This is a genomic window from Pseudomonas sp. SG20052, from assembly GCF_031766055.1.
In the GTDB taxonomy this organism is placed as follows: Bacteria; Pseudomonadota; Gammaproteobacteria; order Pseudomonadales; family Pseudomonadaceae; genus Aquipseudomonas; species Aquipseudomonas mandelii.
In genome coordinates, this window is the sequence record NZ_CP134498.1 from 741412 (window position 1) to 856302 (window position 114891).

The following is a 114891-nucleotide window of genomic DNA, read 5'->3' on the forward strand; positions in this document are numbered from 1 at the left end:
TTGCCCGCGCCGTTGGGGCCGATGATGCAGCGCAATTCGCCGACGCCGATGTACAGGTTCAGAGCGTTGAGCGCCTTGAAACCATCGAAGCTGACGCTGATGTCTTCCAGGGTCAGGATCGTGCCGTGGCGTGTGTCCAGGCCAGGGCCGACACGTTGCCCGAGGCCGATGGCATCGCGGCTGCTGCCGGCGTCCTTGTTGGGCTCCACAGGAAAAAATGCCGGTTCGAGCATGAATTCAGCCGTCGCAGTGACTCTCATTGCTCACCTCTCTTTTTCAGCAGACCGATCACGCCTTTGGGCAGGTACAAGGTCACGACGATGAACAGCGCGCCGAGGAAGAACAGCCAGTATTCGGGGAATGCCACGGTGAACCAGCTCTTCATGCCGTTGACCACGCCAGCGCCGAGCAGCGGACCGATCAGCGTGCCGCGACCACCGAGGGCCACCCATACGGCTGCTTCAATGGAGTTGGTCGGCGACATTTCACTCGGGTTGATGATTCCGACTTGCGGCACGTACAGTGCGCCAGCCAGACCACACAGCACCGCACTCAAGACCCAGACAAACAGCTTGAAACCCCGCGGGTCGTAGCCGCAGAACATCAGGCGGTTTTCCGCATCGCGCAACGCGGTCAGCACCCGGCCGAACTTGCTCTGCGCCAGGCGCCAGCCGATAAACAGACTCGCCACCAGCAACACCACCGTGGCGAAAAACAGCACCGCGCGCGTGCCCGGCTCGGTAATGCCAAAGCCGAGAATGGTGCGGAAGTTGGTGAAGCCGTTGTTGCCACCAAACCCGGTTTCGTTGCGGAAAAACAGCAGCATCCCGGCGAAGGTCAGGGCCTGGGTCATGATCGAGAAATACACGCCCTTGATCCGCGAACGGAAGGCGAAAAACCCGAACACCAACGCCAGCAACCCCGGCGCCAACACCACCAGGCACATCGACCAGAGAAAGCTGCTGGTGCCGGTCCAGTACCACGGCAGTTCGGTCCACGACAGGAAGGTCATGAACGCCGGCAAGCCATCGCCTGAGGCCTGGCGCATCAAGTACATGCCCATCGCATAACCGCCGAGGGCGAAGAACAGGCCGTGGCCGAGGGACAACAGCCCCGCGTAACCCCAGACCAGATCGAGGGCGAGGGCGACGATGGCGTAGCAAAGGATTTTTCCCACCAGCGTCAGGGTGTAGGCCGAGACGTGGAACACACTGTCCGGCGACAACAGTGAGAGCAGCGGCAACGCCAGCAGCAGAACCAGAATCACCGCGCCAACAGCGATGGTGACTTTGGGACCGGCCTTTTGGCTGGCCGTGAGCATCAGGGGCTGGTTCATCAGTCGATCACCCGTCCTTTCAGTGCGAAGAGGCCTTGCGGACGCTTCTGGATGAACAGAATGATCAGCGCGAGGATCAGGATCTTGCCGAGCACGGCGCCGATCTGCGGTTCGAGAATCTTGTTGGCGATGCCCAGGCCGAAGGCGGCCAGGACACTACCGGCCAACTGACCGACACCGCCGAGCACCACCACCAGGAACGAGTCGATGATGTAGCTCTGGCCAAGGTCCGGGCCGACGTTGCCGATCTGGCTGAGCGCGACGCCGCCGAGCCCGGCAATGCCGGAGCCGAGGCCGAACGCGAGCATGTCCACGCGCCCGGTCGGCACGCCGCAGCACGCGGCCATGTTGCGGTTCTGGGTGACGGCGCGCACGTTCAAACCCAGGCGCGTCTTGTTCAGGAGCAGCCAGGTCAGCACGACCACGAACAAGGCGAAGGCGATGATCACGATGCGGTTGTACGGCAGCACGAGGTTGGGCAGCACTTGAATCCCGCCCGAGAGCCAGGCCGGGTTGGCCACTTCGACGTTCTGCGCGCCGAACACCAAACGCACCAGCTGAATCAGCATGAGGCTGATGCCCCAGGTCGCGAGCAGGGTTTCCAGCGGGCGGCCGTAGAGGTGACGAATCACCGTGCGTTCCAGCGCCATGCCGATTGCGGCAGTGACGAAGAACGCCACCGGCAACGCGATCAGCGGGTAGAACTCGATGGCTTGCGGGGCAAAGCGCTGGAACATCAGCTGCACCACGTAGGTCGAGTACGCGCCGAGCATCAGCATTTCGCCGTGGGCCATGTTGATCACGCCGAGCAGACCGAAGGTGATCGCCAGTCCCAGGGCGGCGAGCAGCAGGATCGAGCCCAGGGACATGCCGCTGAACGCTTGCCCGAGGATTTCGCCGATCAGCAGTTTACGTTTGACCTGGGCCAGGCTGGTTTCGGCAGCGGTGCGCACGTTGGCGTCTGTTTCAATGCCCGGCTCCAGCAGGCTTTCGAGGCGGGTGCGGGCCAGCGGATCGCCGGTTTCGCCGAGCAGGCGCACCGCCGCGAGGCGCACGGCCGGGTCGGTGTCGACCAGTTGCAGGTTGGCCAGCGCCAGGCTCAGGGCTGCGTGGACGGTTTCATCTTTTTCGCCGGCCAGTTGTTGGTCGAGGAATTTCAGCTGGGCCGGTTTGGCACTTTTCTGCAATTGCTGCGCGGCGGCCAGACGGATTTTGGCGTCGGCGGCGAGCAATTGGTGGCTGGCCAGCGCGGTGTCGATCAGCCCCCGCAGACGATTGTTCAGGCGCAGGGTTTTGGCTTGGCCGTCGACGGTCAACTCGCCTTGTTGCAGGGCGTTGATCAGTTCGATGCGGGCAGGATCGGGCTGCGCAGCCCAGGACTCCAGAAGCTTGGCTTGCTGCACGGGATTGGCGGCGACGAAGTCTTCGGCGTCGCCGGAATGCGCGGCCATCGGCAGTAAGAGCGCGAGTGCAAAGATCAAGCGGTAAAGGGCGGTGGGCATATGTAAGGCCTTGCGCGGGCTAAATGTAGGAGTGAGCCTGCTCGCGATAGCGGTCTATCAATCAACAGGTCTGTTGTCTGTCCCACCGCTATCGCGAGCAGGCTCACTCCTACAGGGATTTGTGTCGGTCCTGAATGAAGTGCTCAGGCCGACATCCAGTGATTTAGTTGCTCTTCACCGCATAATCCGGCTTCTTGTCGTTACCCGAAATGAACGGGCTCCAAGGCTGGGCACGGATCGGCCCTTCGGTCTGCCACACGACGTTGAACTGACCGTCGGCCTGTATTTCGCCGATCATCACGGGCTTGTGCAGGTGGTGGTTGGTCTTGTCCATGGTCAGCGTGTAACCCGACGGCGCGGCAAAGGTCTGGCCGGCGAGCGCTTCGCGGACTTTGTCGACGTCGGTGGATTTGGCTTTCTCAGCCGCTTGCGCCCACATGTGGATGCCCACGTAAGTGGCTTCCATCGGGTCGTTGGTCACCGCTTTGTCGGCGCCCGGCAGGTTGTGTTTCTTCGCGTAGGCTTTCCAGTCGGCCACGAATTTTTTGTTCGCCGGGTTCTCGACCGACTCGAAGTAGTTCCAGGCCGCGAGGTTGCCCACCAGCGGTTTGGTGTCGATGCCGCGCAGTTCTTCTTCGCCGACCGAGAACGCTACAACCGGAACGTCAGTCGCTTTCAGGCCCTGGTTGGCCAGTTCTTTATAGAACGGCACGTTGGAGTCGCCGTTGACGGTGGAAATGACCGCTGTCTTGCCTCCGGCCGAGAATTTCTTGATGTTGGCCACGATGGTCTGGTAATCGCTGTGGCCGAACGGGGTGTAGACCTCTTCGATGTCCTTGTCCGCTACGCCTTTGGAGTGCAGGAACGAGCGCAGAATCTTGTTGGTGGTGCGCGGGTAAACGTAGTCGGTGCCCAGCAGGAAGTAACGCTTGGCGCTGCCGCCTTCTTCGCTCATCAGGTACTCCACCGCCGGGATCGCCTGTTGGTTCGGCGCGGCACCGGTGTAGAACACGTTAGGCGACATCTCTTCGCCTTCGTATTGCACCGGGTAGAACAGCAAGCCGTTGAGTTCTTCAAACACCGGCAATACCGATTTACGCGACACCGACGTCCAGCAACCGAACACCACGGCGACCTTGTCCTGGGTCAGCAACTGACGACCCTTTTCCGCGAACAGCGGCCAGTTCGACGCGGGGTCCACGACCACCGGTTCCAGCATCTTGCCGTTCACGCCGCCCTTGGCGTTGATCTCGTCGATGGTCATCAACGCCATGTCTTTGAGCGAGGTTTCGGAGATCGCCATGGTCCCGGACAACGAGTGCAGAATACCGACCTTGATGGTCTCGGCGGCCTGGACGGTCCAGGTCATGCCCATCGCGGCAATGCTTGCCGTGAGTGTGAAAGCCTTGATCAAGCTACGACGCTTCATTGTGCGATCTCCATGAACATTAGAATTTTTTCTGGGTTGGCAGATGCGGACTACTGAAGGGTCTTTAGCAAGGGCTGTGCCTGTTCGGAAAAGGCAGGGAAATATTGAAATAGAGCCCTCGGTGAACGTGATGACGCACCAGACTGGGGCTTGATGAAGGCGCGGGTGCACCGCCGTGCGCAGCATTGGTGCCGGGTGCGGCAAAGCAAAAAAAACGGTAGCGATATATATGTACCACCTGCCGCGCTCCGGGATCTTGATCATCGTGGCTTCTCAGTTGAGTGAGCAGCGCATGAACGGCATCTCTATCAGTACACCTTCAGCACCCCGACGCGCAGCAACCTTTCCTGCCCTGGGGCCGACCTTCATCAGCGCGGATGACGCGGCCTACTGGGCTCACCGGCAGATCGGCGCGCGCCATGACAAGACTTACGGCGGTGTGATCTTGCAGCGTGGCGACGGAAAATTTCAGCCCACATTGCCGGTGGCGGGAAGGATGAGGCATTTCGATTTCGACTTTCTGTCATCTTCTGAAAACCCCCAAGAGCTGTTTGCCCCACCCGGCTACAGGGGCGCGGCGTATTACTTGTCCCACGCGGCCAGTCACGCTGACGTCCAGCGTATTCATCCGCGCTGGACGACTGAGCAGATCACGTTGAGCCTCGGATTTTTTTCCAGAGCACATCTCCTGAGTCACATGCAGGACCCGGGCGCCTATGGCCAGCGTCATTATTTGTCGGGGCCGGATGGCTCGTTGATCAAGTACGAGTCCACTCAGCCGGCAGAAGAGGAAGAACTCATTGAGCTGGGCGTCAAGGCTTTCGGGCCGTTCTCCGACGTTGAGCAACTGATTCAGAAAGTCGCCCAGACCGGCACCCTGAGCGTACTGGTAGCCAATGCACCGTGGGGAGGCGTGCGAGGAAACGTGCCGACGAACTGGACGCTCGGTACGGCTGCGGTGAGAAGTTCGACGTCGGTACAGCCGTTTTTTTGTGCGGTGTTCGACCAGGTGGACAAGGCCATCGAAGCGGCCGCCGCCACAGTAACCGCATCCACCGGCAGCGTTTATCTGGGGTTTGTCGTGACCTCTGCCGGCAGCGCGCAGTGCATGGCGACCTATCCGGTGCTTTCCAGCGAGCCGGCAGCCGAACTGTTCAAGTCCTTCCCGATGAATGCCGATCGCACGCTGGAGCGCCTGCTCGATTTCGACCTGAACGGCGTCTACTTCATGCCGCAGGGTGATGCGTCTCAGAGCGCCGGCGAGCCCTGGCTTTATGAGCGCTTTTTTTCACCGCAGGAGTTGGCTACGGGCATCAGGTTTTCGCTGGAAGATGTCCACCGGCAGGAGTACCCGGACTACCTCAAGGTGTACGCCCGGACCCGGGACGGCGCCGTGTTGCAATACCGACCTTCGGCGCACCTGCGTGAAGTACCGCTGGAGGACAGCGCGGATCTCAACGTGCGACTGAAGACCGGTACGCTCAAGCCTGCGGATTACATCGGACAGGTGGCAGCGGCTGGCGAGCTGACGGTGCTGAAGGACAGCGCGCTTTGGGATGTTGTCGGGATCGTGGGGCCTGACTGGCAACCCTATGCCCGGTCGAGGCGCTTGAGTCCCGCTTTCCTCATGGCGGACGATGCCGCCCGTTTTGCTCATGAATATATTGGCAGCCGGCGTGAACAGGGCTTCGTCGGGATGGTTTTGCAGGATCGAAACCAACGTTTCGTCGCCACCGAGCCGGTGTTTGCCGCAAAACGGTTTGCACTGGACAGGCTCTGCCCCCTCGACGCTACCGGGGCACCGATCGTGTTGGTCGAGGGTCACTCTTTTCATGGGCTGTTCGCCTCGCGTTGGCAAGCGGATGCCGGAGCCATTGTGCGTACTGACTTGCAAGAGCAACTGATCCACGCACAAATGTTCACCACCGAAGACATTCGCTCGGTGCTCGACAAGCGTGCGCATGTTGTTGATTTCTACCTGTCCGGTTCAGCCGACGCCCTGTTGGTTTACAGCCCCGATGTATCGAAAGTGGCGGCTCGCAACCGCCTGCAACAGCGGGCGGCCGTACTCGCCGATGGCAAAACGCTGATAGACCAGGAGCTGGCAGCCGGCACACTTGAGCCCAGTGCAGTGGTCGACGAACTGGCCGGCACCGGCAGATTACGCGTGGTGGTCGGCAGCGACGTGTGGGGGCCGCGGGGAACGGTGCTGGGTGATCAGTCAAATAACGAGGCCGCCCGCACAGACATTGCCGCTCCCGTGCTGGGGGCGATTTTTACCAGCGCCGAAGACGCCGTGTTGAACGCCCGCCATCGTGCCCGGCATGACTACCGCGCAGCCGCGGCGGGTTGGGGATTCATCCTCAAGCACAAGGCGCGCGAGGAGTACGTGGCGACCGAAACGGTTACGCCCAGGGGCCTGGGGGCGCTGAACCAGGCAAGCGACTTTGGCGCTCCCGTATTGATCGACGAGTTCAGGACCCTCGGGCTTTATTACGCGGCAAGCTGGATGCCTAAAGGGTTATCGACCACGGAGGCCTGGTTTGCCCGGCATTTTGCGTCCATCAGCGATTTGGCTGCAGCGATCTACGACGACAAGGGCACGCAACGTCTGACGCATTTTCAGGACCTGAACATTTTTATCGCAACACTGGATGGGGCATTGTTGCGTTACCAGTACTCGGCCTCCTCAACACAACTCGACAATCAGGGTGTGCAGCAACTGACGTCAGCATTGGGCAAGGACACACGACCCTATGCCAACGTCATTCAAATGCTCGCCAAGGCCGGAGAACTGAAGGTGCTGCGCACCAGTGAGCTGTGGGACGAGCCGGGGAGTGTCGGACCTGACTGGACACCTTTCGTGCAGATCCAGCGGCGAGCCCTCAGTCCGGTCTTTGTGTCGCAGGACGATGCCGCGGGCTATGCGCTGGCGCAGTTGGGCTCACGGCGTGAGTGGGTCTACGGCGGCCTGGTGCTGCGTCGCGCCGATGGCTTGTTTGTCGCAACGTTGCCCGTGGCCGTGGAGGTCGAGAACTTCCCTGCCAACTGGATTCGTCTGGATGAATTGATTGAACAGGGTTTGTTTCTGACCGGGAGTACGGTCGTCGCCCGGTACCATTCCCGAATCCCGGTCGAACCGATTTTCGCGCTGTCGGACCGCGAGCGGGACGTGTACCAGGCGATGTTTTCCACGGATTTTCTGGCGGACATTCTGACCGGCTCCGGGGATTCTCCGTCTCTGTCGCCCGGCAAGGAATACCTGCTGGGGCTCGACGGCAGCCTGATCAGCTACACCCTCAGTGCAAGCGCCGGCGAAAAGCAACTCGCCCGGGCATTGGCGCCACCCAGCCAATTGCAGCGCCAACATACCCCGATAGAACTGCAGATGCGCAACGGCACGCTAACACCGAGCGAGTATGTCAATCAGGTTGCAAGGGCCGGCCGGTTGCAAGTGATTCGGGGGAGCCGACTGTGGGGCGAGGCCAGGCAACTGTCGCACTGGAGTGCTTATCCGGGGATTATCTCGTCGGACGTGCATCGATTTGCCATTACCGAGCCGGCGCTCAGCCCGGTCTTCACGCAGGTAGACGATGCCATGCGCCATGTCCATCGCACGGTAGGCGCCCGTGCCAGCCTGATGTTCGGCTTTGTGCTCAAGGGACTGAACGGTGAACGGTACGTGACGACGCTGCCGATCGACGGGCGGCAAGGGCATCTCACGGTCGAGCGGGTATTTCCCCAAGGGTTGCTACCGTTGGGGTATCGAGTCGAGGGCATTTATTTGTGTCCGTCGACAAGCCCGGGACGATTGCCCCATGACGTGACGCAGAGCTTCATCTCGCCTCGGGACCTGTCCTACGGGCTGGGCGCTGTCGGTGTGCGCACGGCTGAAGGATCCACGTACCTCAACGTCTACATCTCCTGCGCCGACGGCGCCTTGTTGCGCTATGCCCCCAGGGCCAAGGCACCTGAGTGGACCCTGTTTCATGCCACGGTGGCCTACGAGAAAATCCTGCAATCAGGCCGGGAATCGCTGATTGACTACCTGCGCAAAGTCATCGCCAACGGTGAGTTGCAGGTCGTGGTGCGCAGCGCTTTCTGGTCGCCGCTCAGGGTTGATGCCCGGGGTGTCAAAACCGGCATCGAGCTGATCAAGTGGGAGCAGGACAACCGGTTTGCGCTCGGCCCCGTCTTCGCCCATGCCGATGATGCGGCTCGCTTGGCGCAGCGATTGATTGGCGAGTACGTCGGCCAACCGTATCTGGGTGGCGTGCTGATCCATCAGGCGTCTTCTTCGTTCGTGGCCGTCGAGCCGCATGAGGACGGCGTCAACAGTGGGGCTGCCAGTACGCTGTTTTACTCAGGGCCGGGTGGGCCCATTGCACCGGTCACGGTGCCGGGTGCGCAGCCTTTGCCGTTGCCGGTTTTTCCGCAGGACTACAAATGGGCGGCTGTTCATCAGTTCTACAAACGCTTCAACCTGTTCGTGAAGGACCCCACTGCGTCTGATCGATTACTGATGGATAACCTGGCCTTGGCCGACCTGTGGTTCTGCAGAGATGTTGTGAAAAAGAGCGGTGTCTCCGGGGGCTGTTGCTATTTCACCGGTCGTGGCGGGGCCCTGTTCAAATTCACCCCCAGCTTCTCGCCACAGGAAACGGCCTTGTTCAACGAGGAGGCGAAGGACGGGGTCGCTGCGTACCTCGCCGCGCTCGCCAGTGTCGGATTGCTTGAGGTACTGGACACCGATGGTTACTGGCAACGTCGCGGGCGATTGAATGCGACCTGGCAGCCCCCTGTGCAACCGGCGACGAAGCCAGATCGTGACGAACTGTGAAGTGCAGCGTTCATTGATCTGAGCGCCGGATGAGCCGTGCCCCCCTCCGGTTGGCATGGCTCAGCGACGCTGCATGAGGCCGATGAAAAACAACCCGCCAATCGCCGCCGTGGCCACGCCAATCGGCAAGTCCTCGGGGGCGATCAGGGTGCGCGCGGCGACGTCGACCCACACCAGAAACACGCTGCCCAGCAATACACACGCCGGTAACAATCGCCGGTGCTCGGCCCCGACCAGTCGACGGGCAATGTGCGGCACCATCAGCCCGACAAACCCGATCGACCCGCTGATCGACACCAATACGCCGGTCATCAGCGATGCAATCAGAAACACCCGCAAGCGCACGGTACGCGCGTTCAAACCGAGGGTGACGGCGGTCTGTTCGCCGGCCATCAGCGCATTCAACGGTCGGGCCATGCCTAGCAGCAAGACCAACCCCAGCAACACGCTGGCGGCCGGCACCGCAAGCAACTCCCAGCGCGCCAACCCGAGCCCGCCGAGCATCCAGAACATCACCGCCGAACTCGCCCGGTGGTCGCCGAGGAACAGCAGCAAATTGGCAATCGCCATCATCACGAACGACACCGCCACGCCGCACAGCAGTAGCCGGTCACTGTCCAGACGACCGTTGCGATTGGCGATCATCAGCACGGTCAACATGCTCAGCAGCGCGCCGATAAACGCCGCGATCGGCAAGGTCAGCAGGCCGACGATTTCACCGACGTGCAGCACCACAATCACCGCGCCAAGGGTCGCACCGGAAGTGACCCCGAGCAGGTGCGGGTCGGCCAATGGATTGCGCGTCACCGCTTGCAGCACCGCGCCGATCAGCGCCAGGCCAGCACCGACCAGCGCACCGAGCAGCATGCGCGGCACGCGGATCAGCCAGACAATGTGCTCCTGCCCTGCAGTCCAGCTCACTTCACCCACACCGAACACCTTGTGCAGCAAGATCCGCCCCACCACGTCCACCGGAACCCGCGCCGGACCGAAGCCCAGCGACACCACGCACGAGACCAGCAACAGCGCGCCGAGCATCACCAGCAGCAAGACATAGCGACGATCCATCATTCGCCGTGGAAACCTTTGGCCAGGGTTTCAACCGCCAGCACGTTGTCGATGCCCGGCGTGGCCTGCACATACGGAATCACGATGAAACGCTGGTTTTTGATCGCGTCCACCGATTGCAGCGCCTTGTTGCTGAGCAGGAAGTGTTCTTTCTGTTCGGCGGTGACTTCGCCGTAGTCGACGATCACGATAACCTGAGGGTTGCGCTCGACCACGTCTTCCCAGTTGACGCGGGTCCAGCTCGCCTCGACGTCGTCCAGAATGTTGCGCCCGCCCGCGGCGTCGATCAGTGCCTGCGGCATGCCGAGGCGGCCGGACGTCATGGCGCGGTCTTCGCCACTGTCGTAAAGGAACACCCGCGGTTTATCGGCGGGCAGACCCTTGCGCACCTCGGCGACTTGCGCCTGCATTTGGGCGATCAGGGCATTGGCGCGGTCCTGCACGTCGAAGATCTTGCCGAGGTTGCGCAGGTCGTTGTAGGTGTCTTCCAGGCTGGCCGGTGGACGCTTCATGACAAAGGCGCAGGACTCGGTCAGCTCGTAGACATTGATGCCCAGCGGTTGCAACGTTTGAGGCGTGAGGTCGCCAACCACGCGCATGCCGTAATCCCAGCCGGCGAAGAAGAAGTCGACGTTGGCATTGAGCAGGGTTTCCACCGACGGGTATTTGGCTGCCAGCTCGGGCAAGCCGTCGAGGATGGTCTGCATTTCGGGCGTGACTGACTTCCAGCCGGACACGCCGCTGTAGCCGGCCATGCGCGGTTTGAGGCCAAGGGCGAGCATCATCTGGGTCATGTTGATGTCGTGGCTGACCGCGTGTTTCGGCGCCTGCGTGAAGGTCACTTCGCGGTTGCAGCTCTGGATCGTCAACGGGTAGTTCGTGGCCTCGGCCAGCGCGTGGGCACTGCCCAGCAACAGCGTGAAGCAAAGCAGGGAACGCAAAGTCATGGTTGGGTTATCCAGGTAATTCGTGGGTAGCCGTGCAAGGGGTGTTCATCGATCAGCGCTTCGACGCCGAACACGTCGCGCAGCAGCGGGGCGCTCAGGACTTCTTTCGGCGTGCCGCTGGCGACGATGCGACCGTGATGGATCACGTACAAACGATCGCAGAAAGCGGCCGCCAGATTGAGGTCGTGGATGCTGGCCAGGGTGCCGATTTTCAGGCGTTTGACCAGCTGCAACAGTTCCAGTTGATAGCGTGGGTCGAGGTGGTTGGTCGGCTCGTCGAGGATCAGCAATTGCGGTTGCTGAGCCAGGGCGCGGGCGAGGATCACACGTTGTTTTTCACCGCCGGAGAGGGTGGCGAAGGCGTGGTCTTCGAAGCCTCTGAGGCCGACGGACGCCAAGGCTTGAGTTGCCAGATTCCGGTCTTCAATCGTGTCGCCACCGAACAGGCCTTTGTGCGGCGTGCGGCCCATGGCGACCACCTCGTCGACGGTCAGGCCGAAGGCATCGGGGAACTCCTGCAACACCACGGCGATGCGTTGGGCGCACCAGCGCGAGGATTGCTTCCAGACGTTATGGTGGTCGAGCCGGACCTCGCCGCTCTCGGGCTTGCTGAAGCGATAAGCGCAGCGCAGCAGGCTGGTCTTGCCGCTGCCGTTGGGGCCGATCAACCCGACGAACTCACCGGCGGCCACCTGCAGGGACGCCTCACGCAGCTGGAACTGGTGATGGCAGTGGCCGTGGCCCAGGGGTGTCCAAGCGAGGTTTGAGAGGTTCAGCGAGGTCATTCAGTTGCTCTGAGAGAGTGGGTGATGCTGATGACGCCATTACGGGCAAGCGCGCTCCCAAAGGGATCGCGCAAATCCTGGGGAGCGAGCCTGCTGATCAAAACACTGTATTTGAGTTATACAGTAACACTAAAGATGATGCCGAGCTAAGCGCGGCAAGTCTACAGATTCGTCTAAATCGCGCATCTCGCCTGCTTCATGAAGAAGGTGAGGCCGATTCAGTTTGCCGGGTGAATCGCGAAAACAGCACGCGATCCAGTACCCACACCACCACCAGCGAAGCCCCCACCAACGGAAACGCCACGGCCAGAGCGAACATGATGACCATCGCGGTTTTCCATCTCGGCAGGTCGTGGCGCAGCGGTGGAACACCGAACTTGCCTTGTGGACGACGTTTCCACCAGATCACCACGCCGCTGACCGCGCTGAGCAAAATCATCAGGCAGATCAGCAGAACGACGATCTGGTTGAACACGCCAAACATCTTGCCTTCGTGCAACATCACGCCGATCTCTGTGGCGCGGGCGACGGTCCCGTATTGCTCGTAGCGCACGTCGGCGAGGACATCGCCGGTGTACTGGTCGACATGCAAAGTGGCGTCATTGCGCGGGTCGTCCGCGAACACGGCGATGGTGAACACGCCGGTGTCGGTGGTCGGGAAGGTGATGCTGTAACCCGGCTCGACCTTGCGTTGCACGGCGATGTTCTGCACGTCTTGCAGGCTGATGGTCGGTGCGGCGGGGCCGGCTTTGGCGCCATCGTGGGTCATGTGTTCGGCGTGGTCGCCGGACATCGGCATCGGCGTGTTTTCCATCGCCCATGGCACGGTCTGGCGAGTGGCAGTGTTGAGGCTGCGGGCCTCGACATCCGATTTGGGCACGTTGTCCCACATTGCCGCCGGAAACACGTTCCACACCTGCGCATATTTCTGGCCCCAGAACCCGGTCCAGGTCATGCCGCTGAGCAGCATCACCAGCAGCAACGATGCGCCCCAGAACCCGGTCACAGCATGCAAATCACGCCACAGCACCCGACCGCGACTGGTCAGGCGCGGCCACAAAATACCGGCCGCCTGGCCACGCGGCCACCACAGAAACACGCCGGAAACCACCAGCACGACGCCCCAGCCGGCCGCCAGTTCGACCAATCGATCACCGACGGTGCCGATCATCAATTCACCATGAATCGCTCGCGCCACCGCTTGCAGATTCTTCTTGGCGTCTTGCTCGCCAAGGATGTCGCCCTGATAGGGATCGACGAATACGTTGAGTTCGCTACCGCCATTGATCACGACAAACTGAGCGCTGCGCTCGGCGTTGACCGGCGGCAGGTACTGTTTGATCGTGGCGTGTGGGTACGCTTGTTTCACCCGTTTGAGCAGGTCATCGGCCGGGACGCTGTGATGCCCGGCCGGTACGTTCATCAGGCTGCCGTACATCATCGGATCGAGTTGCGGCTTGAACAGGTAGATGACGCCGGTCAAGGCCAGCATCACCATGAATGGCGCGACGAACAGACCGGCATAGAAATGCCAGCGCCAGGCCAGGTTGTAGAAATTTACTTTGGGCTGTTTCATCACGTGTGCTCCGCTTTGGCATGGTTCTTTTAGTTGTTTGTTTTGCGGTTGCTGCGCAACCGATCGCGAGCAGGCTCGCTCCCACAGGTTCTCCACTGTCCATGTGGGAGCGGGCTTGCCCGCGATACTCTTAGAAGCTCATGTCCACCTTGGTCCAGAGCGTTCGCCCCGGTTCTTTGATGGCCTGCGGGTCATTGGCCGGGTAGCCAAAACCGGCGTTGCCGGCCAGGTTCAAATGCTCGGCGTAAGCCTTGCCGAACAGGTTGTCGACGCCGCTGCTGACCTTCCAGTTTTTGTTGATACGGTAGGCGCCATTGAGCGAGAACACGCCAAAACCGGAGGTCTTGTCGAAGTCCTTGCCGACCACGTTGCCCTTGTTCTGGTCGATGCGGTTTTGCGCCGCGACCACTCGCCACAGGGCACCGGCACTCCAGTTGTCTTCGCTGTAGGTCAGGCCGAAACGCGCGTCCAGCGGCGGCATTTGCGGCAATGCGTTGCCATCGCTGCTGTTCTTGCCCCAGGCGTAGGCCAGTGTCGCGTCGGCCTTCCAGTTGCTGGTCAGCTGGTAGGCCGCGCCGAGTTCGCCGCCCATGATTCGCGCGTCGATGTTCTGCGCCTGGGAGGTGGTGCCCATCATGGTCGGGGTGTAGTTGAACAAGATGTAATCGCGCACCTGGCCGACATAACCCGAGGCCCAGGCTTCGAGGTCTTCGGTCTTGTATTGCAGGCCGAAATCGAGCTGGGTGGTTTTTTCAGGCTTGATCGAATCGAAGGCATTCACCGATCCGGCGGGGCCGGACTTGGGCGAAAACAGTTCCCAGTAATCGGGGAAACGCTGGGCGTGACCGAGGCCGGCGTAGAGGGTGGTCGGGCTGTCGGCGAGGTCATGTTCGTAGCGCAGGAAGCCGCTTGGCAATGTGTCGGCGCGGGTTTCGTCGGCGGTCGGGTTGGGGCGAGTCATCATCCCGGAACCGGTGGTCTGCCGGTAATCCTTGGCCGATGCACGGTCCAGGCGTGCACCAGTAATCAACCGGTCACGGTCAGCGGCGTACCAGGTCAGTTCGCTGAACACTCCGTAGTTATGGAAGTCGGCGTCCTTGGTATACGGCAAGTCCTTGTAGGTATCGACGCCCATGCTGCCGCGTTGGCGATGCTCGTTGGTCTGCGCATCGATGCCGCTGATCAACTGCACATCGGCCCAGCGCCAAGTCGCCTTGATCCGCGCGCCGAGGGTGCGGCGGTCGACGTTGGAAGCCATTGGGCCGGCCATCATCCCGGTGCCCGATGGCGTGCGCAGCGTGTAGTTGTCCATCACGTGGTCGGCGTAGTTGTAGTAGATCTGCGCTTCGACCTTGTCCAGCACCTCGCCGATGTTCGATTTTTCGAACCGCAGGCCCAGGCTTTCACGCTTGAACTGCGAGCCGTCCATGCCGCGCCCGGCGTAACGCGCCTCGCCATCGCCCTTGCCGGCGGTCAGCTCCAGCAGGGTGTCGGCGTCCGGCGTCCAGCCGAGCGCCACGTCACCGTTCCATTTGTCGTAGCGCGACGGCACGGTGTCGTTGTTGCCGTCCTTGTAGTCGTCGGCGTGCGCGGTGTTGCCGATCACGCGCACGTAACCCAGCGGCCCGCCGGCAGCGGCGTCCACCACTTTGTCAAAACGGCCGTTGGAGCCGGCCAATACGCTGGCGTTCACGCGGGTACCGAGTTCGCCGAAGCTTTCCGGTTCACGCTCGAACAAGATCGTGCCCGCCGATGCGCCCGGTCCCCACAGTACGGTTTGCGGACCTTTGATGACGGTGAGTTTGTCGTAGGTTTCCGGCGAGATGTAGGAGGTGGGCGCGTCCATCCGGCCGGGGCAGGCGCCGAGCAATTGGCCGCCGTTGGTGAGGATGTTCAGTCGCGAACCGAACATGCCGCGCAGCACTGGATCACCGTTGGTGCCGCCGTTGCGTACCAGGGCGAAGCCGGGGATGGTTTTCAGGTAGTCGCCACCGTCGCTGGCCGGAACGGGTTGGCGCGGGTCCTTGGGGTTGGTGACGATGGTCAGCGGCGAACTCGGGGCAATGGCGGTGATCACCGTCGGGCTCAGTTCTTCACCGTGGCCCGCGTGTTCGTTGGCCAGCACCGTGGATGTCAGCAATGCGCTGCAAAGGACGGCGGTGGCGTGCCTGAAACGAATACTCGATTCGTTCGGGGCAAAAGAAGCTTGGGCAGGGCTCAAGCGTGTGTCAGCAGCAAACCTGGACATGACAATTTCCATCGAGCAGTCGTAAACGACACGGCGGACAGCCTGTGGCTGTCTGCAAAACCGTGTGAAATCAGAGGTGCGTGTTTACGCGACGATGGGTGGGGCGCGGGTTCGGGCGCCGGGGAAGACGGTGTGCCGGGCATGGCCCAGGCGAGGGGAGGGAGTGGTGAAGGTGGTGGCTGTTGGTGTGTCGAACGCGACGAAGGTCTGGCCGCCGGTCAGCGCCGGGCAATTGAACAGCAGGCTGCAATAGCCGCATTTTTCCCAGAGCGCGTGGTGCGAGGCTTTGGGCGGGCAGTGCTCGGCGGCGGGTTGCGCGCCGTGGTTGGCGTGCTCCATGGCCGACATGTCCATGCTCATGTCCATCGACATGCTCATCGACATCGACGAGGCGCGTTGATCCATCGGCATCGACTGAGAAATCAGCGGGCCGATAAAGATCATCAGCATGGCGAACAGGCTGATCCAGCTGCCGTGCGTCAGGCTTGACGACTGACGACGGTGTGCGGATGACCTGGCGCTAAGCGGGCGCATGGGTGTGTTCAGCTCAGTGATTTACTGGGCGTGGGTGTGCATCTGCATGACTTCTGGTGGCTTCTTCTGCACCGCGACTTCGACCGTCACGTCACCGGATTTTTCGAAGTGCAGAGTCAGCGGGAAACGCTTGCCGTCGCTCAGCAGGCTGCGGTCTTTCAGATTCACCAGCATCACGTGATAGGCCATTGGCGCAAACGTGACGTTGCCACCGGCAGGAATCTCGACGCTCGGCACTTGCTGCATTTTCATCAGGTCGTTTTGCATGATGTGCTCATGCAACTGCGCTTCACCGGCAATCGGCGAGTCGACGCTGAGCAGGCGGTCGGCTGCTTTTCCGGTGTTCTGAATAACAAAATAGGCCGCTACGGTTGGCGCGTTGGGCGGCAACTCCTGGGACCACGGGTGAGCGATCTGCAGTTCGCCGACCTTGTATTCGTGGGCATTGGCAAAGCAGGCAGGCAGCAGCAACGCAGCCAGAACGATGAGTTTGTTCAACATGGCAGTTCTCCAGAGCGATTCAAGACGCAGTTCAATTGCGAGAAGGAATCACCCCAGAGGGGACGCGCGGGGGTTGAGGCTCGGCCATTGCTGGCGCGGGGTGGGGGTGTCGAGAGCGGTGGCAGGCACGCTTCGATTGGCTTCGAAACGAGCGAAATACAGTTGTGGCGCATGCCCCGGCAACGCCACCAACGGCGCGGAACCTGAACAGCACCAGCAATGTTGCATGTTGGAATGGTCGTCGTTCTGCGGGGCTTTCTGCTCAAGGTCGCCCAGGGAAATCGCCACCATCTTCGTGCCGCTGGACGTACAGAAACTGCCCCACAACAATTGCTCGGCGGGTGATTTCGCCGACTGCGCCATGGCGCCGGTCATCGGCATGGCGAGCATGTTGAACAGCACTGCGAAGCAGGCGATCCAGGCAATTGCTAGCCGTTGTCGGGACATGGGACAAAATCCGTTGGGTGGGCGATCAGTCGCGGCTATTTAGCCTGATCAGGGCCGATAAGTAAAAAAGCGGCGTGCGGTGTGGTGTCGCAGTGCACTTTAAAAAGAGTGTAGTGGCTCTGATTCGAAATGCCGGATGAATTGCGGTCGGCATACAACCCTGTGGCGAGGGAGCTTGCTCCCGTTGGACTGCGCAGCTGTCCCCTTTTTTTTGGGGGGGATTAAGGCCGCTTCGCCCGAACGCGGACCGGGCCAACGGGAGCAAGCTCCCTCGCCACAATTACTTAGGCGTCCGGCAGATTGCATTCCGCCAGTGCAGCAAACAACTCACTCACCGATCCAAACTCCCGATCCACCCCCGGCAACACCGGCCGCTGCAACACAATCACCGGCACCCCACGCTCCCGCGCCACTTCCAGTTTCGGTTCGGTCGCGGTGCTGCCGCTGTTCTTGCTGATCAGCACATCAATCTGCCGACGTTCAAACAGCTCCCGTTCATCCTCGATCAGAAACGGCCCGCGCGCGCCGATGACTTCGCAGCGTTCGTTGCCCGGGTAAGCGTCCAGGGCGCGCAAGGTCCAGAATTGCTCCGGCGGAATTTCGTGCAGGTGCTGCAACGGTTCGCGGCCGAGGGTGAACAGCGGTCGGCGGAAGGGTTTCAGGGCTTCGATCAGTTCGACCCAATCTTTGACGTCGCGCCAGTCGTCCCCGGCCTGTGGCTGCCAGGCAGGACGGCGTAACGCCCAGCATGCAATGCCGCTCAGCTGCGCGGCGGTCGTGGCGTTGTGGCTGATTTGTGCAGCGTAGGGGTGGGTCGCGTCCAGCAGCAGATCGATCCCTTCATCGCGAATGAACTGCGCCAGGCCTTCGGCACCGCCGTAGCCGCCAACGCGCACCTGGCAGGTCAGGTCCGTCGGCACGCGACCGACACCGGCCAGGCTATAGATGTGTTCCGGCCCCAGCGTGCGGGCGATGGCCAAGGCTTCGGTCACGCCGCCCAGCAGCAAAATACGCTTCATTGAAAAGCACCTGCATGGCCGACAATTCCGCCCTGGCGATCGATGGCAAAGACTTCAACCTGAACCTGCGCCGGCACCACGCTGCGGGCGAAGTCCAACGCGTGCTGACACACCGCATCTCCAAGGGCGATGCCCGCCGCGCTGGCCATCGCCAAGGCTTGCTGGCTGGTATTGGCGTCGCGAATGCCTTGCTGCAGCGCCTTGTCGGCGCCCATCGTGGCGGCCCATTCGGCCAGTTGCGGCAGGTCGATGCTGGAATGCCGGCTGTGCAAATCCATGTGCCCGGCCGCCAGTTTGCTGATCTTGCCGAAGCCGCCGCACAGGCTGAGTTTATCCACCGGCACTTTGCGCAAGTGTTTGAGCACGGCGCCGACGAAGTCGCCCATTTCGATCAGGGCGATTTCCGGCAGGTCGTAGACGCGGCGCATGGTGTCCTCGCTGGCGTTGCCGGTACAGGCGGCGATGTGCAGGTAACCGTTGGTTTTGGCCACATCGATACCTTGGTGGATCGAGGCGATGTAAGCCGCACAGGAAAATGGCCGGACGATGCCGCTGGTGCCGAGGATCGACAACCCACCCAGAATGCCCAGTCGTGGGTTCATGGTTTTCAAGGCCAGCGCCTCGCCGTCCTCGACGCTGACCGTGACCTCGAAACCGCCGCCATAGCCGAGTTCTTCGGCCAACAGCGTCAGGTGCTCGGTGATCATTTTGCGCGGCACCGGGTTGATCGCCGGCTCGCCGACGCCCAGCACCAGCCCCGGCCGGGTGACTGTGCCGACGCCACGCCCGGCGCTGAAACGGATACCCGGCTCGCCGCGCAGTCGCACCTGGGAATACAGCAACGCGCCATGGGTCACGTCGGGGTCATCCCCGGCATCCTTGATCGTCCCGGCTTCGGCGCCGTCGTCGATCAGGCGGCAGAATTCCAGGCGCATCCGCACCTGCTTGCCCTTGGGCAGCACGATCTCCACGGCGTCAGCGCTCATCCCGCCCAATAACAAACGGGCCGCTGCCAGACTGGTCGCGGTGGCGCAACTGCCCGTGGTCAGGCCGCTGCGCAGCGGGGCGGGTTGTTCGGCGGTTTCGTCACGCATCGAGGGGCTTCGTCACGTCCAGCAAGGTAATCGGCAGCGCCTGACGCCAAGTGTCGAACTCCCCCAGCGGCTGGGCCTGGGCAACGTGAATGCGGGTCAGCTCACCGCCGTGGCGTTCGCGCCAGGTCATCAGGGTGACTTCGCTTTGCAACGTGACGGCGTTGGCGATCAATCGGCCGCCGGGTTTGAGTTGCGCCCAGCAGGTGTCGAGCACACCTTCACGGGTGACCCCGCCACCGATAAAAATCGCATCCGGGAGTTCGAGCCCGGCCAGGGCCTGCGGCGCACTGCCGCGAATCAATTGCAGACCGGGCACGCCAAGGGCATCTCGATTGTGTTCGATCAACAGCTGCCGACCTTCATCGGCTTCGATGGCCAGCGTGCGGCAACTGGGGTGGGCGCGCATCCATTCGATGCCGATCGAGCCGCTGCCGGCGCCGACATCCCACAGCAGTTCGCCGGGTACCGGGGCCAGGCGCGCAAGGGTGATCGCGCGGACGTCGCGTTTGGTCAGTTGACCGTCGTGCTGGAAGGCCGAGTCTGGCAGGCCGGCCAGTCGTGAGAGCCGCGGGGTGTCCGGCGCGGCGATGCATTCGATGGCGATCAGGTTCAGATCGGCGACCGCTGGATCGTTCCAGTCATTGGCCACCCCATCGATGCGCCGTTCGTTTGCGCCGCCCAAATGTTCCAGCACGCTGAGACGGCTCGGACCGAAACCGCGATCACGCAACAATGCCGCAACGGCGGCCGGGCTTTGGCCATCGTTGCTCAGCACCAGCAATCGCACGCCGCTGAACAACTGCGCGCTCAGTGCGGCGAGGGGCCGGGCTACCACCGAAAGCGTCACCACCTCCTGCAAGGGCCAGCCCATTCGCGCCGCCGCGAGTGAGCAGGAGGAGGGCGCGGGCAGGATCAGCATTTCAGCGTCAGGCACTTGCCGGGCCAGGCTGGCGCCGACGCCGAAGAACATCGGATCACCGCTGGCCAGCACGCAGACCGGTTCGCCACGCAGCGCCAGAACGGGGTCAAGGGAAAACGGACTGGGCCACAACTGCCGCTCGCCACGAATGCACGCTGGCAACAAATTCAGTTGCCGCTGGCCGCCGAAGATTCGCGAGGCGCCCAACAGGGCGCGACGGGCATTCTTGCCCAGGCCCTTGAAGCCGTCTTCACCGATTCCCACAACCGTTAGCCAGGGTGCCATGCCGTTCCTTAATCCAGGGTTCATGTTCAAGGGCGGCATGATAACGCGGCTTCTGTTATCTGGCGCTGCTCCATTGCCGGAGCAGGCGGCGTTTTTTTGAAAACTTATGTGGTTGAAAACTTATTTGGTGTTGGGTTGGTTTTGTTATTTTTGTTTTTGGGTCAAGTTTAAAATTTGCTGTAAGGCATGCTTGATTTGTTTTCGAATAACTACTTTTCAAGTTGGATAGATAGTCGCCTTTATGGCGTTAATGGATATGGATATGACTGTGATAACGGATGATATGAAACATAATGCAGCCCTGGTGGGAGATATCTTGCTGACCGGTGTTCAAGGACAGTCGCGCGAGGATTATCGTTTCGCATTGAATTGTACTTATCTGGCACAGCGGCAAGCGGACAATACTTACAACAGCGCAATCCGGCCCGGACGCTGGATCGATTATTACGCCGATGTACTGTGGTCGCATGGCTGGAATCGTGATCATCCGCCGATTGAGCATGTTCAAACGCAGTTTTATGGAAGTGTGCGGCAGGTCTGGTCGAAGCTGGCTTCTCCTATTCTCAGCCGTGACCAGGTGGAAGGGGTGAATCTGGGACTTGCTGCACTGGAAAAAGACGTTGAACTGTTAAAGAAGGTCAAGGGGGTAAGTGGAAAGGCCTTCGACTTTAAGATAATGCCGATTAGCTACAACGCAAATGGGGATATGGAGTTAGTGGTCAGTAATATCAGGTTCATCAAGTCAAGCATGAATACCGAATACCTTTTTTGGGATATATCGCAAGTCATGAATCAGCTGGATGTCCTGGCTCGAAAGGTAGTGATCTCACGGCGGGTAATGGACGCTCGTCGATCCAGCGTGGAAGAGGCGCTGGCAGGCATTAAATTCAACTTCGAGGACTATGAGCTGTAAACCGCCCAAGGGACGGGGGAGTCGTTACGCTTTCGGATGACCTGAAACACGAATTCCGACCGGCAGGCATTTTCATGCGCTCGGGCAAAGCAGGCATAATGGCGACCTTTCGCCCACCACGGCGCTGCCAGCCAGCCGGTCCATCCCTTGAACGAACGCCCGATGTCCACCGCTTTACGCCCCTCGGCCTGTCCGGGGTTGTTGCGTATCGTCCAGGCACTGGACGGCGGCATCTGCCGGATCAAGTTGAATGGCGGTTCGATCAGCGCGGCTCAGGCCGAAGCGGTGGCGGATGCGGCCGAGCATTTCGCCGGCGGGGTGATCGAGGCAACCAACCGCGCCAACCTGCAGATTCGCGGGATCGGCAGTGAGCACGCTGCCTTGATCGACAGCCTGATGGCGGCCGGACTCGGCCCGACCAGCGCGGCGGGCGATGACGTGCGCAATCTGATGCTCAGCCCCGGCGCAGGCATTGATCGGCAGATGCTGATCGATACGCGCCCGCTGGCTGAACAGATCCTCGCCACGCTGCAAAGCGATGAACGCTTTCACGACCTCAGCGCCAAGTTTGCGGTGCAACTGGATGGCGGCGAAGGGCTGGCAATGCTCGAACACTCGCATGATCTTTGGTTGTCCGCTGCTGAGCGCGACGGTGAGCGAGTGTTTGTGTTCGGCCTGGCGGGTTGCCTTGTCGACCTGCCCGCAGGCGCGGTGTCGCTGGAGCAGGGGCATGCGCTGGTAGTTGCGGTGCTGGAGCTGTTTCTGGAGCTGGCGCGCCCCGAGCAGACCCGCATGCGACACCTGCTCGCCGAATGTTCGCTCGACGTGTTTCTCGCGCGTCTCGCCGAGCGAGTGCCGTTGATGCCCATCGAGGGGTGGCGGCGCGAGGCAAAGCCAGATGCGCTGCACATCGGCGCTCATCCACAGCGTGATGCCGGTCGTGTCTACATCGGCGCAGTGCCGCCGCTGGGCCGCCTCAACCCGGCGATGCTCCGAGGCGCTGCACAACTGGCCCGCGAACAGGGCGACGGCACGCTGCGTTTCACGCCCTGGCAAAGCCTCTTGGTGCCCGGCGTCCATGGCAGCAAGGCGCCTCACGTTATCCACAATCTTGAACACCTCGGCCTGCGCTGCTCGGCCGACGATGCCCTGGCGCATCTCATCGCCTGCACCGGCTCGACCGGCTGCGGCAAAGGCCTGGCTGACACCAAGGGCGATGCCCGACAACTGGCGGCGCTGTTGCAACGTCACGGCCAGACGCTGAACGTGCACCTGTCCGGCTGCCCGCGTTCCTGCGCGGCGGCGCACATCGCGCCGGTCACGTTGCTGGCGGTTTCTTCCGGTCATTACGACCTCTATTTTCGCGATGCAGCGCAGCCGGGTTTCGGCGCGCTGCACGCACGCAATCTTACTATTGAAGCGGTCGCGGCCTTGCTCGACGCCCGCTCACGGAGCCCCTTAGATGCTTGATTACATCCGCGACGGTCAGGAGATCTATCGCAACTCCTTCGCGATCATTCGTGCCGAGGCCAACCTCGAGCGAATCCCGGCCGATCTGGAAAAACTCGCGGTGCGGGTGATCCACGCCTGCGGCATGGTCGACGCCATCGACGGCCTGCAATTTTCGCAAGGCGCGGGCAAGGCCGGGCGTGAGGCGCTCGCCGCCGGTGCGCCGATCCTGTGCGATGCACGGATGGTCAGCGAAGGCGTGACCCGCACGCGGTTGCCTGCCAACAACGAAGTGATTTGCACCCTGCGCGATGAAAGCGTTCCGGAACTGGCCCGTGAGTTGGGCAACACCCGTTCCGCCGCCGCCCTGGAGCTGTGGCGTCCGCATCTGGAAGGCAGCGTGGTGGTGATCGGCAACGCCCCGACCGCGCTGTTCTATCTGTTGGAAATGCTCGATGCCGGCGCCCCCAAGCCGGCGCTGATCCTCGGCTTTCCGGTCGGCTTCGTCGGCGCTGCCGAATCCAAGGCAGCGCTGGCGGCCGACAGTCGCGGCGTGCCGTTTGTCATCATGCAAGGCCGGCTGGGCGGCAGCGCCATGGCCGCCGCCGCCGTCAATGCCCTCGCCACGGAGATCGAATGATGCAGCAGCCTGGACGCTTGATCGGCCTGGGCGTCGGCCCCGGTGACCCGGAGCTGATTACCGTCAAAGCCCTGCGCTTGCTGCGCGAGTCACCCGTGGTGGCGTACTTCGTCGCCAAGGGTAAAAAGGGCAACGCCTTCGGCATCATCGAAGCGCATTTGCAGGACGCACAAACGCTGCTGCCGCTGGTGTATCCGGTGACCACTGAAGCGTTGCCGGCGCCGCTGTCTTATGAGCAAGTGATCAGCGATTTCTACGATGCGGCGGGCGAAGAACTCGCCGCGCATCTGGATGCCGGTCGCGACGTGGCGGTGATCTGCGAAGGCGATCCGTTCTTCTACGGCTCCTACATGTACTTGCACGATCGTCTGGCCGAACGGTACGAAGCCGAAGTGGTGCCGGGTGTGTGCTCCATGCTCGGCGGCGCTTCGGTGCTGGGCGCGCCGTTGGTGTATCGCAATCAGAGCCTGTCTGTGCTCTCGGGCGTATTGCCGCACGAGGACCTCAAGCGTCGCCTGGCCGATGCCGATGCGGCGGTGATCATGAAGCTGGGACGCAACTTTCCCAAGGTCCGTCAGGTGCTCGAAGAGCTGGGGCTGGCGGAGCGGGCGCTGTACGTCGAGCGCGCGACCATGGCCAATCAGAAGATCGTGCCGCTGGATCAGGTCGAGCCGATGTCCTCGCCGTACTTCTCGTTGATCATCGTTCCCGGCGAACGGTGGCAAGGTTGATGGCCCGTCCAGTTCCGGCGATTGTCATTCTTGGCAATGGCAGCCTCGCGACCGCACGCAAGCTCCAGCAGGTCTACCCCGCGCCTTGATTCATGGCCTGGCCGGACGGGTTGAAGGCGCGGACCGTGTCTATCACGAGTTTGGCGCGACCGTGCGCGAGTTCTATCAGCAGGACACGCCGATCATTGCCTTGTGCGCGGCCGGGATTGTGATCCGCACCCTGGCGCCGTTACTGCTGGAGAAGGGCGCCGAGCCACCCGTGCTGGCCGTGGCCGAAGACGGCAGTGCCGTGGTGCCGCTGCTGGGCGGCCTCGGTGGCGTGAACGTCATGGCGCGGGAGATTGCTGCCGGTCTTGAGGTGGCGGCGGCGATCACCACCAGCGGTGAACTGCGCTTCGGCACCTGCCTGCTCAATCCACCCAGCGGCTACGCCCTCGGCGATCTGGAACTGGGCAAACGTTTTGTCTCGGATCTGCTCGCCGGCCAAAGTGTGCGCATCGAAGGCACCGCGCCGTGGCTGGCGCAAGCGCAGCTGCCGGAAGATCCGCAGGCGCCGTTGTCGATTCATGTCGGCAGTGCCGAGCGCACGCCGGCGGCCAATGAATTGCTGATCTACCCGCGCAGTGTGCTGGTGGCGGTGAACGCCGAGGTGGCGGATCTGCCGAACGCGATTCGCGGGGCGCTGCATCAGGCAAACATCGCCGTGCAATCGCTGGCGTGCCTGCTGGCCAGCGATCTGTACATGGCCAACCCTGCGTTGCGCGACGCGGCGCTTGAGCTGGGTGTGCCGCTGCGGTTTGCCTCGGTCAGCGGTGGCGTCAGCGAGCTGGCCCGCGACACCGCGCCGAACGCTACCGTCGTGGCGGCGGATACGGGCATCGCGATCGCTGTGGCCAGTCAGCCACTGGAGGTTGCACAGATCGGGCGTGCGCGCGGTCGTCTGGCCGTGATCGGCCTGGGCCCTGGCGCCGCCGAACTGATGGTGCCGGCGGTGAAGGATGAACTGGCGCGCGCCAATGACGTGCTGGGTTATGAAACCTACGTGCGCATGGCCGGGCCATTTCGCGAGGATCAAGTGCTGCATTGCACCGACAACCGCGAAGAAATGCAGCGCGCTCGCCACGCCTTTGAACTGGCGGCCCAAGGGCGGTCGGTGGTGGTGGTTTCGTCGGGAGATCCGGGCGTATTCGCCATGGCGGCCGCCGTGCTCGAAGCGCTGCACGAGTCGAGTGAGCCGGGTTGGCACAACGTCGATCTGGAGATTCTTCCAGGCGTCTCCGCGTCCCTGGCAACGGCCGCCCAGGCCGGCGCGCCATTGGGGCACGACTTCTGCGTGATGTCCCTGTCGGACAACCTCAAGCCTTGGGCAATCATCGAGAAGCGGCTGGACCTGGCGTCTCAGGCCGACCTGGCGCTGGCGTTCTACAACCCGATCTCGCGGTCGCGTCCTTGGCAACTGGGTCGGGCACTGGAGATTGTCGCGCAGCACCGCACCGCTGAAACGCCGGTGGTGTTGGGGCGGGACATTGGTCGTCCAGGCCAGACATTGCGTGTCACCACGCTGGGTGATCTGACCCCCGATCAGGTCGACATGCGCACCATGGTGCTGGTCGGCTCTTCCACCACCTGCGTGTTCCCGCGTGCCGAGGGTGGCCAGTGGGTGTATACGCCTCGTTGGTACGGCGACAAGCCAGCCGGGTAAGTCTTGGCGGCCAGCGGTGCTGGCCGCAGTTCCGCCCCCTTCCAGTGCGTAAGATTTTTCACCGCGCATCGACCGAAAGATTCCTTGATGCCCGCCGTACTTTAACTGGGCTCACCCGGAAAGTGCGTGCGAGTGCCTCAGACAATTCAATATCCGCGTTTCATGTTCTGATACAACCGACGCAGGCCGTTTGATTCGCGGCTGTGCGCAGTGTGTTAGTAACCGTTTCCGATAAAGATAAAAGTTACACTTGTTTGTCCGGTTTAAGTGTAATTAATTAATTGCGCTGTTGTTGGATTGAGGTTGTTATTTTTATCGCATAGTATTTTTTGGGTGGGCAGCTTGGACAGTGTTTTTTGCCTGCTGTTTCAGTGGTTAGCGTATTAGCAATGCCAGTGCTTTCGGCGCTGGTTTTAAATATCAGTTCAGGTTCGCAAACATCGACGGATGGAGTGTGCGCGACGCTGTGGGCTACGTGTATTTCAAGTTTGTTATAAGGGCATGGATGTGATGAATCAATATCAGGGATCAAACACGGCGGGTAAGTCGTTTCTTCAGTATTTCAGACTCGATGATATTCAAGCACTCTCGAACGAGTTTCGCGCCGCGCCGGAATATGAAGCGCTGGTTGGCTATTACTCAGCGTGCGCAAAAGATCAGCCATGGGCTGACCAGATGGCGCCATTGTTATTGCTCAAAGAGACGCTCGACTCACTGATTGGCCAGCGCGCCGGACCGATTTCCGCCGCGTTGGCCGACCTCTCTGCGCGGCTTGAAAACTATACAAACCGGTTGGTCCAGACCGTGCGAATGTTGAATCCGGTTGCGCCCGAAGTGCCGAAAATAATGCACTTCGTTTGGGTCGGCGGGAGCGCGGTTGGCGCTATTCAGCGAGACTACATCAATATATGGAAGGCGGTCATGGTCAAGGAAGGCCATACGTTCAACCTCTGGTACGACAGTGATGCAGTACTGGCCTTCGAGATGAATCGAGTGATCCTGGAAAGTGCCAGGGCGCATGCCATGGAGTCAGGGGGAGCCACTATCGCCACGCCTGTGGAGCTGGCCCGGATGATCGAACATCGAGCCCGGGTGCTGAAAATGCAAATGTCGGCTCACCTCAGGCAGGAGCGCTGGGCCGGAAAGGCGGATGAAGCGCGTATTGATCTGATGGTTCGCGCCTATGGCAAGGACGAAGCCACCCTCATTGCGTTCAGACAAAAATGCCTGGACAGCCACTTGGCCATGGTTGATCAACATCTGCGGTTACGCGACGTGCGTGAGGTCTTCAAAGAACACTCGTTATGGGATGTCTATGAGCGCGAAGTGGCAGGGCGAGGCAACTTTGCTGCGGCCAGCGATGTGGTTCGCCTGCAGGTCGAAGCACTGGAGGGCGGTCGCTACAGTGATGTGGATTACTTGCCGCAACTGAAAAACGTATTGGGCGGAGTCGATATTACGGCGTTCGATGAAAGTGCGCGAATTGGCGTATTACAACTCCTGCTCAATAACAACGAATCGCTGATGCCAGGGCGCGACCCCAGTCGATACCCTGACCGCACAATGAGTATTCCTGAACAGCACAGGACAGCATTAAACGAGTTTGCACTGCAGCGTCCGGGGCCCTCCGACATATTTTCTGCGCCGGGCAATAGTCAAACGCCCACGGACGGTATTCGCATGGCCATCCAGATCAACAGTGAAATGAACTCTCATATCGTCGCGCATGCCGGCGCTGGCTCGACCCAGGCGATTATCGAGTTGATCAGGTTCAACTACGACTTCCTGTCAGAGTTTGAGTCTCGATTGAACGCAACGGCTGTGGACTGGAGCGACAGCGCAGCCGTACAAGATATTCTCGTGGCGATGGTGAATGAAAAGATTGCCGAGGTGCCTGGACTGTCGAAAACGCGCCGAGGGTATTTAGGCAAGCTGGTTAGCGCCATTGGCGCTTACTACAGTGACGGTATTCGTTATGAATCCCGTGGGACCATTGATTTGACCGGGCCTGGGGCGGCGATTACAGGGCTTGAGGAGTATGTGGAAAAGCATCTCCTGTTTGATGGGAAAAACGAAATACGAGACCGATTGAAATTGTCGGATGGCTACAACGTGGCCACCGAAGAAGAGAAGGTTTCTGGCTGGACGATCAACGCTACACCGCAAGAATGGCTGCAAAAAGAACAAGCGAACTGGGCCGACGGCAAATTACAAACACGCTATCAGGGGACTTTTTCCGAGCTGTTGAAAGGGCGCACCATCAGCTTCGAAAAAGGCTGGCCGATCATGGAAGGGCGCCCGGTTTTGTTGACCGCCATCCTGCAGCGCTGGATGGATGAGTTAGGGGAGCCCTTCATCCGTGCGATGAACGAAAAGCTCAGTGGTGAGTTGAATTTCGCTAAACCTTTTTCCCTGGACTTTGATGACCGGCAAAGGATTCTGAACCAGCCTGTAGCCGAGCTACCGGTTTCCCATGGTTTCTATCCGATTGGCAATCTGAATGAAATGATCGTTCGCATCGGTCATGGGACTATGCCGCTCGATCAGTTGAGTCCGGTACATCGGGTGGTGCTCGGTGGCCTTTTCGGCGCATCGACGCTGGACGAAACCGGTTTCGCCGACGCCTGGCAGCAGCTCGGCGCGCTCGCGGAAAGTACGGCCGACCGGGGTATATCCGAGCGGTACATGTCTATCGAGCAGGTGTTGCTTTCGCTCAAAAGTCCCGAGTTTGAAACGGCGTTTGCCGCCGTCAAAACGCCAGTTGACCCCACCACGGAGAGCGCTCAGGTACTCAAGATTCTTTCATTCGAGAATTCGTTGACGCTTCGTCAGTGGGGCGAAAGCGTGGCTCGCATCAGGCACCAGACGGACTACGAGCTACGCCGATACATTCTCCAGCGCAGTGCCTCGGTGCGAAAAACGCTCCTGGAGGCGGGCGCATCCATGAGCAAGTTAATGCCTCAGGGGTTGCTGGTCAGGGGTGATGGCGATCCCGGCAGGCGCTGTTATCCACTGGCGCTGCTGATGGCGGCGGCGACTCATCGGGGCCGCGATGCGGTCCAGGCACTGAGCGGCAGACTGGCCAATGCGCATTTCTCGCCCGGTGAAAGTGATACCCATGCATTTCTTCAGGCGCTCGACGAGTTGCGCGCCATACCCCAGGCTGATTTTGGCGACAAGCTCGGCCCGTTGAGTTTCGATGGCATCTTTGAGGTGTTGGCGGCTAAACCTGCACCTTGCACGTTGATGCTCAATACCGAAAACCATTCAATGATGGTGGCCAGGACCGGGACGGCCGAACACAGTAGCTGGTCTTTCTACGATCCCAATTTCGGTGTCTTTGGTTTCGATCGGATAGACCACCTCAAGCTTGGGATGAAGGCCCTGTTCAACACGTCCGACCTGGCCAGACAGTATGCGATCGAGTCGACGGATCGCTCGCCCTTCAATGTGATCGAGCTGGACGGCGATCGCCTCGCCAGCAAGCACTTACCGTCGGAACTGCCAGTGTCGAAGCTGTTGGGCAATGAATCCTTGAGCTCAGGAAAAAGCATCGCACCCTGGTCCCATCACGCCCAATTACGCTCACGCGCGCTGTCTGAAAATGCGCGATTGGGACGGGGTCTTTCTGAACGGGATGCCAGCGTCTGGGCGAGCAAAATCGATCAGGTGACAAACCGGGTGAGATCGGCAAACGGGCTCGGGAGCGAGTACGTCCCTGTGTTCGCAACCCTGCAGGCTCAACCGGATGACGGTTACGCACTGTCGTTCATGGACATCAAAACGCAACAGATCCGCGTGGTGAAAACCAACGAACCGTTTCTCGGGCGAATCAAGTCGTTCCTGGACACGAGTATCGAGTACCTGGCCGGCAGCAACGATGGACATAAACCTGTTGATCCAACGGATGTTTCCGAGGGTAGCCGGCTGAGTTTTGCGTTTGGTTTCCAGGCGTTGATCACCGAACTTCGCAATCGCGATCAACTGGCGCAGCCTGGAGCAGAATCGAACCTGGCCGTCGCCGTTCGCCTTCATGGCTACCTGGGCCATGCACAGTTAGTCCACGGTATCGGCCTCGACACGCTGCAAATGGCGAACCTGGTTCGACAGCTGGTGAACGCCGAGCGAGCGATAGCGGTCAGGACCGCTTCGGCGGGCGGGCGACTCCTGGCGCGAATCGCTGGCCCGGGGTTGGGGCAGGTATTGGGCGTGGTCAATATCGGTTTTGATATTTACGAGTTCTACAACGCCGAAAACCACGAGCAGCAAGCGCGTTTCGGCACTCAACTACTGTTCGATGTCAGTGCGCTTGTGCTCGACGGCGTTGCGCTGGTAGTCGGCGGGACGGCGGGTGCGGTCGCAGGTTTTCTGTCGGTGCCATTGCTTGGCATCGGAATCGGCGTCACGGCGATTGCCGGCAATCTCGGGCAAATCATGGACAAGGCAGAGAAAGTTGCCGAATTGTTTACCCGGTTCAAAACGGCGTACAGCCCGCAGGCTTTCTCGGTCAAGCAAGGGGTCGTATCGATCATGCCCGAGTCGGTGGTGGACACGCTTGATCTTCGCGAAGGGGTCATCGTGTTCGGCAGCCAGGGGCTCTTTCGCTCGCTGGGTGGCTCAGGCCTCCCGCGGCCCGATGGGAACAAACAGAACGCTATTGTCGTTCGAGAAAGCATGGGGCTGCCAAAACAGGTCGCGATTCCTGGCCCGCGTGTTCATGGTCGATTTAACGCTGTGCCGGCAGAGTCGGCCTTGCTGCTTCCGGGTACTCCAAAATGTTATTACGGCTACGAATATCAACTGGGTTCAGATCCGCAGGTCTTTGAGTGGAGCGACCTGCTCCTGAACGTTGTCGGCGGCTCGAGCTTCCTGCCTCGTAAGATGTATCCGCAATATGACGTGTTGCGTGAACTTGAAGACAGGGAAGAAGGTTTTTTCTTTACCCACGCCAGACCTTTCCCGCACATCCTGTACAAACTCAATCCTGTCTATGAGTCCACAAGCATTACCGTGCGCGTTGGAAATGAAACCCGGGCGCTGTACGTTCCTGAATTACCGCGAGAGATGCGGGGCAGGGTTTCTTACCGCATCGACACGCTGAGGGGGGCTTACTCTCTCGCACTTAAACCAGGACTCGTGTCGGTCCACCTCAGCGCACTTCCCGGTGACGGAAGCGTGACCTGGGTGTTGATCGCCGACTGGATCACGCCACAACACATCAGTGTCGGCGCGGCGGGGTTGAACATCGACGGTATCGAGCTGAGCATCGAGGCCGACATCGACGTATATGTTCGAACAAAAAACCTCGAAACCTACCGTGTTGACCGCGAACATCGGCAACTGTACCTGGCGTCACTTCAAGCGGCCGACGGACATTACTCGCAGGCGGAGCTTGACCGTTTGAAGGTGCTTCACCGGCAGCAGCGCATGGGCAATGCCTTAATTCCTGCGGGCAAGTTTCTGCTGCCTTTTGGCAATCCAGAAAAGCCGCAATACACCGCCGGTTGGTACGAAGTGGCAAAGGAACGGTTCGTTTATGGCCGTCAATTCCTGGGTCCGGTCAGCGAGAAACTTCAACTGGCGGCAGTGCAAGACGATCACGCTTACTTCTATCACCCGGATCAACCCCTGATATGGCGCGTCAATGCCGTCACAGGTTTGACCACTTGGCGCTACAGCGTTTTCAATCGTGGAAGTGAAGAGGCGCAGATCATTGGCTGCCTAGATCGGGGCGCTGGCGTTGTTCAAGTCACTCAGCGGGTACGCCTGAGCAAGACCCAGCGTTACCTGGTGATTTATCTGATTCACGGCGAGGAAATCTCGTTGGTCTCGGTATCGAGCGAACCACCTGACTATTTCGATACCTTGAAGGACGTCATTGCCCTGTTACAGCAAGTTGATATTGCGGTTGTTGCTGAAGGCGCCGACGCCGAACGGCAAACGTCCTGGAGACCTGCGTCCTTTGTGACGGTAACGTCCGGCGACCTCGACAAGCCGTCGCTGCCGAGATGGATCAACGGGCAGAGCCACCAACTCCTGACCCCGCACTTGCCCGTCAGCGAAACCACCTCGACGCTGCCCCAGATAAGCTTGCTGCCACCGAATGATCCTGATGCTGCAGCGTTTCTGTTTCACGACGCACACAGTCAAAACCTCTATCACCAACCCTTTACCGGCGATAAGGCACAGCGGGTGCCATTGCCAGGCAGCGTCAAGCTCAGGATCAGCGATGGCGGGTACCTGGTTGTCAATGAGTCCGGGCTGATGTTTGACGTTCGTCAGGACGCGAGCTTTTTCCTTAGCTGCGTGACGGGGGATTGGCTGGATGCCCATCCATTGTGGATGAGCGATCTGGAGGCCCTTGGCAAGGAGCATGCGGTTTCGCTGATTTCGCTTTCCGGATTATCGGACGTCACCGGCCAGGTGCCTGTCTACGCGCGCTACCTGAACAATAAGCTGTTGGTAACCGACCTGATGGCTGAAAAAGGTTGCCGTCTGTTGTCCGTCACTCGTGATGGCAAGCACGCCTGGTTACTTGGCCTGAGCAGCGGCCACCTTTATCGTCAGGCGTTTATCGAGCCTGAGCAGCTGAGCCGCGCGTTCGGCAGTGGCAGGCGGCTGATCAATGCCGACGCGCTGCCACGACCAGAAAAGGTCTGGGGAGCCTGGGCATTTTCTGAAGTGCTGCCTTACGGCACCGGTTTGCGGGGCCGCACTCGGGACGGGGTCAATTTCGAACTGATTGAAGGTGAGCCGGCCCGAATCATCAGTGTCGAGAACGCCTGGTCTTATCGTTACAGGGAGTCGCCTGAAGCGCTGACAAAACGCCTGAACGATTTAGTGTCCGGTCAGGCTCATGCGCCTTTTTTGCCGATTGGCCACTCGACCAACCGTTACGCTTATTACGTACCCGAACTCAATCGTGTCTTTGAGGTTAACGGCAGAGCGGATGGGCAGTGGGCAAACTTCCTCGGGACGAAACAAGGGAGTGTTCCGCTGTTGTTTGATCCGGTGGACGGCGTGATCTTCAACCGCAATACAAAAGAGGTTGTGTGGGTGGCGGCGAACAAGGCCAGTCGAGAGGGGGATGTCATGACGCTGGAGATCGCGGGAGAGGTAAAAGACCTGCTGGCTCTGGTGCCCGACGGTGTCAGTTCATTGATTCTGGGAGGCGCTGAAACGGGGTCGATTTACCACGTGTCGGAGACCGCCTGGCAGCACCTCGATTGCATCGTGGTCGATTGCACTGACTGGCCGGACATTGACGCAATACCCTCGCGGCTGATTCTGGCGACCGGAGCGCAGGATGACTGGCGTGTCGATCGGGCAGACAACCATCTGCTGCTCACCGACCCCGACAACGGCAGCAGCCTGGTTTTTCGTTCGGCACAATCTGAGGAGTGGGCATTGGCCCAGTCGCTGAACCTGAGTGTGCAAGTTCTTGGCAATACCCTTGAGGTCAGCATCCATGAACTGTGGCAAACGATGTTCGATCTTGGGGAAAGCAGCCTTGAGTTAAAAGTGCTCGTCGAGAAGTTGAGCTCGGTCTAAAAAACCGAGGGTGGAGATCCGGGTTCCGAACGTTTCGCAACGTTGTCAATTCACAACGTTGCGCTCCCTGGCTGATCAGGGCACCAGGTAACCTTTTACGCCCGTGAAGATAATCTGTGCCGCCAGCGCGCACACAAACAATCCCATCAGCCGGCTGACAATCTGCAAGCCCTGGTCACCGAGAATCCGTTCGATGCGGCTGGACAAATAAAGGACCACGCCAACCGTAAAGCTGGCCAGGGCAATGCTGAGAATGGCCGTGAGTTTATCGTCCCAATGTGGCTGGCTCACGCCCATAACCAACAAGGCACCGATGGTGCCGGGGCCGACCGTCAATGGAATCGTCAGCGGGACGATCGTCACGTCTTGCTGCACATTGTCGGTCTGCACCGCCGACTTGCCTTGGGCCATGCCCAGTGCCGAGATAAACAGCACGCTGCCGGCGCCGATGCGGAACGCGTCCACGGTGATGCCGAAGACACTGAAAATCACCCGTCCGAACAAGTACAGCAAGACGCTGGACACCAGCGTGGCGGTGGCCACTTTCCAGGCCAGTCGACGTTGCTCCTTGCGTGAATAACCGCGGGTCAGGCTGATGAAGCAGGACAACACGAAGAACGGGCTGTAGAGCACCAGCATCTTCAGGTAAACGCTGAATAACACGTGGAGCATGGTTTCGGCTCGCATCAGGAGTGAGGATGACGAGGAGTCTATCAGTCAGTTAATTGCTTGTGGGTGTGAGTTGTGACAGGCGCGTCAGTTAATTTTGCGGTTGGGCGCTTTTGTTAGTTGCTTAGGTGTTGTTGTAACTTATGTTTATTGAATGGATATGGTGTTACAGGTTTTAGTTTGTCGTTGTTCGTTTGTTTGGTTATTGTTTTATCGCAAGTTCATGAGGAACTTGTCTGATATTTTTATAAGGAATTCATTGTGTATAATCAAGCTATTCGTGAAAGTTATGTCGCTGCCTGTATTGAAGCGATTGAAGCGTGTGATATCGACGAGCAGATCATTATCCGCCCTCGTGGTCTTATGGTTGTGGGCGACGAGATCGAAGCACCGTCGAAAGGCTCCGTTGTGGGTGAAGGCACGTTGGGCTTTTCTGGCAAGCTCAGTGCTGAAAACAAGTCGGACGCTCAAAACGCCTTTCTCTTTGCATCCCGTGCAGCGAACAAACTATACCCTGAAGAACATCAGGGCAAAGAGTGGTACTTGAGGTTCCGGGAAGTCATGACCCTCGCAGGCTGGACGCCTGTCAGCAAGTACTACAGCGATCTGCACGTCAGCGGCACCAGCGTCCGCATGGACAAACTGGTGCTGGAGATTCTCGGTGCGGTGGTTGCCGGCGTTGCATTGCCTGGTCCGACGACTGCGTTGATGCTCAAGGTGGCGGGTGATGCGATCGCGGCCCTGCAAAAGCGTGACACGGCTGCCCTGACTGTTTATGAGCGAAATCTGCTGGAAAATGGCGTCGGGGGAATCTCGGCAGGTGCGTGTGTCGAAGTCGAGGGTGAGGCAATCATGGCCGTGGGTGCAGTGCGTTTTCTTCGCAAGAACAGCTCCACCCAAGTAATGTTTACGGATGTGGATATCCGAAATGTGAACCTGTATCGCGGCGAAACGGTATTTGCCAAAAACACATTGGTCGCTGATGCAGTCCGTGAGTCCATCAAGAGCAAACTTGTTCCACATAAAGACCAGATCGTAGACATTGATATCTAATTGATCTAAATCGGCAGCCGGTTGTCGGCTGCCTTTTTTATTGTCGAGGGAGTTGATATGAGTTGCGAATATTCTGTGTTGATCGTTGGCGCTTGTGTCGTGATTATTCCGGCTGCGGATGGGGCGGCGCACTATAAGGATCTGGTCGATTCCGTGTTGCTGGCGCAATTGATTGCCAATAAGAAGATTGAAAAAGCCCCGGATGTCGACTGGTACAACGCTTATGTGGAATTTCTGGATGACTACTGGCTGCGACGTACAAGAGCGCGACAGGAATGGCTGATTACCCAGGACAGTGTCGAGTCTGTCAGCGACTGGGTCATTGCAGCGATTTCACTAGGTGCTGTGGATAAAGGAGGCGCTACGGCGGCAACAGTGCAGCGGCTGGCAAGGTTGTCCGGCAACGAGCCCGCAATGGGTTTGCTGCGCGATCACATGCAGAAAATATCCACGGACGAGTCGGGTGATGTTCTTGCGCCCGCAAAGGCTGTGCGTTTGCTGGTGGTTATAGCGCAGACGCCGACATCGCTCACAAGTGTGTACATCGAGCTTAAGACCCGCCAGATCATCAGTGCCAATCCGCTGGCCCAGCGACATCTGGCCGAGGATGTACAAGGCAGCGTTTGCATGCGCTACGCCAGTGCTGACTTGTCCGGAATCCTCTACGGCCCCGTGCGCGACGCCATTGCCTTGAAGATCAGGGACAGGTATCAGGACAACGTCGCGATGTTGACGCTGACCGATGATGCTTCGACCATGGAGAGCTGCGCAGCAGATTGAGTCATGCCGGCGTTGATTGCCCTACACGCCTGCCTGGAGCGTGGAGGTCGTGCGATTCTGCTGATCACGCTGGGCAACCCAATGCTCGATCAGATCGCGCAGTTGCGACAGCTCGACCGGTTTGGCCATGTGCCCGTCCATGCCGGCCTGGCGTGCGCGTTCTTTGTGCTCGGCGAGGATGTGCGCGGTCAACGCCACAACCGGGGTGCGAATCCGCTGGTTGCCGACTTCCCAGGCACGTAACTGCTGGGTGGCAGAGAAGCCATCGAGGATCGGCATTTCACAGTCCATCAGGACCAGGTCATAGCGCTGGGCTTTCATTGCCTGCAAGGCTTCTTCGCCATTGCTGGCGGTGTCAGGTTGCAGGTTGAGCTTGCCGAGCATGCCGCGAATCACCTTGGTCGAGATGTTGTTGTCTTCAGCCACCAGAATGCGGAAATCACTCGGAACCTTGACCGGCAGCGTCGGACCGGAGGGCTGGTACGGCGAGACGGTCGGGCCCTTGTTGCGCTGGTTCAGTTCATCCGCCAGGGTGGTCTTGAGGGTGTAGCCGGCCACCGGTTTGGCGAGGATGCGTTTGATCCCGGAGTTGCGCGCGATGATCTTGCTCGGCGCGTTGCTGATGCCAGTGAGCATGATCAGCAGAATGTCGTGGTTCAGGCTCGGGTCTTCCTTGATCTTGGCCGCCAGTTGCATGCCGGTCATGCCGGGCATGTTCTGGTCGAGCAGGACCACGTCGAAATAATCGCGCAGGTGAGCTTTGGTGCGCAGCAATGCCAGTGCCTCTTTACCGGACGGCACGGCACTGACGTTCAGGCCCCAGGCGCTGCATTGCTGCACCAGCACTTTGCGGCACGTGTCGTTATCGTCCACCACCAGCACACGCGCACCTTGCAGCGGCCCGTCGAGGTCGGAGGTCGGGTGCTCGAGACGATCAGGGTCCAGCGGCAGGGTCAGCCACAACGTGCTGCCTTGGTTGGCGCCAATCTTGATGCCGAATTCGCCCTGCATAAGGCGGATCAACTGACGGGCAATCACTAGCCCCAGGTTGCCGCCCAGGCTGGTTGCCGAGAGGAAATGTTTGCTGTGCAGCTCGGCGTGCATCAGTGCGTCGCGTTCTTCGGCCTCCATCGGCACGCCGCTGTCTTGCACGGCGATGCGCAGGCGCGGTTGGGCGCTGCGTTCGTCAAGGGCGACGACGATCAGGATCTCGCCCTCGTCAGTTTTCTTCAGGGCGTTTTCCAGCAGGCTCAGCAAGGTCTGGCGCAGACGCGTCGGGTCGCCGCTTATGACGCGTGGCACTTGCGGCTGGATGAAACTGATCAGCTCGACGTTCTGCTGTTCGGCCTTGGCGCGGAAGATGCTCAGGCAGTCTTCGATCAAGGCATTGAGATCGAATTGAACGTCGTCCAGTTCTATCTGCCCGGACTCGAGCTTGGAGATGTCGAGTATCTCGTTGATCAGGGTCAGCAGTTCGTTGCCGGCGCTGTGGATCGTCTGCACATAGTCACGCTGCTTGACCGACAACGGTGTGCCCAGCAGCAGTTCAGTCATGCCCAGTACGCCGTTCATCGGGGTACGGATTTCGTGGCTGATCTTCGCCAGGAACTCGGCCTTGGCGTTGATCTCGGCATTGCTGGCCGCCAGGTCGCGACTGACGCTGAAACGATCTTCGGTGATGCTGCGCTGACGTTCGCTCAGCGCAATGCTCATCAGCACGCCGCTGATGCAGATAAACCCCAGCAGCGTCATGATCAAGCCCTGCGGCGCGACCAGCGTCAGCCCCAGCAGGGCCGGCAACATGATCAGCGTGCCAATGTTGAACACGACCATCGCCGCGACGAACAGGCGCGCCGGGCGATAACCTTTTTGCCAGTGATAGGCACTGACGAACAACATGCTCAGACCTGCCAGGGCGACCAGGGCGTAGGTCATGATGTTCAGCGGCAGCGTATTGACGAACAGCAGCAGCAAGCCGCACATCACGATGAACAGAATGTCACCCAGCAGCAGCTTGTTCAGCGGGTGCGGGCCGAGTGGCGCAAAGAAACGATAGGCGAACATCAGGCCGCACGGCGCCGTCAGCAGCAGGGCGAGGTAGGCGCCGGGTGTCTGCACCGCGGGCCAGTTTGGCAGCCAGGGCCCCGCCAGATTCAGCAACAGCAGCAGGCTGAGCATCAACAGTGCTTCGCATGCGGCCAGCCAGAGACTGCTGCGCGAGCGCGTATAGGCGTAGCGGACGAGGCTGTGCAGGATCAGCATCCCGAGGCAACCGAACAGAAGGCCGTAAATCAGCATCTGGTTCTGATTGGCCGCGGTCATGATCGCCGATTGCAGGGTGATGTACGGCCGTAACTGGTGTTCGGACACCAGCCGCAGGTAGACGTCGAGGGGTTTGTCGCTTTGTGGCAGCGGCAACATGAATTCGCTGCTGGGCAGGGGACGGTCAGCCTGGGGCTGCCCGGTGCCAGTGTTCAATTGATCGATCAGCGTGTCGCCGTCGAGCACGTACAGATTGAGGCGCGACAGGTCGGGGGCGAACACTCGCAGCAATTGCTCGTGCTTGCCGGGTGCGAGCCGGAAGCGCAGCCACAATGCACCTTCGGGCTCGGCCGCGGTGAGGCGGTCAAGTTCGATGGGACTGAATTGATTGGTGTAGCGCGCGGAACGGATGTCGCTCAGCTGCAGGTCGCCCTGTTCGTCAAGCAATACCGCCCAGCCACTGCCTTGCGCGGCCTGTGCCGGGAGCATGCAGAGCAAGGTCAGCAGCGTGACAGTGAAACCTATGGCAATCCTGAGCCAGCGCACGGCGAAATCCCTTCGTAGGTTGATGCCAGATTATAACTATGCGCGGCGCCGGAACAGTCCGGCAAGGGCCTGAAGCACAAGCCCTGCCGAACGGATCGCTTATTCCTGATTTTCGCCACGTTCGCGGGCAATGGCACGGTAACCAATGTCCTTGCGATAGAAACAGCCTTCCCAATCAATCTTTGCCGCCAGTTTGTAAGCCTGTTGCTGGGCAGCATCAACGCTGGCGCCCATGGCGGTAGCGCAAAGCACACGACCACCGGCAGTCACCACTTGACCGTCCTTGAGCGCAGTGCCGGCGTGGAAGACTTTGCCTTCCAGTGCGGCGGCTGCATCCAGGCCGTTGATGGCGACGCCTTTAGCGTAGTCGCCAGGATAGCCGCCAGCCGCCAGCACGATGCCGACGCTCGGACGTGGATCCCATTGCGCTTCGACCTTGTCCAGGGCTTGCGCCAGGGCCGCTTCGACCAGCAACACCAGGCTCGACTGCAAACGCAGCATCACCGGTTGGGTCTCAGGATCACCGAAACGGCAGTTGAACTCGATAACTTTTGGGTTACCAGCCTTGTCGATCATCAGGCCGGCATACAGGAAACCGGTGTAGACGTTGCCTTCATCGGCCATGCCGCGCACGGTCGGCCAGATCACCAGGTCCATGACGCGCTTGTGGACTTCAGCGGTCACGACCGGGGCAGGGGAGTAGGCACCCATGCCGCCGGTGTTCGGGCCGGTGTCGCCGTCGCCGACGCGTTTGTGGTCCTGGCTGGTGGCCATCGGCAGCACGTTCTTGCCGTCGACCATGACGATGAAGCTGGCTTCTTCGCCGTCCAGGAACTCTTCGATCACAACGCGCGAGCCGGCGTCGCCGAATGCGTTGCCCGCGAGCATGTCGCGCACGGCGTCTTCGGCTTCGGCCAGGGTCATGGCAACGATCACGCCTTTACCGGCGGCCAGGCCATCGGCCTTGATCACAATCGGCGCACCTTTTTCACGCAGATAGGCCAGGGCCGGCTCGATCTCGGTGAAGTTCTGGTAATCGGCGGTCGGGATCTTGTGGCGAGCCAGGAAATCCTTGGTAAAGGCTTTCGAACCTTCCAGCTGGGCCGCACCGGCCGTCGGGCCGAAGCAATCCAGGCCACGGGAGCGGAACAGGTCGACGACGCCAGCGACCAGCGGCACTTCCGGGCCAACGATGGTCAGGGAAACGTTTTTCTCCGCGAAATCTGCAAGCTGCTCAAGGGCCAGCACGTCGATAGCGACGTTCTCGCACTTGGCTTCAATGGCGGTGCCGGCGTTGCCCGGGGCAACGAATACTTTCTGCACACGCGGATCCTGAGCCACTTTCCAGGCCAGGGCGTGTTCACGGCCACCGCTGCCTATGATCAAAACATTCATTTCAAAAACCTCGGATGACGCTAATTCTGTGGGGGCAGCCTGAGCTGCCTGGCTAACGGTACGCGGCATCCGCCACCACCGAACCTGTAGGAGCGAGGCTTGCCCGCGAAGGGATCGCCTCGGTCTTGTTGATACACCGTGGCGAGCCCTTCGCGGGCAAGCCTCGCTCCTACAAGAGCGAAAAATCAGTGACGGAAGTGGCGCATGCCGGTGAAGACCATGGCGATGCCGGCTTCATCAGCAGCGGCAATCACTTCCGCATCACGCATCGAGCCACCCGGCTGGATCACCGCGGTGATGCCGACCTTGGCCGCGTTGTCCAGGCCGTCGCGGAACGGGAAGAACGCATCGGAGGCCATCACCGAGCCTGCCACCTGTAAACCGGCATGTTCAGCCTTGATCGCGGCGATACGGGCGGAGTTCACGCGGCTCATCTGGCCAGCGCCGACGCCGATGGTCTGACGGTTCTTGGCGTAGACAATGGCGTTGGATTTAACGTATTTGGCGACTTTCCAGGCGAAGATCAGGTCGTTGATTTCCTGCTCGGTCGGGGCACGCTTGGTCACGACTTTCAGGTCGTCGGCGCTGATCATGCCGATGTCGCGGCTCTGTACCAGCAAACCGCCGTTGACGCGTTTGTAGTCCCAGGCAGCGGCGCGATCAGCCGACCACTCGCCGCAGGCCAGCAGGCGCACATTGGCTTTGGCCGCCACGATGGCGCGGGCTTCTTCGCTGACGCTAGGGGCGATGATCACTTCGACGAACTGACGCTCGACGATGGCCTTGGCGGTTTCAGCATCCAGCTCGCGGTTGAAGGCGATGATGCCGCCGAACGCCGACTCGGTGTCGGTGGCGTAAGCCAGTTCGTAAGCCTGACGGATACCGCCTTCTGCGTCCGGGCTGACCGCAACGCCGCACGGATTGGCGTGCTTGACGATCACGCAAGCCGGCTTGACGAAGCTCTTCACGCATTCCAGCGCGGCGTCGGTGTCGGCCACGTTGTTGTACGACAGCTCTTTGCCCTGCAGTTGGGTCGCGGTGGCGATACCGACTTCGGCAGGCTTGGCTTCCACGTAGAACGCCGCGCTCTGGTGCGGGTTCTCGCCGTAGCGCATTTCCTGAGCCTTGACGAACTGGCTGTTGAAGGTGCGCGGGAACTCGCTGCGACCGGAGGTCGAGAGGGTGTCAGCGGCCTGGTTCACGGTGCCCATGTAGTTGGCGATCATGCCGTCGTAGGCCGCGGTGTGTTCGAAGGCCTTGAGCATCAGGTCGAAACGCTGAGCATAGGTCAGGCCGCCAGCCTTGAGGCTTTCAAGGACGCTGGCGTAGTCGCTGGCATTGACCACGATGGCCACGTCTTTATGGTTTTTTGCCGCCGAGCGGACCATGGTCGGGCCGCCGATGTCGATGTTTTCGATGGCGGTCGGCAGGTCGCAGCCTGGCTTGTTGATGGTGGCCTCGAACGGGTACAGGTTGACCGCGACCAGGTCGATCGGCTTGATGCCGTGCTCGTTCATGATGGCGTCGTCGATACCGCGACGACCGAGGATCCCGCCGTGGATTTTCGGGTGCAGGGTTTTCACCCGGCCGTCCATCATTTCTGCGAAACCGGTGTAGTCCGCGACTTCCACTGCGGCAACACCGTTGTCGCGCAGCAGCTTGAACGTTCCGCCGGTGGAGAGGATCTCGACGCCCAGGGCTTCAAGCTCTTTGGCGAATTCGAGGATCCCGGTCTTGTCGGATACGCTGATCAAGGCGCGGCGGATCGGCAGGCGGGTAGTCTGGTCGGTCATTTCAATTTCCATCAAAAGCAAAGGAGTCAGCAAAAAGGCGACCGTTTTTACGCGGGCGCCTTTCTGGTTTGATTGAATGCTTACAGCAAATCGTACTGCTTGAGTTTCTTGCGCAGCGTGCCTCGGTTCAACCCGAGCAGCTCGCTGGCCTTGGTCTGGTTGCCCTTGACGTAGTTCATCACGCACTCGAGCAGGGGCGCCTCGACTTCGGAGAGCACCAGGTTGTACACATCCGTGACGGCAGCGCCCTCAAGGTGGGCGAAATAATTGTGCAGCGCCTTCTCGACACTCCCGCGAAGGGTCTGACCTTCTTCGCTCGGCGTATTGAGGTGCTGTTTCAAATTCACGTTGTCGCTCACGGGTGTTGTTCCACTCACTAAAGTCTCGGTCATCATCGTCATGCGGCCACCCCTTCTCCGTCCCCTGTCAGGCTCTTGTAACGTTCGGCGAAGAAGCCCTGAACGTTGGCGCATTGTGCTTCCGTATCTTCCAAACGATTGAAGTGGGCGCGAAACTCCCTGGCGCCCGGCAAGGTTGCGAGATACCAGCCCACATGCTTTCGAGCGATACGGACGCCCATCACGTCTCCATAGAAGACGTGCAGTGCAGCCAGATGCTCTAGCAGAATGCGTTCCACCTCGATCAATTCCAGCGCCGGGAGTTTTTCGCCAGTACGCAGGAAATGATCGATCTCACGAAAAATCCACGGCCGCCCCTGGGCGGCCCGGCCTACCAGCAGGCCATCGGCACCGGTCGCATCGAGCACGTACCGGGCCTTCTCGGGTGAATCGATGTCGCCGTTGGCAAAGACCGGCATCGACACCGCCTGCTTGATCGCGGCAATGGTGTCGTACTCGGCTTCACCGGTGTACAGGTCGGCACGGGTGCGGCCATGAACCGCCAACGCCGTAATGCCCGCTTGCTCGGCGATCTTCGCCACCGTCAGACCGTTCTTGTTGTCCCGGTCCCAGCCGGTGCGGATCTTCAAGGTGACCGGCACATCAACCGCAGCCACGACGGCTTGCAGGATCTCGGTCACCAATGCTTCATCCTTCAACAGCGCGGAACCGGCGGCCTTGTTGCAGACCTTCTTCGCCGGACAGCCCATGTTGATGTCAATAATCTGTGCGCCCAGTTCGACGTTGGCCCGGGCCGCATCCGCCAGCATCTGTGCATCACCCCCGGCGATCTGGACCGAGCGGGGCTCGGGATCACCTTCGTGGATCATGCGCATCCGCGATTTGCGGGTGTTCCACAAGCTCATGTCGCTGGTGACCATTTCCGAGACTACAAGCCCTGCGCCCAGTCGCTTGCACAGCTGACGAAAGGGCTGGTCGGTGACGCCCGCCATGGGGGCGAGGATCAAGCCGTTGTGCAATGTATATGGACCGATGCGTACCGCCGACATAGGACTTCCCTGTTGTGGGGCCGGATCATGAGAGTTCGAAAAAGGGTTGGCATGATACCCGCTCTCGATGACTGGATAAAGGCTGAATTGAACAAAATCTGAACAGTAATTCTGTTATCGCCAGCGGTTTGGTATGAGCGGTCAAAGTCAGAAATATGCCGTCAATGCCGTAACACTGAAGCGTTTCACTCGGGCGAATGAAAGCTCAGGCTGTAATTCACCGCTTTGGAGCCTGGATCGAGGATATCCAGTGCGATGTGGATCGGCGTTTGCGGCGGCATCTCTGCCAGGCCTTCGAGGTCGCCGTTGAGGTACTCGCCGGGTTTGAAGCGCCGGCTGGCGATCAGGTGGCCGTTAAGGTCGGCGAAGCGCAGTTCCAGCAGCGGGAAGGGCTGGGAGAAGGGCGCGCGGTTGTAAATGATCGCATCGACCACCAGTGCACCGTTGAACTCAGGGTGACTGCGGACCACCAGGTTGCTGCTTTTGATTTTCGCGATATCAACTTTCGACGGCACCGTGCAGCCGACTTGCGGGCACAGTTGCTGGAACCATGGACGGTATTGATCCTGGCGCGCCAGTTCGTCGAAGTGGTAAGCGATGTATTGGCCGGCGAGAGCACCGGCACCGATCAGGACCAGCAGCAGCCAGAAAAGCCGTCGGCCCCAGGGGGAGCGACGTTTTTGCCAGTCCAGTTGCAGCGGATCGTCGGTCAGGTCCTGCAGGGCGTCGGCACGTTCGGTCGACTCGCTGCGTTCGTGTCGCTTGCGCAGAGGGGCGATCGGGGGCAGGTCGTCGTCAGGTGCATCGGTTGCCGACAGGCGATCATGGTGCAGGGGCGTGTCGAGCGGATCATTCAGGCGCAGTTGCGGCACCTGGGGTTCGTCGTCCAGATCAACCGGTTCCAGCGAGAATGACGGTTCGGTGCGCGAGTGCTTGCTCGGTACTGGCTGCGTTTCCCGTGGTTCGGCTTCGACCGCCTGGGCACGATCGGCCGCCGATTCGCTGAAGAGGCTGTCGGACCAGGGTTCATCGTCGTGCTCGACAGAGTCGCGGCGAGCACTGAGACCGTTTTCGCGGTGCTGGCCGAATTCCGTGGTGGGCTGGATTTCCCGCTGTTCGAGCCGGGCGAGTTCTTCGTCCAGGTCCAGGCTGTCCAGATCCATTTCGGCGGCGGACCATTGCTTTTGGCTGATGGCGCGCTGTACCGGCGGTTCGACAATGGCCGGGGCTACCGGTTGGACAGTTTCCTTGGCGCCCCGTTGCTCAAGCAGCTGCTTGGCGGCGTTGAACACCTGCAAGCACGAGCCGCAACGAACCACTCCACGGGCCACGCTCAATTGAGCATGGCTGACGCGGAAGCTGGTTTGGCAATGCGGGCACTGGGTGACGAAGCTGTCGGTCATGCGGCGATCCGGTTTATGCAGGCGTTCATTCTAGCGCCGACGGCCAGTGATGCGCACCCAGCCATCGCGATTGGCGATCGGGTCCAGATCGAAGTCTTGAGCGTAGGCTTTGGCGACTTCTTCGCCTTGCTCGGCGAGGATGCCCGACAACGCCAGGCGACCGCCAGGCTTGACCAGGCTGGACAATTGCGGCGCCAGGGACACCAGCGGTCCGGCCAGAATGTTGGCCACCAGCACATCGGCTTGAACCTGTGGCAGATCTTCCGGCAGGTACAGCGGGAAGAGCGCGTCGGCAATATTGTTGCGCCCGGCGTTGTCGCGGGAAGCTTCCAGCGCCTGCACGTCGATGTCGGTGCCGACGGCTTCCTTGGCGCCCAGCAGCAGGGCGGCAATCGCCAAAATCCCCGAGCCGCAACCGAAGTCGAGGACGTGGCAGTCCTTGAGGTCCTGACCATCGAGCCATTCCAGGCACAGCGCAGTGGTCGGGTGGGTGCCGGTGCCGAACGCCAGGCCCGGGTCGAGCAGAATGTTCACAGCGTCGGGTTCAGGGGCAGCGTGCCAGCTTGGGACGATCCACAGGCGTTGACCGAAGCGCATTGGCTGGAAGTCGTCCATCCAGCTGCGTTCCCAGTCCTGGTCTTCGATGACTTCGCTGTGATGCTCGGGCAGCGGGCTGCCGGTCAGCAACTCAAGATGAGCCAGCACATTGGCCGCTTCAGTGCCGCCTTCGAACAGGGCCAGCAGATGAGTGTGCGACCATAACGGCGTGGTGTTGAGTTCAGGTTCGAAGATCGGCTGATCTTCGGCGTCCATGAACGTCACCGACACGGCGCCCACTTCAAGGAAAGCGTCTTCGTAGGTTTCGGCTTGTTCTGGGCTGATGGCGAGACGGACTTGCAGCCAAGGCATGGCGGGCACCTTTGAAAAATATTGATTGCAGCCTAGCGGGCTGCGAGAAGCGCGCAAGTTTACGCGAGCGCGCGGCAGAAGACGACAAGGCCGACACTGGTATGCAGTTTGTGGGAGCGAGGCTTGCCCGCGAAGCGCGATGACTCGGTGACTCGGTGAGTCTGCAATACCTCGGCGTATGGTTCGCGGGCAAGCCTCGCTCCTGCAGGAGTTGTAACCTCCAGAAACAACAAAGCCGCCCGAAGGCGGCTTTGTTGGGCGAGCTAAAGCTTAATGCTTGTCGCCAGCCAGCTTGTGTTCCAGGTAGTGGATGTTGATACCACCTTTGCAGAAGCCTTCATCGCGGACCAGGTCGCGGTGCAGCGGGATGTTGGTCTTGATCCCGTCGACAACGATTTCGTCCAGCGCATTGCGCATGCGCGCCAATGCTTCGTCACGGGTTGCGCCGTAGGTGATCAGCTTGCCGATCAACGAATCGTAGTTCGGCGGAACGGCATAACCGCTGTACAGGTGCGAATCGACGCGAACGCCGTTGCCGCCTGGAGCGTGGAAATGCTTGACCGTGCCTGGGCTCGGCATGAAGGTTTTCGGGTCTTCGGCGTTGATCCGGCATTCCAGGGCATGGCCGCGGATAACCACGTCTTCCTGGGTGTACGACAGCTTGTTGCCAGCGGCGATGCTGAGCATCTCCTTGACGATGTCGATGCCAGTGACCATTTCCGAAACCGGGTGCTCAACCTGAACGCGGGTGTTCATTTCGATGAAATAGAACGCGCCGTTCTCGTACAGGAACTCGAAAGTACCCGCGCCACGGTAGTTGATGTCGATGCAAGCCTTGACGCAGCGTGCGAGGACTTCAGCCCGTGCCTTCTCATCGATGCCCGGTGCCGGCGCTTCTTCGAGAACCTTCTGGTGACGACGTTGCAGCGAGCAATCGCGGTCGCCCAGATGGATGGCGTGACCCTGGCCGTCGGAAAGCACCTGGACTTCCACGTGACGTGGGTTAGTCAGGAATTTTTCCAGATAGACCATCGGGTTACCGAACGCCGCGCCTGCTTCGGTGCGGGTCAGTTTGGCGAAGGAGATCAGGTCTTCTTCTTTATGCACAACGCGCATGCCGCGACCACCACCGCCGCCAGCGGCTTTGATGATCACCGGGTAACCGACTTCGCGACCGATGCGCAAAGCGGTTTCTTCGTCTTCAGGCAGCGGGCCGTCGGACCCCGGAACGGTTGGAACGCCAGCAGCGATCATGGCGTGCTTGGCCGATACCTTGTCGCCCATCAGGCGAATGGTGTCGGCTTTCGGGCCAATGAACGCGAAGCCGGAGTTCTCGACCTGTTCAGCGAAATCAGCGTTTTCCGCAAGGAAACCGTAGCCTGGGTGAATGGCGGTGGCGCCGGTCACTTCGGCCGCGGCGATGATGGCCGGAATGTGCAGGTAAGAGTGGGCGGCCGAGGCCGGACCGATGCAGACGGATTCGTCTGCCAGACCCAGGTGCATCAGCTCTTTGTCGGCCTTGGAGTAAACGGCGACAGTCTTGATGCCCATCTCTTTGCAGGCACGCAGGATCCGCAGGGCAATCTCACCGCGGTTGGCGATCAGAACTTTTTCCAACTTCGCAGTCATCAAAGTTTCTCCGCGTTTCAAACGATGGTGAACAGCGGTTGGTCGTACTCAACCGGCTGGCCGTCTTCGACGAGGATGGATTCGATCACACCGCTGGTTTCAGCTTCGATGTGGTTCATCATCTTCATGGCTTCGACGATGCACAGAGTGTCGCCTTTCTTCACGGTCTGGCCGACTTCAACGAAGGACGGCGAGCTTGGCGAAGATTTGCGATAGAAGGTGCCGACCATCGGCGAACGGGCAACGGTGCCGTTCAGCACTGGCGCGACGGGAGCCGCAGGCGCTGCAGCGGCAACCGGAGCAGCAGCCACTGGCGCAGGCGCAGGCGCCTGTGCATGCATCGGAGCCGGTGCGTAGAACTGCTGAGCCGGGGTCTTGCTATGACGGCTGATGCGTACGGACTCTTCGCCTTCCTTGATCTCGAGCTCGTCGATGCCGGACTCTTCCAGCAGTTCGATCAGTTTCTTAACTTTACGGATATCCATGAATCATCAACTCCCAAGGGTCGGTCAGGGGCGTATAGCTTGTTGTTCAAGCTGTTCCAGGGCGGCCTCCAGGGCCAGTCGATAACCGCTGGCGCCAAGGCCGCAGATCACTCCCACCGCTACGTCGGAGAAGTAAGAGTGATGGCGGAAAGGTTCGCGTTTGTGCACGTTAGACAAATGCACTTCGATGAATGGGATGCTCACCGCCAGCAGCGCGTCACGTAATGCGACACTTGTGTGCGTAAAAGCTGCTGGGTTGATCAGAATGAAGTCCACACCTTCGCCTTTTGCGGCGTGGATGCGGTCAATCAATTCGTACTCGGCGTTGCTTTGCAGGTACAGCAGATGATGGCCGGCTTCACGAGCACGGCGTTCCAGGTCCTGGTTGATCTGCGCCAGTGTCGTAGCGCCATAGGTGCCCGGTTCGCGGGTGCCGAGCAAGTTCAGGTTGGGTCCGTGCAGAACCAATAGCGTCGCCATCTGCTGTTCCTTGTTATCTGTGTGCAGTTGTCAGAACCCGGCGACTATGCCGCAAAGCCTTTGTGACTGTCCAGTTCTATGCAAAAGCCAGCACGATGGCCGATGTTTGCGCGAAATATGTGACCGGCCTGTTAAATCCGGTCATTTGCTTTCGCAACACGTTCGGCGAAGTCTGTCGCGCTGATCTCGCCGATCACTCGCACATCGGCGCGTTCGACACCGTCCTTGCCGAAAAACATCAGGGCCGGAGGGCCGAACAGTTTGTAGCGATCGAGCAGGGCACGTTGTTCGGCGTTGCTGGCAGTGATATCGAAACGCACGAGGCGATAGCCTTTCAGGCGTTCGATGACGGTGGCGTCGTTGAGCACTTCGCGTTCGATGACTTTGCAGCTGATGCACCAGTCGGCGTACCAGTCGAGCAGCAGCGGGGTGTTGGCGGATTTGGCCTCGGCTAGGACGCGATCCAGGTCTGCCGGAGTGCTGATGGTTTGCCAGGCGCTGGTGTTTTGCGGCTGTTCGGTGCCGGCAATGATGCGCGGTTGGCCAATCGGGTTGAACGGGTCGGTCTGCCCGCTGAACGCCCCGAACCAACAGGCTAGTGCGTAAAACAGCAGAAACATCCCGAGCAGTTGGCCGAGGCGTTTTCGTGGCGGTTTGTAGACGAATTCCAGCGCGCCCATGAACAAACCGACGCCACCGGCCAGCAAACCGATCAGCAGCAAGGTGATTTGCCCCGGCAATACGCGACTGACCAGCCCGATTGCCAATCCCAGCAACAACACGCCAATGGCATTTTTTACATAGACCAGCCACGGCCCGCTTTTCGGCAGCCAGGCTGCGCCGCCGGTGGCCACGAGTAACAACGGCGCCCCCATGCCGAGGCCGAGCATGAACAGTTTCAAGCCTCCCCCCAGTGCATCGCCGCTGGCGCTGATATAAAGCAACGCACCGGCCAGCGGCGCCGACACGCAGGGCGACACCAGCAGGCTGGACACCACGCCCAGGACCGCGGCGCCCCATAACGAACCGCCTTCGGTACGCCCGGCGATCCGGTCCAGGCGACTGCTGATGGCATGTGGCAGCTTGAGTTCGAACACGCCAAACATCGCGAGGGCAAACACCGCAAAAAACATCGCGAACGGCACCAGCACCCACGCCGATTGCAGACGCGCCTGAAGGTTGAGCTGGGCGCCGAACATTCCCATCAACGCACCCAGCAGGGCGAAGCAGGCGGCCATGGGCAATACATACGCGAGCGACAGATTAAAACCGCGCAACCCACCGATCTGGCCGCGCAACACCACGCCGGAGAGGATCGGCAGCATCGGCAGTACGCACGGGGTGAAGGTCAGGCCCAGACCCGCAAGGAAGAACAAGGCGAGCTCGCGCCAGCTCCAGCTCTGGGCCGTGGCGGGCGTCGTTGCGCCAATGCCATCTATGTTCAGTCGTTCGGTTTCAGGCGGATAACACAGGCCTTTGTCGGCGCAGCCCTGATAGGTCACGGCCAGCGTGAAGGCGCGGGGATCGGTGCGCGGCACTTCGACGTCGAGCACGCCGTGATAGACCTCGACGTCGCCAAAGTACTCATCGTGCTTTTGTTCGCCCTTGGGCAATTGCGCCGAGCCAAGGCCAACTTCGGCCGGTTCGGCGCGAAACTGAAAGCGGTGCCGATAGAGGTAGTAACCCTCGGCGGCGACAAAACGCAGCTTGATCGATTGCGGCGTGCTGTCGACCAGGCTCAGCTGAAATGCCTCGCGCACCGGCAGGAAGTCGGCACTGTTGTTGATCGAGCCCAAGGTGGAACTGGGTCGACTCTCCAGCAACCCGGCGGCGTTTGCCGGCAGGGCGAGCACTAAAAGCAGCAGGCAGAGCAAACGGCGCATGACAATCTCGCGTATCGGAATTGGGGGCATGATAGCGGACAGTCGCGCGGATTGCCCCGCCCCTGTAGGAGCGAGGCATGGCGGTCTATCAGACGCGGAAGGCTTGAACGGCGGTATGCAAGCGTGCGCCCAACACCAGCAGGTTCTCCCCTTGCACGCGCCCCTCGCCAATGCGCAACAAATTATCCCCACCCAATTGGTGAATTCGCTCACTGTGATCACGGATCTCACTGACCGCACCACTCTGCTGCGCAGTGACATCGGCAATGCGCACGGCGGTGTCGGAAATGGTCTGGATCGCCCCGACGATTTTATCCAATGCACCGTCGGCAGCCTGAGCCTGATTGGCCGTGGCTTCGGCGTGTTCGACCTGGGCGCGCATGCCTTCCACCGATTGCCGCGCGGCGGTTTGCAGGCCGGCGATCAAGGTCTGGATCTCTGCGGTGGCCCCGGCCGTGCGTTGCGCCAACGAGCGAACCTCTTCCGCCACCACCGCAAACCCACGACCCATTTCCCCGGCGCGGGCGGCTTCGATGGCGGCGTTCAGGGCCAGCAGGTTGGTCTGGTCGGCAATTGAGCGGATGACCGTCAGCACGCCGCCGATGGTCGCCGATTCTTCTGCCAGGTGTTCGATCATCTGCGCATTGCCTTGCACTTCACCCACCAGCGCATGCAGGCCGGTGAGGCTCAGGCCGATAACTTTCTGGCCATGCTCGACCGCGATTCCGGCATGACGACTGGCGTCGGCGGCCTGGCTGGCATCGCCAGCAACTTGTTGGATCGTTGCTTCCAGTTCGCCGAGAGAATCGCGGATCAGCGCGGTGTCGCCGGCCTGATGTTCGGCACCGCTGTGCAGGTCGTTGCTCAACTCGGCCAAAGTGCGGCTACTGCCGGCGACCTGCTCGGCATTGAGACGAATAGTCCCGACCAGGTCCGCCAGGTATGCGCGCAAGCGGTTGAGCGAGGCTTCAATGTCATGCAGTTCGCGATTGGTCTTGCCCAATTGAATTTCCTGGCTGAAGTCGCCTTCGGCCCAGGTCGACAGGGCCGGGGCGAGGTTGGTCAGTGTCCGGGCCAGCTTGCGTTGCAAGGTGTCGATCAACAAGGCGATCAGCAGAATCAGGCCGATCATCACGCCTTGCATCAAGCGTACTTCGCCCTGGATCTGCCCGTGCTGGGCGCGGACCACCGGCTCCAGTCCGGCAATGGCGTGCTGTACGTCGGCGATCTTCAGGTGCGTCGCGGTGCTGAGGTCGGTGCGTTTCTGGATTTGCTCGCGAGTGCGCGCCAGTTCAGCGGGGTAACGCGTCAGCAAGCTGTTGAGTTCCCGTTTGAGGGCGACACCGGCATCTTCTGCGACGGTTTTTTCGGTGTTCTCCAGCCCCATCATCGCGGCGAAATCATCGGTGCCGGATTCGCTGCTGGCGGCCACCCCGAGCAGCGGCAAGGCGCCTATCAGCTCGGCCTGCGCACGAATGCTGGCGACTTCGCGTTCGACATCGGCGGCCAGTTCACTGCGACCGCTGCTGACCAGTTTGTCCCGCGCCAGCGACAGTTTGCCCAGGTGCTGGGACGCGGCGAGCAAGGGCGCGAGGTACGCTGCGTTCCCGCTGGCGTATTGGCTGAGCTGATCGAGGCTGGCGCCGAGTTCACGTTCAGCTTGCAGCAGCAAGGCTTGAGGGTCCCCGGCAAGTTTGCCGGCAGCCAGCAGGTCGGTCTTGCTGAATTCACTCAGGTTCGACAGGCTCGGACGCAAGGTGTCGGCCAGGGCTGGCGGTAATTCACCGAGTTCCTTTTGCAGGCTGTCGATGGCCTGGCTGGCGCTGCTCAGGCGCAGGGCATCGCCGCTGGCGAGATAATCCTCGACGTTGCGCGCCACTTCATTTTGAAATTGCTGGGACAAACCGAGGTAACGCTCCATCAGCAGATAGGGGCGTTCGAGGGCTTTTTGCGACCACCAGAGCGTCGCGCCAAGGGCCACGCATACGGCGACTAAAAGGAGGGTGTTGAGATTGGTCAGCAGCTTCAGGCGCATCGCGGGTCTACCAACGGCAGAATGGTAAGCGCCTGAAGTTATTGCGTTTCTGTTACAGGGTTATGACCGAATGGGTCCATTCCGATGAAAAAGTGGCACTTTGCTTTGATGTCCGCGCAGCCTGCACGCGGTTGCGTCCACCGTCCTTGGCGCGGTACAGCGCTTCGTCCGCCTGGCTGGCCATCATCAGGCTGTCGGAGTGGTCGCACAGCTCCACCACCCCGGCGCTGAACGTGCACCACAAATCCTGGGGCTGGGCCGGGTAGTGGATTTCGGCAAACCGCTGACGGATTTCATCGAGCACTCTGTGGGCCGCTTCGAGATCGGTGTCCGGCATGACGATGGCGAATTCCTCGCCACCGTAGCGGCCGATGAAATCTGTTTTGCGCAACCGCTGCTTGAGAAACAGCGCCAGGCTCTTGATGACCCGGTCGCCCATGGGGTGGCCGTGGCTGTCGTTGACCCGTTTGAAGTGGTCGATGTCGAGCATCGCAAAACTCAACGGCTTGCTCTCGCGGCGGGCGCGGAAGCTGCAGTCCTCGAGCAATTGCAGGATGTGGGTGTGGTTGTACAAACCGGTCAGGCTGTCGCGCACCATCCGTGCTTTCAGATTGCGTGCCCGCGCCGCGCGGTTGCGCACAGTGGTGATCAGGTGCCGCGGCTTGATCGGTTTGGTCAGGAAGTCGTCGCCGCCTTCGCTCATGGCGTCGAGTTGCTTGTCCAGATCGTCTTCGGCGGACAGGTAAATGATCGGTACGCTCACGTAGCGGTCGTTGTGCCGGATCACCTTGGCCAGTTCCGTGCCGGTGCAGGTCGGCATGTACATGTCGAGGATGATCAGGTCCGGCTGAAAGTCCGCCAGTTCGGCCATGGCCTGAATCGGGTCGATCAGGGTGCGCGTGACGATTCCGGCGCTGTTCAGCAGGCGCTCGGTGTGCAAGGCCTGAGCGCGGGAGTCGTCGATGATCAGCACTTTATAAGGTTCGTACTGGGCGACGCAGGTCAGGACTTCGATCTTCTCCAGCAGGCTTGAGGCTTCGAGGGTGCCGGTGAGAAACTCCTGGCCACCGGCGCGCACGGCGGCGAGGCGGGTCGGGGTGTCTGTTTCGAGCAAGCTGAAGAACAACAGCGGTAAAGGCTCATCCAGTCCGACCTGAGCTTCGGCGGCCAGTTTCAGGCCGATGCCGGCGCCACTGAAGTCCACGTCCATGACGATGGCGGCGGGCAGACGCTCGATCATAGAGGAGCGAAACGCCGCAACGCTGTCCAGGGATTGGGCGCTGAGCCCGAAAAACTCCAGCTGCTTGGCCAGGCGCTCGGCGCGGTCGTGATCCTGCAACATCACGTAGATCGGCTTGCGCAGCGGTGGCAGAAAGGTTTGTTCGAGCTGATCGCCGTGGCGCAGGCCGGTGCGCGACAGGCGCTGCATCAAGCGATTGAGGTCGGTGATCAGGCCACTGCTCAGGCGTCCGCGATTGGCGTCGACAGCCTCCAGCGACTGGCCGATGTGACGCGCCAGTTGCGTGTGTTCCGGTTGTTCGAAACGCTCGGCAAAGCGCAGCAGGCGCAGGTTGGCCTCGCTCAGTTCCGACAAATCGGTGTTGGACCACTCGCTGCGTTGCAGGCGCTGCCATATCTCAAGAATCTGACGTGCCTGATGAATTACCCGCTGGGCAAAGTGGTGCTTGAGGCGCTCACGGCTGGGGTCTTCTGGCTCGGTCATATCCTGACTACTAGTTAGGGTGCATGCTGAGATCGACTGGTGGCTCTATGCTAGCACCTCTTTTCAATCCCATGAGCATCGTGTGTCAATAATCTGCAAAGCGGCCTTATTCAGTTTCTGACTGGATGGTCGCATAGGCTCGCGGCTGAGCTTCATTTATAGTGGCCCCTGATCGCGGTCATTGTAAGTCCCGCCATTTCCCGCAGGATTTAATGCGCGGCAAACGAGGCACGATGGCGTAGGGTTGTGGTCGAACCGATGAACTCAAGTGATTGAAAGGATATCGCCATGCTGGACTGGAAGAATCGCGCGGGCAGCGCGCCTGAACGTGCCGCTGAACCGAAATCGGCCACCCGCAGTTACGTCGGCGGCCTGTTGTTCAGCCGGGCGCTGGCGACGCTGATTGGCCTTTACCTGCTGGTGACGATCGGGCTGGGCTGGTATTGGAGCCAGGAGCCGGCACTGTTCCCGGTTCAACAGAATGCGCAAGTGGCGGCCGAGAAAGAAGGCAAGCAAATGGTGGTCGGGTACACCACTGTGGAAACCCTCAAGACTGTCGCTGGTACATTGCTGAGCAAGCCAGGTGGCTATATTTCCAACGACCGTTTCCCGCCGGGTCTGTGGATGGACAATACGCCGAGCTGGGAATATGGCGTGCTGGTCCAGGTTCGCGACCTGAGTCGTGCAATGCGTAAGGACTTCGCCCGTTCCCAGTCGCAGTCCACCGAGGACGCTGACCTGGCCAAGGCCGAGCCGCGTTTCAACTTCGACAACAAGAGCTGGGTGCTGCCCTCCAGTGAGTCCGAATACCAGGAAGGCATCAATTCCCTGAGCCGTTACCAGGCACGCCTGTCCGATCCGAGTCAGAAAAGTGCGCTGTTCTATGCCCGCGCCGACAACCTGAACAACTGGCTGGGCGATGTCGGCACCCGTCTGGGTTCGCTGTCGCAACGGCTGTCGGCCAGCGTGGGCCGAGTCAAACTCAACACCGCGCTGAAAACCGAAGTCCTTGCGCCGGGTCAGGTGCCACAGGTCGATGAAGAAATCGTCGAAACCCCGTGGATGCAGATCGATAACGTGTTCTATGAAGCCCGCGGCCAGGCTTGGGCGCTGTCCCACTTGCTGCGCGCCATCGAAGTCGATTTCGCCGATGTGCTGGCCAAGAAGAACGCCACGGTCAGCGTGCGTCAGATCATTCGTGAGCTGGAAGCCTCGCAAGAGCCGGTCTGGAGCCCGATGATCCTCAACGGCAGCGGCTTCGGTGTGCTGGCCAACCATTCGCTGGTCATGGCCAACTACATCTCCCGTGCCAACGCGGCAGTGATCGATCTGCGTCAATTGCTCAATCAGGGCTGAGTCATGGTCGATAACGCCAAAGAGGCTGCCCATCGCGCGGCCTCGGATGCCGAACACATCGCCTGGGTCGACGAACAGGACAACCTGCTCGGCGCCCTGGTCCGTTCCGACCTGCGCGAGCGGGGGCTGATCGGGCGTGGCACCTACATCATGCTGTTCAACTCGGTCGGTGAACTGTGCGTTCACCGTCGAACCCTGAGCAAAGCCATTTACCCCGGTTACTGGGATGTGGCGGCCGGCGGCATGGTGCTCGCCACCGAGACGTACGTCGAATCGGCTGCCCGTGAGCTGGAAGAAGAGTTGGGCGTGAGCGGTGTGGAGTTGACCGCCCATGATCACTTCTTCTTCGAGGACACCGGCAATCGTCTCTGGTGTTCGGCGTTTTCGGCGGTGTGGGACGGCCCGTTGATCCTGCAACCGGAAGAGGTGCTGGAAGCGCGTTTCATCCCCATCGAGCAGGTCATGCTGGAAATCCAGCAAAAGCCTTATTGCCCGGACTCCCTGGCCGCGTTGAAGCGTTATCTGCGCGCCCTTGGGAAGGGCGTCGCAAAAGAGCAGTAAATTGGCGCCGATTGGCTCTTAGCAAGTCGGCTTTTTGCCGTTACACTGCGCGACCTTTTCAAACTGAGCCAGCGTTGCCTGGCCCAGTAGCGCTGCCCCTGCCTGAGTGGGGCTTCGCGGTCGATGGCAGCTTCCCAAGTTGCCGCGACCAGTCTTTGTCCTCCCAAGAGGATTGCCGGTGGCCAAAAAAGCCGCATCCTTCGCCGCCCTTGGTGGCCTGGTATTTTCCACCGACGCAGGTCGTCATTGCCCGGATTGCAGTAAACCGGTGGACGCCTGCATCTGCAAACAGACCGTTATCCCGGCTGGCGACGGCATCGCTCGCGTGCGTCGCGAAAGCAAGGGGCGTGGCGGCAAGACGGTGACCACCATCACCGGCGTGCCGTTGGCGGAAGAAGCGCTCAAGGACCTGGCCACCACGTTGAAGAAACGCTGTGGCACCGGGGGTGCGTTGAAAGACGGAATCATCGAAATCCAGGGCGATCATGTCGAGCTACTCTTGGCTGAACTGATCAAGCTGGGTTTTAAAGCGAAGAAGTCCGGCGGCTAGCAGCCTCTGTGAAAACCACCCTCGGCTTGATCCAGTCCTGATTCAACTCTGGCCTGGCGTCGTCTACATGGTTTTCACAGAGCCTGTTCTGACCGGTTTCTAAACTCAGCGCTGAATGTGAGGTCTATGGCCCTTGCATGCAGGCTAATCGTCATTTTCATTCTTTAGACTGCGCCGGCCTGAACCCAGGCGACGCTCTATGACTTCTTTATAGGGGACTTCAATGTCCGTACGACGCACACGCAAAGACGATGGCAGCCAATGGACAGTTGCGGACAGCCGCAGTGTTTACGGGATTCGCCATTGGGGGGCCGGGTATTTCGCGATCAATGACGCCGGTCGCGTCGAAGTTCGTCCGAACGGTCCGACCAGTTCGCCTATCGACCTCTTCGAGCAAGTCGACCAGCTGCGCAAAAGCGGCCTGTCCTTGCCGCTGCTGGTGCGTTTCCCTGACATTCTGCAAGACCGCGTGCGTCAGCTGACCGGCGCGTTCGACGCCAACATCGAGCGCCTGGAATACCAGAGCAAGTACACCGCGCTGTACCCGATCAAGGTGAACCAGCAGGAAGCGGTGATCGAAAACATCATCGCCACCCAGGATGTGTCCATCGGCCTGGAAGCCGGCTCCAAGCCTGAGCTGCTGGCCGTATTGGCCCTGGCGCCAAAGGGCGGCACCATCGTTTGCAACGGTTACAAGGACCGCGAGTTCATCCGACTGGCGCTGATGGGCCAGAAGCTGGGCCACAACGTGTTCATCGTGATCGAGAAAGAATCCGAAGTCGGCCTGGTGATCGAAGAAGCCGCCTCGCTGAAGGTCAAGCCTCAAGTCGGCCTGCGCGTGCGTCTGTCGTCCCTGGCCTCAAGCAAGTGGGCGGACACCGGCGGTGAGAAGTCCAAGTTCGGTCTGTCGGCGGCGCAGCTGTTGTCGGTGGTCGAGCGTTTCCGCGCGGCTGGCCTGGATCAAGGCATTCGCCTGTTGCACTTCCACATGGGTTCGCAGATCGCCAACCTGGCGGACTACCAGCACGGCTTCAAGGAAGCGATTCGTTACTACGGCGAACTGCGTAACCTCGGCTTGCCGGTTGACCACATCGACGTCGGTGGCGGTCTGGGCGTCGACTACGACGGCACGCACTCGCGCAACGCCAGTTCGATCAACTACGACATGGACGATTACGCCGGTGTCGTGGTCGGGATGCTCAAGGAGTTCTGCGATGCGCAGAGCCTGCCGCACCCGAACATCTTCTCCGAAAGCGGCCGCTCGCTGACCGCTCACCACGCCATGCTGGTGGTGCAAGTGACCGACGTCGAGAAGCACAACGACGACGTGCCGAAGATCGACAACAAAGAAGAGCTGCCGGAGACCGTGCAGTGGCTGGTTGACCTGTTGGGCCCGACCGACATCGAGATGGTCACCGAAACCTACTGGCGCGCCACGCACTACATGAGCGATGTGGCCACCCAGTACGCCGATGGCAAGCTGACCCTGGCCGAGAAAGCCCTGGCCGAGCAATGCTACTTCGCCGTGTGCCGTCGCCTGCACAACTCGTTGAAGGCGCGTCAGCGTTCGCACCGTCAGGTGCTCGACGAACTCAACGACAAGCTGGCCGACAAGTACATCTGCAACTTCTCGGTCTTCCAGAGCCTGCCGGACACCTGGGCCATCGGCCAGGTCCTGCCGATTCTGCCGCTGCACCGTCTCGACGAAGAGCCGCTGCGCCGCGCCGTGCTGCAGGATCTGACCTGTGACTCCGACGGCAAGATCAAGCAATACGTCGACGAGCAGAGCATCGAAACCAGTCTGCCAGTCCACGGTTTGAACGAAGGTGAGGACTACCTGCTGGGTATCTTCCTGGTCGGCGCCTACCAGGAAATTCTCGGCGACATGCACAACCTGTTCGGTGACACCGACTCGGTGAACATCTACCAGAACGCCGACGGTAGCGTGTACCACGCGGGTATCGAAACCCACGACACCATCGAAGACATGCTGCGTTACGTGCACTTGTCGCCGGAAGAACTGATGACCCACTACCGCGACAAGTGCGCAAGTGCACGCATCACTGCCGCCGAGCGCACCCAGTTCCTCGACGCTCTGCGCCTGGGCCTGACCCGTTCGTCTTACCTGTCTTCTTGAGGTAAGGCACTGGTCTCATCAGGTTGTCGGAAAATGTTCCGCGCGCTGCGGAAATTTCAGATGACCTGGTGGGACGCCTCCCTGAATTCAAGCGAAATGGCTCACATCCTCGCTATCCAAGCGACGTGGTCCTTTTTTCGCGTAGGTCATTTCCTAAGTTGTACTTCGGCTCTCTACTCGGCCAACTCTCTCGGAGAGAATCCCCGGCCGCCCCTCCTGTAGAGAATCGCCGATGTTCGATCCAGTCAACGAGCCGTCATTTCGTCTGGATGTAGAGGGTCTGCCCGACCCCGTTGAGGTCTTGGCCTTTACCGGCAGTGAAGCGATCAGCGAACCCTTTGTGTTTGACGTGGATCTGCTGATCGAAGACCCGACACTGGACCTGGCAAGCCTGCTGTACCGTCCGGCCTTTTTGCATTTCGGGCCGCCGGGGACCGGTTTTCACGGGCAGTTGCATGAGCTCGTCCAGACGGGTCATGGTGCTGCGCCCAGGCTTTGCCGTGTGCGCCTGAAGCCGAAACTGGCTTGCCTTGCCCAGCGTTTCAGCCAGCGCATCTTCAGCAACCGTTCAGTGCCCGAAATCCTCGCCCAGGTGCTCAAGGAGCATGGCATTACCGGTAAGAATCGGCGCTTTGATTTGAGCGGCGATTACCCGCCGCGTGATTTCTGCACGCAGTACCGGGAATCGGATCTGCAGTTTCTCCAGCGCCTGTGTGCCCAGGAACGGCTCCATTACCACTTCGAGCATCACCCGCGCGGGCACTGTCTGGTAGTTGGTGATAGGCAGGGGCCCTTTCAGCAGGGCGCCGAGATGGTTTTTGCACCCGACCCCGAACAGCCTGGGGTGCGCCGCTTCAAGGTTCACGGCAACACGCAGGCGGGCGAAGGTCAGACGAATTTGACCACGTTGCGCAGCGGCCAGCGGGTTCTGCTGTCCGGCCATCCGTGTACGGACTGGAACCGTCGCTGGCTGCTGATCCAGGTCGAGCATCAGGGTGGGCAGACACCGGGGTTTGCCTACGGCAACAAGATCCGCGTTGCCGGGGCTGTACCGCTTGCGGCGCCTCATTCGGTCATGAACCCCAGGATGCACAGCCTGCAGCGGGCGTGGGTGGTCGATGTCGATGAGCCGCAACCCGATTCAACCAGGCCCGTTGCCGTGCAATTTGACTGGGTCTATCAGGGCGAAGGCGCTGCGCCCAGCCACTGTTGGCTGCCATTGGCGCTGGAGTTGGGCGGCGCGCATGCCAAGCCGTTGAGAGAAGGCGCGCAGGTACTGGTGAGCTTTATCGAAGGTGATCCGGATCAACCGTTAATCACCGGGTATCTTCCCGGCCCCTCTTTCACCCACGCGTCAGGCTTGTCCGAACCTCCACCCACCACGACAACAGATGCCGACACTGCCAGCGTCGGATTGCTGCGTTTGTTGCAATCCAGCGAACCGATCGTGCTGCTGTGTCTTTTGCCTGGCGGGGGTAGTTTCAGCCATTGCGCGCAAGCTTTTTGCACCTGCCGGGCCGCGACAAGGCTTGGCCAGAGCGGTGCGGCATGATCGTCGCTCAGGCGCCGGACTCAACCGCACAATGGCTGTTGCTCGACGTACCGGGGCAGCCCCGCGCCGGCGCGAGGCTGATCCAGCAGTTTGCGCAGGCCCGACGGTTCTGGCTGTTCGATAGCACCGAGTTGCAGCCGTTACGCGAGCACGGTCCGCTGTTGGTCGACCTCAAGGAATGCCCGACGTTGGCCGAGCTGTGCCTGCGCGAACCGCACCTCTGGAGCGGTTTGTTATTGGTCAGTGAGGCTTCGCCGTCGCAGTTGCTCGAGCATTTGCGTCGCATGCTGACCGTCACTTTTGGCCTGCATCACCGTGCTTTGTTGAGTTACTACAACCCCCACACCGCCAGTTACTTTTTTGATGCCTGCGATGCCCTGGAATTGAGTCGCTGGCTGGGGCCGATCAGTCAGTTGCGCTGGTTCGGCGGGACCTGGGCCGACCGGGCAATCGGCAGTCAGGGTTGGCAGCAGTTGTTCAATCCCGGGCTTGCCGTCAGCCCGTTGGCCATCGAAGAAAACCTCACGCCCCGGCAGCGTGACACCTTGCAAACCTGCCTGCTGGAACAGCACGTCTGGCATTGGAGCCGGTCCACCGGGACCGACTACAACAGTCTGTGGGCCCTCGTGCAGGAAGGGCTGGCGCTGGGTTTCAGCGAACGCCCGGTGCTCGATGGCTGGTTATGGCTACGCTTGCAGTATCCCGACGCTTCACCCGTGCAGCCGCTACCGGGTATCACTCAGCAGGAACGTCTCGATAGCTTGCGCAATCTATGGCAGAACGATCAACCCTGAACACGAGGTTCGACATTGATGGCGAGCACAACGCGCTGGCTGTTCGGCCTGACCATGGGCATTTGTTTGCTGACCGTGATAACGGCGTGTTCACCGCTGAAAATGCTCAATGCGCTGACCCCCGACAACACGTTCGACAAGACCGAAGGGATTGCCTATGGCGATGATCCGCGGCAGAAACTCGATGTGTATGTGCCTCGTCACCCTCTGGAGAATGCCCCGGTGGTGGTGTTTTTCTACGGCGGCAGCTGGAACAGCGGTTCACGCAGTGATTACTCTTTTGTCGGCGAGGCGCTGGCGTCGCGTGGAGTGGTTGCGGTGCTGGCGGACTATCGACTGTATCCACAGGTACGCTATCCCTTGTTCCTGGAGGATGGCGCTAAAGCCGTGGCCTGGACTCACGATCACATCCACAGGTTTTCCGGTGACCCGCAACGGTTGTACCTGATGGGCCACAGCTCCGGGGCCTATAACGTCGCGATGCTGGCGTTGGACCCCGGTTTGCTGGGGGCCGTGGGGATGTCGCCGCACGATCTGCGCGGCTGGATCGGTCTGGCCGGGCCTTATGATTTTCTGCCCATCCAGAATCCGGACGTGCGGCCCGTGTTTTTCTGGCCGGATTCTCCGCCGCAGTCGCAACCGATCAATCACGTCAGTCGAGGCGCGCCGCCGGCGTTGTTGATGGCTTCGCGCGACGACGATCTGGTCAACCCGACGCGTAACACTGGCGGCCTGGCGCGCAAGCTGCGCCAGGCCGGAGTGCCGGTTCAGGACTTCTATTTCGCCCGCACCGGCCACGCCACGCTGGTGGCGACACTGTCTCGGCCCATGCGGGGTTTGGCGCCGGTGCTGGATGAGGTCAGCGCCTTCATCAGAGCCACGCCGACTCAGTAAACCTTGCCCGCGAACCAGCCGTCGTTCTTGCGCAAGTACCAGGCGAAAGCACCGAGGGTCAGGCTGCGCAGCAACATGAACAACAGGAACGTTATCCACAGCCCATGGTTGCCAAAACCTTGCAGTGCCCAGGCGAACGGCAGCAGCAGAACGACCGTCAGCAGCATGCCGTTGCGCATTTCCCGGGCCCGCGTGGCGCCGATGAACAGTCCGTCGAGCAGGTAACTCCAAACGGCAATCAGCGGCAGCGCGGCGAGGTAGGGCAGGTAGATAAACGCGGTGTCGCGCACACTCTGGATGTCGGTCTGCATCTCGATGAACAAATGCCCGGCGAAGGCGAACAGCACGGCAAATCCCAGGCTCGCCAGCAACGACCAGCCGCAGGCGACCACCAATGAGCGACGCAGCGCCTCTCGATCGCGCGCGCCGATGGCATGCCCGCACAGGGCTTCCACGGCATGGGCCAGACCGTCCAGCGCGTGGGCCGTCAGCAGCAAGCCGTTGAGCAGCAGGGCGTTGGCGGCGACGGTGGCATCACCGAGCCGTGCGCCCTGCACGGTGATCAGGAAAAACACCGATTGCAACGCCAGGCTGCGGATGAAAATGTCGCGGTTGACGGCCAGCAGTGGCCGCCAGCTCTGCCACAGCGCCAGAGCGGCCCAGGCGATGTGGCCGGGATAAGCGCGCAGGGCTTTGCGGGTCATGAACAGGCCGATCAGGGCCCCGGTCCATTCGGCGATCACTGACGCCCGGGCCGCACCGACCACGCCCCAGTCCAGTCCGAGCACGAACCACAGGTTCAGCGCGATGTTCACCAGGTTGGTGCTCAGCAGAATCGCCAGCGGGGCCCGGGCGTTCTGGGTGCCCAGGAACCAGCCTACCAGCGCATAACTGGCCAGCGCCGCCGGCAGGCCGAATAGCCTTGTATGGAAAAATTCGCGGGTGAGCTGGTCAAGCTCGGCGGAGGGTTGCATGAAGTGCAGCGCGACGCCGCTCAACGGAACGCCCAATGCGCCCAAGACAATCGCCAGCCCCATCGCCAGCAACAAGCCCTGCAACAAAATCTGCCGCAACGCCGCGCCATCCCCGCGCCCGGCGGCCTGGGCGGCAAAACCGGTAGTGCCCATGCGCAGAAAGCCCATGCCCCAGGCCAGAAAGGTATACAGGCTGGCCCCGACCGCGACGGCGCCCAACTGATGGGCGTGGGGCAGGTGGCCGATGACGGTACTGTCGACCAGTGCCACCAGCGGAACGGAAATGTTCGAAAGAATCATCGGCGCAGCCAGCGCCCAGACCCGACGATGGGTAGGGCGGTCGCGCCAGTCGGCAATCAGGTTGGACATGCAGGCTCCTTGAGGAGCGGGCATTGTAGCGGGAGGTGTCGTACTAATGTGGGAGCGGCGGTGTCAGTGGATGATCCAGCTCAGCAGCCAAAGGCCCAACACCAACCAGATAATCCCCATGATGATCGACGCATTCATGAACGCCCGGATCGCCGACCACAACAGCATCAGCCCCAGGATCAGCGCAATGATGCTGATGATCGATGTGTCCATGCCCAGTGCCCGGGACAAGCCTTCGACAAAATTGCTGCCGGCATGGCTCAGCAGGTTGAACAAGCCGCTGAGGCCATCAACGATAAACCGGATGACCGAGCCGAGTGCCTGGCCGAGCCATTCGAAGAAACTTTCTACCTGCATGTCGTGAACGTCCTGATGTAAGTGGTGGCGTGCTTGCCGGACTTGGGCCATGGATTACGGTGCCGAGTTCCCCACAAGCATAGAGCGTTGCATCGACCCTGTGGGAGCGAGCTTGCGCGCGATGGCGTTTTGTCAGTCAACATCCGGGCTGGATTAAGTCCGCGCTCTCACATTCAACTGCCCACTTGCCATCCCCGGTCATCCCCCCGAAGCTATACGCCTTCAGGAGAGCCCGATGAACCTTGTTGAACTGACCGAACGCCTGCACGCCATCCGTGACCGCAACGACTGGCGGCAATTTCACAGCCCGAAAAACCTGGCCATGGCCGCGAGCGTGGAAATGTCCGAGCTGGTGGAGATTTTCCAGTGGCTGACCGAAGACCAGTCGCGCCAGTTGCCGGCGGACAAACTGGCCCACGCCGGGCAGGAAGTGGGTGACATCGTCCTCTATCTATTGCTGCTGTGCAGCGAGTTGGGGCTGGACATGAATGAAGTGGTACGCAACAAACTCGCTGACAGCGAAAAGAGGTTCAGCTGATGAGCGATCGTCATTTCGATCAACTGGCGACCCGGTTTGCCGAAAAAATCTACGGCGGGGCGAAAGGTGCGATCCGCCTGGCGGTGCTTCAGGCCGACCTGGCCGAAACCCTGCCGGACCGGCCGCTGCGCGTGTTGGATATCGGCGCGGGCCTGGGCCACATGTCGTTGTGGCTGGCCCAGCGTGGCCATGACGTCACGCTTGCCGAACCCGCCGAACCGATGCTCGAAGGCGCCCGCCAGCGGTTCGCCGACGCCGGGCAGAGCGCCACGTTCATTCAGGCACCGTGGCAGGAATTGCTCGGCCAGCTCACCGAGCCCTATGACCTGGTGCTGTGCCATGCCGTGCTGGAATGGCTTGCCGAACCCCATGCCATCCTGCCGGTGCTGCATCAACTGACCAAACAGGACGGCTGGCTCTCCCTGGCCTTCTACAACCGCGACGCGCTGATCTACCGCAACCTGCTCAAAGGCCATTTCCGCAAGATGCGCAAGAACGACATGGCCGGCGAGAAGCAGAGCCTGACCCCGCAGCAACCCCTCGATCCGCGCGAACTGGCGGCGCAACTTGAGGGCCTGTGGCAGGTCGAAAGCCAGAGTGGGGTGCGGGTTTTCCACGACTACATGCCAGTGGAATTCCAGGCCCGCGCCGAACTCGTGGACTTGCTCGAAATGGAGCTGGCCCACCGCCGTCACCCAAGCTTTGCCGGGCTTGGGCGCTATTTGCACTGGATCTGTCGGCCGGTCTGATCGGAGCGCAGCATGAAAAGTCGTTCAGGGTTACTGGTGATCTGTCTCGGGTTGGCGGCCTGCCAGGGCAGCAATCCCTATGTGGCGACCTCCAAGCCCTTGCCGCCGGCACCGGCTCAGGCGGCCAACACCTTCGACCGCAGCGCCTACCCGGCACCGCCGCGTGACTATGGGCGTTACCGCAGCTGGGCCTGGCTCAACGGGCAGCTGCCACCGGGCAGCGCCTGGGCAGACTCGGCCCAGGTCGCCGAAGCGGTCAGCAACGCCCTCGATCAGCGCGGCCTGCGTCCGCTGCACGACAATACCCGCCCGGCCGACCTGTTTGTCAGCGCCGATCTGCACCTGGAAACCCGGTTGCGCCAGGTTCGGGACGACTACGGTTATTACGGCGGTGGTTATGGCGGCTACAACCGCTACGGCACCGGTTATGGCATGTACAACACGGTGCCGATCGTGCGCACGTATCAGGAACAGGTCGTGGTGGTGCGAGTGGATCTGTTCGACGCGGGCACAGGCCAGCCAGTGTGGAGTGCCAGCGCCGAAACCGGCAGTCGGGGCAGTCAGAGTGAGCGTGCCGATGCGATACGTGAGGCTGTGGAAAAGGCCATGTCGGCGTATCCTCCCAGTTAACTTCTCACGTTGAGAGGGCGTTCACAGGTTCATGTCTTCAACCGGAGAACCATCATGATCCGTCGTTTCGCTTTACTGGCTGTGGCCGCGCTGCTCAGTGCCTGCGCCGCCAACCAGGTCAATAATGACTTCGATGCCAGCCGCGACTTCGCCGCCTATCGCACCTGGAGCTGGAAAGAACCTGCACTGCAATATCGCCCCGACGACCCACGGATCAAGAGCGACCTGACCGAACAGCGCATTCGTCAATCGGTGGCCGATCAACTGGATCAGCGTGGCCTGCGCCCGGCCGCCGCTGGCAGCAAGGGTAATTTGGACGTCCAGACTTACCTGATCGTCGAAGAACGCCAGCAACAGGTGACCACCAACTATGGCGGTGGTTGGGGTAATCCATGGAATGGCTACTGGGGCGCGCCGATGTACAACGAAACCCGCAGCGTCAGTTACAAAGTGGCGACCATCCAGATCGATTTGCTCGATGGCAAGGACGGCAAACTAGTGTGGCGTGGCAGCGATGAGCAACTGCTCAGCCGCACGACGAACCCCGCTGATCGCAGCAATGCGATACGCGAAACCGTCGCACGAATCCTCGCCAACTATCCACCGCACTGACCATCCACCCAGCCTGAAACACAAGCCCGCTCCCACAAACGGTTGTGGGGTGGCTTGTTGCCAGCAGTCTTGCCCAGCGTTGTCTACACTGTTTTTCCATGGAGGTAACCCCCCGACGGTTCACCGGCAAAGGAGTGCATGATGTCTCCACGCTTGCAATTTTGCGGCCCGTCCCGGCAACGGGGGGCGATAGGCTTGATGGCGGCGCTGACATTCGCATTGGCGCTGGTGTTCCTGCTGGTGGTGATCGACAGTGGCCGGCTCTACCTGGAAAAGCGCAACCTGCAGCGCGTCGCTGACATGGCCGCGCTCGAAGCCGCCACCCGTGGCGGTGACTGCGGCGTCGGTACAACCGCGCTCATCTACGCCACTGCCAGCGCCCAGCGCAATAATTTCACCGTGCCCGGTGCGGATCGCACACTGGCCGTTGACTGTGGTGCGCTGACCGTCGGCGCCAACAACCTTCGGGTTTTCGGCGTTGACCCGAGCAAAAGCGAAGCCATCCGCGTGATCGCCAGCCATGGGGTGCCGCAAAGTCTCGTCGGTGGAATCGGCGCAATGTTCGGGGGCGCACCCGCCAACTCGACCATCACGCTCAGCGCCACTGCGGTGGCCGGGCTGCCGGGGCCGCCGGTCGCCCAACTGACCATTCGCAGCACCCTGGTCGACGTCAATTTGTTGAACGGCTTCCTTTCCGCGCTCGCGGGAGCGTCCATCAACCTGCCTGTCGCGAGTTGGAACGGGCTGTTGGGCGCCGACATCAACTTGCTTAAATACATGGACCAGTTGGCCATTGACCTGCAGGTCACGGCAGGCGATTACACGGGGCTGCTCGGCGCTGATGTCACCGTGGGCCAGTTACTTCAGGCCGCTGCCACGGTGGCGCGACTCAATGGGGCGACGGCGGACGTGCAGGCCGGTTTCGACAGCTTGGCCATCGCGGTCGTCAGCCCGCTCAAAGTGCATTTGGGGGACCTGTTGAAACTGCAGACAGGCACCACGTCTGCCGGCCTGAACGCCAACGTGAACGCGCTTCAACTGGTGCAGGCCTTTATCGAACTCGGCAACAGCAAGAGCGCCGTGGCAGGCACCATTCCGGTGAATCTGCTGGGGCTTGGCGTCGGGGCCAGCGCAAAGATCAAAGTCATCGAACCCCCGCAGTGGTCGGCGGTGGGCAATCCCGCACTGGCAAAAATGGCGCCCTTGGGCGCCAATCGAATCTATGTGCGCACCGCTCAAGTCCGGGTGCTGGTGACATTGGATTTGTCATTGATCACCGGTCTGCTTGGCGCGGTGACGGGGACTTTGTCCGTGGTCACCGGGCTGCTCGGGCTCGACGTGTACGTGTTGCCCAGCCCCAACCTGGACGTCAGCCTGCAAGCCGGTGGCGGCAACAGTTACGTCACCGATTACACCTGCCCCAGCGAAAACAATAAAAGCCTGACCGTGAACAGCGCCACTACTGTGGCTGAATTGCGCGTCGGACGGGTCAATTCGGACTGGGCTTCATCGTCCGCGCCCCTGACGGTCACGCCGGTCACCCTGCTCGATATCCGCAAAGCGGGCGTACCCTTTTCCGGCGGTGGCGCTGAGCTGCAAATTTACAGTCCCGTGCTGCCGGCCAATGCCACCTCGACGTTCATCAACCCGCCGAAAGTCGGTTTGCCCCCGTCGGATCCGCCATACACCTTGACCGCTACCAACGCGGTTTCTGGATTGTCGCAAACCGTCAATGACGTGAACCTGATCGTCCACGCGCCGTCATTCACGCCCAACTTCCTGTTGGCCGCGACCTTCGAATTATTGAAAACACTGCTCGATGGCGTGATCTTGTTGCTGAAGACGACACTTGAATCAATCCTCGGTCCGCTGCTGGATAACCTGCTCGACACGCTTGTGAAAACCCTGGGAATCGAGGTCGGGAAAATCCAGGTCGGTGCCAACCTCAGTTGTTACTCCGGGCGGCCGGCGCTGGTGATCTGATCCACGGGGACCACCGGCAACTCAATGCAAAACAGCGCACCCTGCACCGAGTTACGCACACTCAGCCGCCCCTCCATGTTCTCGATGATGCCGTAACTCACCGACAACCCCAGCCCGGTGCCGATGCCCACCGGTTTAGTGGTGAAAAACGGCTCGAAAATCTTCTCCATCAACCGCGGATCTATCCCGCCACCGTTGTCCTCGACCCATATCCGCACGCATCGCTCATCCCGTTCGGCGTATAGCGCAATCCACGGATTGAACTCACGGTCGGCTTCGCGTTTGCTCAGCAGCGCATCCCGGGCGTTGACCATCAGGTTGATCAGCACTTGCTCCAACTGGTCGATAAAGCCGCGGACCTGCACGGCAAAACCAATCTCGCCGATGCGCAATTCAACCCCTTTGCCACGCATGCCTTCGGCGAGCAGCGACAGCGTGCCTTCGATCGCGTCGGCCGGGTTGAACGGTTGCTGCTCGATGTCCGAGCGACGGCCAAACACGCGCATATGATCAACCACCCGTGCGGCGCGCTGGACCTGTGAATCGATGCGGTTGAGCTTGTCTTTCAAGTAATCGATCTGCACGTCGCCATTGTTCAAGCGCTTGAGCACATTGACGATGGCCATGCGCATCACGTTCAGCGGCTGATTGATTTCGTGAGCGAGTCCCGTGGCCATTTCGCCGAGGGTGGCCATTTTCGCGCTCTGGGTGAGTTGCTGCTGCGAGCGGCGGACTTCGGTGTTGTCGCGGCCGACTGCCTGCACTTCCAGCAAGCGACCCTCGGCGTCGAACACGCCGCGGTCCGACCAGACCCACCAGGCGTGTTCCCGCCCCGGCAGTTGCAGATAGATTTCGGCGGTACTGACCGGGGCTTGCGGCGTCAGTTGGCTGAGTCGCAGCACGAATGCCTGGCGCTGATCGTCCGACATCCAGTGGCCCAGGTTCACGCCGGGCAGTTGATCGGGCTGACATTCCAGATACGTCGCCAGCGGCCGGTTGCCGAAGGTCAGGGTCAGGTCCGGGCGATAGCGGCAGATCATCGCCGGGGAGTCCTCCACCAGGATTCGATAGCGCTCTTCGCTCTGTTTCACCTGCTCGGTGGCGAGGGTCGCTTCGGTGACGTCCAGCCACAAGCCGACAGCTTCCACCGGCAGGCCGAGGTCGTCGCGCAACACCTTGGCTTCGTCAAGCAGCCAGTGGTACTCGCCGCGGCTGTCGCGCAACCGGTAACGGGCGCGCACCGTGCCTTCACGCAGCAGCCATCGGGTGCGCTCGAAATAGTGCTCGCGGTCTTCTGGATGCACCCTTTCTATCAAGGCTCCTGCGGTGCAATCGGCGAGTGTCAGGCCGAGCAACGGCAGCAGGCTGGCGCTGAAAAACGTCGGCAAGAGCGCGCCTTCAACATAGCGCTGCACGTAAATCACGGCCGGCGAGCTGGCGATCAGGTTGTCCAGTCGGGCATGGGCGGTGGCGGCGTTCTGTTCCTGGTTTTTGATGTCGCTGATGTCGAGCATGAAGCCCACCAGTCGGCGGTTTTTACCCATGCCAATGGCCTGACCTTGCAGCCGATACCAGACGGGCGCTTGCTCACAGTGCCAGCGCACGCAGAGCAGCAACGGGGTGCCGGCGTCCTCCAGGGCGTGCAGGCGGCTGCGCAGTTCTTCGCGGTCGGCAGGGTGCACGTGATCGAGCCATTCGCCGAGCGTCAGGCGGGGGCTCGCCAGGTTCAGCGAGCTGGCCAGCGAAGGGGCCAGTTGCATTTCGGCGCTGTCGCTGAACACTTCCCACCAACCGGTGCCGAGTAGCGCTTGCAGCGATGCCAGGCGCTCCAGCTGCAAATGATGCCGATGCTCGCGCAAGCGTTCCAGCAGGGGGCTGGCGAGGGCGGCGGTGAGCTGCAACCAGTCGCCATCGTTCAATTCGGGCGCCCGCTGCTGCGCCGTGTAAAAACCGCAGAGTAACCAGGTGGCCACGCCGTGAGCATCGTAATAGGGCACCGCAAGTCCTTCGGCATGCCCGAAGATTTCTTGCAAACGCGGGTGCTCGCCACGCGCCAGGTGTTGCGGAAAAGAACCGTTCAGGCTGTCGAGCCCGGAACCCAGGCGCTGTCCGTTCTGCCACAGCATCGGTGCATCGAAGGCCGCGTAATACTGATGGATTTGCCAGCCCTGTTCCTGCTCATCAAGCAGCGCCACCGCAATGCACGGAATGTGAAAGCGCTGAGCCAATACCTGAAGCTGCTCCTGCAACACATCGGGCAGACGGGTGAGGCTGCACAGGCGCAACTGTTCGCTGATCCTGGCCGCGAGAAGCTGGTTCTGTTCGCGGCGGCACGATTGTCGACGTTCAACCAACACATCGCTGATGTCCAGCAACTGCAACAGCCAGTTGTCCGCCAGCGGAAGTACCCAGCCGCGCAGGTGCAGTGGGTGCCCGCTGACGCTGTGAAAGTCCAGGTCGAGGATTTGGCCTTGCCAGTCGGCGGGGATACCTTCGATGACCAGGCTGCTGTGGGGCATCAGGTAATCGAGCAGCGGTGGTGCCTGTGTGGCGAGCCGTTGCGGGGCGAGCGTATGGCGCAATGGGCCGGTCAGGTGCAGCACCCGGCCTTCGCCATCCAGGTGCACCTGCAAGCCGACACTCGGCACGCTCAGGGTGTCCGGCGCAACCTGAGGTGGTGGCGATTGGCGGTTGAGCAGGCGCCCGAAGAGTTTTTCCCCGGAATTCAAAATTGCAGGCTCGAACTGGCCGAGAGGGTCGTCGGCAGGTTAGGCACCGCGCCGATGCCCGGCAGCACCAGAAACGGCAGCACCTGGTTGAGTTTGGTGGTGGGGTAATCGATGTTGACCTTGAGCATGCCGCCGACGAAGGTGATGGTCGAATCGGTGGCGACATTGAAGTTCAGTGCGGCGGGAATCCACGCCAGTTGCCGGGTCAGTTCAGCTGAGGCTGTGGCTTGGACGTTGGCGGCGTAACCGGGCGTGCCCGGGTCCACCGCCACGCTGCGCCGCACCGCTTCGGCGGTCGACTGGTTGAACGACTGCATCAGCAACAGCGGCAGGCTGTAACTGACAATGGCGTAAAACACAGCGAAAAAAATCACGAACACCAAGGCGAACTCAATCGCTACGGCGCCTTTTTGCTGGCGGGGGAGGCTCGAATTCATGACTGCGTCTAACCTGACTGTCACTGCGTAATATCAGCATAGAATCATTCAGCCAAAAGGGACTTTTTTTACGCAATGCAAACTTTTGTCCTACTGATCTGGCTGACGCTTTGCGCAGCGCAGGATGCCCGTGAAAAGCACATTGCCAACTCGTTGACCCTTGGCGCGGGGGTGTTGGCGTTGGCGTTTCTGCTATGGACCGACACCACTTGGCTGGGGGCAGAAGGGGCGCAGGGCGGCTGGGCTGCTTTTCTGGCACTGGCCTTCACGTTGCCCGGTTACGCGCTGAGGCGATTGGGCGCCGGGGATGTGAAATTAATGACAGCCTTGGGTTTGGCGACGGACGGAATGCATCTGCTGGGCAGCTTTGTCGGGGCCGCGCTGGCCAGCGTGTGCTGGCTGCTGCTCGCGCCAAAAGTATGGCCTCATATGAGTCAACGGGTTAGGGCGCGTCTTCGATATTTAGGCCCTGGGCTGTCAAAAAAGCAGCCATTTGCGCCGTTCGTGCTGATGGGTTTTTCATTGGCCCTGCTTTGGATTCGCTAGTCATGTTGTTCCATCCCCCCTATGTACATAGTCGGAAAGTGCGTCTACTTTTCAGATTGATAGTCGTACGGCCAGTGGCTTTCGTACAGGAACGGTCAGCTGTAGACCGAGCATGGAGTGGCGCGTGAACAAATTCACCTCGGCAGTAAAAGTCCTCGTGGTTGATGATCAGGCGTTGATTGTTGAAGAACTTTGCGAGTTTCTGGAGGCGAGCGGCTATCGCTGCGTTCCCTGTGAATCGAGCAAGCAAGCCATTTCCCTTTACGGCGAAGACCTGCAAATCGGCCTGGTGCTGTGTGATTTGCATATGCCTGACATGGACGGGATTGAGCTGGTGAAGGAGTTGCAGCGGATGTCCGGCAAGCACCGGGCCTTCGAGGCGATCATGCTGACTGGGCGTGCGGACAAGCAGGATGTGATCAAGGCCTTGCGGGCAGGGATTGCCGATTATTACCAGAAGCCGATTGATCTCGATGAGTTGCTCGAAGGGGTTCAGCGACAAGAGGTGGCGTTGCAAGATCGGCAGAAGAATCTGCAGCTGGGGCATTTGAATCAGAAGCTGCAGTACCTGACTGAGTCGATCGATGATTTGTATCAGGATCTGGATAAGGTGCGGCGTGGTCCGCAGGGGGCGGATTCTTCCGGGGCTGATGTCAGTGATGTGGATCGGGTGGAGATCCCGGCGATTTTCAATCAGTTGTCGCCCCGGCAGCTGGATGTGGCGCGGTTGGTGGGGAAGGGGCAGACCAATTATCAGATTGCCTGTGAGTTGGGGATTACCGAGAACACGGTGAAGTTGTATGTGTCGCAGGTGTTGCGGTTGACGCATATGCATAATCGGACGCAATTGGCATTGGCGTTGTCGCCCGGTAACTCCGGGATGCGCCAGCGGGTTACGGCTCACTGAGTTTGGTGGGTCGCTTTTGGCGGCCTTTGGGTCGACCATGTTCTTGGTGGTTGTGTGCATATCCATTTTTGCGGTAACGGCGGCTGGCGGTTTCGCCCTTACGGCGAGTCCCTTTTGTCAAACGCCACAAAAGGAACCAAAAAGTCTCGCCCCAAGCGTCCGGCCCCTCGCTAAGGCTCGGCGTACCTTCGCTCCGGTATCCATCCGGGGACACTGCCCTCCGGTCTGCTTCGCGACGACCTACATGCAGCGTGTTCGACTGCGTCGAACGGCGCTGCGCGCCACTCCCCGGATGAACACCTCCACTCAGCCTCCCGAAAGGGGCGGGTGGATCAAGATCAAAAGCAGGCGAGCTAACGCTCGGCCTGATGAGTGGTGAGAATCAAAAGCTGTACGCTGAATTCTTGTAGGAGCGAGGCTTGCCCGCGAAGGCGGCCTGACAGCCGGCCAATCTCTTGCAGGTACACACATTCCACTGTAGGAGTGAGCCTGCTCGCGATGTCGGCCTGACAGCCGACCATTTTTTTGCAGATGTACACCAAACCCTGTGGGAGCTGGCCTGCCAGCGATGGCGGAGTGTCAGACGACGTGAATGCCAGATGCCGGACCGCAATCGCGAGCAGGCTCGCTCCCACAGGGGGAATGTGTGTGGATTTGAGGGCTGTGTTTAATAGTGTTTAGCGTTACTTCCTGAGAGCTACAGTTTCTTGCTCCTTTGCCTACGACTACGCCAGAATCCGCCGGCTTGTGCGCTTTGTGACGGCTCCATTAATCAGGGAGTTTCACCATGTTCAAAGCCACACCCAATCCCCCGGAAGCCAACGACGTTTCCCCCTACGATCCGCTCAATCCCAAAAAGCTCAACGAAGCCGCCGACCGCGCGCTGGATCACTACCTCAATCCGTCTGCCCTCAAGGCCCCCGTCATCCGCAAGGTCAGCACTATGTTCATCGTCGCCCCCGATATCGATAACGAAAGCCTGTTGGCCCACGCTTGCGAGTCCTTGGCGTCGGCGAGTGTGCTGGCCAGTGAGTTTGCGGGGCATCTGGAGGGGCCGCAGCGGCATACGGCGTTGGCGATCCAGCAGGTCCTCATGCTGGCTGAGTTGGCGGTGAATCGAGCGCTGGATAATGTGGATGTGCCGCAAGCGGTGTAGTACCGGTTAGACCGCGTCATCGTTCTTCGCGGGCGCGTCGGATCGCTGCACCGCTCGCGAAGGCGATGAATCCGATGCAAGAAAGCCTGACGCTACCCCCCCGCCCCACCGTTCACTGTCCCCCCTTCCTCCTGATCGAAAAACATCGGAATCTCATGCTGATAGCTCTTCAGCCAGCGCTGCATGCTCAGCTCTCGTTCGGTCGCGGTTGAGGTCTGTGGGGTGTGTGAGGCGGCCTGGTGGCTGATCTGCAATTTCAACCAGCCTTCGGTTTCCTGTTGTTGTGGTGAGGCGGGGCCGTCGAGGGCGTTGGCGGTGAGTGGCAGGGCCAGCAGGGCGAGGTAAAGGAGGATCGGTTTCATCTGTCTGCTCCTATTGAAGGCCCGGCGTCGCGACGGCGGCGACCTGGTTTGCGGGTGTCGGAATCACCTTGGTCGGGGCCTTGAGTTTTTGTGCGCGTTCCTGGGCTTCGGTGACCTGGGCGGGGCTCAGGCCGACGCGGCTGACGAGTTCGGCGGCGCGGCTCCAGTCGTCCTGGTAGATCAGCAGCGTCACCATGTTCAACGCCGCCAGTCGATCGCTTTGCTTGAGCTCCATGGCCGTCAGGAATTCGAAGCGTGCATCGTCGACGCGCCGTTGGTTGAGGTAGACCACGCCGAGGTCGTTGCGGATTTTTTCATCGGTTGGCGCCAGTCGGGCGGCGCGTTGCAGGTGGGCCTGGGCCTGGCCGTTGTCGCCCCTGGCTGCCGCGAGCTGGCCGAGGCCGTGTTCGGCAGCGGCGGCGAGGCAGGTGCCGAGCAGGCTGCGGTAAAGTGGCTCGGCTTCGCTGCGACCCAGCAGCCGGTTTACCTTGGCCCGGCGCAAGCGCACGTCGGCAACGTTGTCGGGCAGGCTTTGCAGGTTGGCGAGGCTCGCGTGCAGTTTGCCGTCGTTGGCCATGTCATCGGCCAGGTTCAATTTCAGCTGTTCATCGGAGCCCAACTTGCTGCAACTGGCGCTTTGGGTCAGGGCGTTCCATGGCGCCTGGCCGTCGGTGGCGCAACCGCTCAACAGGAGCAAACTCAAACCGGCAATCATTGCTTTCATCGCGATCCCTCTATGAACCAATGGCCCGGGCCAGGGCGGTGAAGCCCGGGCCGGCCAGGACGATCAATAACGCCGGGAAGAGAAACAGCATCATCACGACGGACATTTTGGCGGACATCTTGGAGATGTATTCCTGCAAGCGCGTGAGGCGCCGGTCATCGAACAGTTGCTTGAGCGCCAGCAGCGATTTCATCGCACCACCACCCTGGTGGATCAGCTGTTGAAGGATCACGCAGGTGTCCGTGAATTCGTCGACCGCCAACAAGCGGCTGGCCTTGCTCAGCTCTTCGCCCAACTCCAGGCCGGAATCGACACGGGCCAGAACCAGGCGCAGTTCGTGGGTCAATGCGGGCATCAGTTGCTTGCCTTCCTGGCTCAGCACGCGCAGCGATTGCTCGACGGCCATGCCCGATTCAAACAGGATGCGCAGCAGCGGAATGAAGGTCGATATCTCCAGGGCCAACTGTTTTTGCCGGCGTTGAGACGCGGCGGCGAGCAGGCGTTTGGGCAGCAGGTAACCGATGGCCGTGGCGAAGAGCGGGGCGATCCAGTGGTTTTGCACGCTGGGGTAGAACACGCTTTGAATCAGCAATGCCAAGGCCAGCGCCAGCACCGGCACTCCCACCTGGAACGCCGCGAACTGTGAGCGGCGGCGGGCGCTGCGCCAACCCAAGCGGTTGAGCAGGGTTTGGGTTTCGTTGTCCAGATTGACCGAACGCTGACCGATGCGGCTGTTGCCCAGCGCTTGTAGCCAATGACCCACGCGGTCGTGGTCAACGGCTTTGCCGTCCAGCCGTTGAGCCACCTGACGCGCACGCCGGCGCTGGTCCAGCAGGCTGCCGAGCAGCAACAACGCAGCCGCCATAAACAGCAGGGCACTGATCAGCAGCGGTATTTTCATACGCTGCGCAACATGCGCCAAAGCGCCAGGCTGCCCACCGCCTGCAAGCCAAACGCGCTCGCGAGCATCATTTGCCCTGAGCTGTCGTGCCACATTGCAAGCAGGTAAGCGGGGTTGGCGGCCAGGAAATAGGTGGCCAGGCCCAGCGGCAAACTGCCTAGCACCCAGGCCGTCACGCGGGTTTCACCGGTCATGGCGCTGAGCTGGCGGGCGGCCTGTTCGCGTTCACGGATCATCTTGATCAGGTTCTCCAACAATTCGCTGGCATTGCCGCCGTAGCGGTGATTGACCTTCAGGCCGAGGGCAAACAGGCGCAGTTCATCCTTCTCATACAGCTCGGCGAAGTCCGACGCGGCATCCGGCAGGCTGACGCCCAACTGCACGTTGCGTTGTACCCGGCCCATGGCCTCTTTGAGCGGATTGTCGGCGGCATGGATAGCGCCCAGCACCGCGTCGGCCAGAGTGCGACCGGACTTCAGGCTGCGCACGGTGTGATCGAGCAACGTCGGCAGTTGTTCGATCATGCGCTTGAGCCGGCGCTGATAGCGCCAGCTTATGAACAGCCGGAACGCGAGTGGCGGTACCAGCAAACACACCACGAGCCCGATCCAGCCACCGGCGGCGAAGCCGATCAACGTACCGAAAGCCCACAACAGCATCCAGCGTCCCAGCTGTTCGTTCGGGCGCCCAAGGCCCGCGCGCAGGAACGCCCGTTCCAGGCCTGCCCAAGAGGTTTTTTCCACCACCAACTGCGGTTGCCCCTGGGCCAGGCGATTGAGCACGCGCTCGGTGCCAGTCTGGCGCAAGCCTTTGAGCAGCAGGTGAATCGACACGCCGAGCATGATCAGGCAAACGAGAATGAGCAACGCCGGTTTGAGCATGCCGTGAGCCTCAGTACGGTGATGGCGGGAGCGCCGACTCGCGGCGCAGTTTATCGCCGGCCGGGTTGACGGCCTCGCGCAGAAACCCGAATCCGCTGCGCCGGTCGAGCCGGAACAGCGTATTGGTGACGTAGACATCGTCACGGACGCCCACCACCTCCACCACTTCGCTGACGCAGCGTCGACCATCGGGCATGCGCGCCAACTGGATGATCACGTCCAGTGCCGCGCAGATCATTTGCCGTAAGGTCTTTTCGGCAATGACGCGACCGGTCAGACCGACCAGGGTTTCCAGCCGCAGCAGCGCATCCTGGGCGTTGTTGGCGTGCACGGTGCTCATCGAACCGTCGTGGCCGGTGTTCATGGCGGTGAGCACGTCGAGCACTTCGACACCGCGAATTTCGCCGAGGATGATCCGGTCCGGGCGCATCCGCAGGGCGTTGCGGATCAAGTCGCTGGACTTCACTTCACCGTGGCCCTCGGCATTGGGAGGACGGGTTTCCAGGCGCACGACATGCGGGTGGCCGAGTTGCAATTCGGCGACGTCTTCGATGGTGACCAGCCGCTCGTGTGGGTTGATCAACTGGCTGAGAATATTCAACAGCGTGGTTTTACCGGTGCCGGTGCCGCCGCTGATCAAGACGTTGCAGCGCTTGCCCACGGCTTCCTGGAGGAAATCGAAGATCGGCTGATCGATGGTTTGCATCGCCATCAGATCGTTGCTCTTGAGCATGTCCTTGCGAAATTTACGAATTGACAGGCAGGGGCCGTCGAGGGCGATCGGTGGAATGATCGCGTTGACCCGGCTGCCATCCGGCAGGCGAGCATCGACCATCGGCGAAGACTCATCGAGCCGCCGACCCAGTGGTGCGAGAATCCGTTGCATGACGCGTTCGACGTGGTGCGCATCAATGAAGCGCAAGTCACTTTGATGCAGCACACCGTCGCGCTCGATGAATACCCGGTGCGGGCCGTTGACCAGGATCTCGGTCACCGCCGGATCGCGCAGCAGCACTTCAAGCGGACCGAAACCGGTGAGTTCGTCGACCAGTTCTTCGGCCAGTCGCTCCATTTCATAGCGGGAAATCGCCAGGTGCAGTCGCGCGATGTACTCAGCCACTTTGTCGGTGACGAATTGCGACAGTACCTGGCGCGAACCCTCCAGCAGGTTTTTTCCGGACTCTTCGATGGCGTCGATGATGAAACGGTGCAACACCAGTTTCAGGCCTTCATGGTCGGCGTTGGCGCTCGAAGCGCGTTGCGGCGCACCGAACAGTTTTTCACCGCTCATTGCGCACCTCGCAGCCGGTTGAGCCAACCGGTCCTGGGTTTGGCCAAGACTTCGGAGCGCTTGGCCAGACATTCACCGAGGGCCCGCAGGCCTTGGCTCAGGCCTTCGCGAGGGGCCAGTTCGAACAGGCTGACGCCCTGGTTCTTGGCGTTGAGCCGCACTTCCGGGCTGTAGGCGAGGGTGGCGATGATCTCCATGCCGAAACTTTTACCCAGGGTTTCCGAGTCCGGCGCGACGTGGCGCAAGTAGCGGTCGATGAGCAATCTGGCGTGGTCAAGCTTCATGCCTTTCTCCCGCCACAGATTCAGCAGCGCGAGGTTGCGGCGACAGTCGAGCACGTTCTGATCGGTGTACCAGAGCAGCTTGTCGCAATGGCTGATAAATGTGCGCAGTGCCTCGCTGTCCGGCTGACCGGTGAGGTTCACCACAATGTGCTGGAAGTGTTGGCGCAGGGCGCTGAGCAGCATGTACAGCTCGGCGGCGCTGGTGTGTTCCAGCGGTTCGTCGTGACTGGCGTACGCCAGAATCCGCAGTCCGTCACCGTCGCTGGTGAACGCACTGTCGATCAGCGTTGCGTCCAGCCGCCGCAAATGGCGCAGGGCATCGCCGAAGTGAAACGAGCTCTCCAGGCCGAGCAGGGCCAGGCTGTCGCCGCGTGGCAGGCCGAGGTCGAGCAGCAAGGTTTGCTGTCCGCTCTTTTGCACCACCTGCGCCATATGGTTGGCGAGCAGCGCGCCGTCGGCACTGCTTTGCACGCCATATAGCACGGTCAGGCCACCCAGGTGGGTATTTGGAGCCACCGGTGGCAGGCGTTTACTGAGACGCCGCACCAGCCCCGCGACTTCGCTGGAGCGCGAGCCATACGCGACGAAATCCCGGGCGCCGGCCCGCATCGCGTTGAGCACGAGCTGGTTGTCCATGCCGTCGCCCAGCGCGACGATGGCCAGCATCGGTTTGGCTTCAAGTGCACCCTCGATCAAGGTGCTCTGCGCCACCACGTGTTCGCGATCCAGCCCCACGAACACCAGGCTGGCGAAGGTCACGTCGACCAGCGTCAGCAGTTCGTCGAGGCTGCCGCCACCGGCACTGACGACCTGGCCCAACGGGGCGAGGGCGCCTTGCAGCCATTCAAGGTCGGTGGGGTTGCGGGTGATTGCCAGGAAGGTCTGGCTCAGGTTCTGGCTCATTGCGATAACCCGCTGCGTTTATCGAAGTTGCCGTTTTCGAGGAAGTACATGCGATAGAAACCGGGGTCGTAGTTGCGCAGTTGTTCACCGGGCAGTGACGGTAATTTCGCGTTGGCCGCCAACGGCTGCACCAAGTGCGGCGTGACGATCATCAGCAGTTCGCGCTCCTCGCGCTTGATCGATGAACTGCGGAAAAACGCACCGAGTATCGGGATGTCGCCAAGACCGGGAAATTTGTCGACCTGCGAGGCGTTTTGCGTGCTGATCAAACCGCTGATGACGAAACTTTCGCCATCGGCCAGGGAGATGCTGGTGTCAGTGCGGCGGATGGTGAGCGCCGGGACTGTGGTGCCGCCGATGGTGACGCCGTTGTTGTAATCCAGCTCACTGACTTCCGGCGCCACTTTCAGGGCGATGCGTTGGTTGCTGACGACGGTCGGCGTGAGTGTCAGGCGAATGCCGAATTCCTTGTATTCGATCGAGTAGCTGTTGCTGTTGGCGCTGGGCACCGGAATCGGGATTTCACCGCCGGCCAGAAAGCTCGCGCTCTGTCCGCTGATCGCCACCAGGCTCGGCCGCGCCAGGGTGTAGGCGAAGCCGCTGCCTTCCATGGCGTTGATGATGGCGAGGAAATTACCGCCGCCGGCGACGATGTTGTACATGTCGTTGGCCAGCGGAATGCTCGGCACGGCAATGCGTGGATCGATGTTGCGCAGCGGCAGCACACGCGGTGTGACTGCCGTATTGGGCACGGTGCCGGGTGAGCCGAACAGGAAGTTCGAGTTTTTACCGTAGATCGAGGTGCTGGCTTCTTTCAGTTTGGTCCGGCTGACCTCGACGAAGCGAATATCGGTCTGCACTTGCGACGCCAGCATCGGGTCTTCGGAGGGCATCGACGCCGCGCCGGTCATCGCTGCTGTGGCCCGGCCCTGAACGAACACCATGCTTTGGCGCGGTGTGCTGGCGCAGGCGGTCCAGACCATCAGGCTGGTGGCGCCCGGCGCCATGCCGGTGAGCAGAAACGCCTGATTGCCGTTGACGCGCACGTCGGCGATTTTCGGATCGCCCACGGCCAGTCGCGTGATCGCTACCGGCGATTGCAGTTCCTGCTGCAACCCTTCACCGACTTCCAGCACCGCCGGCAGGGGCCCTAATGCAGAGCAATTGCCCGCGGCGGCGAATGTCATGTCGAGCGGTTGAGCGCCCAGCAAGGAGACACAGAGCAGGCCTTGGAACATGGACATGGAACGTCTGCGCATTTAAAGGCGTCCTTGCTCGACTCAGGGGGTTTATTGGGAGATTTGGTTGCCGCGAATGACTTCCACGCCTGATTTGCGCGGTGCCGTGCTGCCGAGGGTGAGTGCTTTGGGTGTGCCGACGAGGGCCAGTTGGCTGAACTGCACCAGGTCGCGATCAGCCCGGGCAAGGTGGGCGTTTGAATCGTTTTCGCCGGCCCAATATTGCGCCAGGCGTTTCTCTTCGGCACTGCGCACGGCCAGGCGCAGCAGCCCGGCCTGGGTCGCCAGCATCAGCCGGCTCAGCAGCGACTCGGGCACGGCGAGCACCACCGAACGGGCGTTGGTGCGCTGTGGCTCCTGCTTGAGTTGTTCTTCGTTGCTGCGCACCGGTTTGGCCGGGCGCCCATCGTTGGTCAGTCCCAGCTGTTCGCCGACGCCGAGCACCCGCAACGCGGGTATGACGACCTGAGCCGACGGCTGAACGTTGTTGGCGTCTGCACGCAGAAACAGCATCACGTCGACATAATCGCCAGGGCTCAGTTGCCCGCCGGCATTGATCACTTCATCCACCGCGACGGCGAGCGCACGTTCATCGGGCCGGATCATTCGCGACAATGCACTGCCGGCTTCGAAGCTTTCAGCGTTGAGCCAGGTGCCTGCGGTCAGTGCGCGCCACGGCGTGCGACCAATGGCCTGATCGAGTCTGGTCAGACTGCCGGCCGGGGCGGTGCGCAGTTTTTCCAGGGTCACGTCGGCGGCGGTGATTTGAACGAAGGGCGCCACATCGCGCAGCAGCACGACAACGGGTTGACGGGTGGGATCGTCTACCGGCGCAGGTGCCGGAACAGGTGCGGTGGCGACAGCGTTCGGCGGGGTGACGGGGTCGGGGGCCGGTTGTCGACTCAGTGTCAGCCCCCAATAACCGGCAATGATGGCACCCACCAGAAAAAAACCGGCCAGACCCATGGTGACTCGGCTGTTCATCACGGCTCTCCCTTTCCTGCTGCTTGATGACTCGTAAGGTCCAACGAGATAACTTCGCAATCAGGCAGCTTTGACCTTCTAACTATTTCGCTATTTGACGTTAGCGCAGGTAGATCAAAATGCCATTACTCCTTGGAAAATATCTAACGAAAGTAAGAGGCTATCGTGCCAAACCTGGTTTTTTGGCGTCGATTGGCCGGTTAATACTTAAGTATTAATACGTTCTTACAGTTGTTGGTAAGGGAAATGCCGACAATGCTGATGCTGGCACAGGGGAATCATGTTGCGGCCATGCAACACCCGGCACCCTCCAAGGAGAAAACGTCATGTCCCTCACTCAGTTTGTTCAGCGGCTGAAGTCTGAAGTCGTCTTCTACATCAACCTGGCGAAAGACACCGAAGGGGCTTCGGGTATTGAGTACGCCATTATCGCGGGGATGGCGGCGGTCGCGCTGGCAGCCTTCATGACGCCGATCTCGGGTTCGATTACTTCGATCTTCAACAGTATCAAGGCGGTACTGCCGGCGGCGGCTTCTTGATCGTTGCCGTTTGCCAACGGGCCTGAGTGGTTCTAACGTCAGCGCTTAGTCCAACGCAGGAAAACCCTATGAACGCTCTCGCATTCCCACGCCAACAACTCCTTCTGGTCGATGACGAGGAGGATGCGTTGCTGGAACTGGCGGAGCTGCTTGAGGGCGAGGGCTTCAATTGCTTTACCGCAACCTCGGTCAAACTCGCCCTGAATCATTTGACCCGCCATCCTGATATCGCCCTGGTGATCACCGATCTGCGCATGCCGGAGGAAAGCGGCATGTCGCTGATCAAACGCCTGCGCGAGCACACCTCCCGCCAGCATTTACCCGTGATCGTGACGTCCGGCCATGCAGACATGGAGGATGTCAGCGACATGCTGCGCTTGCAGGTGCTCGACCTGTTCCGCAAGCCGATCTATCACGTGCGGTTGCTGGAGACGCTCAATAACCTGTTTCCGCAGCCAAGCGCGCACTTCAATCACTGAGCCAGCCCTTTTCGCGAGCAGGCTCACTGCCTCGGACGACTCGCAAACGCGGTCCCCTGCAGGCGCGAACCTGCTCGCGACGGCGATTTCACAGATGATCAACCGGTTCAGGCAATCGGCCGCCAATGTCCCACCATATGTTCAAGATCCCCCGCCCCCAGCAGCTGAAAGTCCCCACTGGACCCCGCCGCGCTGGCCAGCAACGTCACCTCACTCGGCAACCGCACCGGTTTCCTGAACTGCACCGCCATCTCGACATTCGCCGTGGGCAGATGCTCACTCAACGCTGCCAATGTCCGGGCCTTGTTCCACAACCCATGAGCAATGGCCGTCGGAAAACCAAACAGCTTGGCGCTCGCGGCACTCAGGTGAATCGGGTTGTAGTCCCCGGATACTTTTGCGTACTGCCGGCCGATGTCCGCCGGCGCATTCCAGCGAGCCACTTGCGTCATCTCCAGGGTTGATGCCAACACGTCCTCGACCGGTTCGCCTTCGAGCTTGACCCCGCGGCACAGCATCTGGCTTTCAGCTTCCCACAACGGCCCCAACTGATCGTCAAGCGACGTCACCAGATCGAACGTCGCACCCTTGGCATGGGGTTGCAGGTTCTGCACCTGCACGCTGACCCGAACGCGGTTGACCCCACCCATGGGGCGCAATACACGAATGCGATTGCTCAGGTGAATCAGCCCCAGCAGCGGGAACGGAAAGTCCTTGGCCGTGAGCAATTGCATCTGCAAGGCAAACGCCAGGATGTGTGGATAGGTCGGCGGCAGCAAACCGTTATCGGCAAAACCACAGACCTTGCGATACGCCGCCAGGCGTTTCGGATCGACCTCGAGCCAGCAGCGCAATCCCGTGTCGGGCAGCGTGGTGCCGGTGATTTTGCGCCGTGTTGCCGCCTTCACGTACAGCCCCGTCAGGCTCGGTTGGCGGTTGAGGGTGTGCCAATCGGTGATCATGTTCATGCCCCCAGGACGCTTTGGCCGCAGACTCGCAACGCTTGCCCGGTGAACGCGCCGGTCCCCGGCTGAGCAAGCCACGCGACGGCTTCGGCAACGTCTTGTGGCAGGCCGCCCTGGCCCAAAGAACTCATACGTCGCCCGGCTTCACGGATGCCGAACGGCAGGTGCGCGGTCATCTGGGTTTCGATGAACCCCGGCGCCACCGCATTGATGCTGATGCCGCGTTGACTCAGCAGCGGCGCCCAGGCCTGGGCCAGACCGATCAGCCCGGCCTTGCTCGCCGCGTAATTGGTTTGCCCGCGATTGCCGGCGATGCCGCTGATGGACGCCAACAGAATCACCCGCCCGTTGTCATGCAAGGCGCCGCTGTCGAGCAGGGCCTTGGTCAGCACTTGCGGCGCGTTGAGGTTGACGGCGAGCACCGCGTCCCAGAATTCGGGGGTCATGTTGGCCAGGGTTTTGTCGCGGGTGATGCCGGCATTGTGGACCACGATGTCGACGCCGTCGGGCAGCAGTTCGATCAACTGCGCGGCGGCGTCTTCGGCGCAGATGTCCAGGGTGATGCTGCGCCCGCCGAGGCGCGCAGCGAGTGCATCGAGGTCGGTTTTGGCCGCAGGTACGTCAAGCAGGATGACCTCGGCACCGTCACGGGCCAGGGTTTCGGCGATGGAAGCGCCAATGCCGCGCGCGGCACCCGTGACCAGCGCCTTGCGCCCGGCCAGTGGGCGAGTCCAGTCCGACACCTGCGTATCGCAAGCCTTCAAACGAACCACCTGGCCTGACACAAACGCACTTTTGGGCGAGAGGAAAAACCGTAGAGGCCCTTCGAGTTGATCCTCGGCGCAGTCACCGACATAGACCAGCTGCAAGGTGCCGCCGCTGCGCAATTCCTTGGCCAGCGAGCGACTGAAACCTTCCAACGCACGCTGTGCGCTGGCGGCGAACGGGTCGGTCAACGTCTCTGGCGCACGCCCCAGAATCACCAGGTGCGCGCTGTGATCAAGGTTCTTGATCAGCGGCTGGAAGAACTCGCGCAACTGTTTGAGCTGATCGGTATGCATCAGGTCACTGGCGTCGAACACCACGGCTTTGAGCTTGGGGCCGTGGCCGGGAATCCACGCGGTGGCCAGCGAGGGGTCAGTGCCGTAGCTGTAGATCGCATCGGTCAGGCGATTGGCAAAAGCGCTGACTTTCTCTGTCAGCGGGCCGCCGCCAATCAACAGCGCCCCCTCGACAGGCCGCAGTCGGCCTGCTTGCCACCGCTCCAGACGTACCGGAGACGGCAGTCCCATGGCCCCGACCAGACGATGGCCGATGGAGGAATTGGCGAAGTCGATATAACGGTCAGACATGGAACGCACTCCGGCAGCTGGGGTTCAAAGTGTGGACCACGAATGGCAATCAGTCGTTCGATCCACGATATAAGGCCTACGCTTGAACAGTGTAGGAGCGAAGCTTGCTCACGAAGACGATGTTTCATTCAGAGGAGATATTGAATGTGCCGGCGCCTTCGCGAGCAAGCTTCGCTCCTGCAGGGCAGGTGTTTACATCTGATTTTTTGACAGGAGCTTTTCATGACCCAGCTGCGCCGCGTCGCGATTATTGGCGGTAACCGAATCCCCTTCGCCCGCTCCAACGGGCCTTACGCCACCGCCAGTAACCAGGCGATGCTCACCGCAGCGCTCGAAGGCCTGATCGAACGCTACAACCTGCATGGCCTGCGGATCGGCGAAGTGGTCGCGGGGGCGGTCCTCAAGCTGTCCCGAGACATGAACCTGACGCGCGAGTGTGTGCTCGGTTCACGGTTGTCCCCCGGCACCCCGGCCTATGACATTCAGCAGGCGTGCGGCACGGGCCTTGAAGCGGCGTTGCTGGTGGCGAACAAGATTGCGTTGGGACAGATCGAGTGCGGCATTGCCGGTGGCGTCGATACCACCTCGGATGCGCCGATCGGCGTCAGTGAAGGTTTGCGCCGGGTGCTGCTGCAAGCCAATCGCGCCAAGACCACCGGCGACAAACTGAAAACCTTTCTGCAGCTGCGTCCCCGGGACTTGATACCGGAGTTCCCGCGCAACGGCGAACCGCGCACCGGTTTGTCCATGGGCCAGCACTGCGAGTTGATGGCCCAGACCTGGAACATCCCCCGCGAAGAACAGGATCAGCTGGCGCTGGAGAGCCATCGGAACCTGGCCGCGTCCTACGCCGAAGGCTGGCACAACGACCTGATGACACCGTTCCTCGGCCTGACCCGCGACAACAACCTGCGCCCGGACCTGACCCTGGAAAAACTCGCTTCGCTGAAACCGGCCTTCGAGAAAAGCGCCAAGGGCACGATGACGGCGGGCAACTCCACGCCGCTCACCGATGGCGCGTCGCTGGTACTGTTGGGCAGTGAAGAATGGGCGAAGGAACGTGGCTTGCCGATCCTCGCCTATTTGCGTGACGGCGAGGCCGCGGCAGTGGATTTCGTCAACGGCGCCGAAGGGCTGTTGATGGCGCCGGTGTACGCGGTGCCCCGTTTGCTGGCGCGCAATGGCCTGACCTTGCAGGACTTCGATTACTACGAAATCCACGAAGCCTTCGCCGCGCAGGTGCTCTGCACGTTGAAGGCCTGGGAAGATCCGGAGTATTGCAAAACCCGTCTCGGCCTCGATGCGCCGCTGGGCTCCATCGACCGCAGCCGCCTCAACGTCAAAGGCAGTTCACTGGCGGCCGGGCATCCGTTTGCCGCGACCGGCGGGCGCATCGTCGCCAACCTGGCGAAGTTGCTCGACGCGGCGGGCAAGGGCCGAGGCTTGATCTCGATCTGCGCCGCTGGCGGCCAAGGGGTGACGGCGATTATCGAGCGCTGATCAGTTCGGCGTTCTGCTGCGCAATGCGTTCACGGTTGCGGTTGGCGTAGCTCTCGGCCATCACCGAGCAGATGATCAACTGCAACGGGTGATAAATCATGATCGGCAGCAGAATCAGGCCCAGGCCAGGGTTGGCGCCGAAGATCAGCGCCGCCATCGGCGCACCGGCCGCGAGGGATTTTTTGCTGGCGCAGAACACCGCAGCGATCTCATCCGCCGGGCTGAATTTCAGTGCGCGAGCGGTGCGGGTAGTCATCCACAGGATGACCGCCAGCAGGATCACGCTGCCGATCAGTGCGCTGAGAATTACGTCGTTGCCCTGTTGCTGCCACATCCCCGAGACCATCGAGTTGCAGAACGCCGAGTACACCAGCAACAGAATCACCAGCTTGTCGACGATGTTGGTGTAGCGCTTGTGGCGTGCGAAGAACTTGCCGAACATCGGCCGCAACAGTTGGCCGAGCACCAGCGGCAACAGCAACATGGCGCAGAGGTCGAGCAGCGTCGACCCCAGATCGATGCCGCCAGCACCGCTGCCGACTACCAGGCTCACCAGCAACGGCGTCAGGAAAATCCCCAGCACGCTGGACAGGCTCGCGTTGAGAATCGCCGCCGGCACGTTGCCGCCCGCGCTGCCAGTCAGGGCCACAGACGACGAGATGGTCGACGGCAGGGCGCAGAGGTAGAAGAAGCCAAGCATCAACAGCGAAGGCACGTGCGAACCCAGCAGCTTGTCGCTCAGCAACCAGATCAGCGGGAACACCATGAAGGTGAAACCCTGGACCATTACGTGCAGCTTCCAGTTCTTCAGGCCATGGCTGATCTGCTCGCTGGAGAGGTTGACCCCGTGCAGGAAGAACACGAGGAACACGCCGATGTTGATCACATATTCCGCGTGCATCCCGCCACCCGTGGCGCCGAAGACCGGGAAGAAATACGCCAGCAGCGTGGCGATCAGCATGCCGCACAAGAACCAGTCGGTGACCACGCGTTTGAGGTGTTTGAAGGCATGCATAACGGCCACCGAATACATTTGTAAGAATTGATGACTTAGCCTAACGTCGGCCCTATCTGCCGTCTTGCGACATAAGGCCAATCAATGCCGGCTAACGGACAACTTTCCCTCGAACGGGCCATTCCGACGCTGAAGGCGTTGCCGCGTCCGCTGTTCGCTCGGGCGGAAAGTCTGAATGCCGGGTCGTGGACGCCACCTCATCGCCACGATTGGGTGCAGTTTTCCTACGCCATCAGCGGCGTTCTCGGCGTGCACACGGCTGAGGGCAGTTTCTTTGCGCCGCCGCAGTGGGGGATCTGGATTCCGGCGGACCTCGAACACCAGGTGGTGACCTCGATGCGTGCCGAAATGCGCAGCCTTTACGTGCGCCGCGAGGACTGTGAGTGGGCCGACGGGCGTTGTCGGGTGCTGGAAGTCACGCCGCTGGCCCGGGAGCTGATCAAGCGTTTTTGCTTGCTGCCGGTGGAGTATCCGCAGGGCGACAGCCAGGAAACGCGGCTGGTGAATGTGCTGCTGGATCAGTTGGCGAATCTGCCGGAGGTGGGGTTTTCCCTGCCATTGCCGCGTCATGAACGGCTGCTCGGGTTGTGCAATGAGCTGATCGAACGTCCGGAGCTCAGTGTGACGTTGCAGGAATGGGCGCAACGCCTGGGCACCTCGGAAAAGACGCTGATGCGCTTGTTCCAGCGCGAAACCGGGCTGAGCTTTCGCGGGTGGCGACAGCGAATGCGGTTGCTGTCGTCGCTGAGTTTGCTGGAGGAGGGCGACAGCGTGACCCATGCCGCGCTGTCTTGTGGGTATGACTCGACGTCGGCGTTTATTGCGGCGTTCAAGGGGTTGTTCGGCTTCACACCCGGTGAATTGTTCAAACAGTAATTGTGGCGAGGGAGCTTGCTCCCGCTGGAGCGCGAAGCGGTCCCAATTCAGTAAACACGCTGTATCAGGTATTCCGTGTTTACCGGTTTGCGACCGCTTCGCGCTCCAGCGGGAGCAAGCTCCCTCGCCACAGGTATCGGTTTTCGACCCGTTAGATCAGCGACCTCAGGTCCTGAAGCGACGAACCAACCCGTCCAGTTCATTCGACAGCCCGGCCAGGCTCTGCGAGTCCAGGCGCGCCGAGTTCGCCAGTTCTGCCACCAACTGCGCGTCGCCATGGATCTGGCTGATGTGCCGGTTGATGTCTTCGGCGACCTGATGCTGTTCTTCCGCCGCCGTGGCGATCTGCGTGTTCATGTCGCGAATCACATCCACCGACTCACGAATAAGCCCGAAACTGCTGCGCGCTTCACCGATGCGGGTCACCGATTGTTGCGACACTTCCAGGCTCGCATGCATCTGTTGAGTCACTTGGCTGGTGCGCTTGGCCAGGTTGCCCAGCAAGCCATCGATTTCCGCCGTGGAATCCGCCGTGCGTTTGGCCAGTGCCCGGACTTCATCCGCCACCACTGCAAACCCGCGACCTTGCTCACCGGCCCGCGCAGCCTCGATGGCGGCGTTCAGGGCCAGCAGGTTGGTCTGTTCGGCAATCGAGCGAATGGTCCCCAGGATCGACTGGATGTCGTTGCTGTCGCGTTCGAGCTGTTGCATCGACTGCGCCGACTGTTCGATTTCCTGGCTCAGGCGATCAACGCTGGTCACGGCCGCATCAATCTGTTGCTGACCTTGACGCGCCTGGCGCTGGCCACTGTCGGCGGATTCTGCCGCCTGGCTGCATGAGCGCGCGACTTCGTTGGCGGTGGCGACCATTTCATGGAACGCCGTGGACACCATGTCCACCGCCTCACGCTGGCGCCCGGCGGCTTCAGCCATGTCGCTGGAAACCTGAGTCGAGCTCTTCGAGGTGGCGAGAATCTTGGTCGCGGCACCGCCGATGCTTTGGATCAGGTTACGAATCGCCGTCAGGAACTGATTGAACCAGTTGGCCAGTTGCGCGGTTTCGTCGCTGCCACGGATTTCCAGGTTTTTGGTCAGGTCGCCTTCACCTTGGGCGATGCCTTCCAGGCCGCTGGCCACGCTGCGGATCGGTCGCACGATGACACTGGCGAAACTGGCGCCAATGATGGCGAAGAACACTGCCAGAACGGCGGCGATGATTGCGATCAGCCAAGTCAGTTGAGTCGCGGAGCTCATCACATCGTTTTGCTTGATCAGGCCGATAAAGGTCCAGCCCAGTTGCTCCGACGGCCAGACGTTGGCCATGTAGCGTTCGCCGTTCAACTCGACTTCCACCAGGCCTTTGCCGGCCTTGGCCAGTTGCGCATAACCTTCGCCGAGGCTGCTCAGGGCTTTGAAGTTGTGTTCCGGTTGTTTCGGATCGACCAGCACGGTTCCGGTGTTTTCCAGCAGCATCAGGTAGCCGGTTTCACCCAGTTTGATCTGCTTGACGATCTCGGTGAGCTGCTTGAGCGTCACGTCGATACTGACCACGCCGCCGTTGGTGCCCAATTGGTTGTCGATGGTGCGCACGGTGCTGACGTAGGTCGCATCGTCCTGGGCCCAGTAATAGGCCTCGGTGCGAAATGGTTTGCCCGGCTTGGCCTGGGCCGCCTTGTACCAGGGGCGCTGGCGCGGGTCGTAATTGTTCAGCTTCGCGTCGTCCGGCCAGGACACGTAACCGCCCGCCGCAGTGCCGAGGATGGCATAGGCGTAGGACGGATGGCTGTTGCCCAGGTCCTGCAGGAGGCTGAAGACCTTTTTGTCCATCTCGCCCTGGGGAATGCTCTCGGCGTTGGCGCTCATGTAGGTCTTGAGGCTGTCGTCGGAGTTCTTGATCAGCGGTTGTCTGGCCAGGTAGTCGACGTTCTGGCTGATGCCGTCGAAGAACAATTGCATGGCGTTGCTGACCTGACGAATTTCACGACCACTGCTGTCGACGAAATTCTCCTTGGCGTCACTGCGCAGATTCAGCACCACGAGGGTGGCGACCAGCACCACGGGCAGGCAGGCGATGATTGCAAACGCCCAGGTCAACTTCTGTTTGATGTTCATCCGCGCTCCAGATTTTTCTTGTAGGCCCACGCAGTGCAGATGACTCGCGGATTATTGGCAGCCGTAAACGTATTTGATCAACCCGGATCCCTGAGCGCGCCATCGTTTTTGTGGTCGGAACGATTGTCGGACAAATCACTCTGTCACTGAGGACTTCGGCTGAATTAATGGGAAATTGAGGCTTTGTGAGAAATATCCTACGAAGGGTGTGAATTAAGGTGTCAGCTTCTGTCGCAAATGCCCTCGCACCCCTTCGCCACACAGGGGTGCAGGCTCAGCTATGATCTCGGGCGGCCGATGACGACCGAAAGGAGTTGGCCGATTAATTCGGCACATTGTGTGCATCACGACGTTCATAGGTCGGCAACCCCTCCCCCGAACGAGTGGATTGCCGTATAACGAATGACTTTCGCGTGTTTGGTAATAAAGGACCCACAATAAAAGCTGATGAAGACTCCAAAACGCATTGAACCCCTGATCGAGGACGGTCTGGTCGACGAGGTGCTGCGCCCACTCATGAGTGGTAAAGAAGCAGCTGTTTATGTGGTGCGCTGCGGTAACGAGCTACGTTGCGCGAAGGTCTACAAGGAGGCGAATAAACGCAGTTTCCGTCAGGCGGCCGAATATCAGGAAGGCCGCAAGGTGCGCAACAGCCGCCAGGCTCGAGCGATGGCCAAAGGCTCGAAATTCGGCAAGAAAGAAACCGAAGACGCCTGGCAGAACGCCGAAGTGGCGGCGCTGTTCCGTCTGGCCGGTGCCGGTGTTCGGGTGCCCAAACCGTATGACTTCCTCGAAGGCGTACTGCTCATGGAGCTGGTGGCCGACGAGTACGGCGATGCCGCGCCGCGTCTGAACGACGTGGTGCTGGAGCCGGACCAGGCGCGCGAATATCACGCGTTCCTGATTTCGCAGATCGTGCTGATGCTGTGTACCGGTCTGGTGCACGGTGACCTGTCCGAGTTCAACGTGCTGTTGACCCCGACGGGCCCGGTGATCATCGACTTGCCGCAAGCGGTAGACGCGGCGGGCAACAACCACGCGTTCAGCATGCTGGAGCGGGACGTGGGCAACATGGCGTCTTACTTCGGCCGGTTTGCGCCAGAGTTGAAAAAGACCAAATACGCCAAGGAAATGTGGGCGCTGTACGAAGCCGGCACCTTGCACCCGGCCAGCGTGTTGACGGGCGAGTTCGACGAACCGGAAGAATTGGCCGACGTCGGCGGTGTCATACGCGAAATCGAGGCGGCACGCCTGGATGAAGAGCGTAAACAGGCGGTGCGCGCGGCAGATGACGCGCCACCGGGCAAAACCGAAGAACCGCCTCCGCCGTGGATGCAGTGATCGGTTAACGAAAACCCGGCTTCGGCCGGGTTTTTTGTAAATGCTGATCCCTAAACACTGGAGATCATTTGTGGGAGTGAGCCTGCTCGCGCCTACAGTGGATTGTTCCCTGCGACTCCCACACTCAAGGACTGAATGTGAACCCCTCCACCCGCAATGCCCAGCTGATCATCGCGGCCCGTCTGGTCTCGGACTTCGGCGCCTTTCTCAACATGGTCGCCCTGGCCACTTACGTCTACCTGCTCAGCAACAGCGCCATGAGCGTTGGCATTTTCCTCGCCAGCCGGGTGGGCGGAGGGGTTTTCGCCAGCTTGATCGGAACCTCGTTCTATCGCCGCTGGGCCGGGCGCATGCCGCTGATTGCCTTTGATTTGCTGCGCGCAGGGTTGTTGGGCCTGTTGCTGGTGCTGCCGGTCGCCCAGCAAGCGCTGCTTTTACCGTTGATCGCGTTCGGCCTGGGGTTCGGCAACTCAATGTTCGCCATCGGCCTCAACAGCCAGTTGCCGCACCTGATCGAAGGCGAGCACTTGCTCAAGACCAACGCCTGGATCACCTCGGCCTCGTCGGCGGCCATGGTCGGTGGGAGCCTGGTGGCAGGACTGTTGGTGGCGGCCTTCGGCTTTGAAACGGTGTTCGCATTGAACGTGGTCACTTATCTGCTGGCCGCGTTGTTCATCCTGCCGTTGCGGTTTTCCCGACCAGCACCCGATCCCGAACCAACCCAGCCTCGTAGTGAGTGGCACGCTTTGCGCCAAGGCTTGCGCAGTACGCCCGTGGTGGCCGCGATGCTCGCCGTGACCATGGCCGACACCTTGGGCAGCGCGGCGCACAACGTCGGCTTTCCGATCATTTCCCGGCTACTGACGCCCGAGTCGGCCAGTACCACGCTGGGCCTGATGCTGGCCGTCTGGGCGTGCGGAAAGCTGATCGGCGCGCGAATCGCCAGTCGCCTGAAAGGGTCGGACAATGCACACCTGGAGCGGCGATTTTTCTTCGGGGTATTGCTGATGTCCTGCGGTTTTATCCTGATGTTCCAGCAGCAGACCCTCTACGGTTTGCTGTTGTTCTCGTTACAGGCCGGATTGGGTGACGGCTTCTCTGAGGTCGGCCTGATGTCGCGTCTGCAACGTGAACCGGACAGCCTGCGCCTGCCGATCTTCAGCTTGCTGACACTGCTGCAAATGACCGGTTTCGGGGTCGGCATGTTGATCGCCGCGCCGTTCTATTCGTGGTGGACGCCGGGGGCCGTGGTGCTGCTGTTCCACGGCGTTCCCCTGACCACGTTGCTGGTGGTGAAGGTGCTCGCGATCAGGGGCGAACGGGTGACGCGCAGCAGCCCGACTCCAGGTTCTTGAGGATCGGACAATCGGGGCGATGGTCGCCCTGACAGTGTTCGACCAGGTCCTGCAGGGTGTCGCGCAACTGACCCAACTCGCGGATCTTCTGGTTCAGCTCGTCGATGTGCTGGCGGGCCAGGGCTTTCACGTCGGCGCTGGCCCGTTGGCGGTCCTGCCAGAGGGTCAGCAACTTTCCCACTTCTTCCAGCGAAAACCCCAAGTCCCGGGAGCGTTTGATGAACGCCAGCGTGTGCAGGTCATCGTCGCCATAAATGCGGTAGCCGCTGTCGGTGCGGTGGGCGGCCTTCAGCAAGCCGATGGACTCGTAATAACGAATCATCTTCGCGCTCAGGCCGCTGTGCCGCGCTGCTTGGCCGATGTTCATCGATTGTCCTCCAGGTCCTTGGGTTTCCAGGTTTTCAACAGTAACGCATTGCTCACCACGCTGACGCTGGACAGCGCCATCGCCGCGCCGGCCAGCACCGGGTTGAGGAAGCCGAACGCTGCCAGCGGAATGCCGATCAGGTTATAGACGAACGCCCAGAACAGGTTTTGCCGGATCTTTGCGTAGGTCTTGCGGCTGATTTCCAGCGCGGCGGGCACCAGTCGTGGATCGCCGCGCATCAGGGTGATGCCGGCCGCGTGCATGGCAACGTCGGTGCCACCGCCCATGGCGATGCCGATGTCGGCGGCCGCCAGGGCCGGGGCGTCGTTGATGCCGTCGCCGACCATCGCCACCACGCCGGTTTTTTTCAGTTCGGCGACGGTGGCGGCTTTGTCTGCCGGCAAGACTTCGGCGTGGACATTGGTAATGCCCAGCGCTTCGGCAACCACTTTGGCACTGCCGCGGTTGTCGCCGGTCAGCAAGTGGCTGCTGATGTGGCGTGCGCTGAGCTGTTGCACCGCGTGCAGCGCGCCGGGTTTGAGGGTGTCACCGAACGCGATCAGGCCCAGTACCTTTGGCTCGGGGCTTTGTTCGATCAACCAGGAGAGGGTGCGGCCTTCGGTTTCCCACGCGGTTGCGGAGTCGGCCAGATCCCCTGCGCTCAAACCGCTTTCTTCCAGCAGCCTGCGATTACCCAAGGCCAAACGACGGCTGTCGAGCGTGCCGGCGATGCCGCGACCGGTCAGCGATTGACTGTCGCTGACGTCGGCCACGGTCAAAACCCGTTCGGCGCAGGCGTCCAGAACCGCCTTGGCCAGCGGGTGTTCACTGCCGCGTTGCAGGGCGCCGGCCATTTGCAGCAGGGCAGCTTCGTCACCGTTAATGGCACTCAGATGAGCGATTCGCGGCGAACCCGAGGTCAGCGTGCCGGTCTTGTCGAACACTACGGCGCTGACTTCATGAGCGCGTTCGAGCGCTTCGGCGTCCTTGATCAGAATCCCATAGCGGGCCGCGACGCCGGTGCCGGCCATGATCGCGGTCGGCGTGGCCAGCCCGAGTGCGCAAGGGCAGGCGATGACCAGCACGGCGACGGCGTTGATCAACGCGGTTTCAATCGGCGCGCCGTACAACCACCAGCCAATCAGCGTCGCCAACGCGATCAACAGAACGGTAGGCACAAATACCTGACTGACTTTATCCACCAGCTTCTGAATCGGCGCTTTGGCGGCCTGGGCGTCTTCGACCAGACGGATGATTCGCGCCAGCACGGTTTCCGCCCCCAACGCTTGAGTGCGAACCAGCAACCGGCCTTCGCCATTGATGGCACCCCCCGTGACCTTGTCACCGGGTTGCTTGGGCACCGGCAGGCTTTCGCCGCTGATCAGCGCTTCGTCGGCGTGGCTCTGGCCTTCGACCACTTCACCGTCCACCGGGAAGCGTTCGCCGGGTTTGACCATGACCAGGTCGTTTAGGCGCAAGGCGCTGATGGCAACGTCCTGCTCGCGGCCGTCGATCACCTGAATAGCGCGTTCCGGGCGCAAGGCTTCGAGGGCGCGGATGGCGCTGGCGGTCTGGCGCTTGGCACGGCTTTCCAGGTATTTGCCCAGCAACACCAAGGCAATCACCACCGCCGAGGCTTCGAAATATAGATGAGGCATGCGCCCGGCCGCCGTGGCCCATTCATAAAGACTCAAGCCATAGCCGGCGCTGGTACCGAGGGCGACCAGCAAATCCATGTTGCCAGCCCCGGCGCGCACGGCCTTCCAGGCGGCCACATAAAAACGTGCGCCGAAAATGAACTGCACCGGCGTGGCCAGCGCGAATTGCACCCAGGCCGGGAGCATCCAGTGCACGCCAAACGGTTGCAGGAGCATTGGCAACACGAGCGGCAGGGCGAGGGCGATCGCCATGATCAACGCCCAGCGCTCACGGTGCAGGCGCTGCTGTTGCTGATCGGTTTGCGGGTGTTCGACTTCCCAGACGCTGGCGCTGTAACCGGCTTTGGTGACCGCGGCGATCAAGGTTTGCGGATCGATGTGTCCGAGCAGTTCCAGATGCGCCCGTTCGTTCGCCAGGTTGACGCTGACGCTTTTCACCCCGGGCACTTTGGCCAGCGCCCGTTCGACGCGGCCGACGCAGGAAGCGCAGGTCATGCCGTCGATGCTCAACTCCAGACTTTGCTGCGGCACGCTGTAGCCGGCCTGCTGCACCGCGTCGATCAAGGCCGGCAGGCTGTCGCCGGGCGCCTGGACCCGCGCCTGCTCGGTGGCGAGGTTGACGCTGACGGCAGAAGCGCCGATGACTTTGCTCAAGGCACGCTCGACACGCCCCGCGCAACTGGCGCAGGTCATGCCGGCAATCGGCAGATCGAACGTAGTGGATTCGGACATCGGTCGCGCTCCCTGTAGAAGATGTCTACAGGATCAACCTTGCCATGCTGGCAAGGTCAAGCGCCATGTCTCAGATCAAAAGACCGGCACCTGATCGTTCCCACGCTCTGCGTGGAAATGCAGCCGGGACGCTCCGCGTCCCATTTAAAAGCCCAACGCAGAGCGTCCGTTGAAGTGTTCCCCCCGGCAGAGCGTGGGAACGATCGGTGTGGCGATTAGTAGTCGAGAGCGGTGGGCTTCAGGTACATCCCTTCCTGCGTCATCGCAATCCGGAACTTCAACACGTCCCCCGCCTTGAGCGTGATGTTCTGCGAACCCGGTGCGAGCATGCCCGGGTTGCAACCCGGTGCCTGGCCCGGCAGCAGTTTGAGGCGCAGGGACACAGTGCCCGGCGGCAGGTTGAACGAGGTGCTTTGTTCCTGGAACAGCCGCGCCGACAGTTGGTCCTGGATGTAGACGCCGATCTCGCAGGAGGTCGCGACTTCGAGGCGCTCGCGAGAAATGATCAGTACGCCATAGTCCTCCCCGGCGGCTTGAACCGAAGGTGTCGCGGCAAATAGGCTGAGGAAGCCAAACAGGCTGAGAGCTGACCAGCGCATGGCTGAATCTCCTGAAGTCGAGTCATTGATGCACGCAGCTTGGCCGAGCGCGACACCGATTGCCAGCCCGGCAGATTTCGGCAGAACTTGACCTTGCCATGGTGGCAAGCCCGAGACTGCTCGCAACCTCATAAAAGGAGCCACACCATGCAAGTGTTCAACGTTCAAGGCATGTCCTGCGGTCACTGCGTCAAAGCCATTACCCAGGCGCTGCAAGCCAAGGATCCTGCGGCCAGCGTGCGGGTCGATCTGGCAGCCGGGGAAGTCGGTGTGGAAAGCGCGCTGGCGACCGAGCAAGTGATCGCAGCGATCACGGAAGAAGGCTACGACGCCAAACTCGCTTAAGCCCAGGCACAATCCCCTGTAGGAGCGAGCCTGCTCGCGATAGCGGTGTGTCATTCAGCGTTGATGTTGACTGGCACTGCGCTATCGCGAGCAGGCTCGCTCCTGCAGGTTTTATATTTATTCAATGATATTTAATAGTTAGCGAGCTATCGGAATGTTCAAGGCGTCCATGCGCGGCTAGACTGTCGGGCTGCCGACCCATGCCCAACTGGATGCCTGATGAACTTCCGTACCATTTTGATTCTTGGCGCCCTGAGCGCTTTCGGTCCGCTGGCAATCGATTTCTATCTGCCGGCGTTCCCGGCGATGGCACTCGCGTTCGGTACCGATGAGAAACACGTCCAGCTGACCCTGGCCGCGTACTTCCTGGGCCTGTCCCTGGGTCAACTGGCATACGGACCGGTGGCGGATCGCTTCGGGCGAAGGATTCCGTTGCTGACAGGCGTCGGGTTGTTCACCGCGGCGTCCCTGGCCTGTGCGTTTGCGCCAAATCTGGAATGGTTGATCGGCGCGCGATTCATCCAGGCCCTCGGTGGTTGCGCCGGGATGGTGATCGCCCGTGCGGTGGTCAGTGACAAATGCGATGCGGTGGGCTCGGCGAAAGTCTTTTCGCAATTGATGCTGGTGATGGGCCTGGCACCGATTCTCGCGCCCATGCTCGGTGGACTGCTGGTCAACACCACCGGCTGGCAGTCGATCTTCCTGGTGCTGACCGGATTCAGTGCGCTGGCAGGGCTGGCCGTGGCAATCGGGTTGCCGGAAAGCCTGCCGGCCCACGTACCGCGTCAACCGCTGTCGGGGGCGTTGCGTCAGTACGGTCGGCTGTTGTCGGATCCGGTCTACCTCGGCCACGCCTTGACTGGCGGTATCGCCATTGCCGGGATGTTTGCCTACATCGCCGGTTCGCCGTTCGTCTTCATCAAACTCTACGGGGTCCCGGCCGAGCATTTCGGCTGGCTGTTCGGGACCAACGCGGCGGGTTTCATTCTGGTGGCGCAGGTCAACGCACGACTGCTGGCCAAGCGTGGCCCGGCATTTCTGCTGGTGCGTACCGTGTGGATTTACCTGGGGGCGGGCCTGACGCTGCTTGCCGTCAGTGCGCTGCACACCGAACAGTTATGGCCGCTGCTGATTCCGCTGTTTATCTGCATCGCCAGCCTCGGTTGCATCCTCCCCAATGCCTCGGCCTGCGCCATGAACGGGCAGGGCGCTCGCGCCGGCAGTGCGTCGGCGATGCTCGGGTGCCTGCAATTCAGCGTCGCCGCCGGAGCGGCTGCATTGGTCGGTGTTTTACACGATGGCAGCGCCGTGCCGATGGCCATGGTCATCAGCCTGTGCGGGATTCTGGTGGTGAGCGCGGCGATGCTCACCCGGCGTTTGCAAAATGCCCGGGCATTGGCGCAAACCCAGGTCTGAGGGCGGACTCAGCCAGCGGCGCGCTGTTGTTGGTGGTCGGGAATTTGATGGGGCGCGAGCAATCGCGCTTCAAGGGTCTTGGTGAAGGCTAGCGCTTCAGCTTCGCTGCGGAACGTAACAGCGTGTTGGTCCAGACGAACCTGCCACTGGGATTTAGCCACTTCTTTAATCAGGATCTTCATTGCTGAACTCTCCTCTCTTAAAAGATGTTGCGTAAAAGATTGCATCGCAGAGGTTTCAATTGTAGACCCGAATACGATCGTAATTGTGACATGGGTCAATTCTCGGACTGACGGTGTCGTCCATCCGGACGACACTTGTCTCAATCTGTTTCAGAACCCTTCGAGCACAATCTTGCCCTTGGCCTTGCCGCTTTCCAGCAGCTCATGGGCGCGTCGCAGGTTGGCCGCGTTGATAGTCCCGAAGTGCTCGCCGACCGTGGTTTTCAGCGTCCCGGTGTCGATCAGCCCGGCCACGCGGTTGAGCAAGTTGTGCTGCTCGATCATGTCCGCCGTTTCGAACAGCGAGCGGGTGTACATGAATTCCCAGTGCAGCGACAGGCTCTTGCGCTTGAGTTTGGTCACGTCCAGCGCTTTCGGATCATCAATCAGCGCCAGTTTGCCTTGTGGCGCCAATGCCTCGACCAGTTGATCCAGGTGATGATCGGTCTGGGTCAGGCTGGCGACGTGGGTCACATTGTCCACGCCTGCGCGTTTGAGTTCTTCACTCAACGGCTGGCTGTGATCAATCACCAGATCGGCGCCCAGTTCGCGTACCCAGCTCTGGGTTTGCGCACGGGAAGCGGTGCCGATGACCTTCAGCCCGGTGAGTTGGCTGGCCAGTTGCGTGAGGATCGACCCTACGCCGCCCGCCGCGCCGACGATCAGCAGGCTCTGGCCTTCATCGGTTTTACCTTCGCGCACTTGCAGGCGTTCGAAGAGCAATTCCCAGGCGGTGATGGCGGTCAGCGGCAGTGCGGCGGCTTCGGCGAAACCGAGGGTTTTCGGCATATGGCCGACGATGCGTTCATCCACCACGTGCAATTCGCTATTGCCCCCCGCACGGGCGATAGAGCCCGCGTAAAACACCTTGTCGCCAGCCTTGAACAGCGTGACTTCGCTGCCGACAGCCTTGACCACACCGGCCACGTCCCAACCCAGCACTTTCGCCGCGCCGCCTTCAGGCTGGACGTTCTGGCGGACCTTGGTGTCGACCGGGTTCACCGAGATGGCTTTGACTTCCACCAGCAGGTCGCGCGGACCGGCAACCGGTTCTGGCAGTTCGATGTCTTGCAGGGCATTGGCGTCGCTGATCGGCAACGAGGTGTAGTAGGCGATGGCTTTCATGTGCGGCTCCTGAACAGTAATAGATGAAGGGATCAAGCCACGGTGCGCAGGCGCTTGAGGTCGAAGTGCTCGAGAAAGTCGCCGGCCTTGGCGCGGAAGTTCTGTACATGGGCGCTGGCGTCATGGGCTTGCAGGGCTTCGTCGCTGCTCCAGTGTTCAATCATGTAGAACGCCAGTGGATTGGCCAGGTCCTGATGCAAATCGTATTGGCCGCAACCGGCCTCGGCGCGGGTCGGTTCCACCAGCGCACGCAGGTGTTGTTCGAGGGCGTCTTGCTGGCCGGGTTTGGCAATGAGGGTGGCAATGGCGGTGAAAGGCTGGGACATGGTCGCTCCGCAAACGGGTTGATTTCGATGGGACAGATGATTGGCTATTTCTCTGGAAGATAAAACCCGCTAAAAGAGCAGTCTCTTTCAATATTTTTTTGATAATCGGGGCTGAGAATGCTGCGTTTCGATGACTTGCAGTTATTCGTCCGGGCTGCGGACCTGGGGAGTCTGTCGGCGGCGGCTCGGGTGATGGACATGTCGGCGGCGGTGGCCAGTGCGGCGTTGAAGCGCATCGAACAGCAACTCGGCGCGCGCTTGTTGGCGCGCTCCACCCGCAGTTTGCGTCTGACCGCCGAAGGTGAGGGCTTTCTGGAATATGCCCGGGCCGCCCTGAGCAATCTCGACGAGGGTCGTCGCTTACTGGCCAGCGGTCAGGATCAGGTCAGCGGGATTCTGCAGTTGTCGGCACCGTCGGACTTTGGCCGCAACCTGTTGCTGCCGTGGCTCGACGAGTTCCAGCGCGAGCACCCTAAACTGACCGTGCGCCTGTTGCTGGGGGACCGCATCGCCGACCTGTTCCGCCAACCGGTGGACATTGCCCTGCGTTACGGCGAGCCGGAAGACTCAAGCCTGGTGGCACTGCCCATCGCGGCGCAGAACCGCCGAGTGCTCTGCGCCGCGCCAAGTTATCTGGCCAGGCACGGCGAGCCGCGGCATCTGGAACAACTGGCGCAGCACAATTGTTTGTTGTTCATGCTCGGTAGCCGGGTCCATGACCACTGGAGTTTCCACGACGGCAAGCGCGAAGTCGGGCTGACCGTCAGCGGCGATCGCTTCAGTGACGACGCCGATGTCGTGCGGCTGTGGGCAGTGGCGGGGGCCGGGATTGCTTACAAGTCCTGGCTCGATGTCGCCGCCGATGTGCTCGCCGGCCGGTTGAAAGTGCTGATGCCGGAGTTGCTCTGTGAGCGCGCACCGCTGAATTTGCTGTGCGCCCATCGCGCACAATTGAGTAAGCCGGTGAACCTTCTACGGGAAATGCTTGCCAGCCGATGCGCTCTTTTAGGCAGTCAATTTCCGACAATATCGGGCATCGATCATTAGTCGCAGGCAAATAGCGAAATTTCTGTCAGGAACTATCACCACCCGCGCTTTCCCAAGGGCAGGAACCGGCGGTTAACCCGCTTATACTAGCGCCCGCCTCATGTACGCACCGTCGACCTCGCGATGGCGATGGCCTCACGGTCAAGCATCCGACCTTCGGCGCACCTGCGAAGCAATGGCGTGGGGGAGAAGGGGCTTTGCCCGGCTTATGGCGGTTTCCGCGTCTTGGCCGACGACACATTACTGGTCAAGATGTCTCTGAGCAGCAGACGAAACGATTCAACAGGGAGTGAATACATGGAACATGCACCTTGCATCAGCCAGATCGCCACGTTGCTGGCTGACCCCAAGCGCAGCGCAATGATGTGGGCCTTGATGGATGGCTCGGCGCGGCAGACCGAAGAGCTGGCGCTATTGGCCGGCCTGTCACCGTCTTCGGCCAGTGCACACCTGGGGCGTTTGTCCGCCGGAGGTCTGTTGAAAGTCGAAATCCGTGGGCGCAAACGCTTTTTCCGCCTGGCCGCGCCTGAAGTGGGCGCGGCAATCGAAGCATTGGCCAGCGCGACGCTGGCCAGCACGCCGCAGCCCCTCCCGGACGTCTTCAAACGCACCAGCCCCATTGCCAAACCTCAGGCGGCGCCATCGTCGTTGTTGCGGGCCCGACTGTGCGACGACCATTTGGGAGGCACCCTGGCCGCCGATCTTTACCAGCGACTGCTGGATGCCGGCTGGATCGAGCAGTTCGAACAGCGCGTCATGATCACCCACAAGGGTTCCACACAACTGGCCTCGCGCGGGGTGTTCATCCAGGCCCTGGCTCATCGCAACAGTCGAGTGGCCTGTGCGTGTCCCGACTGGAGCGAAAGACGCCCGCACATGGGCGGTTCGCTGGGCGCTGCATTGTTGCAGCTGTTCATGCAGTCCGGCTGGCTGAGCCTGCCCAATGATTCGCGCGCCTTGCAGATCACGGCCGCGGGGCAGCGGGAGATCCATCGATTCGCCAAGGAAACCGAGCTGGAAATGGCGCTTTAGAGCTGTTTGATTGACTGAATCGCTAGCTGGCTGAACACAGAGACTGTGGGAGTGAGCCTGCAACAAAGACTCTCCCACAGGGGTTCTGCGCTAAGGCTTATGGTTTTACCAACCGCGCATCCAGGCTGTTTTGCGCCAAACGCTTGGCCTGATCCTGGGTCATGCCCAGGTCGGTGTACAGCGCATGGAAGTTCTCGGTCACATACCCGCCAAAGTACGCCGGGTCATCCGAGTTCACGGTCACTTTCACGCCACGCTCAAGCATGTCGAGGATGTTGTGCTGGGACATGTGATCGAACACCCGGAGCTTGGTGTTGGACAGCGGGCACACGGTCAGCGGGATCTGCTCGTCGATGATCCGCTGCATCAAACGCTCGTCTTCGATGGCGCGCACGCCATGGTCGATGCGCTGGATTTTCAGCAGGTCAATGGCTTCCCAGATGTACTCAGGCGGGCCTTCTTCACCGGCGTGGGCGACGGTCAGGAAGCCTTCGTGGCGGGCACGATCAAACACACGCTGGAACTTGCTCGGCGGGTGGCCCATCTCCGAGCTGTCCAGGCCGACGGCCACAAACGCTTCGCGAAACGGCAGCGCCTGGTCGAGGGTTTTCTGCGCTTCGTCTTCACTCAGGTGGCGCAGGAAGCTCAGGATCAAACCGCTGGTGATGCCCAGTTGCTGCTCGCCATCCTTGAGCGCCGCCGCGATGCCGTTGAGCACCACTTCAAACGGGATGCCACGGTCGGTGTGGGTCTGCGGGTCGAAGAACGGTTCGGTGTGAATCACGTTCTGCGCCTTGCAACGCAACAGGTAGGCCCAGGTCAGGTCGTAGAAATCCTGCGAGGTGCGCAACACGTCGGCGCCCTGGTAATACAGGTCGAGAAACTCTTGCAGGTTGTTGAAGGCATACGCCTTGCGCAGGGTTTCTACATCGCTCCACGGCAGGGCGATCTTGTTGCGTTCGGCCAGGGCGAACAGCAACTCGGGCTCAAGCGAACCCTCGAGGTGCAGGTGCAGTTCTGCCTTGGGCAGGGCGTTCAGCCAGTCGTACATAGTCTTTTCTCATCAGGTGCAGATGGCGAGCATTCTACAGATGCCCGTAGAAACAATTAGCAAAACCTGACCAGCCGGTTCATCACACCACGGCCTGTTCCCGTCGATAGGCGTAGGTGTCGGCGAAGCGCGAGAGCAGGAATTCAGCGCAGGTAGTGGCCGGGTACTTCGCCGGGTGCGATTCGTCCTGGCAACCGGGCAGGCATTCAATGGGCGTATCGGGGTGTGGTTCGGCGAAGAACGGCATCGAGTAACGATCGACGCCCAGCGGGCTGATCACCCGGTGCGGCGTCGACAGGTAACGGTCGTTGCTCCAGCGGGCCATCATGTCGCCGAGGTTGACCACGAACGTGCCTTCGATCGGCGGCGCTTCGATCCATTCGCCTTTGACGTTGCGCACTTGCAGGCCACCGGCGGCGTCCTGGTACAGCAGGGTAATGCAGCCGTAATCGGTGTGGGCGCCGGCGCCTTGCTGCTCCTCGGAGCTGGCGGTATGGCGCGGCGGATAATGGATCATCCGCAGCACGCTGACCGGTTCATTGAAGCGCGTGTCGAAGAAGTCGCGCTCGATGTTCAGCGCCAGGGTCATGGCACGCAGCAGGGTTTGGGCGAGGGCCTGCATGTCGATGTAATGCTGCTCCATCAACGCTTCCCAGCCGGGCATCAAGGGATGGCGGTTGGGACCGCGCAGCGGTTTTTCCGCCAGTACTTGCGGGTGGTCGGCCGGCAGGTGCAGGCCCATGTCGAAGGTTTCTTTCAGGTCGCTGGGTTTGCTCGGGTCGAGTTGCTCGGTGGCGATGGCACCGTAGCCGCGATGGTGGCGAGTCTGGGTGATGTCGATCTTGAGCTTTTCGGCGGTGGGCAAGGCGAAGAAGCGTTGGGCATGGTCGAGCACGGCGTGGATGCGTGACGCGGAGACCGGATGCCCCTTGATGTAGAAAAAGCCCCAGTCGCGGCAGGCGCGGTCGATTTGAGTCGCGACGGATTGCCAGGCGGTTTGGTCAGCGCTGTAGAGCGGGGCGATGTCGATGATCGGGAGTTGGTTCATGCGCAATTCTCAAGAACGCTGAAAATTCATTGTAGGAGTGAGCCTGCTCGCGATCGCGGCGTGTCAGTCGACATTGATAGCGTCTGACACTCCGCGATCGCGAGCAGGCTCACTGCTACAGGGTTTTGTGTTGGGTTGGGGAGCTACTTCGGAATATCGGCCTTCATCCCTTCAACGTAGTAATTCATCGACGCCAGTTCCGCATTGCTCGCCGTCGCGCCCGTCGGGATTTTTTCGGTGCCGGCCTGATCCTTGATCGGCCCGGTGAACGGGTGGAAGGCGCCGCTCTTGATGTCCGCAATGATCTGCTCGGCCTCGGTTTTCACCGCCGCTGGCACCAGGTCGCTGATCGGCAGTTCAACTGTGCCTTCTTTCAAACCGCCCCAGTAATCCTGCGATTTCCAGGTGTGGTCGAGCACGCTTTGGGTCGCTTGAATGTAATGCGGCCCCCAGTCGTTGACGATCGACGTCAGCACCGCTTTCGGCCCGAAGTGCGCCATGTCCGAAGCGTAGCCCACGGCATACACGCCGCGGCGTTCGGCTGCCTGAATCGGTGCCGGGCTGTCGGTGTGCTGGAACACCACGTCGACGCCCTGGTCGATCAGCGCGTTGGCGGCGTCGGCTTCCTTGCCCGGATCGAACCACGAGTTGACCCATACCACCTTGATCTCGGTGCCTGGGTTGTATTTGTTCAGGGCCAGTTGAATAGCGTTGATGTCGCGGATCACTTCCGGGATAGGGAAGGACGCGACGTAGCCGATTTTCTTGGTCTTGGTCATCTTCGCCGCGAGGAAACCGCCGACGTAGCGACCTTCATACGTGCGCGCCAGGTAGGTGCCGAGGTTTTTGTCCTGCTTGTAGCCGGTGGCGTGTTCGAAGGTCACCTTGGGAAACTGCTTGGCGACTTTCAGGGTCGGGTTCATATAGCCGAACGAGGTGGTGAAGATCAGGTCGTAGTTGTCCTTGGCCATGTTGCGGATCACTCGCTCGGCGTCGGCACCTTCGGCGACGTTCTCCACATAGTTGGTGGTGATCTGATTGCCGAACTTCTCGGCCAGCGCCTTGCGCCCCTGTTCATGCTGATACGTCCAGCCGTGGTCACCAATCGGGCCGATATAGACGAAGCCGACTTTCAGCGGGTCGGCGGCGCTGGCGGTCAGGCTCGCGCTCAGACCAATAGCCGCGGCAACGGCGCAAAGCAGCTTCTTCAACGGACGTTTGTGCATGAATTCGAACTCCATGTTGTTGTGAGGTGGGCAGAGGCAATGCAAATTGCTGACCAACAGGACAACAAAAACACTGAAACCGTGTAATGGCCTTCGCGGGCAAGCCTCGCTCCTACAAGAGCGACGCCGACCTGTAGGAGCGAGGCGTGCCCGCGAAGAGCTCCGCAAGGCCAATAAAAGTGCACGTGTCAAACCTGCTGCCATCCACTGGTGCGCTAAGGTGTAACGAAACGTTAGCGCCGCCCCGCAGTCAGTAGCTCATCACCCTGATCGCTTCACTCGGCACAAAAGGCCCGCAATGCTCACACTCCTCAAGCAAGAAAAGTTTCTGTTGCTGGCCGTGATTGCCGCGCTCGTCGCTTATCCACTGGAACACTGGATGCTGCACAGCGGCCAGCCCATCGCGCTGACCGCTGGCCTGGTGCTGATTGCCTTCATCGTCGTCGCCTCCATGCGTGTCGCCCATCACGCCGAACTGCTCGCGGAAAAAGTCGGCGACCCTTACGGCACCATGATCCTGACCCTGGCCGCCGTGCTGGTGGAAGTGGTGATCCTGGCGATCATGATGAGTAACGAAGCCTCGCCAACCCTGGTGCGCGACACGATTTACTCGGCGGTGATGCTCGACATCAACGGCATCCTCGGCCTGGCCGCGTTGATGGGTGGGATCAAGCACGGTGAACAGTCGTACAACGACGACTCGGCCCGCAGTTACAGCGTGATGATCCTCACCGCAATGGGCGTTTCCATGGTGGTGCCGGAGTTCATTCCCGAAGCTAACTGGAAGCTGTATTCGGCGTTCACGATTGGCGCGATGGTCGTGCTCTACACCCTGTTCCTGCGTATGCAGGTCGGGCCGCACAGTTACTTCTTCAGCTACAGCTACCCGGAAAAACGCCGCAGGAAAGTCCCGGAGGAGGAACCTGAACCGGTCAATCTGGCGCTGAGTATCGGCACGTTGGTGTTCGGCGTTGTGGTGATCGGCGCCTTGGCCGAAGTGATGTCCAAGACCCTCGACCTGGGCCTGGAAGGCACGGGTGCTCCGCCGGTGATTACGGCGATTCTGGTGGCGGCCATTTCCGCGGCGCCGGAGATTCTGACGGCATTGCGCGCGGCCTTGGCCAACCGCATGCAATCGGTGGTCAACATCGCCATGGGCGCGTCATTGTCGACGGTGATCCTGACGGTGCCGGTGATGGAAGCGATGGCGCTCTACACTGGCCAGCCGTTTCAGATGGCGATGACCCCGGTGCAGACGGTGATGATCTTTCTCACCCTGATCGTCAGTGCAATCAACCTCAACGACGGCGAAACCAATGCCATCGAAGGCATGACCCATTTTGTGTTGTTTGCGACGTTCATCATGTTGTCGCTGCTGGGCCTCTAAACGCTTCGCGGGCAAGTCTCGCTCCTACAGGGAAATGCGCATCCCTGTAGGAGCGAGGCTTGCCCGCGAAGGCGTTTTGTCAGTTGCCGGCGATTAGCTGCCGGGCCGCCTGGCTGTGATCGGCGATCAGGCCTTTGAGATCCAGCCCTTCAACCTGCCCGTCAATCACCCGCCATTTGCCACCAATCATCACCCGATCCGCGCGATCAGCACCGCACAGCAGCAACGCCGACACCGGATCATGACTGCCGGAGAAACGCAGCTCATCGAGCTTGAACAACGCCAGATCCGCCTGCTTGCCCACCGCCAGTTCGCCGATATCGGAACGCCCCAACAAACTCGCCGAACCCTTGGTTGCCCACCCCAGAACCAGTTCCGGGGTGATCTTCTGCGCGCCATAACGTAGCCGCTGAATGTAAAGCGCCTGACGGGTTTCGAGCATCATGTTCGACGCATCGTTGGACGCCGATCCATCCACGCCCAAGCCGAGCAACGCGCCGGCAGCGGTCAGGTCCAGGGTCGGGCAAATGCCGGAGGCCAGGCGCATGTTCGAACTCGGGCAATGGCAAATCCCGGTGCCGGCGGCGCCGAGGCGGGCGATTTCGTCCGGGTTGAAGTGGATGCCGTGCGCGAGCCAGGTGCGTGGGCCGAGCCAGCCGACGCTGTCTAGATAATCCACGGTGCGCAGGCCGAAGCGTTGCAGGCAGAAGTCTTCTTCGTCGAGGGTTTCGGCCAGGTGCGTGTGCAGACGCACGTCGAGTTTGTTTGCCAGTTCGGCGCTGGCGGACATGATTTCCGGTGTCACCGAAAACGGCGAACACGGCGCCAGGGCGATCTGGATTTGCGCACCATCACCACGCTCGTGGTACTCGGCGATCAAGCGCTGGCTGTCCGCGAGGATCACTTCGCCTTCCTGCACGGTCTGCTGCGGTGGCAGGCCGCCGTCCTTTTCACCCAGGCTCATGGACCCGCGCGTCAGCATGGCGCGCATGCCCAGTTCGCGAACGCTTTCGACTTGCACGTCGATCGCGTTTTCCAGGCCTTCCGGGAACAGGTAGTGGTGATCGGCGGCGGTGGTGCAGCCGGACAGCAGCAACTCAGCCAGTGCGACTTTCGTGGCGAGGGCGAGTTTTTCAGGGGTGAGGCGGGCCCAGACCGGGTAGAGGGTTTTCAGCCACGGGAACAACGGCTGATTGACCACCGGCGCCCAGGCGCGGGTCAGGGTTTGATAGAAGTGGTGATGGGTGTTGATCAGTCCCGGCAGGATCACATGCTCGCGGGCATCGAAGACGTGTCCGCAGGGCGCGGACGGTTGCTGGCCAGCGGCGAGCACTTCGACGATCACGCCGTCTTGCACCACCAGGCCGCCACGGGCATCGAGGTCATTGGCAGTGAAAATGGCGAGGGGATTTTTTAGCCAGGTACGGGTCGCAGGCATGTTGGCCGGCTCCTCTGAAAGTGGGGTTCAGGTTAGCCAGCTCAGTGATTACCCTGTCTGCTGATCCAGGGTCGCCGCGGGGACGAGGTGCGGAGTTTCAAACAAAACCGCCTGGCCGGCAAGTCCTGCCCGACCAGACGACGCAAACCTTATGTGGAATGAAATCCTGTAGGCGCGAGGGTGGTGTTTACCAGGGAATGGTTTCGCCTCTGTAGTTCACGAAGTGATGTCCACCCTTGCCCGTGTACGCATTCACCTGATCGACCAACCCGCGCGTACTGGTTTCCACGTCGATATCGGCGCCTTCACCGCCCATGTCGGTCTTCACCCAACCCGGATGCAACGACAGCACGGTGAGTTTCTGCTCGCCCAGTTGCGTAACGAAGCTGTTGGTCATGGAATTCAGCGCCGCTTTACTGGCCTTGTACAACGCCAGCTCCGGCGCGTCCGGCATGGTCACGCTGCCCAGCACCGAGCTCATGAACGCCAGCACGCCGGTCTCCGGGCGAATCTGCCCGGCAAAACGTTGTGCCAGGTTGATCGGCGCCACGGCGTTGGTGAAGAACAATTGACCGACCTCGGCCAACGTCGCGCCGCCCGGCGTCTGAACGTCCGGCCCCTTGACCCCGGCATTCACGAATAGCAAATCGAACACTTCACCCTTGAGCTGTTGGCTCAGGGCGATGACCGCCTGCTGATCGTCCATGTCGAGCTTCTCGATCCGCACCTTGCCCAACGCCTGCAGCGCCTCGGCGTTCTGCGGGTTGCGCACGGTGGCGGTGACTTGCCAGCCGTCGGCCAGCAGGGTTTTCACCAGGCCGAGGCCCAGGCCCCGGGAGGCACCGATGATGAGTGCGGTTTTTGCCTTGGACATGAGTGGCTTCCTTGATAAGTGAGGATCATGGGCTCAGTGGACAACGCTGACCGAGCCGTTGTTGCAACTCGTGGCGCAATGCACCGAGTTCGTCCATACGGGTTTCAATCAGCTTGAGTTTGTCTTGCAGCAACTGTGTGACGGCGCTGTCAGGATCCGGCGATTGCCATATCGTGGCAACGCTGTTGCCGATCTCGCCGAGGGTAAAGCCCAACCGTTGAGCTGTCTTGATGTACAACACCAGTTGCACCATGTCTGGCGGGTAGTCGCGATAGCCGTTGGCACTGCGTTGTGCGGCGATCAGTCCGCGCTGCTCGTAGAAGCGCAGCGTGTCGCGGCTGACGGCGCTGGCCTGGGCTAATTCACCGATGCGCATCATGACGTCTCAAGAGGGGCTTGACCCTGGAGCATACTCCAGGCTTTAGCCTTGTTGCTCCCTGAATTTATGGAGCAAGGCCGATGTGGACTTCAACGCAATATCGCCGGGTGGTGCGGGGCAGCGCCTGGTATGACTTGATCGTGACAGCGGCGTTTATCACGCCGTGGAGTTTTGCCGCGTTGCACGGGGTGTTGTCGAGTGTGAGTCAGGCGTTCGATTTGCCGGGCGAGTTGCCGCCGTTCGAGCCGATGCACATGTTGATGGCGAATCTGCTGGGGTCGATTGTGTGCGTGTGGGCGGTGCTGCGGATTCGTGATCCGCAGCAGGTGTTTGGGCGGTATGACGCGGTGGGGCGGTTTCTGTTTTCGGCTTGGCAGCTTTATGCCTTGGTCCATGGCGCCAGTTCGCTGTTGGTGATTTTTCTGGTCTTTGAATTGGCGTGGGGCGTGGCTCAAGTGTTGCCGGTTCGGCAGCCTTCGCGGGCAAGCCTCGCGCCTACAGGTTTGCGCAATCCGTGAAATCGGCACTGGACCTGTAGGAGCGAGCGCCGCGCCGCTCCGACTTGCCCGCGAAGAGGCCGGCCGGGTCAACCTTAATGCCCCGCCTGCCACGGCTGCCCCAACGACACCGGCGCATACAACCGTGTGCGCACCGCGTCCCGCGACAACAGCACCAACACCACAATGGTCGCGACATACGGCAACATCGCCAACAGGCTCGACGGAATCGCCAGCCCCAACCCCTGCGCCACCAGGTGCAGGATGCTCGCGAGCCCGAACAGGTACGCCCCCAGCAGCAATCGCCACACTCGCCAACTGGCAAACACCACCAGCGCCAAGGCAATCCAGCCACGGCCGGCACTCATGTTTTCCGCCCACATCGGCGTATAGGCCAGGGACAAATAAGCCCCCGCCAAACCGGCCATCGCGCCGCCAAACAGCACCGCCAGTGCACGCACACCCAACACCGGCAAGCCCATGGCACTGGCCGCCTCCGGGCTTTCCCCGACCGCTTGTATGATCAGCCCGACGCGACTTTTCAGAATCACCCACGCCACCAGCGCAAACAACGCGAACGACAGGTACACCAGCAGATCCTGGGCGAACAGCATTCGCCCGATCAAAGGGATTTCACTCAGGTAAGGAATCGCCACCGGCTCAAAACCGGCCAGCGGTTTACCGACCCACGCCGCGCCAACAAACGTCGACAGGCCCACGCCGAAAATCGTCAGCGCCAATCCGGTGGCCACCTGATTGGCATTGAACACCAGCGCCACCAGCGCAAACAGCGACGACAACAGCATCCCGGCGAGCATCGCCAGCAACACGCCAAGCCACAGGTTGCCGCTGTTCAGGGCGACGATAAAACCGATCACTGCGCCAAACAGCATCATGCCTTCCTGACCCAGATTCAGGACGCCGCTTTTCTCACAGATCAATTCGCCCAGGGCCACCAACAGCAACGGCGTGCCGCAACGGACCATGGCGTAGAAAATATTGCTCAGCAGATCGATATCCATCACAGCGCTCCGGCGTGTGCAGCGGTGGCTTGTGTGCGGCGAGTCCAGCGCAGGTTCAAACGCGGTCGGTAAAGAATCAGCACGTCACTGGCCAACAGGAAAAACAGCATCATTCCCTGGAACAACTGGGTGATGGCTTGCGGCAGGTTCATGCTCATCTGCGCGCTCTCGCCGCCGATGTACAGCAACGCCATCAGCAGGCTGGAAAACAGAATGCCGATGGGGTTGAGCCGCCCTAGAAACGCCACCGTGATAGCGGCATAGCCATAACCCGGCGAGACCTGCGGCACCAGTTGGCCGATCGGCCCGGTGACTTCGCTCACTCCGGCCAGCCCTGCCAATCCGCCGCTGATCAACAGCGCCAGCCAGATCAGGCGCTTCTCGCGAAACCCGACGAAACCCGCCGCGCGCTTGTCCAGCCCGAGCACTTTTATCTGGAAACCGACAAAGCTTTTCTGCAGCAAAACCCAGACAGCCACCAACGCGAGCAGGGCGAAATACACCCCGGCGTGAACCCGACCGTCTTCCATCAACAGCGGCAAACGGCTGGCATCGCCGAACATCGCCGACTCCGGAAAGTTGAACCCGGCCGGGTCTTTCAACGGCCCATGCACGCAGAACAGCAGCAGGTTCAGCGCGATGTAATTGAGCATGATGCTGGTGAGGATTTCGTTGGCATTGAAACGCGTGCGCAACCACGCCGTCAGCCCGCCCCACGCGGCACCGGCCAACGTGCCGACCAGCAGGATCAGCACCAGCGCCCAGCGACTGTGCATATCGATGATATTCACCGCCAGCGCACTGCCGGCCAGGGCGCCGAGCAGCAATTGGCCTTCGGCGCCGATGTTCCAGATCCGCGCCTGATACGCCACGGCCAGCCCCAGCGCGCAGAGCAAAATAGGCAAGGCTTTGACCAACAGTTCGGAGACACCATACAAGTCGCTGACCGGCGCAATCAGCAGGGTGTGCAGCGTGAGCAGCGGGTCATGACCCAACGCAATAAACAACAGCGAGCCGCAGCCCAATGTCAGGGCCGCGGCCAGCAACGGCGAGCACCACAGCATCAGGCGCGATTGCTGGCCACGGGGTTCGAGAGAAAGCAGCATGTGAAACTCCGTTAAACCGTTGCGGATGCGAGTGTTTGAGGGGCGTCGAACTGGCCGGCCATCCAGCCGCCGACATCGATCAGGCGCGTGTCGACCGTGGCCCTGAGCGGCGACAGGCGTCCGCTGCACAAGGCACCGAGCCGGTCGCTGATCTGGAACAATTCGTCGAGGTCTTCGCTGATCACCAGGATCGCCGCACCCGCATCGCGCAAGGCAATCAACGCTCGGTGAATGGTGGCGGCGGCGCCGACGTCCACGCCCCAGGTCGGGTGCGCGGCCACCAGCAATTTCGGTTGCTGAAGGATCTCGCGGCCGAGGATGAACTTCTGCAAATTGCCGCCGGACAGACTGCGGGCCGGCGCTTGGGTATCGGGTGTTTTCACGCCAAAACGGCGGATGATTTCTGCCGCCAAGGCTTCGACCTTGGCGCGCTGAATGAGGCCGTTGCTGACCAAACCTTGTTGAAACGCGGTGAGCAGGGCGTTGTTGGCGAGGCTCAGTTCGGGCACCGCACCGTGGCCCAAACGCTCGGCGGGAACGAACGCGAGGCCGAGGTGGCGTCGCGCATCAGGCCGCAAATCGGCGACCGGCTGCCCGCCGAAACGGATCGTCCCGTTATCGTTTCGGCTCAACCGTTCTTCACCACTGAGCAGGGCCAGCAATTCATCCTGACCATTGCCTGCAACACCGGCGATTCCGACGATCTCGCCGCTGCGCACCTCGAGACCAATGTCCGTCAGGGAGCAGCCGAACGGGTCCGGGTTGTGCCACGACAATCCGCTCACATTCAAAAACGAGTCACCGCCGATCACCTTCGGATAATCGGTAATCAGCTCGGCGGCTTCCCCCACCATCAACCTCGCCAATTGCTGATCCGAACACTCGGACGGCACGCAATGCCCGGCCACCCGACCGCCGCGCAGCACCGTAGCGCTGTGACATAACGCGCGCACTTCACCGAGCTTGTGGCTGATGAACAGAATGCTGCAACCCTCGGCCGCGAGCCGGCGCAGGGTGATGAAGAGGTCGTCAGCCTCCTGCGGCGTAAGCACGGAAGTCGGCTCATCGAGAATCAGCAGGCGGATGTCCTGCATCAAGCAACGAACGATTTCCACCCGTTGCCGCTCGCCGATCGACAGGCTATGGACAAGGCGCTCCGGTTCCAGCGCCATGCCGTAGCGTCGGGAGACTTCACGAATTTTTGGCTCAAGCTGCTTCGGCGTGCCGGACGCCGCACCCATTGCCAGGGCAATGTTCTGCGCCACGCTGAGGGTTTCGAACAGCGAGAAATGCTGGAACACCATGCCGATCCCCAATGCGCGAGCCTGTGCCGGATTGCGCATGTTCACGCGCCCGCCCTGCCAGATCATTTCCCCGGAATCGGCGTGTGTGACGCCATAGATGATCTTCATCAACGTACTTTTGCCCGCACCGTTTTCGCCGAGCAGGGCGTGGATTTCACCGGGAGCAATGCTCAGGTCGATGGCGTCGTTGGCCAGGCAGCCGGGGTAACGTTTGCTGATTTTGCGCAGTTGCAGTCGAGGCGTTTGATCGGGGATCGGCACGGGGTTAGGCATGACAGGCTCGGGTCGATAGGAGTTATGCCTGTGGATAAAGCAATTTCCTGGCCATTGAGTCAGGAAAACCGAAAATCCTTGCTGGCAAAGGCATTGAGGGCGCGGCCTCGCCATCTTTTGATCGTCGATCAAGCACTACTTAGGGGCAAAGTGCTTGATCAGGCTCTGATTTTGCCCGTCGGGTATTGATCAAAAAACGAGCAACACACCGCAACCTATGCCGGATATAGGGCAGAGCCAGTCATGAACGGGTTATCCACAGGTTGTTCCACAGTATTTGTGCGCAAGCCGAAAGCACGGGCATAAGCACTGTGCGGCTATCTTCTAAAGGTGATAACCGACGCTAACTGTTTGTTTTTTCGTGAAATTAGTGGTTTGTATGGAAAGTTGGACGAAAAATGAGCAAAGCCCGCAGAGCCGCATGACAGAAGGGTTACAGCAGGATGTGCTCAGGTTATCCACAGCCGGGTGCACAGCAGATGTGGGCATCTGAACAGGCTCGATAAAAGGGCGGTGAACGGTGTTGGTGCGATCAGTGCTGCAACACAATGCGCCCGCGACTCAGGTCGGCGAGCTGAGTTTGCAGGGTCGTGATGCGCTCTTTGCCGATCGCCAATTGCAAGTCCACGCCGTTGGCGGTGAAGGTTTCTTCCACCACCAAACCACCCGATTCAGCGACGCGCAGTTTCACCAGCGCCAACTCACCAAACGCACAGGTACAGCTCACCGGTACCCGACTGATCAGCTCGACTTTCGCCGCGCCTTGCAGGCACTTGTTGGCGCCACCGCCATAGGCCCGGGCGAGGCCGCCGGTGCCCAATTGAATGCCGCCATACCAGCGAATCACCAGCACTGCGACCTGATCACAATCCTGCGCTTCGATGGCCGCCAGAATCGGTCGTCCTGCGGTGCCGCCCGGTTCGCCATCGTCATTGCTGCGGTATTGGTCGCCGAGCTTCCAGGCCCAGCAGTTGTGCGAGGCATTCAAGTCGCTGTGCTGATCGATGAACGCCTGGGCGTCGGCAGGGCTTGCGATCGACGTGGCGAACGTGATGAAACGGCTTTTGCGAATCTCTTCGCGGTATTCGCAAAAACCGCTGAGGGTAAAAGGCATAAGTGTCTTAGATAGCTGGCGTGAGGCCGCAGCCCTTGAGGATGATGCGGATCAGGTTGTTGCCGGCGTCTTCCATGTCTTGCTTGGTCAGCTTGGTGCGGCCGCTGACACGGCAGATCTGGGTGGCGAAGTCGGCGTAATGCTGGGTACTGCCCCACAGCAGGAAGATCAGGTTTACCGGGTCGACCGGGTCCATCTTGCCGGCGTCGATCCACGCCTGGAACACCGCCGCCCGGCCCTGGAACCAGGCGCGATAGTCCTGATTGAAATACTCGGTCAGGCATTCGCCGCCACTGATCACTTCCATGGCGAAGATCCGCGAGGCTTGCGGCTGGCGACGGGAGAATTCCATTTTGGCGCGGATATAACGCGTCAGCGCTTCTGCCGGATCATCCTCGGCAG

97 protein-coding genes and 2 pseudogenes (2 of these 99 cut by a window edge) are annotated in these 114891 nt (G+C 60.8%); 36 read left to right on the top strand and 63 right to left on the bottom strand.

Annotated features, from left to right (window positions below):
- The 4 genes from urtD to urtA all read right to left on the bottom strand — a co-directional run.
- Positions 1–260, bottom strand: the start of a protein-coding gene (gene urtD / locus RHP74_RS03320; RefSeq protein WP_010464089.1) for an urea ABC transporter ATP-binding protein UrtD. The gene continues 610 nt to the left of window position 1, outside the view; 260 of the gene's 870 nt are visible here — the first part of the coding sequence; the start codon lies at positions 258–260; its stop codon lies off the left edge, out of view.
- A complete protein-coding gene (gene urtC / locus RHP74_RS03325; RefSeq protein WP_010464088.1) occupies positions 257–1336 on the bottom strand; it encodes an urea ABC transporter permease subunit UrtC in 1080 nt (359 codons plus the stop codon). The genes urtD and urtC overlap by 4 nt, the downstream gene beginning before the upstream one ends.
- Complete coding sequence (gene urtB / locus RHP74_RS03330; RefSeq protein WP_010463933.1) at positions 1336–2838, bottom strand: urea ABC transporter permease subunit UrtB; 1503 nt, start codon at positions 2836–2838, stop codon at positions 1336–1338. The genes urtC and urtB overlap by 1 nt, the downstream gene beginning before the upstream one ends.
- A gap of 163 nt (positions 2839–3001) precedes the next feature.
- Entirely contained in the window at positions 3002–4267 is a 1266-nt protein-coding gene (gene urtA / locus RHP74_RS03335) for an urea ABC transporter substrate-binding protein (RefSeq protein ID WP_010463931.1), read from the bottom strand.
- Between the two features lie 292 nt (positions 4268–4559).
- Here urtA and RHP74_RS03340 point away from each other — a divergent pair, with 292 nt between their 5' ends.
- Complete coding sequence (locus RHP74_RS03340; RefSeq protein ID WP_311097806.1) at positions 4560–9107, top strand: hypothetical protein; 4548 nt, start codon at positions 4560–4562, stop codon at positions 9105–9107.
- A 60-nt stretch (positions 9108–9167) separates the two neighbouring features.
- Here RHP74_RS03340 and RHP74_RS03345 read toward each other — a convergent pair whose 3' ends face one another.
- From RHP74_RS03345 to cbiE, 11 genes are all read right to left on the bottom strand, one after another.
- Positions 9168–10178, bottom strand: coding sequence for an iron ABC transporter permease (locus RHP74_RS03345; RefSeq protein ID WP_311097808.1), 1011 nt, complete (start codon positions 10176–10178; stop codon positions 9168–9170).
- A complete protein-coding gene (locus RHP74_RS03350; RefSeq protein ID WP_311097811.1) occupies positions 10175–11122 on the bottom strand; it encodes an ABC transporter substrate-binding protein in 948 nt (315 codons plus the stop codon). Before RHP74_RS03350 ends, RHP74_RS03345 begins: the two co-directional genes overlap by 4 nt.
- The gene (locus RHP74_RS03355; protein WP_077748956.1) at positions 11119–11907 is read right to left on the bottom strand and encodes an ABC transporter ATP-binding protein; all 789 of its coding nucleotides are present in this window, start codon (positions 11905–11907) and stop codon (positions 11119–11121) included. The genes RHP74_RS03350 and RHP74_RS03355 overlap by 4 nt, the downstream gene beginning before the upstream one ends.
- A 196-nt stretch (positions 11908–12103) precedes the next feature.
- Positions 12104–13483 (bottom strand): PepSY domain-containing protein, encoded by a 1380-nt coding sequence (locus RHP74_RS03360; protein WP_154502869.1) that lies wholly within the window; start codon positions 13481–13483, stop codon positions 12104–12106.
- Between the two features lie 130 nt (positions 13484–13613).
- Positions 13614–15731: a TonB-dependent copper receptor gene (locus tag RHP74_RS03365; protein ID WP_311097814.1), complete on the bottom strand. Its 2118-nt coding sequence runs from the start codon at positions 15729–15731 to the stop codon at positions 13614–13616.
- Between the two features lie 84 nt (positions 15732–15815).
- Positions 15816–16265: a DUF2946 domain-containing protein gene (locus tag RHP74_RS03370; protein ID WP_145310668.1), complete on the bottom strand. Its 450-nt coding sequence runs from the start codon at positions 16263–16265 to the stop codon at positions 15816–15818.
- A gap of 21 nt (positions 16266–16286) precedes the next feature.
- On the bottom strand, positions 16287–16766 hold the full coding sequence (locus tag RHP74_RS03375; RefSeq protein ID WP_010463921.1) for a copper chaperone PCu(A)C: 480 nt from the start codon (positions 16764–16766) through the stop codon (positions 16287–16289).
- Positions 16767–16814: 48 nt separating this feature from the next.
- A complete protein-coding gene (locus RHP74_RS03380; RefSeq protein WP_311097818.1) occupies positions 16815–17213 on the bottom strand; it encodes a DUF2946 domain-containing protein in 399 nt (132 codons plus the stop codon).
- Between the two features lie 284 nt (positions 17214–17497).
- Positions 17498–18232, bottom strand: coding sequence for a cobalt-precorrin-6A reductase (locus RHP74_RS03385; RefSeq protein WP_311097821.1), 735 nt, complete (start codon positions 18230–18232; stop codon positions 17498–17500).
- A complete protein-coding gene (locus RHP74_RS03390; RefSeq protein WP_102594507.1) occupies positions 18229–19326 on the bottom strand; it encodes a cobalt-precorrin-5B (C(1))-methyltransferase in 1098 nt (365 codons plus the stop codon). Before RHP74_RS03390 ends, RHP74_RS03385 begins: the two co-directional genes overlap by 4 nt.
- Positions 19319–20530, bottom strand: coding sequence for a precorrin-6y C5,15-methyltransferase (decarboxylating) subunit CbiE (gene cbiE, locus RHP74_RS03395; protein WP_311097824.1), 1212 nt, complete (start codon positions 20528–20530; stop codon positions 19319–19321). The genes RHP74_RS03390 and cbiE overlap by 8 nt, the downstream gene beginning before the upstream one ends.
- Before the next feature lie 262 nt (positions 20531–20792).
- On the opposite strand from cbiE, the gene RHP74_RS03400 reads away from it, so the two are divergent.
- From RHP74_RS03400 to RHP74_RS03425, 6 genes and pseudogenes are all read left to right on the top strand, one after another.
- Complete coding sequence (locus RHP74_RS03400; RefSeq protein WP_311097826.1) at positions 20793–21443, top strand: hypothetical protein; 651 nt, start codon at positions 20793–20795, stop codon at positions 21441–21443.
- 162 nt (positions 21444–21605) lie between these two features.
- Positions 21606–22913 carry a precorrin-3B synthase gene (gene cobG, locus RHP74_RS03405; protein ID WP_311097827.1) on the top strand — a complete coding sequence of 436 codons (1308 nt, stop codon included), beginning with the start codon at positions 21606–21608 and terminating at the stop codon, positions 22911–22913.
- Positions 22906–23532 carry a precorrin-8X methylmutase gene (locus RHP74_RS03410; RefSeq protein WP_010463912.1) on the top strand — a complete coding sequence of 209 codons (627 nt, stop codon included), beginning with the start codon at positions 22906–22908 and terminating at the stop codon, positions 23530–23532. The genes cobG and RHP74_RS03410 overlap by 8 nt, the downstream gene beginning before the upstream one ends.
- Positions 23532–24263, top strand: a complete 732-nt coding sequence (locus tag RHP74_RS03415; RefSeq protein WP_010463910.1) for a precorrin-2 C(20)-methyltransferase — start codon at positions 23532–23534, stop codon at positions 24261–24263. Before RHP74_RS03410 ends, RHP74_RS03415 begins: the two co-directional genes overlap by 1 nt.
- Positions 24263–25965 (top strand): annotated as a pseudogene (cobJ, locus tag RHP74_RS03420) (precorrin-3B C(17)-methyltransferase). The gene RHP74_RS03415 and the pseudogene cobJ overlap by 1 nt, the downstream one beginning before the upstream one ends.
- Positions 25966–26475: 510 nt before the next feature.
- Positions 26476–33516, top strand: a complete 7041-nt coding sequence (locus RHP74_RS03425; protein WP_311097830.1) for a TcdA/TcdB pore-forming domain-containing protein — start codon at positions 26476–26478, stop codon at positions 33514–33516.
- 75 nt (positions 33517–33591) lie between these two features.
- On the opposite strand, the gene RHP74_RS03430 is transcribed toward RHP74_RS03425, so the two are convergent.
- The gene (locus tag RHP74_RS03430) at positions 33592–34188 is read right to left on the bottom strand and encodes a MarC family protein (RefSeq protein ID WP_010463905.1); all 597 of its coding nucleotides are present in this window, start codon (positions 34186–34188) and stop codon (positions 33592–33594) included.
- Between the two features lie 258 nt (positions 34189–34446).
- Here RHP74_RS03430 and RHP74_RS03435 point away from each other — a divergent pair, with 258 nt between their 5' ends.
- On the top strand, positions 34447–35238 hold the full coding sequence (locus RHP74_RS03435; protein ID WP_083375142.1) for a hypothetical protein: 792 nt from the start codon (positions 34447–34449) through the stop codon (positions 35236–35238).
- 57 nt (positions 35239–35295) lie between these two features.
- Positions 35296–36018, top strand: a complete 723-nt coding sequence (locus tag RHP74_RS03440; RefSeq protein WP_311097832.1) for a hypothetical protein — start codon at positions 35296–35298, stop codon at positions 36016–36018.
- Between the two features lie 21 nt (positions 36019–36039).
- Here RHP74_RS03440 and RHP74_RS03445 read toward each other — a convergent pair whose 3' ends face one another.
- The 13 genes from RHP74_RS03445 to gcbA all read right to left on the bottom strand — a co-directional run bounded on the left by RHP74_RS03445 (position 36040) and on the right by gcbA (position 53969).
- Positions 36040–38826, bottom strand: coding sequence for a response regulator (locus RHP74_RS03445; RefSeq protein ID WP_311097834.1), 2787 nt, complete (start codon positions 38824–38826; stop codon positions 36040–36042).
- A gap of 99 nt (positions 38827–38925) precedes the next feature.
- Positions 38926–40221: a phosphoribosylamine--glycine ligase gene (gene purD / locus RHP74_RS03450; RefSeq protein WP_083375139.1), complete on the bottom strand. Its 1296-nt coding sequence runs from the start codon at positions 40219–40221 to the stop codon at positions 38926–38928.
- Between the two features lie 185 nt (positions 40222–40406).
- A complete protein-coding gene (purH, locus tag RHP74_RS03455; protein WP_010463895.1) occupies positions 40407–42014 on the bottom strand; it encodes a bifunctional phosphoribosylaminoimidazolecarboxamide formyltransferase/IMP cyclohydrolase in 1608 nt (535 codons plus the stop codon).
- Positions 42015–42094: 80 nt separating this feature from the next.
- The gene (gene fis, locus RHP74_RS03460) at positions 42095–42415 is read right to left on the bottom strand and encodes a DNA-binding transcriptional regulator Fis (protein WP_007907419.1); all 321 of its coding nucleotides are present in this window, start codon (positions 42413–42415) and stop codon (positions 42095–42097) included.
- Positions 42412–43422, bottom strand: coding sequence for a tRNA dihydrouridine synthase DusB (gene dusB / locus RHP74_RS03465; protein ID WP_010463890.1), 1011 nt, complete (start codon positions 43420–43422; stop codon positions 42412–42414). Before dusB ends, fis begins: the two co-directional genes overlap by 4 nt.
- A 185-nt stretch (positions 43423–43607) precedes the next feature.
- Complete coding sequence (locus tag RHP74_RS03470; RefSeq protein ID WP_083375137.1) at positions 43608–44825, bottom strand: DUF3426 domain-containing protein; 1218 nt, start codon at positions 44823–44825, stop codon at positions 43608–43610.
- Positions 44826–44855: 30 nt separating this feature from the next.
- Positions 44856–45734, bottom strand: coding sequence for a 50S ribosomal protein L11 methyltransferase (gene prmA, locus RHP74_RS03475; RefSeq protein WP_311097850.1), 879 nt, complete (start codon positions 45732–45734; stop codon positions 44856–44858).
- 270 nt (positions 45735–46004) lie between these two features.
- On the bottom strand, positions 46005–47363 hold the full coding sequence (accC, locus tag RHP74_RS03480; protein WP_010463885.1) for an acetyl-CoA carboxylase biotin carboxylase subunit: 1359 nt from the start codon (positions 47361–47363) through the stop codon (positions 46005–46007).
- Between the two features lie 17 nt (positions 47364–47380).
- The gene (accB, locus tag RHP74_RS03485; RefSeq protein WP_311097852.1) at positions 47381–47848 is read right to left on the bottom strand and encodes an acetyl-CoA carboxylase biotin carboxyl carrier protein; all 468 of its coding nucleotides are present in this window, start codon (positions 47846–47848) and stop codon (positions 47381–47383) included.
- Positions 47849–47872: 24 nt separating this feature from the next.
- On the bottom strand, positions 47873–48328 hold the full coding sequence (gene aroQ / locus RHP74_RS03490; RefSeq protein WP_010463880.1) for a type II 3-dehydroquinate dehydratase: 456 nt from the start codon (positions 48326–48328) through the stop codon (positions 47873–47875).
- Positions 48329–48459: 131 nt separating this feature from the next.
- Complete coding sequence (locus RHP74_RS03495; RefSeq protein ID WP_311097854.1) at positions 48460–50211, bottom strand: protein-disulfide reductase DsbD; 1752 nt, start codon at positions 50209–50211, stop codon at positions 48460–48462.
- An 88-nt stretch (positions 50212–50299) separates the two neighbouring features.
- Positions 50300–52246 carry a methyl-accepting chemotaxis protein gene (locus RHP74_RS03500; RefSeq protein ID WP_311097856.1) on the bottom strand — a complete coding sequence of 649 codons (1947 nt, stop codon included), beginning with the start codon at positions 52244–52246 and terminating at the stop codon, positions 50300–50302.
- A gap of 52 nt (positions 52247–52298) precedes the next feature.
- On the bottom strand, positions 52299–53969 hold the full coding sequence (gene gcbA, locus RHP74_RS03505) for a diguanylate cyclase GcbA (RefSeq protein ID WP_010463874.1): 1671 nt from the start codon (positions 53967–53969) through the stop codon (positions 52299–52301).
- 288 nt (positions 53970–54257) lie between these two features.
- Here gcbA and RHP74_RS03510 point away from each other — a divergent pair, with 288 nt between their 5' ends.
- From RHP74_RS03510 to RHP74_RS03540, 7 genes are all read left to right on the top strand, one after another.
- A complete protein-coding gene (locus RHP74_RS03510; protein WP_010463871.1) occupies positions 54258–55325 on the top strand; it encodes a DUF2333 family protein in 1068 nt (355 codons plus the stop codon).
- A 3-nt stretch (positions 55326–55328) separates the two neighbouring features.
- Positions 55329–55886 carry an NUDIX hydrolase gene (locus RHP74_RS03515; RefSeq protein WP_169857593.1) on the top strand — a complete coding sequence of 186 codons (558 nt, stop codon included), beginning with the start codon at positions 55329–55331 and terminating at the stop codon, positions 55884–55886.
- A 178-nt stretch (positions 55887–56064) separates the two neighbouring features.
- The gene (locus RHP74_RS03520) at positions 56065–56436 is read left to right on the top strand and encodes a translation initiation factor Sui1 (protein WP_010463867.1); all 372 of its coding nucleotides are present in this window, start codon (positions 56065–56067) and stop codon (positions 56434–56436) included.
- A 223-nt stretch (positions 56437–56659) separates the two neighbouring features.
- Entirely contained in the window at positions 56660–58573 is a 1914-nt protein-coding gene (speA, locus tag RHP74_RS03525; protein ID WP_010463866.1) for an arginine decarboxylase, read from the top strand.
- 232 nt (positions 58574–58805) lie between these two features.
- Positions 58806–60125: a contractile injection system protein, VgrG/Pvc8 family gene (locus tag RHP74_RS03530; protein ID WP_311097861.1), complete on the top strand. Its 1320-nt coding sequence runs from the start codon at positions 58806–58808 to the stop codon at positions 60123–60125.
- Positions 60122–60919 carry a DUF4123 domain-containing protein gene (locus RHP74_RS03535; RefSeq protein WP_311097863.1) on the top strand — a complete coding sequence of 266 codons (798 nt, stop codon included), beginning with the start codon at positions 60122–60124 and terminating at the stop codon, positions 60917–60919. Before RHP74_RS03530 ends, RHP74_RS03535 begins: the two co-directional genes overlap by 4 nt.
- Positions 60920–60937: 18 nt before the next feature.
- Positions 60938–61813, top strand: a complete 876-nt coding sequence (locus tag RHP74_RS03540) for an alpha/beta hydrolase (RefSeq protein ID WP_311097864.1) — start codon at positions 60938–60940, stop codon at positions 61811–61813.
- On the opposite strand, the gene RHP74_RS03545 is transcribed toward RHP74_RS03540, so the two are convergent.
- Both RHP74_RS03545 and RHP74_RS03550 read right to left on the bottom strand, forming a co-directional pair.
- Positions 61807–63156: an MATE family efflux transporter gene (locus RHP74_RS03545; protein ID WP_083375133.1), complete on the bottom strand. Its 1350-nt coding sequence runs from the start codon at positions 63154–63156 to the stop codon at positions 61807–61809. The genes RHP74_RS03540 and RHP74_RS03545 overlap by 7 nt on opposite strands.
- Before the next feature lie 63 nt (positions 63157–63219).
- Positions 63220–63513, bottom strand: coding sequence for a hypothetical protein (locus tag RHP74_RS03550; protein ID WP_010463857.1), 294 nt, complete (start codon positions 63511–63513; stop codon positions 63220–63222).
- A 235-nt stretch (positions 63514–63748) separates the two neighbouring features.
- On the opposite strand from RHP74_RS03550, the gene RHP74_RS03555 reads away from it, so the two are divergent.
- From RHP74_RS03555 to RHP74_RS03575, 5 genes are all read left to right on the top strand, one after another.
- Positions 63749–64051, top strand: coding sequence for a MazG-like family protein (locus RHP74_RS03555; RefSeq protein ID WP_010463855.1), 303 nt, complete (start codon positions 63749–63751; stop codon positions 64049–64051).
- Positions 64051–64800, top strand: coding sequence for a methyltransferase domain-containing protein (locus RHP74_RS03560; RefSeq protein WP_010463853.1), 750 nt, complete (start codon positions 64051–64053; stop codon positions 64798–64800). Before RHP74_RS03555 ends, RHP74_RS03560 begins: the two co-directional genes overlap by 1 nt.
- A gap of 12 nt (positions 64801–64812) precedes the next feature.
- On the top strand, positions 64813–65430 hold the full coding sequence (locus RHP74_RS03565) for a DUF4136 domain-containing protein (protein ID WP_282410978.1): 618 nt from the start codon (positions 64813–64815) through the stop codon (positions 65428–65430).
- Between the two features lie 54 nt (positions 65431–65484).
- Positions 65485–66042 (top strand): DUF4136 domain-containing protein, encoded by a 558-nt coding sequence (locus RHP74_RS03570; RefSeq protein WP_010463848.1) that lies wholly within the window; start codon positions 65485–65487, stop codon positions 66040–66042.
- 141 nt (positions 66043–66183) lie between these two features.
- Entirely contained in the window at positions 66184–68025 is a 1842-nt protein-coding gene (locus tag RHP74_RS03575; protein WP_311097870.1) for a pilus assembly protein TadG-related protein, read from the top strand.
- On the opposite strand, the gene RHP74_RS03580 is transcribed toward RHP74_RS03575, so the two are convergent.
- Positions 67995–70754 carry an ATP-binding protein gene (locus RHP74_RS03580; RefSeq protein ID WP_311097872.1) on the bottom strand — a complete coding sequence of 920 codons (2760 nt, stop codon included), beginning with the start codon at positions 70752–70754 and terminating at the stop codon, positions 67995–67997. The two genes, RHP74_RS03575 and RHP74_RS03580, sit on opposite strands and share 31 nt — an antisense overlap.
- On the bottom strand, positions 70751–71191 hold the full coding sequence (locus RHP74_RS03585; RefSeq protein WP_010463843.1) for a TadE/TadG family type IV pilus assembly protein: 441 nt from the start codon (positions 71189–71191) through the stop codon (positions 70751–70753). Before RHP74_RS03585 ends, RHP74_RS03580 begins: the two co-directional genes overlap by 4 nt.
- A gap of 75 nt (positions 71192–71266) precedes the next feature.
- On the opposite strand from RHP74_RS03585, the gene RHP74_RS03590 reads away from it, so the two are divergent.
- The 3 genes from RHP74_RS03590 (at position 71267) to RHP74_RS03600 (ending at position 73800) form a co-directional block, all read left to right on the top strand.
- Positions 71267–71737, top strand: coding sequence for a prepilin peptidase (locus RHP74_RS03590; RefSeq protein ID WP_010463841.1), 471 nt, complete (start codon positions 71267–71269; stop codon positions 71735–71737).
- A 124-nt stretch (positions 71738–71861) separates the two neighbouring features.
- On the top strand, positions 71862–72644 hold the full coding sequence (locus RHP74_RS03595; protein WP_288110179.1) for a response regulator transcription factor: 783 nt from the start codon (positions 71862–71864) through the stop codon (positions 72642–72644).
- A gap of 787 nt (positions 72645–73431) precedes the next feature.
- Positions 73432–73800, top strand: coding sequence for a DUF6124 family protein (locus RHP74_RS03600; RefSeq protein ID WP_311097874.1), 369 nt, complete (start codon positions 73432–73434; stop codon positions 73798–73800).
- Between the two features lie 92 nt (positions 73801–73892).
- Here RHP74_RS03600 and RHP74_RS03605 read toward each other — a convergent pair whose 3' ends face one another.
- From RHP74_RS03605 to cpaB, 8 genes are read right to left on the bottom strand one after another with little or no spacing between them, the layout of a single operon-like run.
- Positions 73893–74162, bottom strand: coding sequence for a DUF3613 domain-containing protein (locus tag RHP74_RS03605; protein ID WP_010463836.1), 270 nt, complete (start codon positions 74160–74162; stop codon positions 73893–73895).
- A 10-nt stretch (positions 74163–74172) separates the two neighbouring features.
- Positions 74173–74886, bottom strand: a complete 714-nt coding sequence (locus RHP74_RS03610) for a tetratricopeptide repeat protein (protein WP_083375129.1) — start codon at positions 74884–74886, stop codon at positions 74173–74175.
- A gap of 10 nt (positions 74887–74896) precedes the next feature.
- Positions 74897–75787 carry a type II secretion system F family protein gene (locus tag RHP74_RS03615; RefSeq protein ID WP_077750205.1) on the bottom strand — a complete coding sequence of 297 codons (891 nt, stop codon included), beginning with the start codon at positions 75785–75787 and terminating at the stop codon, positions 74897–74899.
- A complete protein-coding gene (locus tag RHP74_RS03620) occupies positions 75784–76668 on the bottom strand; it encodes a type II secretion system F family protein (protein ID WP_102595839.1) in 885 nt (294 codons plus the stop codon). The genes RHP74_RS03615 and RHP74_RS03620 overlap by 4 nt, the downstream gene beginning before the upstream one ends.
- A 10-nt stretch (positions 76669–76678) precedes the next feature.
- The gene (locus RHP74_RS03625; RefSeq protein ID WP_311097880.1) at positions 76679–77959 is read right to left on the bottom strand and encodes a CpaF family protein; all 1281 of its coding nucleotides are present in this window, start codon (positions 77957–77959) and stop codon (positions 76679–76681) included.
- Positions 77956–79146 (bottom strand): pilus assembly protein, encoded by a 1191-nt coding sequence (locus RHP74_RS03630; RefSeq protein ID WP_311097882.1) that lies wholly within the window; start codon positions 79144–79146, stop codon positions 77956–77958. The genes RHP74_RS03625 and RHP74_RS03630 overlap by 4 nt, the downstream gene beginning before the upstream one ends.
- Positions 79143–80405, bottom strand: a complete 1263-nt coding sequence (locus tag RHP74_RS03635) for a type II and III secretion system protein family protein (RefSeq protein WP_102595840.1) — start codon at positions 80403–80405, stop codon at positions 79143–79145. The genes RHP74_RS03630 and RHP74_RS03635 overlap by 4 nt, the downstream gene beginning before the upstream one ends.
- A 30-nt stretch (positions 80406–80435) precedes the next feature.
- Complete coding sequence (cpaB, locus tag RHP74_RS03640) at positions 80436–81368, bottom strand: Flp pilus assembly protein CpaB (protein ID WP_311097883.1); 933 nt, start codon at positions 81366–81368, stop codon at positions 80436–80438.
- Positions 81369–81694: 326 nt separating this feature from the next.
- Here cpaB and RHP74_RS03645 point away from each other — a divergent pair, with 326 nt between their 5' ends.
- On the top strand, positions 81695–81907 hold the full coding sequence (locus RHP74_RS03645) for a Flp family type IVb pilin (RefSeq protein WP_102595842.1): 213 nt from the start codon (positions 81695–81697) through the stop codon (positions 81905–81907).
- A gap of 68 nt (positions 81908–81975) precedes the next feature.
- A complete protein-coding gene (locus tag RHP74_RS03650) occupies positions 81976–82386 on the top strand; it encodes a response regulator (RefSeq protein ID WP_010463827.1) in 411 nt (136 codons plus the stop codon).
- Positions 82387–82493: 107 nt separating this feature from the next.
- Here RHP74_RS03650 and RHP74_RS03655 read toward each other — a convergent pair whose 3' ends face one another.
- Positions 82494–83348 carry a MaoC/PaaZ C-terminal domain-containing protein gene (locus RHP74_RS03655; RefSeq protein WP_311100420.1) on the bottom strand — a complete coding sequence of 285 codons (855 nt, stop codon included), beginning with the start codon at positions 83346–83348 and terminating at the stop codon, positions 82494–82496.
- Positions 83349–83350: 2 nt separating this feature from the next.
- Entirely contained in the window at positions 83351–84703 is a 1353-nt protein-coding gene (locus RHP74_RS03660; protein WP_311097885.1) for a 3-oxoacyl-ACP reductase, read from the bottom strand.
- A gap of 222 nt (positions 84704–84925) precedes the next feature.
- Here RHP74_RS03660 and RHP74_RS03665 point away from each other — a divergent pair, with 222 nt between their 5' ends.
- Positions 84926–86203, top strand: coding sequence for an acetyl-CoA C-acetyltransferase (locus RHP74_RS03665; RefSeq protein WP_083375122.1), 1278 nt, complete (start codon positions 84926–84928; stop codon positions 86201–86203).
- On the opposite strand, the gene RHP74_RS03670 is transcribed toward RHP74_RS03665, so the two are convergent.
- On the bottom strand, positions 86190–87218 hold the full coding sequence (locus RHP74_RS03670) for a bile acid:sodium symporter family protein (protein ID WP_042932404.1): 1029 nt from the start codon (positions 87216–87218) through the stop codon (positions 86190–86192). The genes RHP74_RS03665 and RHP74_RS03670 overlap by 14 nt on opposite strands.
- A gap of 84 nt (positions 87219–87302) precedes the next feature.
- On the opposite strand from RHP74_RS03670, the gene RHP74_RS03675 reads away from it, so the two are divergent.
- A complete protein-coding gene (locus tag RHP74_RS03675; RefSeq protein ID WP_010463818.1) occupies positions 87303–88094 on the top strand; it encodes a helix-turn-helix transcriptional regulator in 792 nt (263 codons plus the stop codon).
- Positions 88095–88259: 165 nt separating this feature from the next.
- On the opposite strand, the gene RHP74_RS31335 is transcribed toward RHP74_RS03675, so the two are convergent.
- Both RHP74_RS31335 and RHP74_RS31340 read right to left on the bottom strand, forming a co-directional pair.
- The gene (locus RHP74_RS31335; protein WP_370655161.1) at positions 88260–89027 is read right to left on the bottom strand and encodes a methyl-accepting chemotaxis protein; all 768 of its coding nucleotides are present in this window, start codon (positions 89025–89027) and stop codon (positions 88260–88262) included.
- Between the two features lie 138 nt (positions 89028–89165).
- A pseudogene (locus tag RHP74_RS31340) lies at positions 89166–90206 on the bottom strand (cache domain-containing protein); the annotation flags it as partial.
- Between the two features lie 447 nt (positions 90207–90653).
- Here RHP74_RS31340 and RHP74_RS03685 point away from each other — a divergent pair.
- Together RHP74_RS03685 and RHP74_RS03690 are read left to right on the top strand one after the other, a co-directional pair.
- A complete protein-coding gene (locus tag RHP74_RS03685) occupies positions 90654–91547 on the top strand; it encodes a PA4780 family RIO1-like protein kinase (RefSeq protein WP_010463815.1) in 894 nt (297 codons plus the stop codon).
- A 137-nt stretch (positions 91548–91684) separates the two neighbouring features.
- A complete protein-coding gene (locus RHP74_RS03690) occupies positions 91685–92902 on the top strand; it encodes an MFS transporter (protein ID WP_311097890.1) in 1218 nt (405 codons plus the stop codon).
- Here RHP74_RS03690 and cueR read toward each other — a convergent pair.
- The 3 genes from cueR to RHP74_RS03705 all read right to left on the bottom strand — a co-directional run bounded on the left by cueR (position 92856) and on the right by RHP74_RS03705 (position 96258).
- A complete protein-coding gene (gene cueR, locus RHP74_RS03695) occupies positions 92856–93269 on the bottom strand; it encodes a Cu(I)-responsive transcriptional regulator (protein WP_010463810.1) in 414 nt (137 codons plus the stop codon). The genes RHP74_RS03690 and cueR overlap by 47 nt on opposite strands.
- Positions 93266–95659: a heavy metal translocating P-type ATPase gene (locus RHP74_RS03700; RefSeq protein WP_200667619.1), complete on the bottom strand. Its 2394-nt coding sequence runs from the start codon at positions 95657–95659 to the stop codon at positions 93266–93268. The genes cueR and RHP74_RS03700 overlap by 4 nt, the downstream gene beginning before the upstream one ends.
- A gap of 215 nt (positions 95660–95874) precedes the next feature.
- Complete coding sequence (locus RHP74_RS03705) at positions 95875–96258, bottom strand: hypothetical protein (RefSeq protein ID WP_010463805.1); 384 nt, start codon at positions 96256–96258, stop codon at positions 95875–95877.
- Positions 96259–96405: 147 nt separating this feature from the next.
- Here RHP74_RS03705 and RHP74_RS03710 point away from each other — a divergent pair, with 147 nt between their 5' ends.
- The gene (locus RHP74_RS03710) at positions 96406–96603 is read left to right on the top strand and encodes a cation transporter (RefSeq protein WP_311097894.1); all 198 of its coding nucleotides are present in this window, start codon (positions 96406–96408) and stop codon (positions 96601–96603) included.
- 219 nt (positions 96604–96822) lie between these two features.
- Positions 96823–98019 (top strand): multidrug effflux MFS transporter, encoded by a 1197-nt coding sequence (locus tag RHP74_RS03720; RefSeq protein ID WP_077750216.1) that lies wholly within the window; start codon positions 96823–96825, stop codon positions 98017–98019.
- A gap of 8 nt (positions 98020–98027) precedes the next feature.
- Here RHP74_RS03720 and RHP74_RS03725 read toward each other — a convergent pair whose 3' ends face one another.
- From RHP74_RS03725 to RHP74_RS03735, 3 genes are all read right to left on the bottom strand, one after another.
- The gene (locus RHP74_RS03725; RefSeq protein WP_167362270.1) at positions 98028–98201 is read right to left on the bottom strand and encodes a hypothetical protein; all 174 of its coding nucleotides are present in this window, start codon (positions 98199–98201) and stop codon (positions 98028–98030) included.
- A gap of 150 nt (positions 98202–98351) precedes the next feature.
- On the bottom strand, positions 98352–99365 hold the full coding sequence (locus RHP74_RS03730) for a zinc-binding alcohol dehydrogenase family protein (protein WP_077750217.1): 1014 nt from the start codon (positions 99363–99365) through the stop codon (positions 98352–98354).
- 32 nt (positions 99366–99397) lie between these two features.
- Positions 99398–99691, bottom strand: coding sequence for a putative quinol monooxygenase (locus RHP74_RS03735; RefSeq protein WP_010463795.1), 294 nt, complete (start codon positions 99689–99691; stop codon positions 99398–99400).
- Between the two features lie 117 nt (positions 99692–99808).
- Between RHP74_RS03735 and RHP74_RS03740 the strand changes: the two genes are divergently transcribed.
- Positions 99809–100738 carry a LysR family transcriptional regulator gene (locus RHP74_RS03740; RefSeq protein ID WP_010463794.1) on the top strand — a complete coding sequence of 310 codons (930 nt, stop codon included), beginning with the start codon at positions 99809–99811 and terminating at the stop codon, positions 100736–100738.
- Positions 100739–101035: 297 nt separating this feature from the next.
- The gene (locus tag RHP74_RS03745; RefSeq protein ID WP_311097901.1) at positions 101036–101770 is read left to right on the top strand and encodes a helix-turn-helix transcriptional regulator; all 735 of its coding nucleotides are present in this window, start codon (positions 101036–101038) and stop codon (positions 101768–101770) included.
- A gap of 97 nt (positions 101771–101867) precedes the next feature.
- Here RHP74_RS03745 and RHP74_RS03750 read toward each other — a convergent pair whose 3' ends face one another.
- From RHP74_RS03750 to RHP74_RS03760, 3 genes are all read right to left on the bottom strand, one after another.
- Positions 101868–102821, bottom strand: coding sequence for an adenosine deaminase (locus RHP74_RS03750; RefSeq protein WP_010463790.1), 954 nt, complete (start codon positions 102819–102821; stop codon positions 101868–101870).
- An 82-nt stretch (positions 102822–102903) separates the two neighbouring features.
- The gene (locus RHP74_RS03755; RefSeq protein ID WP_311097903.1) at positions 102904–103869 is read right to left on the bottom strand and encodes a 2-oxoglutarate and iron-dependent oxygenase domain-containing protein; all 966 of its coding nucleotides are present in this window, start codon (positions 103867–103869) and stop codon (positions 102904–102906) included.
- Between the two features lie 143 nt (positions 103870–104012).
- Positions 104013–105095, bottom strand: a complete 1083-nt coding sequence (locus RHP74_RS03760; protein WP_010463786.1) for a BMP family ABC transporter substrate-binding protein — start codon at positions 105093–105095, stop codon at positions 104013–104015.
- Positions 105096–105393: 298 nt separating this feature from the next.
- Between RHP74_RS03760 and RHP74_RS03765 the strand changes: the two genes are divergently transcribed.
- A complete protein-coding gene (locus RHP74_RS03765) occupies positions 105394–106482 on the top strand; it encodes a calcium:proton antiporter (RefSeq protein ID WP_010463784.1) in 1089 nt (362 codons plus the stop codon).
- 79 nt (positions 106483–106561) lie between these two features.
- Here RHP74_RS03765 and RHP74_RS03770 read toward each other — a convergent pair whose 3' ends face one another.
- From RHP74_RS03770 to RHP74_RS03780, 3 genes are all read right to left on the bottom strand, one after another.
- Positions 106562–107920 (bottom strand): 8-oxoguanine deaminase, encoded by a 1359-nt coding sequence (locus RHP74_RS03770; RefSeq protein WP_311097906.1) that lies wholly within the window; start codon positions 107918–107920, stop codon positions 106562–106564.
- Positions 107921–108107: 187 nt separating this feature from the next.
- Entirely contained in the window at positions 108108–108794 is a 687-nt protein-coding gene (locus RHP74_RS03775; RefSeq protein ID WP_010463780.1) for an SDR family oxidoreductase, read from the bottom strand.
- A 25-nt stretch (positions 108795–108819) separates the two neighbouring features.
- A complete protein-coding gene (locus RHP74_RS03780; protein WP_077750226.1) occupies positions 108820–109170 on the bottom strand; it encodes a MerR family transcriptional regulator in 351 nt (116 codons plus the stop codon).
- A gap of 83 nt (positions 109171–109253) precedes the next feature.
- Between RHP74_RS03780 and RHP74_RS03785 the strand changes: the two genes are divergently transcribed.
- Positions 109254–109691, top strand: a complete 438-nt coding sequence (locus RHP74_RS03785; RefSeq protein ID WP_311097908.1) for a hypothetical protein — start codon at positions 109254–109256, stop codon at positions 109689–109691.
- Positions 109692–109765: 74 nt separating this feature from the next.
- On the opposite strand, the gene RHP74_RS03790 is transcribed toward RHP74_RS03785, so the two are convergent.
- The 5 genes from RHP74_RS03790 to RHP74_RS03810 form a co-directional block, all read right to left on the bottom strand.
- Positions 109766–110692, bottom strand: a complete 927-nt coding sequence (locus RHP74_RS03790) for an ABC transporter permease (protein ID WP_077750221.1) — start codon at positions 110690–110692, stop codon at positions 109766–109768.
- Positions 110692–111798 (bottom strand): ABC transporter permease, encoded by a 1107-nt coding sequence (locus RHP74_RS03795; RefSeq protein ID WP_102595208.1) that lies wholly within the window; start codon positions 111796–111798, stop codon positions 110692–110694. Before RHP74_RS03795 ends, RHP74_RS03790 begins: the two co-directional genes overlap by 1 nt.
- 11 nt (positions 111799–111809) lie before the next feature.
- On the bottom strand, positions 111810–113375 hold the full coding sequence (locus tag RHP74_RS03800) for an ABC transporter ATP-binding protein (RefSeq protein ID WP_077750223.1): 1566 nt from the start codon (positions 113373–113375) through the stop codon (positions 111810–111812).
- Positions 113376–113907: 532 nt separating this feature from the next.
- Complete coding sequence (locus RHP74_RS03805; RefSeq protein ID WP_311097912.1) at positions 113908–114489, bottom strand: YigZ family protein; 582 nt, start codon at positions 114487–114489, stop codon at positions 113908–113910.
- Between the two features lie 7 nt (positions 114490–114496).
- Positions 114497–114891 carry the 3' portion of a TetR/AcrR family transcriptional regulator gene (locus RHP74_RS03810; protein ID WP_010463768.1) on the bottom strand. The gene runs 256 nt beyond the window's last position, so 395 of the gene's 651 nt are visible here — the last part of the coding sequence; its start codon lies off the right edge, out of view; its stop codon occupies positions 114497–114499.

Excerpts from the sequence above, each read along its gene's own strand:
- urtC (WP_010464088.1), bottom strand. The coding sequence starts at position 1,336 with ATGAACCAGCCCCTGATGCTCACGGCCAGCCAAAAGGCCGGTCCCAAA.
- urtB (WP_010463933.1), bottom strand. The coding sequence starts at position 2,838 with ATGCCCACCGCCCTTTACCGCTTGATCTTTGCACTCGCGCTCTTACTG.
- urtA (WP_010463931.1), bottom strand. The coding sequence starts at position 4,267 with ATGAAGCGTCGTAGCTTGATCAAGGCTTTCACACTCACGGCAAGCATT.
- RHP74_RS03340 (WP_311097806.1), top strand. The coding sequence starts at position 4,560 with ATGAACGGCATCTCTATCAGTACACCTTCAGCACCCCGACGCGCAGCA.
- RHP74_RS03345 (WP_311097808.1), bottom strand. The coding sequence starts at position 10,178 with ATGATGGATCGTCGCTATGTCTTGCTGCTGGTGATGCTCGGCGCGCTG.
- RHP74_RS03350 (WP_311097811.1), bottom strand. The coding sequence starts at position 11,122 with ATGACTTTGCGTTCCCTGCTTTGCTTCACGCTGTTGCTGGGCAGTGCC.
- RHP74_RS03355 (WP_077748956.1), bottom strand. The coding sequence starts at position 11,907 with ATGACCTCGCTGAACCTCTCAAACCTCGCTTGGACACCCCTGGGCCAC.
- RHP74_RS03360 (WP_154502869.1), bottom strand. The coding sequence starts at position 13,483 with ATGAAACAGCCCAAAGTAAATTTCTACAACCTGGCCTGGCGCTGGCAT.
- RHP74_RS03365 (WP_311097814.1), bottom strand. The coding sequence starts at position 15,731 with ATGTCCAGGTTTGCTGCTGACACACGCTTGAGCCCTGCCCAAGCTTCT.
- RHP74_RS03370 (WP_145310668.1), bottom strand. The coding sequence starts at position 16,265 with ATGCGCCCGCTTAGCGCCAGGTCATCCGCACACCGTCGTCAGTCGTCA.
- RHP74_RS03375 (WP_010463921.1), bottom strand. The coding sequence starts at position 16,766 with ATGTTGAACAAACTCATCGTTCTGGCTGCGTTGCTGCTGCCTGCCTGC.
- RHP74_RS03380 (WP_311097818.1), bottom strand. The coding sequence starts at position 17,213 with ATGTCCCGACAACGGCTAGCAATTGCCTGGATCGCCTGCTTCGCAGTG.
- RHP74_RS03385 (WP_311097821.1), bottom strand. The coding sequence starts at position 18,232 with ATGAAGCGTATTTTGCTGCTGGGCGGCGTGACCGAAGCCTTGGCCATC.
- RHP74_RS03390 (WP_102594507.1), bottom strand. The coding sequence starts at position 19,326 with ATGCGTGACGAAACCGCCGAACAACCCGCCCCGCTGCGCAGCGGCCTG.
- cbiE (WP_311097824.1), bottom strand. The coding sequence starts at position 20,530 with ATGGCACCCTGGCTAACGGTTGTGGGAATCGGTGAAGACGGCTTCAAG.
- RHP74_RS03400 (WP_311097826.1), top strand. The coding sequence starts at position 20,793 with ATGACTGTGATAACGGATGATATGAAACATAATGCAGCCCTGGTGGGA.
- cobG (WP_311097827.1), top strand. The coding sequence starts at position 21,606 with ATGTCCACCGCTTTACGCCCCTCGGCCTGTCCGGGGTTGTTGCGTATC.
- RHP74_RS03410 (WP_010463912.1), top strand. The coding sequence starts at position 22,906 with ATGCTTGATTACATCCGCGACGGTCAGGAGATCTATCGCAACTCCTTC.
- RHP74_RS03415 (WP_010463910.1), top strand. The coding sequence starts at position 23,532 with ATGCAGCAGCCTGGACGCTTGATCGGCCTGGGCGTCGGCCCCGGTGAC.
- RHP74_RS03425 (WP_311097830.1), top strand. The coding sequence starts at position 26,476 with ATGAATCAATATCAGGGATCAAACACGGCGGGTAAGTCGTTTCTTCAG.
- RHP74_RS03430 (WP_010463905.1), bottom strand. The coding sequence starts at position 34,188 with ATGCTCCACGTGTTATTCAGCGTTTACCTGAAGATGCTGGTGCTCTAC.
- RHP74_RS03440 (WP_311097832.1), top strand. The coding sequence starts at position 35,296 with ATGAGTTGCGAATATTCTGTGTTGATCGTTGGCGCTTGTGTCGTGATT.
- purD (WP_083375139.1), bottom strand. The coding sequence starts at position 40,221 with ATGAATGTTTTGATCATAGGCAGCGGTGGCCGTGAACACGCCCTGGCC.
- purH (WP_010463895.1), bottom strand. The coding sequence starts at position 42,014 with ATGACCGACCAGACTACCCGCCTGCCGATCCGCCGCGCCTTGATCAGC.
- fis (WP_007907419.1), bottom strand. The coding sequence starts at position 42,415 with ATGACGATGATGACCGAGACTTTAGTGAGTGGAACAACACCCGTGAGC.
- dusB (WP_010463890.1), bottom strand. The coding sequence starts at position 43,422 with ATGTCGGCGGTACGCATCGGTCCATATACATTGCACAACGGCTTGATC.
- RHP74_RS03470 (WP_083375137.1), bottom strand. The coding sequence starts at position 44,825 with ATGACCGACAGCTTCGTCACCCAGTGCCCGCATTGCCAAACCAGCTTC.
- prmA (WP_311097850.1), bottom strand. The coding sequence starts at position 45,734 with ATGCCTTGGCTGCAAGTCCGTCTCGCCATCAGCCCAGAACAAGCCGAA.
- accC (WP_010463885.1), bottom strand. The coding sequence starts at position 47,363 with ATGACTGCGAAGTTGGAAAAAGTTCTGATCGCCAACCGCGGTGAGATT.
- accB (WP_311097852.1), bottom strand. The coding sequence starts at position 47,848 with ATGGATATCCGTAAAGTTAAGAAACTGATCGAACTGCTGGAAGAGTCC.
- aroQ (WP_010463880.1), bottom strand. The coding sequence starts at position 48,328 with ATGGCGACGCTATTGGTTCTGCACGGACCCAACCTGAACTTGCTCGGC.
- RHP74_RS03495 (WP_311097854.1), bottom strand. The coding sequence starts at position 50,211 with ATGCGCCGTTTGCTCTGCCTGCTGCTTTTAGTGCTCGCCCTGCCGGCA.
- RHP74_RS03500 (WP_311097856.1), bottom strand. The coding sequence starts at position 52,246 with ATGCGCCTGAAGCTGCTGACCAATCTCAACACCCTCCTTTTAGTCGCC.
- gcbA (WP_010463874.1), bottom strand. The coding sequence starts at position 53,969 with ATGACCGAGCCAGAAGACCCCAGCCGTGAGCGCCTCAAGCACCACTTT.
- RHP74_RS03510 (WP_010463871.1), top strand. The coding sequence starts at position 54,258 with ATGCTGGACTGGAAGAATCGCGCGGGCAGCGCGCCTGAACGTGCCGCT.
- RHP74_RS03515 (WP_169857593.1), top strand. The coding sequence starts at position 55,329 with ATGGTCGATAACGCCAAAGAGGCTGCCCATCGCGCGGCCTCGGATGCC.
- speA (WP_010463866.1), top strand. The coding sequence starts at position 56,660 with ATGTCCGTACGACGCACACGCAAAGACGATGGCAGCCAATGGACAGTT.
- RHP74_RS03530 (WP_311097861.1), top strand. The coding sequence starts at position 58,806 with ATGTTCGATCCAGTCAACGAGCCGTCATTTCGTCTGGATGTAGAGGGT.
- RHP74_RS03535 (WP_311097863.1), top strand. The coding sequence starts at position 60,122 with ATGATCGTCGCTCAGGCGCCGGACTCAACCGCACAATGGCTGTTGCTC.
- RHP74_RS03540 (WP_311097864.1), top strand. The coding sequence starts at position 60,938 with ATGGCGAGCACAACGCGCTGGCTGTTCGGCCTGACCATGGGCATTTGT.
- RHP74_RS03545 (WP_083375133.1), bottom strand. The coding sequence starts at position 63,156 with ATGTCCAACCTGATTGCCGACTGGCGCGACCGCCCTACCCATCGTCGG.
- RHP74_RS03550 (WP_010463857.1), bottom strand. The coding sequence starts at position 63,513 with ATGCAGGTAGAAAGTTTCTTCGAATGGCTCGGCCAGGCACTCGGCTCG.
- RHP74_RS03555 (WP_010463855.1), top strand. The coding sequence starts at position 63,749 with ATGAACCTTGTTGAACTGACCGAACGCCTGCACGCCATCCGTGACCGC.
- RHP74_RS03560 (WP_010463853.1), top strand. The coding sequence starts at position 64,051 with ATGAGCGATCGTCATTTCGATCAACTGGCGACCCGGTTTGCCGAAAAA.
- RHP74_RS03565 (WP_282410978.1), top strand. The coding sequence starts at position 64,813 with ATGAAAAGTCGTTCAGGGTTACTGGTGATCTGTCTCGGGTTGGCGGCC.
- RHP74_RS03570 (WP_010463848.1), top strand. The coding sequence starts at position 65,485 with ATGATCCGTCGTTTCGCTTTACTGGCTGTGGCCGCGCTGCTCAGTGCC.
- RHP74_RS03575 (WP_311097870.1), top strand. The coding sequence starts at position 66,184 with ATGTCTCCACGCTTGCAATTTTGCGGCCCGTCCCGGCAACGGGGGGCG.
- RHP74_RS03585 (WP_010463843.1), bottom strand. The coding sequence starts at position 71,191 with ATGAATTCGAGCCTCCCCCGCCAGCAAAAAGGCGCCGTAGCGATTGAG.
- RHP74_RS03590 (WP_010463841.1), top strand. The coding sequence starts at position 71,267 with ATGCAAACTTTTGTCCTACTGATCTGGCTGACGCTTTGCGCAGCGCAG.
- RHP74_RS03600 (WP_311097874.1), top strand. The coding sequence starts at position 73,432 with ATGTTCAAAGCCACACCCAATCCCCCGGAAGCCAACGACGTTTCCCCC.
- RHP74_RS03605 (WP_010463836.1), bottom strand. The coding sequence starts at position 74,162 with ATGAAACCGATCCTCCTTTACCTCGCCCTGCTGGCCCTGCCACTCACC.
- RHP74_RS03610 (WP_083375129.1), bottom strand. The coding sequence starts at position 74,886 with ATGAAAGCAATGATTGCCGGTTTGAGTTTGCTCCTGTTGAGCGGTTGC.
- RHP74_RS03615 (WP_077750205.1), bottom strand. The coding sequence starts at position 75,787 with ATGAAAATACCGCTGCTGATCAGTGCCCTGCTGTTTATGGCGGCTGCG.
- RHP74_RS03620 (WP_102595839.1), bottom strand. The coding sequence starts at position 76,668 with ATGCTCAAACCGGCGTTGCTCATTCTCGTTTGCCTGATCATGCTCGGC.
- RHP74_RS03625 (WP_311097880.1), bottom strand. The coding sequence starts at position 77,959 with ATGAGCGGTGAAAAACTGTTCGGTGCGCCGCAACGCGCTTCGAGCGCC.
- RHP74_RS03630 (WP_311097882.1), bottom strand. The coding sequence starts at position 79,146 with ATGAGCCAGAACCTGAGCCAGACCTTCCTGGCAATCACCCGCAACCCC.
- RHP74_RS03635 (WP_102595840.1), bottom strand. The coding sequence starts at position 80,405 with ATGCGCAGACGTTCCATGTCCATGTTCCAAGGCCTGCTCTGTGTCTCC.
- cpaB (WP_311097883.1), bottom strand. The coding sequence starts at position 81,368 with ATGAACAGCCGAGTCACCATGGGTCTGGCCGGTTTTTTTCTGGTGGGT.
- RHP74_RS03645 (WP_102595842.1), top strand. The coding sequence starts at position 81,695 with ATGTCCCTCACTCAGTTTGTTCAGCGGCTGAAGTCTGAAGTCGTCTTC.
- RHP74_RS03650 (WP_010463827.1), top strand. The coding sequence starts at position 81,976 with ATGAACGCTCTCGCATTCCCACGCCAACAACTCCTTCTGGTCGATGAC.
- RHP74_RS03655 (WP_311100420.1), bottom strand. The coding sequence starts at position 83,348 with ATGATCACCGATTGGCACACCCTCAACCGCCAACCGAGCCTGACGGGG.
- RHP74_RS03660 (WP_311097885.1), bottom strand. The coding sequence starts at position 84,703 with ATGTCTGACCGTTATATCGACTTCGCCAATTCCTCCATCGGCCATCGT.
- RHP74_RS03665 (WP_083375122.1), top strand. The coding sequence starts at position 84,926 with ATGACCCAGCTGCGCCGCGTCGCGATTATTGGCGGTAACCGAATCCCC.
- RHP74_RS03670 (WP_042932404.1), bottom strand. The coding sequence starts at position 87,218 with ATGCATGCCTTCAAACACCTCAAACGCGTGGTCACCGACTGGTTCTTG.
- RHP74_RS03675 (WP_010463818.1), top strand. The coding sequence starts at position 87,303 with ATGCCGGCTAACGGACAACTTTCCCTCGAACGGGCCATTCCGACGCTG.
- RHP74_RS31335 (WP_370655161.1), bottom strand. The coding sequence starts at position 89,027 with ATGGCTGAAGCCGCCGGGCGCCAGCGTGAGGCGGTGGACATGGTGTCC.
- RHP74_RS03685 (WP_010463815.1), top strand. The coding sequence starts at position 90,654 with ATGAAGACTCCAAAACGCATTGAACCCCTGATCGAGGACGGTCTGGTC.
- cueR (WP_010463810.1), bottom strand. The coding sequence starts at position 93,269 with ATGAACATCGGCCAAGCAGCGCGGCACAGCGGCCTGAGCGCGAAGATG.
- RHP74_RS03700 (WP_200667619.1), bottom strand. The coding sequence starts at position 95,659 with ATGTCCGAATCCACTACGTTCGATCTGCCGATTGCCGGCATGACCTGC.
- RHP74_RS03705 (WP_010463805.1), bottom strand. The coding sequence starts at position 96,258 with ATGCGCTGGTCAGCTCTCAGCCTGTTTGGCTTCCTCAGCCTATTTGCC.
- RHP74_RS03710 (WP_311097894.1), top strand. The coding sequence starts at position 96,406 with ATGCAAGTGTTCAACGTTCAAGGCATGTCCTGCGGTCACTGCGTCAAA.
- RHP74_RS03720 (WP_077750216.1), top strand. The coding sequence starts at position 96,823 with ATGAACTTCCGTACCATTTTGATTCTTGGCGCCCTGAGCGCTTTCGGT.
- RHP74_RS03725 (WP_167362270.1), bottom strand. The coding sequence starts at position 98,201 with ATGAAGATCCTGATTAAAGAAGTGGCTAAATCCCAGTGGCAGGTTCGT.
- RHP74_RS03730 (WP_077750217.1), bottom strand. The coding sequence starts at position 99,365 with ATGAAAGCCATCGCCTACTACACCTCGTTGCCGATCAGCGACGCCAAT.
- RHP74_RS03735 (WP_010463795.1), bottom strand. The coding sequence starts at position 99,691 with ATGTCCCAGCCTTTCACCGCCATTGCCACCCTCATTGCCAAACCCGGC.
- RHP74_RS03740 (WP_010463794.1), top strand. The coding sequence starts at position 99,809 with ATGCTGCGTTTCGATGACTTGCAGTTATTCGTCCGGGCTGCGGACCTG.
- RHP74_RS03745 (WP_311097901.1), top strand. The coding sequence starts at position 101,036 with ATGGAACATGCACCTTGCATCAGCCAGATCGCCACGTTGCTGGCTGAC.
- RHP74_RS03750 (WP_010463790.1), bottom strand. The coding sequence starts at position 102,821 with ATGTACGACTGGCTGAACGCCCTGCCCAAGGCAGAACTGCACCTGCAC.
- RHP74_RS03755 (WP_311097903.1), bottom strand. The coding sequence starts at position 103,869 with ATGAACCAACTCCCGATCATCGACATCGCCCCGCTCTACAGCGCTGAC.
- RHP74_RS03760 (WP_010463786.1), bottom strand. The coding sequence starts at position 105,095 with ATGCACAAACGTCCGTTGAAGAAGCTGCTTTGCGCCGTTGCCGCGGCT.
- RHP74_RS03765 (WP_010463784.1), top strand. The coding sequence starts at position 105,394 with ATGCTCACACTCCTCAAGCAAGAAAAGTTTCTGTTGCTGGCCGTGATT.
- RHP74_RS03770 (WP_311097906.1), bottom strand. The coding sequence starts at position 107,920 with ATGCCTGCGACCCGTACCTGGCTAAAAAATCCCCTCGCCATTTTCACT.
- RHP74_RS03775 (WP_010463780.1), bottom strand. The coding sequence starts at position 108,794 with ATGTCCAAGGCAAAAACCGCACTCATCATCGGTGCCTCCCGGGGCCTG.
- RHP74_RS03780 (WP_077750226.1), bottom strand. The coding sequence starts at position 109,170 with ATGCGCATCGGTGAATTAGCCCAGGCCAGCGCCGTCAGCCGCGACACG.
- RHP74_RS03785 (WP_311097908.1), top strand. The coding sequence starts at position 109,254 with ATGTGGACTTCAACGCAATATCGCCGGGTGGTGCGGGGCAGCGCCTGG.
- RHP74_RS03790 (WP_077750221.1), bottom strand. The coding sequence starts at position 110,692 with ATGGATATCGATCTGCTGAGCAATATTTTCTACGCCATGGTCCGTTGC.
- RHP74_RS03795 (WP_102595208.1), bottom strand. The coding sequence starts at position 111,798 with ATGCTGCTTTCTCTCGAACCCCGTGGCCAGCAATCGCGCCTGATGCTG.
- RHP74_RS03800 (WP_077750223.1), bottom strand. The coding sequence starts at position 113,375 with ATGCCTAACCCCGTGCCGATCCCCGATCAAACGCCTCGACTGCAACTG.
- RHP74_RS03805 (WP_311097912.1), bottom strand. The coding sequence starts at position 114,489 with ATGCCTTTTACCCTCAGCGGTTTTTGCGAATACCGCGAAGAGATTCGC.